The organism is Kribbella sp. CA-247076 (assembly GCF_050942445.1).
Classification (GTDB): Bacteria; Actinomycetota; Actinomycetes; order Propionibacteriales; family Kribbellaceae; genus Kribbella.
Genome location: NZ_CP192051.1, coordinates 3,931,879 through 4,045,441 on the forward strand (window position 1 = coordinate 3,931,879; position 113,563 = coordinate 4,045,441).

At 70.5% G+C, this 113,563-nt stretch carries 104 protein-coding genes and 1 riboswitch (2 of these 105 running past the window's edge); of the genes, 48 read left to right on the top strand and 56 right to left on the bottom strand.

The window, feature by feature from the left end:
* The 6 genes in view from ACQPYZ_RS18675 to ACQPYZ_RS18700 are tightly spaced (each overlapping or abutting the next) and all read left to right on the top strand, a layout consistent with a single transcriptional unit that may run on beyond the window.
* Positions 1-1,318: the 3' portion of an ABC transporter substrate-binding protein gene (locus ACQPYZ_RS18675; RefSeq protein ID WP_433157325.1), read on the top strand. 362 nt of this gene lie to the left of the window's left edge; only the last 1,318 of its 1,680 coding nucleotides appear in the window; the start codon falls outside the window, past its left edge; its stop codon occupies positions 1,316-1,318.
* Positions 1,315-2,268 (top strand): ABC transporter permease, encoded by a 954-nt coding sequence (locus ACQPYZ_RS18680; protein ID WP_433157328.1) that lies wholly within the window; start codon positions 1,315-1,317, stop codon positions 2,266-2,268. The genes ACQPYZ_RS18675 and ACQPYZ_RS18680 overlap by 4 nt, the downstream gene beginning before the upstream one ends.
* Positions 2,268-3,152 carry an ABC transporter permease gene (locus ACQPYZ_RS18685; RefSeq protein ID WP_433157330.1) on the top strand — a complete coding sequence of 295 codons (885 nt, stop codon included), beginning with the start codon at positions 2,268-2,270 and terminating at the stop codon, positions 3,150-3,152. Before ACQPYZ_RS18680 ends, ACQPYZ_RS18685 begins: the two co-directional genes overlap by 1 nt.
* Positions 3,149-4,144, top strand: coding sequence for an ABC transporter ATP-binding protein (locus ACQPYZ_RS18690; protein ID WP_433157332.1), 996 nt, complete (start codon positions 3,149-3,151; stop codon positions 4,142-4,144). The genes ACQPYZ_RS18685 and ACQPYZ_RS18690 overlap by 4 nt, the downstream gene beginning before the upstream one ends.
* On the top strand, positions 4,144-5,121 hold the full coding sequence (locus ACQPYZ_RS18695) for an ABC transporter ATP-binding protein (RefSeq protein ID WP_433157334.1): 978 nt from the start codon (positions 4,144-4,146) through the stop codon (positions 5,119-5,121). The genes ACQPYZ_RS18690 and ACQPYZ_RS18695 overlap by 1 nt, the downstream gene beginning before the upstream one ends.
* Positions 5,118-6,875 (top strand): gamma-glutamyltransferase family protein, encoded by a 1,758-nt coding sequence (locus tag ACQPYZ_RS18700; protein ID WP_433157336.1) that lies wholly within the window; start codon positions 5,118-5,120, stop codon positions 6,873-6,875. The genes ACQPYZ_RS18695 and ACQPYZ_RS18700 overlap by 4 nt, the downstream gene beginning before the upstream one ends.
* Here the strand turns inward: ACQPYZ_RS18700 and ACQPYZ_RS18705 are convergent.
* Positions 6,857-7,537 (bottom strand): GntR family transcriptional regulator, encoded by a 681-nt coding sequence (locus ACQPYZ_RS18705; protein WP_433157339.1) that lies wholly within the window; start codon positions 7,535-7,537, stop codon positions 6,857-6,859. The genes ACQPYZ_RS18700 and ACQPYZ_RS18705 overlap by 19 nt on opposite strands.
* Positions 7,538-7,635: 98 nt before the next feature.
* On the opposite strand from ACQPYZ_RS18705, the gene ACQPYZ_RS18710 reads away from it, so the two are divergent.
* Entirely contained in the window at positions 7,636-8,526 is an 891-nt protein-coding gene (locus ACQPYZ_RS18710) for a GNAT family N-acetyltransferase (protein ID WP_433157342.1), read from the top strand.
* On the opposite strand, the gene ACQPYZ_RS18715 is transcribed toward ACQPYZ_RS18710, so the two are convergent.
* Both ACQPYZ_RS18715 and ACQPYZ_RS18720 read right to left on the bottom strand, forming a co-directional pair.
* The gene (locus ACQPYZ_RS18715; protein WP_433157345.1) at positions 8,491-9,018 is read right to left on the bottom strand and encodes a TrmH family RNA methyltransferase; all 528 of its coding nucleotides are present in this window, start codon (positions 9,016-9,018) and stop codon (positions 8,491-8,493) included. The two genes, ACQPYZ_RS18710 and ACQPYZ_RS18715, sit on opposite strands and share 36 nt — an antisense overlap.
* A 105-nt stretch (positions 9,019-9,123) precedes the next feature.
* Complete coding sequence (locus ACQPYZ_RS18720) at positions 9,124-10,890, bottom strand: M1 family metallopeptidase (protein WP_433157348.1); 1,767 nt, start codon at positions 10,888-10,890, stop codon at positions 9,124-9,126.
* A 129-nt stretch (positions 10,891-11,019) separates the two neighbouring features.
* Between ACQPYZ_RS18720 and ACQPYZ_RS18725 the strand changes: the two genes are divergently transcribed.
* Entirely contained in the window at positions 11,020-12,006 is a 987-nt protein-coding gene (locus ACQPYZ_RS18725; RefSeq protein ID WP_433157350.1) for a M28 family metallopeptidase, read from the top strand.
* On the opposite strand, the gene ACQPYZ_RS18730 is transcribed toward ACQPYZ_RS18725, so the two are convergent.
* Positions 12,003-13,364, bottom strand: a complete 1,362-nt coding sequence (locus ACQPYZ_RS18730; RefSeq protein ID WP_433157352.1) for a CapA family protein — start codon at positions 13,362-13,364, stop codon at positions 12,003-12,005. The genes ACQPYZ_RS18725 and ACQPYZ_RS18730 overlap by 4 nt on opposite strands.
* Before the next feature lie 84 nt (positions 13,365-13,448).
* On the opposite strand from ACQPYZ_RS18730, the gene ACQPYZ_RS18735 reads away from it, so the two are divergent.
* Positions 13,449-15,005 (top strand): adenylate/guanylate cyclase domain-containing protein, encoded by a 1,557-nt coding sequence (locus tag ACQPYZ_RS18735; protein ID WP_433157354.1) that lies wholly within the window; start codon positions 13,449-13,451, stop codon positions 15,003-15,005.
* A gap of 5 nt (positions 15,006-15,010) precedes the next feature.
* On the opposite strand, the gene ACQPYZ_RS18740 is transcribed toward ACQPYZ_RS18735, so the two are convergent.
* The 3 genes from ACQPYZ_RS18740 to ACQPYZ_RS18750 are packed head-to-tail and all read right to left on the bottom strand — an operon-like array spanning position 15,011 to position 17,328.
* The gene (locus ACQPYZ_RS18740) at positions 15,011-15,721 is read right to left on the bottom strand and encodes a MerR family transcriptional regulator (protein ID WP_433157356.1); all 711 of its coding nucleotides are present in this window, start codon (positions 15,719-15,721) and stop codon (positions 15,011-15,013) included.
* A 53-nt stretch (positions 15,722-15,774) separates the two neighbouring features.
* Complete coding sequence (locus tag ACQPYZ_RS18745; RefSeq protein ID WP_433157359.1) at positions 15,775-16,527, bottom strand: SDR family oxidoreductase; 753 nt, start codon at positions 16,525-16,527, stop codon at positions 15,775-15,777.
* Between the two features lie 9 nt (positions 16,528-16,536).
* Positions 16,537-17,328, bottom strand: coding sequence for a GNAT family N-acetyltransferase (locus ACQPYZ_RS18750; protein WP_433157361.1), 792 nt, complete (start codon positions 17,326-17,328; stop codon positions 16,537-16,539).
* Positions 17,329-17,437: 109 nt separating this feature from the next.
* Here ACQPYZ_RS18750 and ACQPYZ_RS18755 point away from each other — a divergent pair, with 109 nt between their 5' ends.
* Positions 17,438-18,238: an ArsR/SmtB family transcription factor gene (locus tag ACQPYZ_RS18755; protein ID WP_433157363.1), complete on the top strand. Its 801-nt coding sequence runs from the start codon at positions 17,438-17,440 to the stop codon at positions 18,236-18,238.
* A 12-nt stretch (positions 18,239-18,250) separates the two neighbouring features.
* Here ACQPYZ_RS18755 and ACQPYZ_RS18760 read toward each other — a convergent pair whose 3' ends face one another.
* The 3 genes from ACQPYZ_RS18760 to ACQPYZ_RS18770 form a co-directional block, all read right to left on the bottom strand.
* On the bottom strand, positions 18,251-20,383 hold the full coding sequence (locus tag ACQPYZ_RS18760) for a RecQ family ATP-dependent DNA helicase (protein ID WP_433157365.1): 2,133 nt from the start codon (positions 20,381-20,383) through the stop codon (positions 18,251-18,253).
* 81 nt (positions 20,384-20,464) lie between these two features.
* Positions 20,465-20,944, bottom strand: coding sequence for a redox-sensitive transcriptional activator SoxR (gene soxR / locus ACQPYZ_RS18765; RefSeq protein ID WP_433157367.1), 480 nt, complete (start codon positions 20,942-20,944; stop codon positions 20,465-20,467).
* Between the two features lie 47 nt (positions 20,945-20,991).
* Positions 20,992-22,254: an MFS transporter gene (locus ACQPYZ_RS18770; protein WP_433169718.1), complete on the bottom strand. Its 1,263-nt coding sequence runs from the start codon at positions 22,252-22,254 to the stop codon at positions 20,992-20,994.
* A gap of 79 nt (positions 22,255-22,333) precedes the next feature.
* On the opposite strand from ACQPYZ_RS18770, the gene ACQPYZ_RS18775 reads away from it, so the two are divergent.
* Positions 22,334-23,335 (top strand): GlxA family transcriptional regulator, encoded by a 1,002-nt coding sequence (locus tag ACQPYZ_RS18775; RefSeq protein WP_433157369.1) that lies wholly within the window; start codon positions 22,334-22,336, stop codon positions 23,333-23,335.
* Between the two features lies 1 nt (position 23,336).
* On the opposite strand, the gene ACQPYZ_RS18780 is transcribed toward ACQPYZ_RS18775, so the two are convergent.
* Positions 23,337-24,464: a M24 family metallopeptidase gene (locus ACQPYZ_RS18780; protein WP_433157372.1), complete on the bottom strand. Its 1,128-nt coding sequence runs from the start codon at positions 24,462-24,464 to the stop codon at positions 23,337-23,339.
* Between the two features lie 145 nt (positions 24,465-24,609).
* On the opposite strand from ACQPYZ_RS18780, the gene ACQPYZ_RS18785 reads away from it, so the two are divergent.
* A complete protein-coding gene (locus ACQPYZ_RS18785; RefSeq protein WP_433157375.1) occupies positions 24,610-25,395 on the top strand; it encodes an alpha/beta fold hydrolase in 786 nt (261 codons plus the stop codon).
* 105 nt (positions 25,396-25,500) lie between these two features.
* A complete protein-coding gene (locus tag ACQPYZ_RS18790) occupies positions 25,501-26,247 on the top strand; it encodes a hypothetical protein (protein ID WP_433157378.1) in 747 nt (248 codons plus the stop codon).
* Between the two features lie 18 nt (positions 26,248-26,265).
* Here the strand turns inward: ACQPYZ_RS18790 and ACQPYZ_RS18795 are convergent, their stop codons facing one another.
* The 3 genes from ACQPYZ_RS18795 to ACQPYZ_RS18805 form a co-directional block, all read right to left on the bottom strand.
* Positions 26,266-27,009 (bottom strand): SDR family NAD(P)-dependent oxidoreductase, encoded by a 744-nt coding sequence (locus tag ACQPYZ_RS18795; protein WP_433157381.1) that lies wholly within the window; start codon positions 27,007-27,009, stop codon positions 26,266-26,268.
* Between the two features lie 62 nt (positions 27,010-27,071).
* On the bottom strand, positions 27,072-28,139 hold the full coding sequence (gene rsgA / locus ACQPYZ_RS18800; RefSeq protein ID WP_433157384.1) for a ribosome small subunit-dependent GTPase A: 1,068 nt from the start codon (positions 28,137-28,139) through the stop codon (positions 27,072-27,074).
* Between the two features lie 153 nt (positions 28,140-28,292).
* Positions 28,293-29,492: a YihY/virulence factor BrkB family protein gene (locus tag ACQPYZ_RS18805; RefSeq protein WP_433157386.1), complete on the bottom strand. Its 1,200-nt coding sequence runs from the start codon at positions 29,490-29,492 to the stop codon at positions 28,293-28,295.
* An 18-nt stretch (positions 29,493-29,510) separates the two neighbouring features.
* On the opposite strand from ACQPYZ_RS18805, the gene ACQPYZ_RS18810 reads away from it, so the two are divergent.
* Together ACQPYZ_RS18810 and ACQPYZ_RS18815 are read left to right on the top strand one after the other, a co-directional pair.
* Positions 29,511-31,181, top strand: coding sequence for an acyl-CoA dehydrogenase family protein (locus ACQPYZ_RS18810; RefSeq protein ID WP_433157388.1), 1,671 nt, complete (start codon positions 29,511-29,513; stop codon positions 31,179-31,181).
* Positions 31,182-31,238: 57 nt separating this feature from the next.
* Positions 31,239-31,320, top strand: a riboswitch (ZMP/ZTP riboswitch).
* 27 nt (positions 31,321-31,347) lie between these two features.
* Positions 31,348-32,796 (top strand): glycine hydroxymethyltransferase, encoded by a 1,449-nt coding sequence (locus tag ACQPYZ_RS18815; protein WP_433157391.1) that lies wholly within the window; start codon positions 31,348-31,350, stop codon positions 32,794-32,796.
* 34 nt (positions 32,797-32,830) lie between these two features.
* On the opposite strand, the gene ACQPYZ_RS18820 is transcribed toward ACQPYZ_RS18815, so the two are convergent.
* Positions 32,831-35,461: an ATP-binding protein gene (locus ACQPYZ_RS18820; protein ID WP_433157394.1), complete on the bottom strand. Its 2,631-nt coding sequence runs from the start codon at positions 35,459-35,461 to the stop codon at positions 32,831-32,833.
* Positions 35,462-35,930: 469 nt separating this feature from the next.
* Between ACQPYZ_RS18820 and ACQPYZ_RS18825 the strand changes: the two genes are divergently transcribed.
* From ACQPYZ_RS18825 to ACQPYZ_RS18845, 5 genes are all read left to right on the top strand, one after another.
* Positions 35,931-37,616, top strand: coding sequence for a nitrite/sulfite reductase (locus ACQPYZ_RS18825; protein ID WP_433157396.1), 1,686 nt, complete (start codon positions 35,931-35,933; stop codon positions 37,614-37,616).
* A gap of 142 nt (positions 37,617-37,758) precedes the next feature.
* Positions 37,759-38,445, top strand: coding sequence for a phosphoadenylyl-sulfate reductase (locus ACQPYZ_RS18830; protein WP_433157399.1), 687 nt, complete (start codon positions 37,759-37,761; stop codon positions 38,443-38,445).
* Positions 38,442-39,410: a sulfate adenylyltransferase subunit CysD gene (gene cysD / locus ACQPYZ_RS18835; protein ID WP_433157401.1), complete on the top strand. Its 969-nt coding sequence runs from the start codon at positions 38,442-38,444 to the stop codon at positions 39,408-39,410. Before ACQPYZ_RS18830 ends, cysD begins: the two co-directional genes overlap by 4 nt.
* Positions 39,410-40,696 (top strand): sulfate adenylyltransferase subunit 1, encoded by a 1,287-nt coding sequence (locus tag ACQPYZ_RS18840; RefSeq protein ID WP_433157404.1) that lies wholly within the window; start codon positions 39,410-39,412, stop codon positions 40,694-40,696. The genes cysD and ACQPYZ_RS18840 overlap by 1 nt, the downstream gene beginning before the upstream one ends.
* Entirely contained in the window at positions 40,693-41,487 is a 795-nt protein-coding gene (locus ACQPYZ_RS18845; protein WP_433157406.1) for a sirohydrochlorin chelatase, read from the top strand. The genes ACQPYZ_RS18840 and ACQPYZ_RS18845 overlap by 4 nt, the downstream gene beginning before the upstream one ends.
* On the opposite strand, the gene solA is transcribed toward ACQPYZ_RS18845, so the two are convergent.
* Complete coding sequence (gene solA / locus ACQPYZ_RS18850; protein WP_433157409.1) at positions 41,484-42,617, bottom strand: N-methyl-L-tryptophan oxidase; 1,134 nt, start codon at positions 42,615-42,617, stop codon at positions 41,484-41,486. The genes ACQPYZ_RS18845 and solA overlap by 4 nt on opposite strands.
* A 26-nt stretch (positions 42,618-42,643) precedes the next feature.
* Positions 42,644-43,027 (bottom strand): VOC family protein, encoded by a 384-nt coding sequence (locus ACQPYZ_RS18855; protein ID WP_433157411.1) that lies wholly within the window; start codon positions 43,025-43,027, stop codon positions 42,644-42,646.
* Positions 43,028-43,077: 50 nt separating this feature from the next.
* Here ACQPYZ_RS18855 and ACQPYZ_RS18860 point away from each other — a divergent pair, with 50 nt between their 5' ends.
* A complete protein-coding gene (locus ACQPYZ_RS18860) occupies positions 43,078-43,305 on the top strand; it encodes a CopG family ribbon-helix-helix protein (RefSeq protein WP_433157413.1) in 228 nt (75 codons plus the stop codon).
* Positions 43,305-44,213: a Clp protease N-terminal domain-containing protein gene (locus ACQPYZ_RS18865; RefSeq protein ID WP_433157415.1), complete on the top strand. Its 909-nt coding sequence runs from the start codon at positions 43,305-43,307 to the stop codon at positions 44,211-44,213. Before ACQPYZ_RS18860 ends, ACQPYZ_RS18865 begins: the two co-directional genes overlap by 1 nt.
* 247 nt (positions 44,214-44,460) lie before the next feature.
* On the opposite strand, the gene ACQPYZ_RS18870 is transcribed toward ACQPYZ_RS18865, so the two are convergent.
* From ACQPYZ_RS18870 to zapE, 3 genes are all read right to left on the bottom strand, one after another.
* Positions 44,461-45,327 carry a polyphosphate kinase 2 family protein gene (locus ACQPYZ_RS18870; RefSeq protein ID WP_433157418.1) on the bottom strand — a complete coding sequence of 289 codons (867 nt, stop codon included), beginning with the start codon at positions 45,325-45,327 and terminating at the stop codon, positions 44,461-44,463.
* Between the two features lie 157 nt (positions 45,328-45,484).
* Complete coding sequence (locus ACQPYZ_RS18875; RefSeq protein ID WP_433157420.1) at positions 45,485-46,195, bottom strand: hypothetical protein; 711 nt, start codon at positions 46,193-46,195, stop codon at positions 45,485-45,487.
* A 474-nt stretch (positions 46,196-46,669) separates the two neighbouring features.
* Positions 46,670-47,725, bottom strand: a complete 1,056-nt coding sequence (gene zapE / locus ACQPYZ_RS18880; RefSeq protein ID WP_433157423.1) for a cell division protein ZapE — start codon at positions 47,723-47,725, stop codon at positions 46,670-46,672.
* 185 nt (positions 47,726-47,910) lie between these two features.
* On the opposite strand from zapE, the gene ACQPYZ_RS18885 reads away from it, so the two are divergent.
* The 6 genes from ACQPYZ_RS18885 to ACQPYZ_RS18910 are packed head-to-tail and all read left to right on the top strand — an operon-like array spanning position 47,911 to position 54,110.
* On the top strand, positions 47,911-49,230 hold the full coding sequence (locus ACQPYZ_RS18885; RefSeq protein ID WP_433157426.1) for an ABC transporter substrate-binding protein: 1,320 nt from the start codon (positions 47,911-47,913) through the stop codon (positions 49,228-49,230).
* Between the two features lie 4 nt (positions 49,231-49,234).
* On the top strand, positions 49,235-50,200 hold the full coding sequence (locus ACQPYZ_RS18890; RefSeq protein WP_433157429.1) for a carbohydrate ABC transporter permease: 966 nt from the start codon (positions 49,235-49,237) through the stop codon (positions 50,198-50,200).
* Positions 50,197-51,024 carry a carbohydrate ABC transporter permease gene (locus tag ACQPYZ_RS18895; RefSeq protein ID WP_433157431.1) on the top strand — a complete coding sequence of 276 codons (828 nt, stop codon included), beginning with the start codon at positions 50,197-50,199 and terminating at the stop codon, positions 51,022-51,024. The genes ACQPYZ_RS18890 and ACQPYZ_RS18895 overlap by 4 nt, the downstream gene beginning before the upstream one ends.
* Before the next feature lie 13 nt (positions 51,025-51,037).
* Positions 51,038-51,817: a VOC family protein gene (locus ACQPYZ_RS18900; RefSeq protein WP_433157434.1), complete on the top strand. Its 780-nt coding sequence runs from the start codon at positions 51,038-51,040 to the stop codon at positions 51,815-51,817.
* Positions 51,814-52,761 carry an aldo/keto reductase gene (locus tag ACQPYZ_RS18905; RefSeq protein ID WP_433157437.1) on the top strand — a complete coding sequence of 316 codons (948 nt, stop codon included), beginning with the start codon at positions 51,814-51,816 and terminating at the stop codon, positions 52,759-52,761. The genes ACQPYZ_RS18900 and ACQPYZ_RS18905 overlap by 4 nt, the downstream gene beginning before the upstream one ends.
* Entirely contained in the window at positions 52,758-54,110 is a 1,353-nt protein-coding gene (locus ACQPYZ_RS18910; protein WP_433157439.1) for a GH1 family beta-glucosidase, read from the top strand. The genes ACQPYZ_RS18905 and ACQPYZ_RS18910 overlap by 4 nt, the downstream gene beginning before the upstream one ends.
* Positions 54,111-54,687: 577 nt before the next feature.
* On the opposite strand, the gene ACQPYZ_RS18915 is transcribed toward ACQPYZ_RS18910, so the two are convergent.
* Positions 54,688-55,920 (bottom strand): ROK family transcriptional regulator, encoded by a 1,233-nt coding sequence (locus ACQPYZ_RS18915; RefSeq protein ID WP_433157441.1) that lies wholly within the window; start codon positions 55,918-55,920, stop codon positions 54,688-54,690.
* A gap of 102 nt (positions 55,921-56,022) precedes the next feature.
* Between ACQPYZ_RS18915 and ACQPYZ_RS18920 the strand changes: the two genes are divergently transcribed.
* Positions 56,023-56,997: a zinc-binding dehydrogenase gene (locus ACQPYZ_RS18920; protein ID WP_433157444.1), complete on the top strand. Its 975-nt coding sequence runs from the start codon at positions 56,023-56,025 to the stop codon at positions 56,995-56,997.
* Between the two features lie 9 nt (positions 56,998-57,006).
* On the opposite strand, the gene ACQPYZ_RS18925 is transcribed toward ACQPYZ_RS18920, so the two are convergent.
* Entirely contained in the window at positions 57,007-58,122 is a 1,116-nt protein-coding gene (locus tag ACQPYZ_RS18925; RefSeq protein ID WP_433157447.1) for a Gfo/Idh/MocA family protein, read from the bottom strand.
* 325 nt (positions 58,123-58,447) lie between these two features.
* Positions 58,448-61,063 (bottom strand): beta-galactosidase, encoded by a 2,616-nt coding sequence (locus ACQPYZ_RS18930; RefSeq protein WP_433157449.1) that lies wholly within the window; start codon positions 61,061-61,063, stop codon positions 58,448-58,450.
* 146 nt (positions 61,064-61,209) lie between these two features.
* Between ACQPYZ_RS18930 and ACQPYZ_RS18935 the strand changes: the two genes are divergently transcribed.
* From ACQPYZ_RS18935 to ACQPYZ_RS18955, 5 genes are all read left to right on the top strand, one after another.
* Positions 61,210-62,205 (top strand): LacI family DNA-binding transcriptional regulator, encoded by a 996-nt coding sequence (locus tag ACQPYZ_RS18935; RefSeq protein ID WP_433157452.1) that lies wholly within the window; start codon positions 61,210-61,212, stop codon positions 62,203-62,205.
* Between the two features lie 81 nt (positions 62,206-62,286).
* Positions 62,287-63,960 (top strand): ABC transporter substrate-binding protein, encoded by a 1,674-nt coding sequence (locus ACQPYZ_RS18940; RefSeq protein WP_433157455.1) that lies wholly within the window; start codon positions 62,287-62,289, stop codon positions 63,958-63,960.
* A 3-nt stretch (positions 63,961-63,963) separates the two neighbouring features.
* Positions 63,964-64,959, top strand: a complete 996-nt coding sequence (locus tag ACQPYZ_RS18945; RefSeq protein ID WP_433157458.1) for an ABC transporter permease — start codon at positions 63,964-63,966, stop codon at positions 64,957-64,959.
* Complete coding sequence (locus tag ACQPYZ_RS18950; protein ID WP_433157460.1) at positions 64,956-65,858, top strand: ABC transporter permease; 903 nt, start codon at positions 64,956-64,958, stop codon at positions 65,856-65,858. Before ACQPYZ_RS18945 ends, ACQPYZ_RS18950 begins: the two co-directional genes overlap by 4 nt.
* A 1-nt stretch (position 65,859) precedes the next feature.
* Positions 65,860-67,746 carry an ABC transporter ATP-binding protein gene (locus ACQPYZ_RS18955; RefSeq protein ID WP_433157463.1) on the top strand — a complete coding sequence of 629 codons (1,887 nt, stop codon included), beginning with the start codon at positions 65,860-65,862 and terminating at the stop codon, positions 67,744-67,746.
* On the opposite strand, the gene ACQPYZ_RS18960 is transcribed toward ACQPYZ_RS18955, so the two are convergent.
* Positions 67,690-68,484 carry an AraC family transcriptional regulator gene (locus ACQPYZ_RS18960; RefSeq protein WP_433157467.1) on the bottom strand — a complete coding sequence of 265 codons (795 nt, stop codon included), beginning with the start codon at positions 68,482-68,484 and terminating at the stop codon, positions 67,690-67,692. The two genes, ACQPYZ_RS18955 and ACQPYZ_RS18960, sit on opposite strands and share 57 nt — an antisense overlap.
* Before the next feature lie 127 nt (positions 68,485-68,611).
* Here ACQPYZ_RS18960 and ACQPYZ_RS18965 point away from each other — a divergent pair, with 127 nt between their 5' ends.
* Positions 68,612-69,373, top strand: coding sequence for a phytanoyl-CoA dioxygenase family protein (locus ACQPYZ_RS18965; RefSeq protein WP_433157470.1), 762 nt, complete (start codon positions 68,612-68,614; stop codon positions 69,371-69,373).
* Here the strand turns inward: ACQPYZ_RS18965 and ACQPYZ_RS18970 are convergent.
* The 4 genes from ACQPYZ_RS18970 to ACQPYZ_RS18985 are packed head-to-tail and all read right to left on the bottom strand — an operon-like array spanning position 69,370 to position 71,006.
* Positions 69,370-69,702 (bottom strand): YnfA family protein, encoded by a 333-nt coding sequence (locus tag ACQPYZ_RS18970; RefSeq protein WP_433157472.1) that lies wholly within the window; start codon positions 69,700-69,702, stop codon positions 69,370-69,372. The genes ACQPYZ_RS18965 and ACQPYZ_RS18970 overlap by 4 nt on opposite strands.
* On the bottom strand, positions 69,699-70,127 hold the full coding sequence (locus ACQPYZ_RS18975; protein ID WP_433157475.1) for a MerR family transcriptional regulator: 429 nt from the start codon (positions 70,125-70,127) through the stop codon (positions 69,699-69,701). Before ACQPYZ_RS18975 ends, ACQPYZ_RS18970 begins: the two co-directional genes overlap by 4 nt.
* Positions 70,120-70,431 (bottom strand): hypothetical protein, encoded by a 312-nt coding sequence (locus tag ACQPYZ_RS18980; RefSeq protein WP_433157477.1) that lies wholly within the window; start codon positions 70,429-70,431, stop codon positions 70,120-70,122. The genes ACQPYZ_RS18975 and ACQPYZ_RS18980 overlap by 8 nt, the downstream gene beginning before the upstream one ends.
* A 38-nt stretch (positions 70,432-70,469) precedes the next feature.
* Positions 70,470-71,006 (bottom strand): FHA domain-containing protein, encoded by a 537-nt coding sequence (locus tag ACQPYZ_RS18985; protein ID WP_433157480.1) that lies wholly within the window; start codon positions 71,004-71,006, stop codon positions 70,470-70,472.
* Positions 71,007-71,142: 136 nt separating this feature from the next.
* On the opposite strand from ACQPYZ_RS18985, the gene ACQPYZ_RS18990 reads away from it, so the two are divergent.
* Entirely contained in the window at positions 71,143-72,219 is a 1,077-nt protein-coding gene (locus ACQPYZ_RS18990) for an ATP-dependent DNA ligase (RefSeq protein ID WP_433157483.1), read from the top strand.
* 103 nt (positions 72,220-72,322) lie between these two features.
* The gene (locus ACQPYZ_RS18995) at positions 72,323-72,826 is read left to right on the top strand and encodes a hypothetical protein (protein ID WP_433157486.1); all 504 of its coding nucleotides are present in this window, start codon (positions 72,323-72,325) and stop codon (positions 72,824-72,826) included.
* Between the two features lie 2 nt (positions 72,827-72,828).
* Here ACQPYZ_RS18995 and ACQPYZ_RS19000 read toward each other — a convergent pair whose 3' ends face one another.
* Both ACQPYZ_RS19000 and ACQPYZ_RS19005 read right to left on the bottom strand, forming a co-directional pair.
* Positions 72,829-73,005 (bottom strand): hypothetical protein, encoded by a 177-nt coding sequence (locus ACQPYZ_RS19000; protein WP_433157489.1) that lies wholly within the window; start codon positions 73,003-73,005, stop codon positions 72,829-72,831.
* A 36-nt stretch (positions 73,006-73,041) separates the two neighbouring features.
* Positions 73,042-74,904, bottom strand: a complete 1,863-nt coding sequence (locus ACQPYZ_RS19005) for an ABC transporter ATP-binding protein (protein ID WP_433157492.1) — start codon at positions 74,902-74,904, stop codon at positions 73,042-73,044.
* A 190-nt stretch (positions 74,905-75,094) separates the two neighbouring features.
* Between ACQPYZ_RS19005 and ACQPYZ_RS19010 the strand changes: the two genes are divergently transcribed.
* From ACQPYZ_RS19010 to ACQPYZ_RS19020, 3 genes are read left to right on the top strand one after another with little or no spacing between them, the layout of a single operon-like run.
* Positions 75,095-75,541 (top strand): SRPBCC family protein, encoded by a 447-nt coding sequence (locus tag ACQPYZ_RS19010; RefSeq protein WP_433157494.1) that lies wholly within the window; start codon positions 75,095-75,097, stop codon positions 75,539-75,541.
* A complete protein-coding gene (locus ACQPYZ_RS19015) occupies positions 75,538-75,891 on the top strand; it encodes an ArsR/SmtB family transcription factor (protein ID WP_433157497.1) in 354 nt (117 codons plus the stop codon). Before ACQPYZ_RS19010 ends, ACQPYZ_RS19015 begins: the two co-directional genes overlap by 4 nt.
* 2 nt (positions 75,892-75,893) lie before the next feature.
* The gene (locus tag ACQPYZ_RS19020; RefSeq protein WP_433157500.1) at positions 75,894-76,343 is read left to right on the top strand and encodes an SRPBCC family protein; all 450 of its coding nucleotides are present in this window, start codon (positions 75,894-75,896) and stop codon (positions 76,341-76,343) included.
* On the opposite strand, the gene ACQPYZ_RS19025 is transcribed toward ACQPYZ_RS19020, so the two are convergent.
* Positions 76,340-77,110, bottom strand: coding sequence for an enoyl-CoA hydratase/isomerase family protein (locus ACQPYZ_RS19025; protein ID WP_433157502.1), 771 nt, complete (start codon positions 77,108-77,110; stop codon positions 76,340-76,342). The two genes, ACQPYZ_RS19020 and ACQPYZ_RS19025, sit on opposite strands and share 4 nt — an antisense overlap.
* A gap of 24 nt (positions 77,111-77,134) precedes the next feature.
* Entirely contained in the window at positions 77,135-78,733 is a 1,599-nt protein-coding gene (gene abc-f, locus ACQPYZ_RS19030) for a ribosomal protection-like ABC-F family protein (protein WP_433157505.1), read from the bottom strand.
* A 106-nt stretch (positions 78,734-78,839) separates the two neighbouring features.
* Between abc-f and ypfJ the strand changes: the two genes are divergently transcribed.
* Positions 78,840-79,742: a KPN_02809 family neutral zinc metallopeptidase gene (gene ypfJ, locus ACQPYZ_RS19035; RefSeq protein WP_433157508.1), complete on the top strand. Its 903-nt coding sequence runs from the start codon at positions 78,840-78,842 to the stop codon at positions 79,740-79,742.
* A gap of 96 nt (positions 79,743-79,838) precedes the next feature.
* Here the strand turns inward: ypfJ and ACQPYZ_RS19040 are convergent, their stop codons facing one another.
* From ACQPYZ_RS19040 to ACQPYZ_RS19100, 13 genes are all read right to left on the bottom strand, one after another.
* Positions 79,839-82,865 (bottom strand): hypothetical protein, encoded by a 3,027-nt coding sequence (locus ACQPYZ_RS19040; protein WP_433157511.1) that lies wholly within the window; start codon positions 82,863-82,865, stop codon positions 79,839-79,841.
* Positions 82,866-82,889: 24 nt separating this feature from the next.
* Positions 82,890-83,822, bottom strand: coding sequence for a hypothetical protein (locus ACQPYZ_RS19045; RefSeq protein ID WP_433157514.1), 933 nt, complete (start codon positions 83,820-83,822; stop codon positions 82,890-82,892).
* A gap of 108 nt (positions 83,823-83,930) precedes the next feature.
* A complete protein-coding gene (locus ACQPYZ_RS19050) occupies positions 83,931-84,584 on the bottom strand; it encodes a hypothetical protein (protein WP_433157517.1) in 654 nt (217 codons plus the stop codon).
* Between the two features lie 18 nt (positions 84,585-84,602).
* A complete protein-coding gene (locus tag ACQPYZ_RS19055; protein ID WP_433157520.1) occupies positions 84,603-85,406 on the bottom strand; it encodes a pilus assembly protein TadG-related protein in 804 nt (267 codons plus the stop codon).
* Positions 85,396-85,908: a TadE/TadG family type IV pilus assembly protein gene (locus ACQPYZ_RS19060; protein WP_433157522.1), complete on the bottom strand. Its 513-nt coding sequence runs from the start codon at positions 85,906-85,908 to the stop codon at positions 85,396-85,398. The genes ACQPYZ_RS19055 and ACQPYZ_RS19060 overlap by 11 nt, the downstream gene beginning before the upstream one ends.
* Positions 85,905-86,258 carry a TadE/TadG family type IV pilus assembly protein gene (locus ACQPYZ_RS19065; protein WP_433157525.1) on the bottom strand — a complete coding sequence of 118 codons (354 nt, stop codon included), beginning with the start codon at positions 86,256-86,258 and terminating at the stop codon, positions 85,905-85,907. The genes ACQPYZ_RS19060 and ACQPYZ_RS19065 overlap by 4 nt, the downstream gene beginning before the upstream one ends.
* Before the next feature lie 66 nt (positions 86,259-86,324).
* A complete protein-coding gene (locus ACQPYZ_RS19070) occupies positions 86,325-86,543 on the bottom strand; it encodes a hypothetical protein (RefSeq protein ID WP_132210455.1) in 219 nt (72 codons plus the stop codon).
* A 93-nt stretch (positions 86,544-86,636) separates the two neighbouring features.
* Positions 86,637-87,557, bottom strand: a complete 921-nt coding sequence (locus ACQPYZ_RS19075) for a type II secretion system F family protein (RefSeq protein ID WP_433157529.1) — start codon at positions 87,555-87,557, stop codon at positions 86,637-86,639.
* Positions 87,554-88,456 (bottom strand): type II secretion system F family protein, encoded by a 903-nt coding sequence (locus ACQPYZ_RS19080; RefSeq protein WP_433157531.1) that lies wholly within the window; start codon positions 88,454-88,456, stop codon positions 87,554-87,556. The genes ACQPYZ_RS19075 and ACQPYZ_RS19080 overlap by 4 nt, the downstream gene beginning before the upstream one ends.
* A 12-nt stretch (positions 88,457-88,468) precedes the next feature.
* Positions 88,469-89,779 carry a CpaF family protein gene (locus ACQPYZ_RS19085; RefSeq protein WP_433157533.1) on the bottom strand — a complete coding sequence of 437 codons (1,311 nt, stop codon included), beginning with the start codon at positions 89,777-89,779 and terminating at the stop codon, positions 88,469-88,471.
* A complete protein-coding gene (locus tag ACQPYZ_RS19090) occupies positions 89,776-90,579 on the bottom strand; it encodes a hypothetical protein (protein ID WP_433157536.1) in 804 nt (267 codons plus the stop codon). The genes ACQPYZ_RS19085 and ACQPYZ_RS19090 overlap by 4 nt, the downstream gene beginning before the upstream one ends.
* Positions 90,579-91,313: a hypothetical protein gene (locus ACQPYZ_RS19095; RefSeq protein WP_433157539.1), complete on the bottom strand. Its 735-nt coding sequence runs from the start codon at positions 91,311-91,313 to the stop codon at positions 90,579-90,581. Before ACQPYZ_RS19095 ends, ACQPYZ_RS19090 begins: the two co-directional genes overlap by 1 nt.
* A gap of 51 nt (positions 91,314-91,364) precedes the next feature.
* On the bottom strand, positions 91,365-91,826 hold the full coding sequence (locus ACQPYZ_RS19100; protein ID WP_433157541.1) for a hypothetical protein: 462 nt from the start codon (positions 91,824-91,826) through the stop codon (positions 91,365-91,367).
* A gap of 142 nt (positions 91,827-91,968) precedes the next feature.
* Here ACQPYZ_RS19100 and ACQPYZ_RS19105 point away from each other — a divergent pair, with 142 nt between their 5' ends.
* Genes ACQPYZ_RS19105 through ACQPYZ_RS19115 form a run of 3 tightly spaced genes read left to right on the top strand, consistent with a single transcriptional unit; the run spans position 91,969 to position 100,164 of the window.
* On the top strand, positions 91,969-99,045 hold the full coding sequence (locus tag ACQPYZ_RS19105; protein ID WP_433157544.1) for a hypothetical protein: 7,077 nt from the start codon (positions 91,969-91,971) through the stop codon (positions 99,043-99,045).
* A 25-nt stretch (positions 99,046-99,070) separates the two neighbouring features.
* Positions 99,071-99,601 (top strand): hypothetical protein, encoded by a 531-nt coding sequence (locus ACQPYZ_RS19110; protein WP_433157547.1) that lies wholly within the window; start codon positions 99,071-99,073, stop codon positions 99,599-99,601.
* Positions 99,602-99,603: 2 nt separating this feature from the next.
* Positions 99,604-100,164, top strand: a complete 561-nt coding sequence (locus tag ACQPYZ_RS19115; protein WP_433157549.1) for a hypothetical protein — start codon at positions 99,604-99,606, stop codon at positions 100,162-100,164.
* Here ACQPYZ_RS19115 and ACQPYZ_RS19120 read toward each other — a convergent pair.
* The 9 genes from ACQPYZ_RS19120 to ACQPYZ_RS19160 are packed head-to-tail and all read right to left on the bottom strand — an operon-like array spanning position 100,146 to position 107,317.
* The gene (locus tag ACQPYZ_RS19120) at positions 100,146-100,775 is read right to left on the bottom strand and encodes an acVLRF1 family peptidyl-tRNA hydrolase (protein ID WP_433157552.1); all 630 of its coding nucleotides are present in this window, start codon (positions 100,773-100,775) and stop codon (positions 100,146-100,148) included. The two genes, ACQPYZ_RS19115 and ACQPYZ_RS19120, sit on opposite strands and share 19 nt — an antisense overlap.
* The gene (locus ACQPYZ_RS19125) at positions 100,772-101,155 is read right to left on the bottom strand and encodes a metal-sulfur cluster assembly factor (RefSeq protein WP_433157555.1); all 384 of its coding nucleotides are present in this window, start codon (positions 101,153-101,155) and stop codon (positions 100,772-100,774) included. The genes ACQPYZ_RS19120 and ACQPYZ_RS19125 overlap by 4 nt, the downstream gene beginning before the upstream one ends.
* Entirely contained in the window at positions 101,148-101,606 is a 459-nt protein-coding gene (sufU, locus tag ACQPYZ_RS19130) for a Fe-S cluster assembly sulfur transfer protein SufU (protein WP_433157558.1), read from the bottom strand. The genes ACQPYZ_RS19125 and sufU overlap by 8 nt, the downstream gene beginning before the upstream one ends.
* On the bottom strand, positions 101,606-102,862 hold the full coding sequence (locus ACQPYZ_RS19135) for a cysteine desulfurase (RefSeq protein ID WP_433157560.1): 1,257 nt from the start codon (positions 102,860-102,862) through the stop codon (positions 101,606-101,608). Before ACQPYZ_RS19135 ends, sufU begins: the two co-directional genes overlap by 1 nt.
* Positions 102,859-103,620, bottom strand: a complete 762-nt coding sequence (gene sufC / locus ACQPYZ_RS19140) for a Fe-S cluster assembly ATPase SufC (RefSeq protein WP_433157562.1) — start codon at positions 103,618-103,620, stop codon at positions 102,859-102,861. Before sufC ends, ACQPYZ_RS19135 begins: the two co-directional genes overlap by 4 nt.
* 25 nt (positions 103,621-103,645) lie before the next feature.
* Entirely contained in the window at positions 103,646-103,984 is a 339-nt protein-coding gene (locus ACQPYZ_RS19145; RefSeq protein WP_433157564.1) for a non-heme iron oxygenase ferredoxin subunit, read from the bottom strand.
* A complete protein-coding gene (sufD, locus tag ACQPYZ_RS19150) occupies positions 103,981-105,183 on the bottom strand; it encodes a Fe-S cluster assembly protein SufD (protein ID WP_433157567.1) in 1,203 nt (400 codons plus the stop codon). Before sufD ends, ACQPYZ_RS19145 begins: the two co-directional genes overlap by 4 nt.
* Positions 105,183-106,595, bottom strand: a complete 1,413-nt coding sequence (gene sufB / locus ACQPYZ_RS19155) for a Fe-S cluster assembly protein SufB (RefSeq protein ID WP_433157569.1) — start codon at positions 106,593-106,595, stop codon at positions 105,183-105,185. Before sufB ends, sufD begins: the two co-directional genes overlap by 1 nt.
* Positions 106,592-107,317 carry a helix-turn-helix transcriptional regulator gene (locus tag ACQPYZ_RS19160; RefSeq protein ID WP_433157572.1) on the bottom strand — a complete coding sequence of 242 codons (726 nt, stop codon included), beginning with the start codon at positions 107,315-107,317 and terminating at the stop codon, positions 106,592-106,594. Before ACQPYZ_RS19160 ends, sufB begins: the two co-directional genes overlap by 4 nt.
* Before the next feature lie 126 nt (positions 107,318-107,443).
* Here ACQPYZ_RS19160 and ACQPYZ_RS19165 point away from each other — a divergent pair, with 126 nt between their 5' ends.
* From ACQPYZ_RS19165 to ACQPYZ_RS19175, 3 genes are read left to right on the top strand one after another with little or no spacing between them, the layout of a single operon-like run.
* Positions 107,444-108,160, top strand: a complete 717-nt coding sequence (locus ACQPYZ_RS19165; protein WP_433157575.1) for an ABC transporter ATP-binding protein — start codon at positions 107,444-107,446, stop codon at positions 108,158-108,160.
* The gene (locus tag ACQPYZ_RS19170; RefSeq protein ID WP_433157578.1) at positions 108,157-108,933 is read left to right on the top strand and encodes an ABC transporter permease; all 777 of its coding nucleotides are present in this window, start codon (positions 108,157-108,159) and stop codon (positions 108,931-108,933) included. Before ACQPYZ_RS19165 ends, ACQPYZ_RS19170 begins: the two co-directional genes overlap by 4 nt.
* A gap of 28 nt (positions 108,934-108,961) precedes the next feature.
* Positions 108,962-109,888, top strand: coding sequence for a COX15/CtaA family protein (locus tag ACQPYZ_RS19175; RefSeq protein WP_433157580.1), 927 nt, complete (start codon positions 108,962-108,964; stop codon positions 109,886-109,888).
* A gap of 78 nt (positions 109,889-109,966) precedes the next feature.
* Here ACQPYZ_RS19175 and ACQPYZ_RS19180 read toward each other — a convergent pair whose 3' ends face one another.
* Positions 109,967-111,076 carry a ScyD/ScyE family protein gene (locus ACQPYZ_RS19180; RefSeq protein ID WP_433157583.1) on the bottom strand — a complete coding sequence of 370 codons (1,110 nt, stop codon included), beginning with the start codon at positions 111,074-111,076 and terminating at the stop codon, positions 109,967-109,969.
* Between the two features lie 119 nt (positions 111,077-111,195).
* A complete protein-coding gene (locus tag ACQPYZ_RS19185; protein ID WP_433157586.1) occupies positions 111,196-112,167 on the bottom strand; it encodes a heme o synthase in 972 nt (323 codons plus the stop codon).
* Positions 112,168-112,452: 285 nt separating this feature from the next.
* On the opposite strand from ACQPYZ_RS19185, the gene tkt reads away from it, so the two are divergent.
* A protein-coding gene (tkt, locus tag ACQPYZ_RS19190; RefSeq protein WP_433169720.1) for a transketolase crosses the window boundary here: on the top strand, positions 112,453-113,563 show its 5' portion. 1,025 nt of this gene lie beyond the right edge of the window; 1,111 of the gene's 2,136 nt are visible here — the first part of the coding sequence; its start codon is at positions 112,453-112,455; its stop codon lies beyond the right edge, outside the window.

Genomic DNA, 113,563 nt, shown 5'->3' on the forward strand with positions numbered 1-113,563 from the left:
GCCGACGATCTCCGCCGACGGTCTCAGCCTGACCATCCCGCTCAAGCAGGGCGTGAAGTTCGCCGACGGCGGCACGATGGACTCGAACGCGGTCAAGGTCTCGATCGAGCGCGGCCTCACTCTGCCCGGCTCCGGCCGCAAGAGCGAGCTCGGCCCGATCAGCGCGGTCGAGACGCCCGACCCGAACACCGTGGTGATCAAGCTGTCGAAGCCGTTCGCGCCGCTGACCGCCGCGCTCGCCGACCGGGCCGGCATGGTGCTCAGCCCGGCCGCGGTGAGCAAGCTCGGCGCGAACTTCTCCACCGCGCCGGTGTGCGTCGGCCCGTTCAAGTTCGCCAGCCGGGTCGCGCAGAACTCGATCAAGGTGGTCAAGGATCCGCAGTACTACGACGCCGCGAAGGTGCACCTGGACGCGATCGAGTACCGGATCATCACCGACTCCAGCATCCGCTCGGCCAACCTGAAGTCCGGTGACGCCCAGGTCGCCGACTCGCTGTCGACCCAGGACGCGCCGAGCCTGCAGCAGGACAGCACGATGACCGTGCTGCAGTCGCAGTCGCTCGGGTACCAGGGCCTGACCGTCAACATCGCGAACGCGAACGGCATCGGCAACCCGCTGAAGCAGTTGGAGACCCCGATCGCCAAGGACCCGCGGATCCGGCAGGCGCTCGCGCTGTCGGTCGACCGCGAGGCGCTGGTGAAGTCGATCTTCAACGGCCTGAACACGGTCGCGTGCTCACCGGTCTCGCCGAAGAGCGAGTTCACCTCCGACGCCGTCCAGGTGTGCCCGCCGCACGACCCGACCAAGGCGAAGCAGTTGCTGGCCGACGCCGGCGCGAGTACGCCGTACAAGGTCACGATGATTACCTCGAACAACCCCGACAGCCTCCGGCTCGCGCAGGCCCTGCAGGCGATGGTCAAGGACGGCGGTTTCGATCTGGTGATCAAGCCGGTCGAGTACGCGTCGCTGCTCGACCAGCAGGACCGTGGGGACTTCGAGCTGCTGCAGCTCGGCTGGTCCGGCCGGGTCGACCCGGACGCGAACATCTACAACTTCGTCGGCTCCGAGGGCAGCCAGAACGTGGCCGGCTACAGCAGCCCCGAGGTGGACAAGCTGCTGACCGACGCCCGGCAGTCGACCGACAAGGCCGAGCGGATCAAGCTGTACGGTGATGTGGTCACCAAGCTGCAGCAGGACTTCCCGCTGATCTACCTGTACCGGCAGCGCAACCTGACCGGTGTGTCCAAGAAGGTCCTCGGCATCCAGGTCTACCCCGACGGGGTCCTGCGGGCCGCGTTCGCCGGGTTCGCGAAGTGAGGCGGTATCTCCTCGGCCGGTTGTGGCAGTCGATCGTCACGTTGATCCTGGCAACGATCGTCGTCTTCGTCGGCGTGCGCGCGTTGCCGGGAGACCCGGCGCTCGCGCTGGCCGGCGAGGACCGGGACCCGGAGTCGTTGCAGGCGATCCGCGAGCAGTACGGGCTGGACGACTCGCTGCTGGTGCAGTTCTGGCAGTTCGTCAGCCACGCGGCCCGGGGTGATCTCGGCCAGTCGATCCGGACCGGCGAGTCGGTCACCACGATGATCGCGAACGCGCTGCCGGTCACCATCGAACTGTCGGTCCTGGCGATCCTGGTCGCCAGCGTGATCGGCGTCGGTGCCGGCGTCGTCGCCGCCGTACGACGGGGTCGCCCGGCGGAGTGGGCCGCGAACGCGCTCGCCCTCCTCGGCCTGTCGGTGCCGAACTTCTGGCTCGGCCTGATGGCGATCCTCTACCTGTCGGTCGCGCTCGGCCTGTTCCCGGCGTCCGGGTTCGTGCCGTTCTTCACCGACCCGGTCGGCAACCTGCACCACCTGATCCTGCCCGCGCTCATCCTCGGGACCGGCCTGGCAGCGGTCATCATGCGGCAGACCCGCTCGTCGATGCTGGACGCTCTCAGCGCCGACTACATCCGTACGGCGGAGGCGAAAGGCCTCTCGCCGCGCGCGGTCATCGGCCGGCACGCGCTCCGCAACAGCCTGATCGTGGTGATCACGATCGTCGGCCTGCAACTCGGCGCGCTGATCTCGGGCGCCGTGGTCACCGAACGCATCTTCGCGCTGCCCGGGTTCGGCAAGCTGACCGTCGACGCGGTCTTCCAGCGCGACTACCCGGTGATCCAGGCGGTCGTGCTGGTGACGGCGGCGGCGTACATCCTGATCAACCTGCTCGTGGACCTGCTGTACTCCGTCATCGATCCACGCATCCGGGTGCGGGGTGACGCCTGATGGCCGTCACCGACGTCACCGTCAGCGCGGGGACGCCGCTGCGTAGCAATCGGCGCCGGGTGGTCCGGCGGATGCTGCGCAACCCGCTCGCGATCGCCGGCCTGGCCGTCCTCGGGCTCGCGATCATCCTCGCGGTGTTCGCTCCCTGGCTCGCGCCGCACGAGCCGACCGACACGCAGCTCGACCAGGCGTTCGCGCCGCCCGGGACAGCCGGCTACCTGCTCGGCACCGACGATCTCGGCCGGGACGTGCTCGCCCGGATCATGTACGGGCTGCGGGCCTCGCTGCACGTCGGCCTGCTCGCGGTCGCGACGTCGCTCGTGATCGGCGTACCGCTCGGGCTGATGGCCGGGTACTTCCGGGCGCTGGACGCGCTGATCTCGCGGTTCACCGATCTGGTGCTGGCCTTCCCGTTCCTGATCCTGGCCGTCGGGCTGGCCGCGATCCGGGGTGCGAGCCTCGGAAATGCGGCGATCGCGATCGGGATCGCCCAGATCCCCGGCGTGATCCGGATCGTCCGGTCGGAGACGCTGCGGCTGAAGTCGCTGGACTTCGTCGCCGCCGCGATCGTCGAGGGCGCCGGCGACGCCTGGGTGCTCGGCCGGCACATCCTGCCGAACGCGGCCTCGGTGATCATCGTCCAGGCCACGGTCGCGATCCCGGCGGCGATCCTCGGCGAGGCCGTGCTGTCGTTCCTGGGCCTCGGCATTCAGCCGCCGGCGCCGAGCCTGGGCACGATGCTGTCCGACGCGCAGCAGTTCGCTGCCCGCGCGCCGTGGGCCGCGGTGATGCCCGGCGTCGCGATCATGCTGCTCACGCTGGCGTTCAACATCGTCGGCGACAGTCTGCGCGACGCTCTCGACCCGAAAGCGAGCCGCCGATGACTGCATCGTCGAACGGCCAGCAGGTGCTCGATGTCAACGACCTCTCTGTCACGTTCCGGACCGAAGACGGCCCTGTGTCGGCGGTGGACCGGGTGAGTTTCGCGGTGGGTGAGAGTGAGGTGCTCGCCGTGGTCGGCGAGTCCGGCTGCGGTAAGAGCGTGACGGCGATGAGCCTCGCCGGTCTCCTCCCCCGGACCGCCACGGTCGACGGCTCGGTGAAACTCGACGGTGTCGAACTGATCGGGGCCGACAAGCGCACGCTGCGATCGATCCGCGGCCGGGAGGTCGCGTACATCTTCCAGGAGCCGATGACCTCGCTGAACCCGGTCTTCACCGTCGGCCACCAGATCGGCGAGGTGCTGCGGACCCACATCGGCCTCAGCCGGCAGGCGGCCCGCGACCGATCGGTCGAGCTGCTCAAACTGGTCGGCATCCCGTCCGCCGAGCGCCGGATCGGCGACTACCCGCACCAGCTGTCCGGCGGCATGCGGCAGCGAGTGATGATCGCGATGGCGGTCGCGTGCGATCCCAAGGTGCTGATCGCCGACGAGCCGACGACCGCGCTGGACGTCACGATCCAGGCCGGCATCCTCGACGTACTGCGGGAGTTGCGGGAGCGGCTCGGGACCAGCATCGTGCTGATTACGCACGACCTCGGCGTGGTCGCGGACCTCGCGGACCGGGTCGCCGTGATGTACGCCGGACGCGTGGTCGAGACCGCCGAGGTCCACGAGCTGTTCGACCACCCGCAGCACCCGTACACCGCCGGCCTCCTGGGCGCGTCGCCCGCCGCCGGCCGGCACGCGGAGTCCCACCGCCTCAACGAGATCCCCGGCCTTGTCCCGGTCCTGTCCGAGCAGCCCGACGCGTGTACGTTCGCCGACCGTTGCCCGCGAGCACTCGACACCTGTACGTCGTCCGAGCCGCAACTGACACCTGGTCCGCACCGGGTCGCGTGCTGGAACCCGGTCAGAGAACCAGTGGAGGTGTGATGGACGCCTTGGAGGTGGAAGACCTCGTCATGCACTTCGGGCCGGTCCGGGCAGTCGACGGGGTGACGCTGCGGATCCGCCAGGGGTCTGTGGTCGCGCTGGTCGGTGAGAGTGGTTCCGGCAAGTCCACTGTCGGTCGCTGCATCGTGCGGCTGCTGGAGCCGACCGGAGGGACCATCCGGCTCGCGGGCATCGACATCACTCACCTGAACCGACGGCAGCTGCGTCCACATCGACGCGACGTGTCCATCGTCTTCCAGGACCCGGCCGGCTCGCTCGACCCTCGGTTGTCGGTCGGAGACATCGTCGGCGAGCCCCTACGCCTCATGCGTCGCAAGGACATCCCTGCGAAGGTCTCGGAGTCGCTACGCCGGGTCGGCCTTCGTCCCGAGGTCGCACAGCGCGCACCGCACGAGTTGTCCGGCGGTCAGCGCCAGCGCGTCAGCATTGCCCGCGCACTGATCTCGGAGCCCCGACTGCTCGTGGCGGACGAGCCGACGAGTGCACTGGATGTCTCCGTCCAGGCAGCCGTGCTCAACCTGCTCGCCGACCTCCAGCGGGACCTGGGCTTCGCCTGCCTGTTCATCACGCACGACCTGTCCGCGGTCGAGTACCTGGCCGACGAGGTCGCGGTGATGTACCTGGGCCAACTGGTCGAACAAGGGCCACGTGCCCGCATCTTCGGTGCGCCCGCGCACCCCTACACCCAGGCCCTGCTGTCAGCCGCCCCTGTCCCCCGTCCGGCGGAGCAGCGCGCTCGCAAGCCGGTGCTGCTCGGCGACGACCTGCCGTCGGCCATCGACCCGCCCGGCGGCTGCCGCTTCCACACCAGGTGCCCGGTGGCGATCGACACCTGCCGGACAGTCATCCCGGAGCACCGCGTAATAGGCGAAGGTGGACACGAGGTCGCGTGTCACCTGGTCGCCGACGACGGCACCGGCCCCGATGTCCGCACAGTCGAAGGAGCAACTCGATGACCTTTACCACCCGGCCAACCCTGCGCGGCACGTTCGGGATGGTTTCGTCCACGCACTGGCTGGCGTCGCAGTCGGCCATGCGGATCCTGGAGCTCGGTGGCAACGCGTTCGACGCCGGTGCGGCCGCAGGGTTCGTGCTGCACGTGGTCGAGCCGCACCTCAACGGCCCGGGCGGGGAGGTGCCGGCGATCATCGCCACCGCCGACGACCCGACCCCGCGGGTGCTGTGCGGGCAGGGCGTCGCTCCGGCCGGTGCGACCATCGAGCACTTCCAATCGCTCGGGCTCGACCTCGTCCCCGGGTCTGGTCCGCTGGCCGCGACCGTGCCAGCTGCTGTCGACGCCTGGCTGCTCCTGCTGCGTGACCACGGCAGCATGCCGCTGCGCGTCGTACTCGAGCCTGCGATCGAGTACGCGCGGAACGGGCATCCGCTCGTGCCGCGGGTCGGGGAGACGGTCGGCACGGTGCAGGAGTTGTTCGAGCAGCACTGGCCGACGTCGGCGGCACTCTGGTTGAAGGACGGGCGTGCGCCGAGCGGGAGGTTCCGCAACGAGGCGTACGCCGCCACGCTCGAGCGGCTGGTGACCGAGGCCGAGGCCGTCGGCGCGGACCGGCAGGCGCACGTGGACGGGGCCCGCAGGGCGTGGCGGGAAGGCTTCGTCGCCGAGGAGATCGACAAGTTCTCCCGGCTGCCGCACCGTGACTCCAGCGGCGAGGACCACTCCGGGCTGATTACAGGCGAGGACTTGGCGAGCTTCGCGGCGACCTGGGAGGAGCCGACAACGCTCGACTGGAACGGGTACACCGTCGCCAAGACCGGCCCGTGGGGCCAGGGGCCGGCGCTGCTGCAGTCGCTCGCCGTACTCGCCGAGCTCGGTGACGTCGACCTGGACAGCGCCGACGGTGTGCACACCACGGTCGAGGTGATGAAGCTGTCGTACGCCGACCGCGAGGCCTGGTACGGCGACGGCGCCGACGTACCCCTGAAGACGCTGCTCTCCCCCGCGTACGCCGCCGAGCGTGCCAAGCTGATCGGGCCGGAGGCGTCGAGGGAGCTGCGGCCGGGTCGCCCGGACGGCCGCGAGCCGCGCCTGCCATCGGTTGCCAGCGGCAATGACCTGGGTGACGCCACGACCGGCGAGCCGACCGTTTCGGCCGAGGGCGTGACCCGTGGTGACACCTGCCACGTCGACGTGATCGACCGCTGGGGCAACGTCATCTCCGCGACGCCGAGCGGCGGCTGGCTGCAGTCGTCGCCGACGATCCCGGAGCTCGGATTCTGCCTCGGGAGCCGGCTGCAGATGTTCTGGCTCGAGGAGGGGCTCGCGTCCTCCCTCGCCCCCGGTCTGCGTCCGCGGACGACGCTCACGCCGACGCTCGTACTCCGGGACGGGCAGCCGGTACTCGCGTGCGGATCGCCCGGTGGGGACCAGCAGGACCAGTGGCAGTTGCTGTTCCTGCTGCGTCATCTCGGCGGTGGGATGGATCTGCAGGAGGCGATCGACGCGCCCGCGTGGCACACGACCGGCTTCCCGTCGTCGTTCTACCCGCGCGCGACCGAGCCGGGTGGACTGGTGATGGAGAGCCGGCTCGGTCCGGCGATCCGCGACGAGCTGGTCCGCCGGGGACATGTCGTGACCGAGGGCGACGCGTGGAGCCTCGGCCGCCTGTGCGCCGTACGCAAGGAAGCGGACGGCGTCCTCGCCGCGGCGGCGAACCCGCGAGGGATGCAGGGCTACGCCGTCGGGCGCTGAGTCCCGCCGTTGAGCGCCGCCTTCGCGGCGGCCTCGACGTGCAGGCGGGCGGCCCTGGTCGCGGCCGCGCTGTCGCCGGCGGCGATGGCGTCGACCAGGCGGATGTGTTCCTCCCACGAGTGCGGTGCGCGCTGCGCGGCGCCGACGCGGAAGACCCAGTGCACGTGGTGGTACATCGCGGCGGACATCGAGAGCAGCCAGCGGTTGCCACTGACCGCGATCACCGCTCGGTGGAAGGCGCTGTTGAGCTCGGCGACCCGGTCGAAGTCCTTGTCCTCGGTCGCCGCGCTCGCGTCGTCCAGCAGCCGACGCAGCCGGTCGACGTCCTTCGGCGTCGCCCGCTCGGCCGCCAGCCCGGCGGCCAGCGTCTCGAGCTGGCCGCGGACGGCGAACAGGTCGCGGACCGCGGTCTCGTCGAGGGTCGCGACGACCGCACCCCGCCGCGGCAGGATGTGCACGAACCCCTCGGCCTCGACCACCCGCAACGCCTCGCGGACCGGGTTGCGGGAGACGCCGAAGTCGTCGGCCAGCCGGGTCTCGGTCAGCCGCTCGCCCTGGGCGTAGTCACCGTCCACGATCCGGCGGCGGAGCTCCGCGAGGACCTGCTCGCGCAGCGCGACATGGTCGCCACCGATCGTCCGCACCTCACCCGTGTGGTCCACCCGACCGTCTCCTCTCCCCCGTGCCCACTGTTCGCAGCACGCTAGCCGATCGGTGCGAACGGCGGCATGTGCTCCCGGGGCGGCGCTATCTTGGCGGCTTGAGCATCACACTGACTCCCCTGACGGATCCCGACTTCCGGCCGTTCAGCCGCCGGATCGCCTGGCTCGCCGCGGACGGCGACGGCAATCCGGTCGGCTCCGCGTTCCTCCGGCTCAACAGCCGCTCGTCGCACGAGCACCTGGCCGAGCTGGAGCTCACCGTGCATCCGGCCGAGCGGCGGCGCGGGATCGGCTCGCAGCTGCTCGCGGCGGTCGTCGCGGCGGCGCGCGGCCACGAGGTCCGTACGGTCCTGGCCGACGCCCGGGTGGGCTCAGCCGGCGACCTGTTCCTCGAGCACCACGGCTTCACCGTCGGACTCACGTTGATCTACGCGCGCCTCGAGCTCGCGCTCGCCGATCCGGTGGTCGAGGGGTCGCCCGGCTACCGGTTGGTGTCGTGGACGGGCGTCGTACCGCACGAGTGGGCGCAGAGCTTCACGGCTGCCCGGGCCGGGATGGACGACGCACCGACCGGCGACATCGCGTACGGCGAGGACGCGTGGGACGTGGAGCGGACCCGGTACGCCGCCCGGGTGATCGAGGAACGCGGTGAGCACCTGACCACGGTCGCGGCCGTCGACCCGGCCGGGACGATCGTCGGTTTCACCGAGCTCGTCGTACCAGGTGACGGGAAGGGCGACGCGCAGCACTACGGCACCGCCGTAGTCCCGGCCCATCGCGGCCATGGCCTGTCGCTGTGGATGAAGGCCGAACAGATCCGCCGAGCCCGCGCCCGCTTCCCGGATCTCGAGGGCCTCCTGACCGACACCGTGAGCACGAACACCCCGATGCGCCGCATCAACGACCACCTCGGCTACCGCCCCACCCACACCGACAACCGCCGTACGCTCGCGCTACACGAGCCCGGCCAGCCGGTAGAGGACCAGTGAGCCGGCGACGGCCACGTTGAGGCTGGCACCGGTACCGATCATCGGGATCTCGACCACCTGATCCAGCTGGTCGAGCGCCTCGGGCGGGATCCCGGTCCGCTCGTGACCGAGGACGGCGACCGTACGATTCCTGGCCGGCGGCAGGTCGGCGAGGCGGATCGACTCGTCGGCGAGCTCGACGCCGACGATCGTGGTGCCGCCGCGGGTCTTCTGATCGATCAGCCAGCGGACCGGATCGTGGCCGGTCCAGTGCACGCAGGTGCGGCGCCGCAGCGTGTTGCCGCGGGCAAGCGCGTCCGGCACCCACGGCAGCTTCGGTACGGCGAGGCACGCCCCGACCGCATCACACGTGCGCAGCAGCGTGCCAAGGTTGACATCATGCTTCGGCCACAGCGGAGCGATCAGCAGGTGGTCCCAGCAGGAGTGGGACCGGCGGCGTCTTTGGTGCCTCAGGTCCTTCGGGCTCCGCACCCGGACCTGTGGGCCGCTCATCGAACGGCCGGAACTATCCTCCCGGCAGGCATCTGAGTCATCTGCGAGGGCGCTTCGCGGCGCGCCCGGGCCTTCGTTGGGGTTTGCGGCAGCCAGGATACGTGACTACTGGCCGAGAATTTTCTGGACGGCGGCTGTGGTGATGGGGTGGTAGCCGGGGCGGGCCTTGGCGAAGACCTCGGCGGCGAAGGCCCGGTCGGTGCCGGCCAGGGCGCGGTAGACCGGCAGGACGAGCTTCATCCGGCCGACGCGGGTGAGGAACGACGCCATCTCGGCGTACGACGACTCGTAGCTGCTCGCGGCGACGATCTGGTACCAGCGCCGGGCGATCTCGCCGTTCGCCGTACCGGTCAGGCCGAAGGCGCGGTCGAGCTGGTGCAGCTGCTCGGCGCTCAGCATGTCCGGCGCCGCGTCCAGGAAGCGCAGCCACTCCTGCGTCGTCCAGCCGGCCGCACCGGCCGGCAGCTCACCGGTCGCCAGCCAGTTGTCCCGGGACCGGTCGACGGCCTCGAACCGCTCCGACCTCGCCCGGCGCGCGAACGCTGGGATGCCCGGCTCGTCCAGCCACGCGGCCAGCTCGGCCTCGGTCACGACCCCCGGGTTCGGGTCCAGCAGCCGCTCGCGCAGGTGCGCGACGAAGTCCGCCGAGTTGATGCTGCGGAACGCGAAGCGGTCGAAGTACCCGCGCAGGAACGGGTCGAACACCTCGCGCGAGAACCGCTCCTCCAGCCAGGACAGGAACCACGACCCCTTCAGCGGACCGCAGGACGTCGTGCCGTGGTACTCGGTCCCATGGTTCAGCCCGGGCAGCTCCATCGCCAGCTCGGCCGGCGTCAGGGGATCCAGCTTCACCACGGTCGCGTGCTGCTTGATCGCCGTCTCCATCACCGCGAACTCGGTGCCGTAGACGGCCTCGACGATCCGGTTCTCGACGTACGACGTGAAGCCCTCGTTCAGCCAGATGTCGTCCCAGCTGTCCTGGGTGACCAGGTTGCCCGACCAGCTGTGCGCGAGCTCGTGCGCGACCACGCTGACCAGCGACTTGTCCCCGATCACCACGGTCGGGGTCGCGAACGTCATTCGCGGATTCTCCATCCCGCCGTACGGGAAGGACGGCGGCAGCACGAGCAGGTCGTAGCGGCCCCAGCGGTACGGGCCGAAGAGCGCCTCGGTGACCCGCATCATCTCCTCGGTGTCGGCGAACTCGGTCGCCGCCCGCTTGGCCAGCTCCGGCTCGGCCCACACGCCGGTCCGGTCGCCGATCGGCTCGAACACCAGGTCCCCGGCCGCGATCGCGAGCAGGTACGACGGGATCGGCTCGGGCATCACCACGTCGTACGAGCCGGTGCGGCGGGACGTCGTACCGTTGTCGGCACTCATCAGCACCATCAGCTCCGGCGGAGCGGTGACGTGCGCGGCGTAGCTGAACCGCACGCCCGGCGTGTCCTGCACCGGCACCCAGCTGCGCGCGTGGATCGCCTGCGACTGGCTGAACATGAACGGCATCACGCCACCCGCGGTCATCGACGGCTCCAGCCACTGCAGACCGGTCGCGGTCGGCGCGGTCCGGTAGCTGACCCGCACGCGCTCGTGCCGCGCGGTCCGGACGTGCAGGGCCGAGCCGAGCTCCGGATCCGGTACGGCGAGGTTGTACTCGAGCGGCTCCCAGCCGTCCGCGGTCGCACCCTCGACCGCGAGCACCGTCAGGTCCCGGGTGTCGAGCACGAGCCGGTCACCGGCACCGGTCCAGGCGAGCGTGTGGGTGGCGCTGCCGGACAGCACCTTCTCGCTGAAGTCCAGCTCGAGGTCGAGGTCGAGGTGGGTGGTCCGAACCAGGGCAGGTTCGGCGTACGAGTGGCGATCGTGCGTCACGGATTTACTCCCCGAGTGAGGTGTCCGGGGAACATTACCCACGGCCGGCCCGGTTGGGACGGCCAATCTGGGCCAGCCGCACCACCGTGCCAAAAGGCCCACATTTGATCAGACCGGCACCCTGGACACATGCGGGGAAACCTGTGGGCCGCCACCCGACCGCTGGCCGCCGTCCTCACCCTGCTGGCCGCCGCGGCGTGCACCAGCCCGAGTGCCCCACGCCCAGCGCCGACCTCGCCGTCCACGCCGTCGACATCGGCCGCACCCTCGACGCGGTCGCCGGTCCCCTCCCCTACGTCGGCCCCACCGACGCCCGAGGTGTCGCCCCGGCCGGCCACCTTCGACAGCGCGGCCGCCATGAGCACCGTGCGGTACCTGGCCGGCCTCGGTCCCCGGGAAGCGACCGGTCCGGCGTATCTGCAGGGTCTGACCTGGCTGGAGCAACGCTTCCGCGCCCTCGGCTACCAGACCCGCCGCCAGGCCTTGCGAGTCCCGGCGGGCAACTCGTGGGGGGTCCCGGTCCGCGCCGGCACCACCTGGAACCTGATCGCCACCAAGCCCGGCTTCGACCCCGCGACGCCGCACCGCATCGTGGGTGCCCACCTCGACACCGTCCCCCAGGCCCCGGGCGCCGAGGACAACGCATCCGGCGTCTCCGTCCTCCTCGGCACAGCCAACCTCAGGCACCGCCTCCCTACGGTGTTCGTTGCCTTCGGCGCCGAAGAACCCCGCGGCCCCGGCGACAACCGGCACCACTACGGTTCCCGCGCGTACGTCGCCTCGCTGCCGCCCGCGCAACGCCGCGCACTCCGCGGCATGGTCTCCCTCGACCGGGTAGGCGTCGGCACCGTCGTACCGATCTGCTCCGCTCAGGCCGACGACGTGGCCCTGCGCAACGAACTCCGCGCGGCCGCGGCCCGTGCGCGCGTGCCCAGCCGGGCCTGCGTGAACCGGTCGAGTGACCACTGGTCGTTCGTCCGCTCCGGCCTACCAGGCGTCCGCCTCGGCAGTACGCCGTACGCCGAGTACCACAGCGCCCGCGACCTCCCGCGGGTCGTCTCCCCCGCCCAGCTCGGCCGCATGGGTCGAGTGGTCGCCGCCTGGCTCGCCAGTTAGCGCAGATCGCTCAGGATCTGCTCGGCCCGCGTGCCCGTCACCACGCGCGGACTGAAGTCGCTCCCGATCACGTACGGCGTGAGCCGGGCCGCCTTCAGCGACTTGCCCCAGTAGGTGAGCTCCAGCAGCACGCCCTCTTGCGTCTGCTGAGAGAAGTCCATGTCGAACACCAGATTCCCCAGCGAGTGCGCGACCACCTTGCCTGGCAGGAACTGCACACTCTGCACCCAGTGCGGGTGCCCACCGATCACCAGGTCCGCTCCAGCCTTTGTGAGCGCGTCAGCCACCGTACGCTGCGCAGGCACCGGCGTGTGCGTGTACTGCTGTCCCCAGTGCGGCAGTACGACGACCACGTCGACGGCCGCCTTGAGCGCCGTCACCGCCCGGGTGACGGTGGCCAGGTCACCGGCGTTGAGCGGCCCGGTCCGCGGCGGCATCCGCAGGCTGAACGCGCCGGCGCTGGACGCCGTCGCGCGCGGCGTCTCCCCGATCGCGTTGAAGGCCAGGAACCCGAACCGGACCCCGTCTCGCTCCACGATGGCCGGCCGAGCCGCTTCCGTGAGGTTGCCGCCAGCACCTACCGGCTGGATACCACCCGCGCGCACCAGCCGGACAGTCTCGAGTAGTGCGCGCTGCTGGAAGTCGCCGGTGTGGTTGTTGGCCAGTGAGAGTACGTCGACGCCCGCTGCCCGCAGTCCGGCGACGACACCGGGTGGCGCGGCGAACGAGTCGCCTCCCTGTTGCGGCGTACCCGCTCGGGACAGCGTGCTCTCCAGGTTGAGCACGGTTAGGTCGGCCGAAGCCAGCCGCGGGCCGATCGCGCGCAGCGGTCGGGAGACGTCACCGGTCCTGGCCGCGGCGGTGGCGACGCGGCGGCCGAGCATGACATCGCCACCTGCCGTCAGGTCGATCACTGGGGCTGTCGGCTGCGGTCCTGGTGTGCGTAGCGGGTAGCGGGCGGGGTCCTTGAAGGGGTCGATGCCGGCGATCGTGACTGGGCGGATGGACGGGCCGGCCGCGGAGGCGGGCACCAAGGCGAGCGTGGTGGTCGACCGTTGCGCCTGGCGCAGGGAGCCGACCCGGAAGCCTCGCCAGGACCTGACTGTGCCGCGGACGATCGAGCGGGCAGTGGTGAGGTCGATGTCCTGTGCGGCGCGGGTCGGGTGGATCGCCAGGACCAACGGTTGCGTGGTGGCGGGTGTGGTCGGGATCGTTGCACTTGGCGACGGCCTCGCGGGCGCGGCCGTCGGTGTGGCCGACGTCGTAGTTGGCGTCGTACTGGGTCTGGCAGTGTCCGAGCAGGCGACCAGGGCGGCCGCTGCCAGAGCGGCCAGCGAGACCTGCCACCGCGCGGCCATAGCGCCACGGTAGCCGGGCCTTCAATCTCCACAGCCCGGTACGGCGGTTGCGGAATCGGGGGTGCGACCTAGCAGACTGTGAGCATGATCCCCCAGGGCAGTCCGGAGCTGGTGCTCAAGCGGCGACCGTTCGGCTCCTGGCTGCTCGGACCGGCCGACCAGAGCCCGCGGATGCTGCGGTTCCGGCTGCAGGTGCTGATGACGACCTTCTCGATCGGGACCAACGTCATCGGCGCGGCGATCGTGTTCGCGCTGGCGATCTTCGTGCTGCCCGGTCCGCCGCTCGTCGAGGAGCTGCAGTACGTCGAGCGGATCGCGATCCCGGCGTACGTGGTGCTCGCGGTCGTGGTCGGCGTCGTCTGGAGCACCCGGTTGGCCCGCCGGGTCACGCGCTGGGTCGACGAGGACCGGCCGGCCACCCGGAAGGAGCAGATCGCGACGCTGCAACTGCCGTTCCGGTTGACCCTGATCGAAGTCTTCCTGTGGCTGCTGGCCTGCGTGCTCTTCACCGTCCTCACCGTGGTGCTGCAGCCGGAGAACGCGCTGCGGATCGCGGTCACCATCTTCGACGGCGCGATCATCACCTGTTCGGTCTCGTACCTGCTGACCGAGTTCGCGCTCCGGCCGGTCGCGGCCCGGGCGCTCGCCGACTCGCCTCCGCCGCGACGCCTGCTCGCCGCCGGGCTGAAGGCGCGGACGGTCTTCTTCTGGGCGGTCGGCTCGGGGGTGCCGGTCGCCGGCCTGATGCTGGCCGCGGTCCTCGCGCTGATCGAGCAGGACGTCTCCCCGACCCGGCTGTCGGTGATGATCCTTGCCCTCGGCATCGTCGCCATCGGCAACGGGTGGCTGCTGACGTTGTTGTCGGCGCGGTCGGTGGTCGCGCCGGTCCGGTCGGTGCGGCACGCGCTGACGCTGATCGGCGACGGGCAGCTGGACGTCCGTATCCCGGTGTTCGACGGGACCGAGCTCGGGTCGCTGCAGGCCGGGTTCAACACGATGGCCGAAGGCCTGCGGGAGCGCGAGCGGATCCGCGACCTGTTCGGGCGGTACGTCGGTCCGGAGGTCGTGCAGGAGGCGCTGAGCAGCGACCGGCTCGGCGGGGAGGAGCGGTTCGCGGCCGTCCTGTTCGTCGACCTGGTCGGCTCGACCGAGCTCGCGGCGGACCGGACGCCGACCGAGGTGGTCCAGCTGCTCAACCGGTTCTTCACGATCGTGGTCGAGGAGGTGGTGCGGCAGGACGGGTTCGTGAACAAGTTCGCCGGTGATGCCGCGCTCGCCGTCTTCGGTGCCCCGGCCGAGTTGCCCGACGCCGCGGGCAGTGCGCTGCAGGCCGGTCGTACGCTCGCCCAGCGGCTGGCCGACGAGCTGCCGGAGGCGAGCGCCGGGATCGGGGTGACGGCGGGGATCGTGGTCGCGGGCACGGTCGGCGACGTACGGCGGCACGAGTACACGGTCATCGGTGACCCGGTGAACGAGGCGTCCCGCCTGAGCGAGTTGGCCAAGACGACTCCGGGACGGCTGATCGCGTCCATGACGGCGGTCGAGGAGGCGGCGCCCGCGGAGGCCGCGCAGTGGCGGCCGGGAGAGCAGGTGACCGTCCGCGGCCGCCAGCAACCAACCCATCTGGCCGTCCCACAGTGACTCGACTACCCCAGTAGCCGCTTCTCCTCGATCAGTTGGTGCAGGAGGGCGGCGCCGTACAGCATGGACTTGGTGCGCTGGTCGTGAGCGGCCCGGCGTTCCGCGATCGCTGCCCGCAAAGCCTCCGTGCTGCCGGTACGACGTAAGCCCTCGAGCACCGGCCTGATCTGCTCGAAGTAGTAGCGCCCCTGCCGCAGCATGTGGATGATCCGCGCGTCCCGCACCTGCTCGGGCCCGTAGCGCCGGTACTTGGTCCCCGGCTCGCGCGTCGGCTCCAGCAGCCCGGCTGCCTCCCACACCCGGAGCGCCGACGTACGCACGCCCAACTGGTGCGCCAACTCCCCCACCAACAAGGACGGACCCGCCACCGGCGCGTCGTCGAGGAACTCGGCGGCCGCCGCGCCCAGGGCCTCACTGGCCGCATCGGTCGCCGTGCGCAACTGGTGCAGGCCGGCATGTGTCGCGTCCACCAGCCGATACACGAGCGCCTCGTCACCCGCGTGCACGGCCAGCATGATCTCGGTCGCCACCTCGGCCCCGAACCCCGGTGCCAGCGCCCGATAGGTCAGCAGCGCCGACAGGTGTTCCTCGCCGTACTGCCGGTACCCGGTCTCGGACCGCGGCGCCGGCGGCAGGATCCCCGCCGCCTCGTAGTTGCGCACGAGTTGCGTCGAGATCCCGGCCCGCCGCGCCAGATCCACCGGCCGCAATCCCACCGCCGTACCTCCCTCTCGAAACCCTGACTCGGTCAGCCGCCGGACGATCGCGGTCAGCGGCCGCCGGCGACGTCGACGGTGGAGCCGGTCATGTAGGAGGAGCGGTCGGAGGCGAGGAAGGCGATCACCTCGGCGACCTCCTCGGCCTTGCCCGGCCGGCCGAGTGGCGGGGTCGTGCCGATCCGTTCGAGGCGGCCTTCCTCGTGGATGTCGGTCTCGATCAGGCCCGGCCGGACGCCCAGCACGCGGACACCTTCCTTCGACACCTCGTTCGCCAGGCCGACGGTCAGCGCGTCGACCGCGGCCTTGCTCGCCGCGTAGTCGACGTACTCACCGGCCGACCCCAGCACCGCGGCCCGGGACGACACGTTGACGAGCACACCGCCGGAGCCGCCGTACGCCGTGGACATCCGCCGGACCGCCGCGCCCGCGACCAGGATCGCGCTGATCGTGTTGATGCGGAACACCCGCTCGAGCCGCGCGGCGTCGTACTCCGCGACCCGGCCGGACGGCGAGACCACGCCGGCGTTGTTGACGACGGCACCGATCGGACCCAGCTCCGCGGTCACGGTGTCGAACAGCCGCTCGATCTGATCCGTTTCCGCGACGTCCGCCTGGACCGCCACGGCTCGCCGCCCGAGCTCCTCGCAGGCCTTGACCACCCGCGCCGCCTCGTCCGCGCGGGTCCGGTAGTTCACGCCGACATCCCAGCCGTCGGCCGCCAGCGCGACCGCCGACGCGGCCCCGATCCCGCGACTTCCACCGGTGATCAGAACGACCCCACGCCGTACGTCAGTGTCCGTCATGCCCCCAGCCTACGAAGCCGGCCGGATCGAGAGCTGCAACTGCGTCTCGGTGTCGGTGAACCCGAGCGCCCGGTAGAGCCGGATCGCCAGGTACTCCGGATCCGCGACCATCACCAACGTCCGCGCCCCACCCTCGGTCAGCCCGTACGTCGACGCGCGATGGACGAGTGTGCTCGCGATCCCCCGGTTCCGGTCGTCCGGATGCGTCTGCACACTCTGGAACCGCGCCAGCCCCCGGCCGTCGAAGACCAGCCCGAGCGAGCTCTGCAGCCGGTCGCCGTCGAACGCCCCGAACCAGGTCCCGTGCCCGGCCGCGACCAGCTTCCGCTTGCTCGCCACCCGTCGCCGGGTGAACTCGGCGTACAGGTCGTCGACCTCCATCGGCGCGGTCGCCAGCCCGAGCTGCACCAGCTGCTCCCAGTCGTCCTCGGAGGTCAGACGGCGGTACGTCGACTCGTCGTTCGGCCGGGCCGGCGGTACGACGGCGCTCGCCGTCATCACCACGTCCCGGCCGATGTCGAACCCGGCCGCGACCACCTCGTCCTCGGCGCCAACCACGCCGTCCGCCGTATCGATGCCTAAGGCAACGTGCTCGGCGGCCGGGAACTCGGCCCGGAACGCGTCCAGCCGGCGCTGCACGTCACCGGGCGCGAACGGCGTCCGGAACAGCAGGAAGTTGCCCCACCAGAAGTGCGGGTTGTCCGGGGACCGCACGACGACGTACTCGCCGGTGTCCGCGAGGTCACTCCCGCCGAGCTCCAGCAGCAGGAGATCGGTACGGAAGCCCAGGCTGTTGATCATCACCCGCTCATCGTCCAGGCAGCGTCAACCGGATTGCTTGACATGCAGCCGCCCGGCTGCCTAATGTCATTCATGCAGCCAGACGGCTGCATGAACGGAGCGGAGGGCGATGGACGACGAGGTGTTCCGCGCGCTGGCCGACCCGAGCCGCCGGCAGTTGCTCGACCGGCTGAACGCGCAGAACGGTCAGACCCTGCGGGAGCTCTGCGCCGGCCTCGCCATGGCCCGGCAGTCGGTGAGCAAACACCTCGCCGTGCTCGAGGGCGCGAATCTCGTCGCCACCGTGTGGCGTGGGCGCGAGAAGCTGCACTACCTCAACGCCGAGCCGATCAACGCCATCGCCGACCGCTGGATCAACCAGTACGACCGCCGGCGGGTGCAACTGTTCGCCGATCTCAAGACGGCTCTGGAGGCCGAGACCATGAGCGACAACGACTTCGTCTACACGACCTACATCAAGACCACGCCGGAGCGGCTCTGGCGGGCGCTGACCGACCCCGAGTTCACCAAGCAGTACTGGGGCGTGCATTTCGAGACCGAGTGGACGGCGGGCGCCGAGCTCGTCTGGTACCAGGGGGACGTCCGGATCGAGGGCCCCGGCCAGACCGTCGTCGAGTACGACCCGTACCGTCGGCTGGCCTACACCTGGCACCACATGACGCCGGAGTTCGCGAAGGCGGTGGACCTGGACGACGACGTCTACGAACGCGCCCGCCAGGAGCCGCTGTCCACCGCGACCTTCGAGCTCGAGCCGGCCGGGGATCAGGTCAAGCTCACCCTCGTCCACTCCGGCTTCGAGCCCGGCAGCGCGATCCGCGAGCTGGTCCGCGAGGGCTGGGTCGAGCTCATCTCCGACCTGAAGTCCTTCGTCGAGTCCACTCCCGAGCTGCGTCTCGAGACCGCCAGCTGACCCGGCCTTCTCTTACGGGCGTTTGTGGATCAGCAGGGGAAGGACGGCGGCGGCGCCGGCTTCGCGGAGTTTCGCGGCGGCCACGGTGATCGGCCACTGGGACGACGACGCGTCGGCCAGCAGCAGGACCGTGCGGGCACCGATCGCCTGCGCGGTCGCGTCGTCGATTTGGATGCCGTCGCGCCACACCTTCGCCTCCTCGGCGGACGAGAGGTCGTCGGTGAAACCGGCCGAGTTCACCGAGAGTTCAGCGCGGTCCAGCCGCCCGACCGTCGCGACATGGTCGGCCAGCTCCGCCGTCAATCGACCGTACCCACCCGCGGCGAGGGGTACGACGACGTCCGGCCGGCTCGACCAGGAGCCGCGCCAGCGCGAGAGCGCCGCCACCGCGCCCGCCTTCAAGGCCTCGAGCGCCTCCGGATCCGGAGGCCCGTCGGTGAAGGTGCCGCGCAGCACCTCCCGCCACTCCGGGGCGTCGGCGTAGACGACCGTCCGCCCGGGCTCGGCGGACAGCTCCACCGGGATCCGGCCCTTCGCGCCGAAGGCCCCGCCGGGCCACATCTTCCGCGGCTCCAGGACGTGCACCTCGCCGCGCAGCAGCCGGATGATCGACTGCACCGTCTCCGGCTCCGGCGCCGCCCGCAGCGGATCGGGCAGCTCGCCGAGGCACACCGAGCAGCGGCCGCACGGCTCGGCCGACGGATCGTCCAGCGACTCCTGAAGCAGTTGCATGAGGCAACGGTCGCCGCGGGTGTAGGCCCGCATGATGTTGGCCTCGCGGCGGCGGACCGCGACGATCCCGTCGTAGTGCGCCGCGTCGAACGTCCACTCCGCTCCGGTCCGCACCCAGCCCTTCTCGACCCGCTCGACCACTCCGTCGACCGCCAGCTGCTTGAGCATCAACTCGACCCGCGTGCGCCGCAGGCCGGTCTCGGCCTCCAGCGCGGGGACGCTCGCGGGCTGATCCGGCCCGTAGCCGTCCAGCCCGCGCAGCAGGCGGTTCACGTTCTCCGGCACCGGAATCGTCGCGGTGGCGAAGTAGTCCCAGACGCCGGCGTCAGCGTCCGACGGCAGCAACGCCACCATCGCGTGGTCGATCCCGCGGCCGGCACGCCCGACCTGCTGGTAGTAGGACACCGGCGAGGGCGGCGAACCGACGTGCACGACGAACCCGAGGTCCGGCTTATCGTAGCCCATCCCGAGCGCCGACGTCGCGACCAGCGCCTTCAACTCGTTCGCCCGCAAGGCATCCTCGAGACTCTCCCGCTCCCCCGCGTCCAGCCCACCCGTGTACGCCGCGACCGGCACGTCCTGGCCGTGGACCTCCTGGATCGCTGCCGCGAGTCGCTGCGCGTCGGACACCGTCAACGTGTAGACGATCCCGGAGCCCGGCAGCTTCGGCAGGTGGTCGACCACCCAGGCGAACCGGTCGAGCGGCGACAGCGCGTCGACGACTGCCAACTGGAGACTCGAGCGGGCCAACGGACCCCGCAGCACCAGCGTCGACTCCCCCAGCTGATGCGCGACGTCGTCGGTCACCCGCGCGTTGGCGGTCGCGGTCGTCGCCAGCACCGGGGTCTTCGGGTTCAGCTGCTGCAGCACGTCGGACACGCGCCGGTAGTCCGGCCGAAAGTCGTGGCCCCAGTCCGACACCGCGTGCGCCTCGTCGATCACCAGCAACCCGACCTGCCCGGCCAGCCCGTCGAGCACACGCCGGCCGAAACCGGGATTCGCCAGTCGCTCGGGCGACACCAACAGGACGTCGATCGCGCCGGAGCGCAGGTCGTGCTCGATGCCCGACCACTCGTCGATGTTGTTCGAGTTCAGCGTCGCCGCGCGCAGCCCGGCCCGGCTCGCGGCGGCGACCTGGTCGCGCATCAGTGACAGCAGCGGCGAGACGACCAGCGTCGGCCCGGCACCCTCCGCCCGCCGGATCGCCGTGGCCGCCCAGTACACGGCCGACTTCCCCCAGCCCGTCGCCTGCACGACCAGGACGCGCGCACTCGCCTCGGACAACGCGGCGACCGCGGTCTCCTGGTCCGCCCGGAGGCGCGCACTCTCGCCCGCGATCGCGCGGATCACCCCGCCGGCGATCTCGGCGCGCGCGTCGGTCAACGTGCTGGTGGTCGAACTGGTGTCAGCCATGCCAACGACCCTAGACGCCCGCGCCCACACTTTTCTCGCGCCGCCGTCACCCTGTGGACAACTCAGGCGGTGTCCACAGGATCAGGCGCATTTCCCCGGGTGGCAGGGTTGACCACCAGCGTCGACCAGTCGCTGCGGACCAGGACCCTTCGCCGCCAGAGCGTCGTACGGATTGGCCAGGGCGCAGCGGTCGAGGGAGAGACAGCCGCAGCCGACGCAGTCCTTGAAGTCGTCGCGGAGCTGCTCCAGGTGCAGGATCCGCTTGTCCAGCTCGGCCTGCCAGCACTCCGAGATCCGCTCCCAGTCCTGGCGGGTGGGCGTGCGGTTCTCCGGCAGCAGCGCGAGGATCGCGGCCACCTCGGCCAGCGGGATGCCGACCCGCTGGGCGATCCGGATCAGCGCGACCCGGCGGAGGGTGTCCCGCTTGTACCGTCGCTGGTTCCCCGACGTACGGCGGCTGACGATCAGGTTCTGCCGTTCGTAGAAGTGCAGTGCCGAGACGGCCACCCCGCTGCGTTGCGCCAACTGCCCGACCGTCATCTCGCCCGGCTCGATGTCCACCCGCTCGTCCCTCCGACCTCGACCTGCGTCGAGGCTAGCCGACGGATTCAGGGGGTCACGAGTCGGCGTCCGATGCTCGCGGACATCAGCGCGGCGGCCGCGCACAGGCCGCCGGCCAGGTACCAGGCGAGGTTGTAGCTGCCCTGCACGTCGCGGATCGCGCCGGCGCCGGTGGCGGCCAGCGCAGCGCCGATCTGGTGCGAGGCGAACACCCAGCCGAACACGATCGGCCCGTCCACACCGAACCACTCGCGGCACAGCGCAACGGTCGGCGGCACCGTAGCGACCCAGTCGAGGCCGTAGAAGATGACGAACACCCAGACGCTCGGCTGAGCCGTCGGACCGAGCAGCGACGGCAGGACCAACAGGGACAGCCCGCGCAGCGAGTAGTACCCGATCAGTAGGTACCGCGGGTCCCAGCGGTCCGTCAGCCAGCCCGACACGATCGTCCCGCCGACGTCGAACACGCCCACCAGCGCCAGCAACGAGGCCGCGGTCGTCACCGGCATGCCATGGTCGTGGGCCGCGGTGACGAAGTGCGTGCCGACCAACCCGTTGGTCGACGCGCCACAGATCGCGAAACCTCCCGCCAGCATCCAGAACGCCGGCCTGCGCATCGCCGACCGCAGTGCGCCCAACGCCCGCAGCGCACTGCTGCCGGTCGCCTCGACCCGCTGGCCGGCAGTGCTGCCCTCCGGAGCGCCGTACGCTGTCAGGCCCACGTCGCTCGGGTAGTCCCGCAGGAAGAGCAACACCAGTGGTACGACGGCCAGCGCCGTACCGGCCGCGATCAGAGCCGGCACGCGCCATCCGTACGCGGTAGCCAGACTCGCGATCAGTGGCAGGAAGATGAGCTGACCGGTTGCACCGGCCGCGGTCAGGATGCCCGTGACCAGTCCGCGACGCTGGACGAACCAGCGGCCGGTGATGGTCGCGACGAACGTCATCGACATCGACCCGGTGCCGATCCCGACCAGCAGACCCCAAAGCAGCAGCAACTGCCAGGACGCGGTCATGAACACGGTCAGACCGCTGCCGAGCGCGATCAGCACCAGCGCACCGCTGACCACGCGGCGCAGGCCGAGCCGATCCATCAGCGCCGCGGCGAACGGCGAGATCAGGCCGTAGAGCAGCAGGTTGATCGACACCGACGCCGAGATGGTCGCGTGCGACCAGCCGAACTCGTCGTGCAACGGGTCGAGCAGGACCCCCGGCACGGACCGGAACCCGGCCGCCCCGATCAGCGTCACGAACCCCACCGCGGCGACGACCCAGGCCAGGTGGACCCGGGCAGCCTTCTTCTCCACCATCTGCGTCACCGGGACAGCCTGCCGTTCCGGCGACCGCCGAACCAGTGGCCAGAACGCCATCATGTGTCAAGATGTGGCCATGGCTCCTCCGGACCTGCGTCACCGTCGGCTCACGCCGGTCAGGCCCCACGTGGTCGCCGTCCTCGCCCTCGAGCCGGTCGTCGGCTTCGACCTGACCATCCCGCCGACCGTCTTGGGCGCGGCGCGGAAGGCCGACGGCACACCGCTGTACGACGTGCGCGTCTGCGGACTCGAACTCGCTCCGGTGCGGGCCGCCGCCGGCTTCAGCCTCATCCCGGACTACGGGCCGGAGGTGCTGGCCGAGGCGGACACCGTGATCATCCCAGGCACCTACATCCCGCAGCCACGGCACGAAGGCACCCTGCCGGACGACCTGGCGAAGGCGCTCGCGACCATCCGGCCGGGCACCCGGATCGCGTCGATCTGCACCGGCGCGTTCGTCCTCGGCGCGGCCGGCCTGCTCGACGGACGGCCCGCCACCACGCACTGGATCCGCGCGGAGATGTTCCGCGCGCTCTACCCGCAGGTGAAGCTCGACGAGGATCTGCTGTTCATCGACGACGGCGACATCGTCACGTCGGCCGGGCTGGCCGCCGGCGTCGATCTCTGCCTGCACCTGATCCGCCGGGACTTCGGCAGCGAGGTCGCCAACCGGGCCGCCCGGCACTGCGTCGTACCGCCCTGGCGGGACGGTGGGCAGTCCCAGTTCATCGAACGCGTCGTCCCGGACGAAGGCAGCGAGGGTACGGCGCCGACGCGTACGTGGGCCCTGGAACGGCTCGGCGACGAACTCGGTCTGGCCGCGATGGCCGCGCACGCGCAGATGAGCGTGCGCACGTTCAGCCGGCGCTTCAAGGCCGAGACCGGGCAGTCGCCGGGCACGTGGTTGCTGCAGCAACGCGTCCGGCACGCGTGCCACCTACTGGAGACCACCGACCTGTCCGTCGATCGGGTCGCCGAGTCGGCCGGCCTGGGTACTGCGGCCTCGTTGCGCCACCACCTCCGGACCGAGCTCGGTGTCTCGCCACTCGCCTACCGCAAGACCTTTCGGGCCGGCTGAGTCACAGCACGACCAGGTCGTGCGGCTGTTTGTTCATCGGCTCCACACCCTCCGCCGTGACGACGACGATGTCCTCGATCCGGGCGCCCCACCGGCCAGGCTGGTAGATGCCGGGCTCCACACTGAACGCCATCCCCGGCTCGAGCAGCAGCCCGTTGCCCGCGACGATGTACGGCTCCTCGTGCACGTCCAGCCCGATCCCGTGCCCGGTCCGGTGGATGAAGAACTCACCGAACCCGGCCGCCGCGATCACGTCCCGCGCCGCCGCGTCGATCGACTCCGCCGGCACGCCCGGCCGGACCGCGTCCACAGCCGCCTGCTGCGCGTCCCGCAGTACGGCGTAGGTCGCGGCGACGTCCGCGTCGCGCGGCGCGCCGACGGCGTACGTCCGGGTCGAGTCGGAGTTGTAGCCCTCGGCAACGGGTCCGCCGATGTCGACGACCACGACGTCGCCGGACTCGATCACCCGGTCGGACAGGCTGTGGTGCGGGCTCGCGCCATTCGGCCCGCTGCCGACGATGACGAAGTCGGCCGCGACGTGTCCTTCCTCGACGATCGCGGCGGCGATGTCCGCACCGACCTCGGCTTCCGTCCGGCCGGGGCGCAACCACTCGCCGACCCGCGCGTGCACCCGGTCGATCGCGGCGCCCGCCCTCCGCAGCGCCTCGATCTCGGCCGCGTCCTTGCGCATCCGCAACTCGCGGACGATCGGACCGGCGAGCACCTGCTCCGCCTTCGGCAGGGCATCGCGCAGCGCAAGCACGTGCAGCGCGGGCGTGAAGTCGCTGACCGCCACCCGATCCGAGGCCCGCAACCGGTCCGCGGCCAGACCGTACGGATCGTCGCCGTCGACCCAGGTCACGACCTCGACCCCGAGCTCGGCCAGCGGCACCCCGGCGAAGCCAGGCGCCTCGAGCTTCGGCACGACGAGGGCCGGCGAACCGTCGGCCGGAACGACGAGTGTGGTCAGTCGCTCGAACGAACCGCCGGCCTGACCGATCAGGTACCGCAAGTCCGAACCGGGCGCGATCAGCAGACCGGTCCCGGCGGCGGCCTCCCCGGCGCGCTCCAGCCGGGCATGCAGAACGGCGGCTTCGGGGACGGGACCTTGCGGCGTTCGACTCGACATGGGCCGACTTTAGCCCGGACGGGGTAGGTCGCGCCGGGAGTTATCCCCAGCCCCTCAAGCGGTCGATCGAGTTTGTCGGCGGGCGTTGGTACAACTGGTCGCGGCTCGATCGAGACCCGGTCGGCAACGGCGAAAGGCGACCTCCATGACACTCCACCACGTGTCCTTCGGCGACGGCGTACCTGTGCTCTCGCTGCACGGCTGGACTCCCGACCATCGGCTGATGTCGGGCTGCCTGGAGCCGATCTTCGCCGACCTGCCCGGATACCGGCGGCTGTACCCGGACCTCCCCGGGATGGGCCGGTCGCCGGCGGGTGCGATCGACAGCTCGGACGGGATCATGGCCGAGGTCCGCGCGTTCGTCGACGACCACATCGGCACCGAGCCGTTCCTGCTCATCGGCGAGTCGTACGGCGGTTATCTCGCGCGCGGCCTGGTCGCGGAGCGGCCGGAGCAGATCCTCGGCCTCGGCCTGATCTGCCCGATCGGCACCGCGTTGATGCACGCCGACCGGACCGTGCCCGAGCACGTCGTACTGCGATCCGAGCCCGGCGTGGTCGAGTCCCTGGCCGAGGGCGAGGACTTCACCGACCTGGCCGTCGTCCAGACCGCGGCCGCGCTGGCGGCGTACCGCGCCGACGTCGCGCCAGGGCTGGCCGCGGCCGACGTCGAGGCACTCGAGCGGATCCAGAAGAACTGGGCACTGTCCATCGCCCCGGAGAGCGGTCCGGTCTACCGGCGGCCGACGCTGATCGTCTGCGGGCGGCAGGACTCGGTCACCGGCTACGAGGACCAGTACGCGCTGCTCCCCCACTACCCGCGGGCGACGTACGCCGTCCTGGATGTTGCCGGGCACAACCTTCAGCTCGAGCAACCCGCGCTGTTCGGCGCCCTGATCCGCGAGTGGCTGCTGCGCGCCTCGGAGTCGTAGGGCCATCACTCCGCGGTGGTATCAGCGAGCACGGCGGGGTGGCGGTGGTCCAGGAGCCGGTGCTGACCGGTTTTCGCGGCGCGGGTGCGGAGGTACTGTCTGGGGATGTGGTGGTTGCTGGCTGCCCTCGGGGGCGGTGGGGTGGTGCTTGCGGGCCGGTATCTGTGGGACCGGCGCGCCGCACAGCAAGGCGATGCCGAGGAGCTGGAACAGGTCCGCACGCTCGCCGACGACGACGTGACGCTGCTCGGCGAGGAGCTCCGGCGGCTGGATGCGCAGGTGGCCGGGACGACACTCGACGCCGACGGTCAGGCCGACTACCAGGTGGCTCTCGACGCGTACGAAGCGGCGCAGCGGGCGGTCAAGGGCATCCGGAAGCCGGACGACATCAGCGCGGTGACGGACACGCTCGCGACCGGGCGGTACGCGATCGTCTGCGTGCAGGCGCGGGTCCGCGGCGAGCAGGTGCCGGAACGCCGGGTGCCGTGCTTCTTCAACCCGCAGCACGGTCCGTCGACGACCGACATCGTCTGGACCCAGCCGAGGATCGGCACGCGGACGGTGCCGGCGTGCGCGCAGGACGCAGCGCGCATCCGAGCGGGTGACGAGCCGGAGGTGCGGTACGTGACGATCCACAGCCGGCGGGTGCCCTACTGGGAGGCGGGCGCCGCGGTCGCGCCGTACGGCCAGGGGTACTTCGGTGCCGGAGCCGGCGCGAGCTACATCGCGCTGGCCGGCTTCGACGCCTCGAGCGGGAGCTGGGGTGACACCGGCAGCTACGGCGGCGGGCACGACGCCGGCGGCTCCGGCGGAGGCGGCTGGGACGCCGGCGGCGGAGGCGGCGACAGCTGAGGCGGGCCGGAGTCTCGGCTACATGCGGAGGTGCGAGCCGCCGTTGAAGTCGAGGACGGTGCCGGTGGCGAACTCGGCTTCGGGTGACGCCAAGTAGAGGATGGCGGCGGCCACCTCCGACGGATCGGCGACCCGTTCGAGCGGGCTCTCCATCCGGCGGCGGTCGTACCCTTCACCCGCGAGGTTGACCGCGGCCATGTCGGTGGTCGTCCACCCGGGCGCGATCGCGGTCACGGCGATCCCCTCCGGCCCGAGGGCACGAGCAAGCGATTGGGTGAACGACACGATGCCCGCCTTCGACGCGCCGTACGCGGGCTGGTTCGGCTCCCCGCGGAACGCACCCCGGGACGACACGTTCACGATCCGCCCACCGCGCCCCATCTGCCGGACCGCGCACCACGCGACGTTCGCCGGGCCGACCAGGTTCACCGCGAGCGTGTCCGCCCACGCCTGCTGCCACTCGGCGTACGTCGTGTCCCGGATCCGGTGCGGGTGGTAGACGCCGGCGTTGTTCACGAGTACGTCGATCCCGCCGAGAGCCCCCGCAGCCTCGTCGACCATCGCCCGGATCGCCTCCGGATCCGCGAGGTCCGCCTGGACCATCACGTGCCCCGAGCCCGGAAGCGCCGACAGCACCTTGCCCGCGGCCTCGGCCGACGAGCCGTAGTGCACGGCCACCCGATCGCCGGCGGCGGCGAACGCTTCGGCGGTGGCTGCACCGATTCCTCTGGAGGCACCCGTGACCAGGACTGCACGACACATGCCCCCGATCCTGTCATCACCACCACGCCGCGCAGCCACCAGCTCTCACGGCGGACGGTCCGTCAGCCTCGCGGCTTGAAGTCCCGGCGGTAGGACTTGCTCGCGCGCACCCACTCCTTCTTCGCCTCGGCCCGCAGCCGGGCGTCCGACCGCCGGGCCATGTACGCCGCCTCCCGCTGCAGCTTCGTCCAGCTCTCGTAGCGCCGGTACGGCAGCGTCCCGTCCTCCAGCGCGGCCTGCACCGCGCACCCCGGCTCGGTGACGTGCGCGCAGTCCTTGAACTTGCACTGCTCGGCCAGCTCGGTGATGTCCGGGAACGCTGCCGCCAGCCCTTCACCCGACTCCTGCAAGCCGATCCCCCGCAGCCCAGGCGTGTCGATCACGACTCCACCCGTCGGCAGCACGATCAACTCACGCCGCACCGACGTGTGCCGGCCTTTGCCGTCCTCCCGGATCGTCTGCACGTCCAACATTTCGACACCGGCCAGTGCGTTCACCAGCGACGACTTGCCCGCACCACTCGAGCCAAGCAGCGCAACAGTCGAGTCACCGGCCAGCAACGCCTGCACGGCCTCGAGTCCCTCGCCGGTCGTCGCACTGCACACGAGTACGTCGGCGCCCGGCGCGGCACGCGCCACGTCCTCGGCGACGGCGTCCGCATCACCGACGAGATCAGCCTTGGTCAGTACGACGACCGGCCGCGCACCGCTCTCCCACGCCAGCGCGAGGAAGCGCTCGATCCGGCCGATGTTCGGCTCCGGATGCAGCCCGACCACGATCGCGATCACGTCGACGTTGGCGGCCAGCACCTGGCCTCTCGACGAACCGCCGACCTCCGCGCGCACGATCGCCGTACGGCGCGGAGCGACGGACTCGAGCGTGATCCGGTCGTCCGGCCAGGACCGCAGTACGGCCCAGTCCCCGGTACACGGGCCGGCCTGCGGGTCGGTGGCCATCGCGGCCAGGAGCGCACCGGACCACGTGGCGCGGACCGGGCCGCCCTCCGTGAGCACCGTGGCCAGACCCTTGTCGACGCGGGCGACGCGCCCCGGTACGAGCTCGTCCGGGACGGTCTCGAGGAATTCGGCCGTGGCGGCGTCGAGTCCCAGGGCCTGGAGTGTTGCTGACATGCGGCGAACCTTTCAGAGGGTCCGGCCGCGAGATCAGCTCAGCGGACGGACAGTGCGGGAGGCTGTGTCGGCCCGGCGGGCCTGACGCAGGTGCATGGTGGCCGCCTCCCTTCGAAGTCCTGAGTGGTCCTGGTCGAGGACCGGCTGATGCCGTCAGCGTAGGTCGTCGGATTCGGTTTGCGCACCGGATTTTCCGACCGGCTCCGGCTTGCGTTCCGCCTTCGGCGCGGCCGCCGGGGCGTCACCTTCCGGCTGCGCATCGTCCGGCGATGACACCGGCTCCGAGCCGTCGGTCGGTACGACGGGAGCCGGCTCCTCCAGCGGGGTCAGCGAGTGCTCGTGGTGGTGCGGATCCGCCTCGGCCTTCATCACCGGCTCGACCTCATCCTCGTCGTCGTCGTCCTTCTTCTTCGGCTCGACGCCGGACCTGGTCTCCAGGTCCTGGGTCCGCGACTTGTGCGGCCACAGCCGGTCGACCACCGCGTTCAGTGCCGCGCCGATGAGCACCGCGATCGCGGTCAGGTACAGCCACAGCAGGACCGCGATTGGCGCGGCCAGCGGACCGTAGATCGACGTACCGCCAACTGTGCTCTGCAGAACCCAGCGCAACAGGAAGCTGCCCAGGATCCAGATCGACAACGCCAGGAACGACCCCGGGAGGTCGGAGACCCACGGCGTACGGACCGGCACGGACAGGTGGTAGAGGGTGTTCAGGAAGCCGGCCGACAGGATCGTGACCACAGGCCAGTAGAGCTGGTTGAGGAAGTCCAGCCGGTGCGGCAGCAGCGCGTCCACCGCGTCCGGGCCGGCGAGCACCAGCGGCAGCACGATCACGCCGATCACGAGGGCGGCGCAGTACAGCGAGAAGGACAGCGCGCGGGTCCGGACGATGCCGCGCTTGCCGCCCATCCCGTACATGATCGTGATCGTGTCGACGAACACGTTCAAGGCGCGGCTGCCGGACCAGAGCGCGAGCACGAAACCGATCGAGATGACATCCGGCCGACCGCCGCTGAGGACCTGGTCCAGCGTCGGCACGATCACGCTCTGGACCGAGTCGACGGTGAGCGCCCGGGCCGCCAACTCGGCGATCTGCTGCTTGATCTCGTCGATCGTCTCGACCTCGAAGTACCGGCTGGCGATGTAACCGAGGCTTCCGGCCAGACCGAAGATCAGCGGCGGCAGCGACAGGATGGCGAAGAACGCCCCCTCGGCGGCCAGGCCGGTGACCCGGTAGCGCAGGCAGACGCCGACGGTCTGGGTGAGCAGCTTCCAGGTCGTCGCGGGGATCTTGCGGACCCATGCCAACGAGAGGAAGCTCCCACCCGTGGGTCCTGCCCCAGAACGTGCCATACCGCTTACCGTACTGACATGGCGGATCCTTTCGCGGTAACGAACCAGGCTCCTCCGATGCGCGGGGTGAACTTCTTCACCCGGGACGTGGCACTCGGTGACGCTCTGCGTCCGTACGTCGACCTCGCGGACGACGCCGGGCTGCGCCGGATCGGTGAGCTGGCCGGCTCGGAGGAGGCGCTCGCGCAGGCCCTCCCGGCGAACCAGAACCCGCCCGTCCTGCGCACCCACGACCGCTACGGCCACCGGATCGACGAGGTCGACTTCCACCCGTCGTGGCATTGGCTGATGGAGCAGGCGGTCGACTTCGGCCTGCAGGCCGCGCCGTGGACGAGCGACTCTCCGGCGCCGCACCTGACCCGGGCCGCAGGCTTCTACCTGTGGTCCCAGGTGGAGCCGGGGCACGGCTGCCCGATCTCGATGACGTACGCCGCGGTCCCCGCCCTCCGCGCCGACGAACGGCTCGCGAAGGAGTGGATCCCGGCGCTGGCGTCCACGCGGTACGACGTACGCCGGCTGCCCGCGGCCGAGAAGGCCGGTGTGCTCGCCGGGATGGGGATGACCGAGAAGCAGGGCGGATCGGACGTCCGGGCCAACCTGACCACCGCGACGCCGACCGGGAGCGACGGCGAGTACCAGCTGAACGGGCACAAGTGGTTCTGCTCGGCGCCCCAGGTCGACGTGTTCCTCGTGCTGGCGCAGGCGCCGGAGGGGCTGAGCTGCTTCGTCGTACCGCGGGTGCTTGCCGACGGCAACCGGAACGCGTTCGCCCTGCAGCGGTTGAAGGACAAGCTCGGCAACCGGTCGAACGCGTCCAGCGAGGTCGAGTTCCACGGCACCGTCGGCTACCGGCTGGGTGACGAGGGCGCCGGGGTCCGCACCATCATCGAGATGGTCGCCGCCACCCGCCTCGACTGCGTCCTCGGCTCGGCTGCCCTCCAGCGCCGGGCCCTGGTCGAGGCGGTCTGGCACGCCCGGCACCGCTCCGCCTTCGGCAGCCTGCTCGCCGACAAACCCGCCATGCAGAACGTCCTCGCCGACCTCGCCATCGAGAGCGAGTCGGCAACAGCCCTCGCCATGCGTCTCGCCGCCGCCGTCGACGCCTCCCTCGGCCAAGGCGCCGGCGCCGAGGTGGGCGCCGGCGGGAGAAGCGCGGAGCAGGAAGCGGCCTTCCGGCGGATCGCCCTACCGTTGGCGAAATTCTGGGTGTGCAAGCGGACGCCGTTCATGGTGGCCGAGGCGCTGGAGTGTCTGGGTGGGAACGGGTTCGTGGAGGAGTCCGGGATGCCGTTGCTGTTCCGGGAGTCCCCGTTGAACTCGATCTGGGAAGGCTCCGGGAACGTCAACGCCCTGGACGTGTTGCGGGCGCTCCGGCGACCCGAGTCCCTGGAGGCCTGGCTCACCGAACTGGCCACGGTGCAGGGCGCCGACCAGCGGCTCGACACCGCGGTGAACGACGTACTGCAAGCGCTTGCTGACATCGACGGAGCCGAGGCCGGCGCCCGCCGGCTGGCCGCGCGGATGGCGTTGTGCCTGCAGGCTTCCTTGCTGCTCAGGCACTCGACCCCGGCCGTCGCGGACGCCTTCGTGGCCTCCCGGCTGGCGGGCGACTGGGGTGGTGTGTTCGGCACGCTCCCCCGCACCACCCCCTTCACCCCCATCCTCAACCGTTCATTCGTCGCCTTTTGACGCTCGGCCGGCTGCCGGTCCGGCCGTGCGTCAAAAGGCGACGAATGAACGGTAAGGTGAGCGCGTCGCGACTGGCGCGCTGAGGTGGAGAACCACCGGGGAGCGAAGACCGTCGGCACCGTGCGCCTGGGTGCCTTCGACCCACTGCAACCGCAGGAGAGACACCATGACTCAACCCTTCGACGCCGCCGCCGCGTCCGCCGCGTACCGCAACGCGCTCGAGGTGATCGCCGCGGTCGAGCCGACCATCGCCGGCGCGATCAGGTCCGAGCTGGCCGACCAGCGCTCCTCGCTGAAGCTGATCGCGAGCGAGAACTACGCCTCCCCCGCCACCTTGCTGACGATGGGCAACTGGCTGTCCGACAAGTACGCCGAGGGCACCATCGGCCACCGCTTCTACGCCGGCTGCCAGAACATCGACACCGTCGAGCAGGCCGCGGCCGACCACGCGAAGGCGCTGTTCGACGCCCCGCACGCCTACGTCCAGCCGCACTCCGGCATCGACGCGAACCTGGTCGCCTTCTGGGCGATCCTGGCCCAGCGGATCGAGTCGCCGGCGCTGGCCGAGGCCGGCGCCAAGCACGTCAACGACCTGACCGAGGAGGACTGGACCAAGCTCCGCAAGGCGCTCGGCGACCAGAGGATGCTCGGCATGTCGCTGGACGCCGGTGGTCACCTGACGCACGGTTTCCGGCCGAACATCTCCGGCAAGATGTTCAACCAGCACTCCTACGGCACCGACCCGGAGACCGGGCTGCTGGACTACGACGAGGTCGCGCGGAAGGCCCGCGAGTTCAAGCCGCTGATCCTGATCGCGGGCTACTCGGCGTACCCGCGGAAGATCAACTTCGCCACGATGCGCGAGATCGCCGACGAGGTCGGCGCGACCCTGATGGTCGACATGGCGCACTTCGCCGGCCTGGTCGCGGGCAAGGTCTTCACCGGTGACTTCGACCCGGTGCCGCACGCGCACGTCACGACGACCACCACGCACAAGTCGCTCCGCGGGCCGCGCGGCGGCCTGGTGCTGTGCCAGCCGGAGTACGCCGACTCCGTCGACCGCGGCTGCCCGATGGTGCTCGGCGGCCCGCTCAGCCAGACGATGGCGGCGAAGGCGGTCGCGCTGGCCGAGGCCCGGCAGCCGTCGTTCCAGGAGTACGCGCAAGCGGTCGCCAACAATGCGGTCACGCTCGCCGACGGCCTGATGAAGCGCGGCGTCAAGCTGGTCACCGACGGCACCGAGAACCACCTCGTCCTGCTCGACGTCTCGTCGTACGGGATCACCGGCCGGCAGGCCGAGTCGGCGCTGCTGGACGCGGGCATCGTGACCAACCGGAACGCCGTACCGCGGGACCCGAACGGCGCCTGGTACACCTCCGGCGTCCGGATCGGTACGCCGGCGCTGACCACCCGCGGCTTCGGGGCCGACGAGTTCGACCGGGTCGCCGAGCTGATCGTCGACGTGCTGTCCTCGACCACGCCGACCACGACCTCGGCCGGCGCGCCGTCGAAGGCGAAGTACGTCCTGGCCGACGGCGTCGCCGACAAGACCAAGGCAGCCTCCGCCGAGCTGCTCGACAAGCACCCGCTCTACCCGGGCCTCGAGCTGAGCTGACGCCCGACCGCCGCGCCGGCCGAGTCACCACGGCTCAGCCGGCCGGCGGTCGCCGCTGCCGGGCGGCGGGGAACCGGACGAGCAGGTCCTCGACGCGTTCGAGGCGGCCCTGTTGCCGGTGGGTCTCCCAGTCCTCGACCGCAAGCACGCCGTCGATCAGGTCGAGCGCCTCGGCGAGCTCCTCGTCCCGGAACGGATTGGACATGCCGAGGCGGTCCCCCATCGCCTCCTCCGCGCCGAACAGGTGCGCGGCACCGACGGGGTCGCCGTCGCGGAGCAGGATGTTCATCACCGTGTTGGCGAACGCCATCGTCAGGCTCGGGTTGCCGAGCGCAACCACCGTGCCGACCAGGCCGCCCGCCAGCGAGGTCGCCTCATCCAGGCGATCCGTCGTCGCCAGCAGGTAGGCCAGGTTCTGCCCCTGTACGGCGGCCTCGTGGACGTCACCGAGGCCGTCGAGGATCGCCCGCGACTCCCGCATCAACGCCTCGGCGCGATCGAGCCGGCCCAGTCGCTCCTCCATTCCGCCGAGGTTCCCGAGCACCCGGGCGAGGCTGCCCTTGTCGTCGAGTCCACGGTGCAGATCGAGGGCCTCCGCCAACGTGTCGCGGGCCGCCTCGACGTCTCCGGCGGCGCCTTGTGCGGTCCCCAGGAGGCTGAGCGCGAGCGCCTCCTCGGATCGATCCCCGACCGTCCGTGCCATCGCGAGTCCACGGCCGGCTACCTCGTGGGCGCTGTCGATCTCGCCTTGCAGCAGGAGGAGGTTTCCGAGCGCTCGCAGGCACGCGGCGAGGTGTCGCGACGGTGTTCCGGCGGCCCGCTCGACGACGCGTTCGGACCACCGGCGGCCTTCGGCGACGTACCCGGTTACCACCCAGATCCAGCTGAGGGCCGCGCACAGCCGGACCCCGATGGCGGCATCCCCGGCGTGATCATCATCGGCCGGCACCGCCCAGGCCAGGGCCGCGCGGAAGTTGTCGATCTCCGTCCTGGCCACCTCGTGACTGGTCCAGGTGGTCGACTCGCGCACCGCTTGCAGGTGCTCCGCAACCTCGAGGAAGTAGTGGGCGTGCGCCCGGCGAGTGGCCTCCACCTCGCCGGCGGTCCGCAACTCGTCGTCGGCGTACTGGGCGATCGTCCGCAGCAGCGACACTCTCGGCTCGCCGTCCGGGCCGTCGGCGACCTTCACCAGGCTGGCGTCGTCGAGCTCCGAGATCACCTCGAGCGGGTCGACCTGCTCCGAGGAGCCGACGGCGACGGCCGCGACCGCGTCGAGGTCGGCGCCGCCGGAGAAGACCGCAAGCCGACGGAAGACGCCACGCTGCGCCGGACTCAGCAGACGGTAGGACCAGGCGATGGTCTCGCGGAGGGTCCGCTGCCGCTCTGGTGTCACCGTGCTCCGCGACTCGACGTCGAGACCCGGCCCGATCCGGCCGAGCAGCGCCCTGGCGGTCAGCACCTTGATTCGGGTCGCACACAGCTCGATGGCGAGCGGCAGTCCGTCGAGCCGTCGGCAGATGGCGACCACGTCGTCGACGTTGTCGTCGGTCAGGGCGAAGTCCGGACGCACGGCCCGGGCCCGCTCGACGAAGAGCTGCACGGCCGGGGACTGACCGGCCGCCGCGACGCTCGAGTCGGCCGGCAGCGCGAGCGGACCGAGCGGGTACTGGCGTTCGGCGACGAGCCCGATCGGCCGCCGCGACGTCGCGATGACACCGACCCCGGGCGCCGCTTCGAGAATCGGGCCGACGACCCGCTCCGCGCCGTCGACCTGCTCCAGGTTGTCGAGGACCAGCAGCAGCGAACGGCGTGCCAGCTGGGCGAGCACCCGCTCGGGCTTGCGCTCTCTCGGCGCGAGGTCGAGCACCTCCGCGATCGACGTCCACATCACCGACTCGGTGGTCACGGCCGCGAGCGGAACGAAGTACACCCCGTTCCCGAACCCGGCGGAGAGGCGCCCGGCCGCCGCAACGGCCAGCCGGGTCTTGCCCGCACCACCAGGTCCGGTCAGCGTCACCAGGCGGACGTCCGGTGCACGGAAGATCTCACTCAACCGCGCCTGGTCCTCGTCCCGGCCGATCAGCGGGGTCGCGGACGCCGGCAGGCTGGTCGCCGTACCGACGGTCCGCAGCGGCGGGAAGTCCTCGCGGAGCCCGGCGACCGCCAGCTGGTAGAGCTGCTCCGCCTCGGGGATGTCCTTCAGGTGGTGTACGCCGAGGTCCCGCAACGTGACACCGTCCGGGAACGCGCCGCGGACGAGGCCGGCGGTCACCGCCGAGATCACCACCTGACCGCCGTGCGCGGCCGCGGCGATCCGGGCGGCCAGGTGGACGTCCATGCCCCAGTAGTCACCGTCCAGGACGCCGGGCGTGCCCGTGTGAACGCCCATCCGCACGCGCAGCGGTTCGCCCTCGGGCCAGTCGTGGTCGTCGAGGCGCCGCTGCCCCGTGACCGCGGCCTGGATCGCCTCGGCGGCCGAGCGGAAGACGACGAAGAAGCTGTCGCCCTCGGTCGACATCTCCGTACCGCCCGTGGCCGCCCACACGCTCCGCAGGATGCGGCGGTGATCGTCCAGCACCTCGACGTACCGGCTCCCCAACCTGGTGAGCAGCGCGGTCGACCCCTCGATGTCGGAGAACAGCATCGAGACCGTTCCCGTCGGCACCCCGCCCATGCTCCACCCCCGTCCCCCGAGCAGTATCGCTCAGCGGCTCGCCGGGGCCCACGAACCAGGACTCCGGTGACCGTGCCGACGTCAATGTGAGCCATCTCTCGGTCGTGCGCCCAGGGCTCTTCAGAACGGGCCGGGCCGCTCGACTTGGTCGCATGGTGAGATCAGGTCTCACGATGCAGGATAGGGAGTTGATTTGTCACGGTTCGGCGCTGAGGCTTATCACCATGCTCGCTGCCCGCTCCACTCATCTCGTAGGTCGGATTCACGTCGACCTCGGGCGGATGCGCAGCGCCATCTGTTGTCCTTCGATGTTCTGACAGCCACCCTGCCGGGCCAATGACGGCCCCCTGATCACCCCCGATCACCGCTGGGTGCGCACCGCGGAACGCATCGAACCGACGACGCTTCGATCCCGCAGCCCGCGGACGCACCTGTCACGAGGACAAGGACACCCCTCCGGATGACTGGCGTCACGTCTGCTCCCCGCAAACCCGCCCGCCCGCGCAAGGGCAAGGGCGAAGGTCAGTGGGCGCTCGGGTACCGCGAGCCGCTGAACAAGAACGAGGAGAACAAGAAGAACGACGACGGCCTCAACGTCCGGGCCCGGATCGAGAACGTCTACGCGCACCGCGGCTTCGACTCGATCGACCCCGCCGACCTGCGCGGCCGCTTCCGCTGGTGGGGGCTGTACACCCAGCGCAAGCCCGGGATCGACGGCGGCAAGACCGCGACCCTGGAGCCGGAGGAGCTGGACGACCGCTACTTCATGCTCCGGGTCCGGATCGAGGGCGGCCAGCTCAGCACCGAGCAGCTTCGGGTGATCGCCGAGGTCTCCAGCACGTACGCGCGCGACACCGCCGACATCACCGACCGGCAGAACATCCAGCTGCACTGGATCCGGGTCGAGGACGTGCCGGCCATCTGGCAGAAGCTCGAGGCCGTCGGGCTCTACACCACCGAGGCCTGCGGCGACGTGCCGCGGGTCGTCATCGCCAGCCCGGTCGCCGGCATCGCGGCGGACGAGATCATCGATCCGACACCGGCGATCGACGACATCGTCGAGAAGTACATCGGCTCGACCGAGTTCTCCAACCTGCCGCGGAAGTTCAAGACCGCGCTCACCGGTCACCCGTCGCACGACGTCGTACCCGAGGTCAACGACATCGCGTTCGTCGGCGTCGTACACCCCGAGCACGGGCCCGGATTCGACCTGTGGGTCGGCGGTGGGCTGTCCACCAACCCGATGCTCGCGCAGCGGCTCGGCACCTGGATCCCGCTCGAGGAGGTGCACGAGGCGTGGTGGGGCGTCACCAGCATCTTCCGCGACTACGGCTACCGCCGCCTGCGGAACCGGGCCCGGCTGAAGTTCCTGGTCGCGGACTGGGGCGTGGAGAAGTTCCGGGAGGTGCTCGAGGAGAAGTACCTCAAGCGCAAGCTGATCGACGGACCGGCGCCCGAGGTGCCCGCCGTCCAGGGCGACCACGTGGGCGTCTACCAGCAGAAGGACGGCCGGTACTACGTGGGCGTGGCGCCCGTGGTCGGCCGGGTGTCCGGCAGTTCGCTGGCGAAGGTGGCCGACGTCGTCGCCGCGCACGGATCGGACCGGATCCGCACCACCGCCCAGCAGAAGCTGATCGTGCTGGACGTCGAGGAGTCGCAGGTCGAATCGCTCGTCCAGCAGCTCGACGAGCTCGGCTACCAGGCCCGGCCGTCGGCCTGGCGGCGGAACACCATGGCCTGCACCGGCATCGAGTTCTGCAAGCTGGCGATCGTCGAGACCAAGGCCCGCGCGGCCGAGCTGATCAGTGAGCTGGAGCAGCGGATCCCTGAGCTCGACGTGCCGATCACGGTGAACGTCAACGGCTGCCCGAACTCCTGCGCCCGGATCCAGGTGGCCGACATCGGCCTCAAGGGTCAGCTGGTCCGCGACGAGAACGGCGACCAGGTGCCCGGGTACCAGGTCCACCTCGGCGGCGGCCTCGGGCTGGACGCCGGCTTCGGCCGCAAGCTGCGCGGCCACAAGGTTACCTCGGCCGGCCTGGCCGACTACGTCGAACGCGTCACCCAGAACTACCTGAAGGAGCGCAACGAGGGCGAGCGCTTCGCCCAGTGGGTCGTCCGAGCTGACGAGGAGGCTTTGCAGTGAGCGAGCGAGCGGCACCTCTCTACTGCCCGTACTGCGGGGACGAGGACCTTCGTCCCTCCGAGGAAGGCCATGGCGCGTGGGAGTGCCGGCCGTGCGCACGGGTGTTCCAGCTGAAGATGATCGGACTGCGGGTGACGGTGGAATGAGTACTGACCTGAAGACGCTCGCCGAGGAGGCGAACGAACGGTTGGCCGACGCGTCGCCGGTCGAGGTGCTCGCGTGGGCGCGGGAGACGTTCGGTGACGACCTCGTGGTGACCGCCTCGATGGCCGACGGCGCGCTCCCCCACCTCGCGGCGCAGGCGGCTCCCGGCGTCGACGTACTGTTCCTCGACACCGGCTACCACTTCGCCGAGACCATCGGCACCCGGGACGCGGTCGCGGCGACTCTGCCGATCCACCTGATCAACGCGACCCCGAGGCAGACGGTCGAGGAGCAGGACGCCGAGTACGGCGAGAAGCTCTACGCCCGCGAGCCCGACAAGTGCTGCGCGCTCCGCAAGGTCGAGCCGCTCAACCGGTACCTGTCCGGCTACAAGGCCTGGGTCACCGGCATCCGCCGCGAGGAGGCGCCGACCCGGGCGAACACCCCGGTCGTCGAGTACGACGCCAAGCGCGACATGGTGAAGCTCAACCCGATCGCCCCCTGGACCCAGGAGGACCTGGACGGGTACATCGCCGACAACGGCGTACTGGTCAATCTCCTGCAGTACGACGGCTATCCGTCGATCGGCTGCGAGCCGTGCACCCAGCGCGTCGCCCCCGGTGAGGACCCGCGGAGCGGCCGCTGGGCCGGCCAGGGCAAGGTCGAATGCGGGCTGCACACATGACCGCCGCGCTGGAAACCTTCCCCGCCCCGCCGCCCCAGTCGATCGACGCCCCGGAGGCCATCCTGAGCACCGCGACCGTCACCGAACTGGACGCGCTCGAGAGCGAGTCCATCCACGTGTTCCGGGAGGTGGCGGCCGAGTTCGAGCGGCCGGTGATCCTGTTCTCCGGCGGCAAGGACTCGATCGTCATGCTGCACCTGGCCCGGAAGGCGTTCGCGCCCGCCGGTGTCCCGTTCTCGCTGCTGCACGTCGACACCGGGCACAACTTCCCGGAGGTGCTCGCCTACCGCGACCAGACGGTCGCGACGCTCGGGCTGCGGCTCGAGGTCGCCAGCGTGGAGGAGTACATCGCCGACGGCCGGGTGCGCGAGCGCTCGGACGGGACGCGGAACCCGCTGCAGACGATCCCGCTGCTGGACGCGATCAACGGCCATCGGTTCGACGCCGTCTTCGGCGGCGGCCGGCGGGACGAGGAGCGGGCCCGGGCGAAGGAGCGGATCTTCAGCCTCCGCGACGAGTTCGGCCAGTGGGACCCGCGCAACCAGCGGCCCGAGCTGTGGTCGCTGTACAACGGCAAGCACCGGCCGGGTGAGCACGTCCGGGTCTTCCCGCTGTCCAACTGGACCGAACTGGACGTCTGGCACTACATCGAGCGCGAGCAGATTCCGCTGCCGAGCATCTACTACGCGCACGAGCGGGACGTGTTCGAGCGCGACGGCATGTTGCTGGCTGTCGGCCCGTACTCGCAGCCCCGCGACGGCGAGACCGTCGGCACGCGGATCGTGCGCTACCGGACCGTCGGCGACATGTCCTGCACCGGCGCCGTCGCGTCGACCGCGTCCTCGGCCGCCGAGGTGGTCGTCGAGGTCGCGGCCAGCGAGCTGACCGAGCGCGGCGCCACTCGTGCCGACGACCGGGTCAGCGAGGCCGCCATGGAAGACCGCAAGCGAGAGGGGTACTTCTGATGAGCACACTCCTCAGGCTGGCCACGGCCGGATCGGTCGACGACGGCAAGTCCACGCTGGTCGGCCGGCTGCTGCACGACTGCAAGGCGATCCTCGCCGACCAGATCGCCCACGTGCAGACCGTCTCCGAGGCCCGCGGCGGTGATTTCGACTTCGCGCTCCTGACTGACGGTCTGCGGGCCGAGCGCGAGCAGGGCATCACGATCGACGTCGCCTACCGGTACTTCGCGACCGAGAAGCGCTCGTTCATCCTCGCCGACTGCCCCGGACACGTGCAGTACACCCGCAACACCGTGACCGGCGCGTCCACCGCGGATGTGGTGATCATCCTGGTCGACGCACGCCACGGCGTCCTCGAGCAGACCCGCCGGCACCTGGCCGTCGCCGGGCTGCTCCGGGTCCCGCACGTCGTCCTCGCGGTCAACAAGATCGATCTCGTCGGGTACGACGAAGCCGTCTTCACCGGGATCGCAAAGGACGTCAACGACCTCGCCGACCAGCTCGGGATCGCCGACGTGCACGCCATCCCGGTGTCCGCGCTGATCGGGGACAACGTGGTCGAGCGCTCCGCGGAGACGGCATGGTACGACGGCCCGACCCTGCTGGAGTACCTGGAGAACGCGACCGGGCGGACCGACACCTCGCAGCAGCCCCTGCGTTTCCCGGTCCAGTACGTGATCCGGCCGCAGACCGACGACGAGTACCGCGACTACCGCGGCTACACCGGGACCGTTGCCTCCGGCACCGTCTCGGTCGGCGACTCGGTGGTGGTGCTGCCGGCCGGCCGGCGTACGTCGGTCGCCGGGATCGACAAGGCGGTCGTCACCGCCACGTCCACCGCGGTCGCCGAGCGGCCGTCCGCGGTGGCCGGCGAGGCCGTCACCGTCCGGCTGGCCGACGACATCGACGTCGCCCGCGGCTCGGTGATCGTCGCGGCCGAGGCCTCGCCCGGCACCCGCCGGGAGCTGGCCGCCACCGTGTGCTGGCTGTCAGACCGCCCGCTGACCGTGGGCGCCCGGGTGCTGATCAAGCACACCACCACCACCGCCCAGGCCATTGTCACCAAGATCAACGGTGCGCTGGATCTGGACACGCTCGGAGTCATCGACGCCGCCGGGCTCGACCTGAACGACATCGGCAAGGTGCAGTTGAAGGTCGCCGCACCGCTGGCCGCCGATCCGTACTCCAGCAACGCCATCACCGGATCGTTCCTGCTGATCGACGCCCACGACGGGTGGACGCTCGCGGCCGGCATGATCGACGACGAAGAAGGGGAACTGCTGTGACTGCTCCAGCGCTCGTGATCCTCGCCCACGGCAGCCGCGACCCGCGGTCGGCCGCCACCGTCCACGGTCTCGTCAAGTGCCTGCGTGACCTGCGTGGCGACCTGCGGATCGAAGCCTCCTTCCTCGACCACTGCCCGCCGACGCCGTACCAGGTGATCGGCAAGCTCGCCGCCGAGGGTGTGGAGGAGGTCGTCGTCCTGCCGTTGCTGCTGTCGTCGGCGTACCACGCGCGGATCGACGTACCGGCCGTCGTCGACGAGGCCCGGACCCGGTTCCCGGACCTGCGGATCATCGCCTCGGACGTTCTCGGGTACGACGAGACGCTGCTCGACGTCCTCGACCGGCGGATGCGCGCCGAGCTGAAGGACGGCCGCGTGCGGGAGCTGGACGCGCTCGTGCTGGCGTGCGCCGGTTCGAGCGACTCGCAGGCGAACGCGAGCGTCACCCGGCTCGCGCGGCTGTGGGGTCAGCGGCACAAGCTCCCGGTGACCGCGGCCTTCACGTGCGCCGCGTCGCCGTCACCGGCCGAGGCCGTCCTGCAGTGGCGGCTGGAGGGACGGCGTCACGTCGCCGTCGGCTCGCTGTTCCTCGCGCCGGGCGTACTGCCGGACCGCGCGGAGTCGACCGCCCGTCGCGCCGGCGCGGTCGCCGTCTCGCGCCCGCTCGGAGTGAGCGCCGAGGTGGCCCGCCTCGTGCTCCTGCGGTACGGCGTCGCCGGCCTCGACCTGCTCACCCTGGCCCCGGCCCCGCGCCCGACCGTCCTCCGGCCGGAGCTCGTCCGCACGGCCTAGTAGCGCAACGGGTCGACGAAGGAGACGTCCGTGTAGGGCGTCTCCTTCGTCGTGATCTGGGCCAGGAGTTCACCGACTCCCGCGCTGTGCTTGAACCCGTGGCCGCTGTCGCCACCGGCGATCACCAGTCGCTCGTCCCGGCGGCCGACCAGGAACTGTCCGTCCGGCGAGTCGGTCACCATGCACGGAATCACCTTCACCGGCTCCGGATCAAGGCCCAGGAAGTGCCCGGCGATCGCCGCCGACAAGGCCGCGATGTCCTTCCGCGGATGGATGTACCGGTCGAGCTCGTCCGGATCGACGTCGCGGTCGTCCTCGGCACCGTCCATGCCGACCTTCACCCCGAAGCCCTCGTCGGCACCGTGCCCCCACAGGCCGCGGCCGTCCTCGAACGCCCAGATGAACGACGGGAAGTTCTCCAGCCGGAACGCGTCGGACGCCGGATCCTTCGGCTGGAACCAGAACAGCGGCGTACGGCGCGGCGACAACGGCAGACCCGGGACGAGCTTGCCCAACCACGCACCCGCGCAGACGACGACCTGTTCCGCGCGAACCTCGATCGTCGGGGTCCGAACCGTCACCCCACCCGGCTGCAGGTCGATCGCGGTCACCATGGTGTGCGCGAAGACAGTGGCCCCCAGTCGCTGCGCCTCGGCGACCTGCGCCCGTACCGTCGGCTCGGCGTAGCAGATGCCCGCGCCCGGATCCCACACCGCGACCTCGTCGTCGGCCAGGCGGTACTGCGGGAATCGTCGGCCGAGCTCGTCGTGGCTAAGGTCTGTGGTCGCGGCACCGGCTTCCGCCGCGGCCTTGCGGGCACCGGTGACCGGACGGCTGTCCCGCCGACCGACGTTCAGTGAACCCGTCTGCCGGACGAACACCTCGCCGGTCCGCTCCCCCAGCTCGGTCCACAGCCTGAGCGACTCCAGGGCGATCCGTGTCAGCCCAGGGTGCTCCATGCACGCCACCCGGAACAGCCGAGTGCTCCCGTGCGACGAGCCGAACGGGTGCCCGATCGCCTGCCGCTCGATGCCGACCACCGGCACCCCGCGCTGCGCCAACCGCCACAGGGCGGCCGACCCGAACGCACCCAGGCCGACCACGACGACCTCCGTCTGCAGAGTCTCCATCTCTCCACCCTGACGGACGGCGCGGTTCAGCTCACCTTCTGGACCAGTTGGATCGGGTTGCCGTCGGGGTCGGCGATCCAGGCGATCCGGAGATCGCCGAGCCAGTCGTGCGGCTCGGAGAGCCCCTCCGAGCCGACCGCCGTCAGCCGCGCGTACTCCCCGTCGGTGTCCTCGCACCACAGCACCAGCTCGGCCGCGCGACCGCTCAGATCCGGCGACAGGCCGTGGTCCTTGCGGGCCGACGCGACGTCGGCGATGCCCAGATTGAACCCGTCCAGCACGAGCTCGACATGGATCGGTGGACCCTCCGGCGGGTGCTGGAACCGCTGCTCGAAGCCCAGCCCGAGGTAGAAGTCCCGCAGGCGGGCGAGGTCGTCGGAGTAGAACGTGATCTGCGGCGCGCTGAACATGCGGACCATTCTGCACCCATCCCTGGAGATATCGTGATATCTTGCTAGCCATGGCGAAGGACGGGACCAAGAACATCCTGCTCCGACTGGATCCGGAGCTGGCGGAGCGACTGCAGACGGTGGCCTCGGTCGAGGGGCGATCGGTGTCTGACGTCGCGCGGGAGGCGATCGCGGCGCTCGTGGACCAACGCCGGCAGGACCGCCGTTTCACCCGCCTGCTCGACGAGAACCTGACGCGCCACGAGGAGTCGCTGCGACGCCTCCGCGGAGACGACTGATGCGCTTCCTCGACCAGTACGACGTACTCGCGGTGGCGGCCCGGGTCCTACGGTGCGACTCGGCGGACGCCGTACGCCGGACGGACCTGGACGCGGTCGACCGCGTGCTGGCCGACGTACGCCGGGCCGGCGGGCTGGCCGACGCGGCAGCGGTCCTGCTGTCGGGGCTGATCCGGGCGCGTGCCTTCGAAGGGGCGAACCGGGTGGTGACGGTCGCGGTCGTGCTGCAGTTCGTCGCGGTCAACCAGGCGGATCTGCGGCTCGAGCCGGTCGAGGACTGGGACGACCTACTGGACCGGCTCCGGGCCGACCAAGTCACGACGGCGGAGGTCGCCGAGTTCGTCGGGGCCCGGTTGATGCCGGAGCGGGTCACCGCCGAGGACCTCGAGGATCATCTGCGGGCCGAGCTGGGCCTGGAGGAGGCGATCGCCGCGCTCGGCGGCGGAGAGTTGTGGAGGGGTGGCGGCATGTTCGACAGGTTCACTGACCGGGCGCGGCAGGTGGTCGTGCGGGCGCAGGAGCAGGCCCGCGGTCTGCAGCACAACTTCATCGGGACCGAGCACCTGCTGCTCGGCCTGCTCGAGGAAGGCCACGGCCGGGCCGCCAAGGTGCTCGCCGAGCTGGGCGTCACCGAGATCCGGGCGCGCGAGCTCGTGGTGGAGATCATCGGCCGCGGCGCCCAGCCGCCCACGAGCACGACGGTCCCGTTCACGCCGCGCGCGAAGAGTGTGCTCGACCACGCCTACCGCGAGGCGCGCGAGCTCGGCGACCACTCGCTCGACACCGAGCACCTGCTGCTCGGCCTGCTGCGGGACGGCGAAGGTGTGGCCGCGCAGGTGCTGACCAAGCTCGGCGCGGACAGCGACGAGGTCCGGGCGCGGGTGGTCGGCCGGCGCGGACGCAGGTAGCGGGCGGAGTCGGCCGTCGCCGGCTACCTGGCCGACGAGACCGGGTCCACCTGGCCCACCTTCGGCCGGCGCCACCACCTGCTCCACGAACTGAACGCCGTACTCGACGAGAACGAACGCCTCCACGAGCAGGTGGCGAAGCTCCGCGCGCTGCTGCGCAGCCACGACATCGACCCGGACTCCTGACAGCTCGGGCTGGTGAGGACGCGGGCCGCTGGTGCTCGGGCTGGGTGGTCGAGCGGGTCGGTCAGGTGGCGGCCAGGCGGTTCTTCTCGGTCTGGACGTCGAAGTCGGCCTTCGGCCACTGCGGATCGAGGGACCTGAGCGTCTCGAGGAGGATCGTGGTGACGGCCCAGTTGCGGTACCACTTGCGGTCGCTCGGGATCACCAACCACGGCGCCTCGGGGGTGTTGCAGCGCTCCAGCGCCGCCTCGTACGCCTCGGTGTAGGCCGGCCAGAGCTCGCGCTCGTCGACGTCGCCCGGGTTGTACTTCCAGTGCTTCGTCGGGTCGTCCAGGCGCGCCTGCAGCCGGAGCTTCTGCTCTTCGGGCGAGATGTGCAGGAAGCACTTCAGCACCGTCACCCCACTCGCGACGAGCTCCTCCTCGAAGTCGTTGATCTGCCCGTAGCGGCGGTTCCACACCGGCGCCGCAACCAGGCTGCGGACCCGCGCGATCAGCACGTCCTCGTAGTGCGAGCGGTCGAAGATCCCGATCATCCCGGGCCCGGGCAGCGCCTGCCGGATCCGCCACAGGAACCCGCGCCGCTTCTCCGCCGGCGTCGGTGCCTTGAACGACGTGATCCTCAGGCCCTGCGGATCCATCAACCCGGCGCCGTGCCGGATCACCCCGCCCTTGCCGGACGTGTCCATCCCCTGCAGCACCAGCAGCACACTGCGCTGCCCGCCCGTACGGCCTTCGGCGAACAGCCGCTCCTGCCAGTCGGACACCTCGCCCTCGAGGGCCTCCAGCGCTAGCTTCCCGTCTTCCTTCGTCCCGCTGAATCCGGGCATCGCGCGCGGGTCGTACTTGCTCAGATCCACCGGCCCCGACGGCACCCGCAACTGCTCCAGCAGCCCACCCTGCCCCGCCCGGCCCTTCTTCTCCTTCGCCATCAGCCCATCCTGCCCCATCAACCCCGCACTTACCGGTTACGCCGCCGCCAGCCGGGCGTCCTGCGCAGCGAGCATCGGGTCCTGCCGGTCCTCCATCAGCGTCGCTCGAGGCCTGCCTGCGCCCGACGCCGTCACCCCAACTGTGGAACGGTGGCGATCACGTGGTCGGCTGCCGGCGTTCGACGCGTGAATGTTCGGCTCGTCGACGTTCGGCTCGTCGACGGTGCCACAGGACGAGCTCGATGATGCCGATCGCGACGCCGCTGACGGGCAGCGCCGCGGCAGCCCACAGGAACCCCGCGAGGATCGCCAGGCATTCCGTGTCGCCTCCCGCCCCGCAGTACGTCGTGTCGTAGAGCACGACTCCGGCGACGAACGCCGCAGCCATCAGCACGGCAGTCGCGCAGAGGTACACGGACGCACGCACCATCCACCGCCCGGCACCTCGTTTGGCACCGGCCGCGGCGCCCGGAGCGGTGCCTGGAGCGGTGCGTACTGTCGTCCGCGCCGACGGCTGGAGGCCGGTGGCGATCAGCACGGCCGCAACCAGGCCGAGAACGACCTCCAGCACCAGCAGCTCACTCTCGGACTCCACCCACACGAAGCGGAAGCCCTGCACCAGCAAGCTCAGCAGAACGACGAGTGCGACCAGCCCCATCAGTCCGCCACCCAACCACAGGCGAGCCATGGGATCGCGGCTGGCGACCACCACCGCCGCGACGGCCGGGATCACGGCAAGAGGCCCCAACGCGAAGAACCACGGGCTCGGCGAGTCGTCCAACTGAATGAACCCTCCGCTGGCCAGCAGCACCAGCGCGACACCGAGCAGCACGACGGACGCCACCGCCGTACGCCGCTCCCGGACCATCACTCCAGCGAACCACGCCGAAGGTCCACCACAACCCCAGCCCACCACCACCGCGGACCACGCCAGCGCACCACCACCGCAGGCCACGCTCGCCCACCACCGCCACGGGCCACGTCACCCAGCCACCGCGCGGATCACGTCAACCGGCCACCGCCGCGGGCCACGTCAGCCGGCAACCGCCGGGGATCACGTCAGTGGACCACCGCCGCGGATCACGTCAGCCCGCCGCCGCGGCAGGCCACGCCAGGCCGCCACCGCCGCAGGCCACGTCAGCTCGCCGCGCCGCGGACCACGCCAGCCGGCCGCCGCCGCGGACCACCTCAACCGGCCACCGCCGCGGATCACATCAGCCCGCCGCCGCGGCAGGCCACGCCAGGCCGCCACCGCCGCAGGCCACGTCAGCTCGCCGCGCCGCGGACCACGCCAGCCGGCCGCCGCCGCGGACCACGCCAGCCAGCCGCCGCCGGGGGCACGTCAGCTCGCCGCGGTTGTGCGTTGCATGCCGGTGTTGGCGAGGGCGATCAGGCGGGAGAGGGCTCGGAGGTACTTCTTGCGGTAGCCGCCCTTCAGCATGTCGGCCGAGAAGAGCTCGTCCAGCGGTACGCCGCTCGCCAGGAGTGGAAGGTTCCGGTCGTACATGCGGTCGGCGAGCACGACGAGGCGCAGGGCGACGTTCTCGTCGGTGAGCGGGCGAATGTCAGTCATCGCCACGGTGTCCACGCCGTCGAGCAGCGCGCCGTACTTGCTGGGATGGAGCTCGGCGAGGTGGCGGTGCAGGTCGACGAAGTGGTCGCACGACGCGTTGGTCCGCTCGACCGCGGCGGACTCGACCTGCTCGTCCGACCACGGCTCGGGTGCGACCGGCAGGCCGCGGTGCCGGTAGTCGGGCCCGTCGATCCGGCGTACGTCGAAGTGGGCGGCCAGGGCCTGGATCTCGCGGAGGAAGTCGATCGCCTGGAAGCGGCCCTCGCCCAGCTTGTCGGGCAACGTGTTCGACGTCGCCGCGAACTCGACGCCGGCGGCGACCAACTGGGCGAGCAGGCGAGAGATCAGCATGGTGTCGCCCGGATCGTCGAGCTCGAACTCGTCGATGCAGATCAGCCGGTACGACGACAGTTCCTCGACGGCGGCGCGGAGCCCCAGAGCCCCGACCAGGTTGGTCAGCTCGACGAACGTGCAGTACATCTTCGGTCCAGCCGCCTCGTGCCACAGCGATGCCAGCAGGTGCGTCTTCCCGACCCCAAACCCACCGTCAAGATAAATCCCCGGCTTCCCGCCAGCCCCCGACCTCCCGCCAGCCGCCGGGCCGCGGCCGCGGAGGCGGGACCAGAGGCTCGCTGCCTGCCGCGGATTGGCGAGCACGGCGGCCCGCTCCGACAGCACCGCGAGCGCCTCGGCCTGGCTGGGCTCCTCCGGGTCCGGCCGGTACGTCGTGAACCGGACCTCGGCGAACCGCGGCGGCGGCACGCATTCGGACAACAACCGAGCAGAACTCACCTCCGGCCACCGCTCACTCAACCGAACCACCATGCGCCCACCCTATGAGCCCACCCCACCCTGGCCACACAACCCCAGCGACAGAACCCCGACCACACGAACGGATCCGGGAAACCTCGGGAAACCTCGTTGGCAGCTCGCCGTGACCTTGACCACTTTCTTACTTTCAGTTAGGAAGTTGGAGTGAGGTTCGTGAGGTGACTGACTGAGGAGTCGGTATGGGCGAACGGCGAGATGCCGCCCGGGTCGGGCGGCGGACGGTTCTCAGAGGCGCACTGGGCGGGGCGGCCGCGCTCGGGCTCGGGCCGGCGTTGACCGCGTGCGGCGGTAGCGACAGCGGCGGGACCACGAGTGGCGGGAAGGCCGTGGTCCGGATGTGGTCCTGGTACAACGACCAGGAGGCGCAGTTCCCGAAGCTGATCGAGAAGTTCCAGGCGGCACACAGCAACATCACGATCGAGAACAGGATCTTCGGCACCCCGGATCAGTATCTGCCCGCCCTGCAGGCGGCGGTCGCCGGCGGCGACGTACCGGAGATCTTCGCGCCGCACACGCGCGCGCTGACCTATGGCACCGGCGGCATCTCCGCCGACCTCAAACAGGAGCTCGGCGACGACTTCCTGAAGGACTTCTTCGACTCCGCCAACCAGGAGTACACCCTGGACGGCAAGCAGTACGCGGTCGGCTGGATGGCGCAGACCTTCGGTCTGTTCTACAACCCCGACCTGCTGAAGCAGGCGGGCGTCGGTGAGGACGAGATCGAGACCTGGGACGACCTGATCGCGGCCGCGGCGAAGATCCGGGCCATCGGCAAGCATCCGGTGGCACTGAGCTGCAACCCGACGACCAGCTCGCTGGACTTCTTCCTGCCGCTGATCACGCAGGTCGCCGACGACCCGACGTTCTACCTCAAGCTCGACCAGCTGAAGGACGGCACGACGTACGAGGACCCGAAGGTGGTCCAGGCGATCGAGCTGCAGCAGAAGATCGTCAACGGCGGCGTGTTCCAGCCCGGGACGACCGGCACCAGCGGTGAGCAGGCGCCGCAGCTGTTCTACACCGAGAAGTCCGCGATGCTGTTCAACGGGTCGTGGACGCCGCAGGGCCTGACCCAGGACGCACCGCCGGCTTTCGTGAAGAAGTACAAGGTGATGAAGACGCCGGCCATCGCCCCCGGCAAGCGGCACTGGACCGCGAACCAGGCCGGCGCCGGCTGGGCGGTCTCGGCGAACAGCAAGAACAAGGACGCCGCGCTGGAGTTCCTCCGCTTCCTGTACTCCGCCGACGAGTACTCCCCCACGATGAACGAGTCGAACTCGATGCCGGCGACCAAGAGCGCGGCCACCCGGATCGAGTTGCCGATCATGAAGCAGATGACGTCCTGGCTGCTCGACGGCGACGGCTGCCCGCACATCCCGTTCGGCCCCGGCTCGGTCGCGGCCGGCGACCCGCTGGCCAAGATCTTCGACGGCAAGGGCGAGCCGGCGGCGGTCGCGAAGGAGATGCAGCAGGCGGTCCTGAACGCCAAGGGCGGCTGATCGGATGGCGACAGCCCTCTCCCCGTCGGAACCGGCCACCCGCCCGCTCCCCCGCCGTACGCCGTACCGGTTCGGCTCGCCGTTGCGGAAGTCGCAGCGGGCGGCCGGCTATCTGTTCGTGCTGCCGACCTTCGCGCTGTTCCTGGCGTTCGTGCTCTGGCCGATCCTCTACACGGCGTACCTGAGCCTGACCTCGTGGGGAGGCTTCGGTACGCCGAGATTCGTAAGCTTCGACAACTACAGCCGGATGCTGTCCGACCCGGTCGCGCGCCGGGCGCTCGTGATCACGCTCGTGCTGACCGGTGTGACGACGGCGCTGCTCACCTTCCTCGGACTCGTCACCGCGGTCCTCGTCAACGCGGTCTGGCCGAAGGTCGGCGTACTCGTCCGGACGATTCTGTTCATCCCCGGCATCGTCTCGTTCGTGGTGTCCGCGGTGCTGTGGAAGCTGATCTACGACCCGAACATCGGCACGCTCAACCGGCTGCTGGGGGCGATCGGCCTGGACAGCCTGCAGCACCCGTGGCTGGCCGACCAGAGGACCGTGCTGCCGGCCATCGTCGTGGTGACCGTCTGGGGCGGCATCGGATTCACCATGCTGATCTTCTACGCCGGCCTGCAAGGCATCGACCCGAGCCTGTACGAGGCGGCGGCCGTGGACGGCGCGAACACCGTCCAGCAGTTCCGCCACATCACCGTGCCGAGCCTGCGCGTGGTCACCGGGCTGGTGGTCAGCCTCGGGCTGCTGAACGGGTTCAAGGCGTTCGACGTGATCTTCGTGATGACCGGCGGCGGCCCGAATCACGCCAGCGAGGTCCTCGGAACGTACCTCTACTCGCTGGCGTTCGGCTCGACGTCCGGGTCGATCCCGCAACTCGGCTACGCGAGCGCGTTCAGTGTGGTGACGATGGTGCTCTGCACGCTGGCGGTCGTCGCTCAGCTGTGGCTCACCCGGAGGGCCGACCGATGACGCGCAGACCGTGGCTCGGGAAGTCGTTCGCGACCTTCGTACTCGCGCCGTTCTGCGTGCTGATGGCGTTCCCGTTCGTCTGGATGCTGCTCACGTCGTTACGCGAGCAGAACACCATCTTCAACGGCCCGTTCTTCCCGCGCAACATCACCGGTACGGCGTACCAGGAGGCATGGACCTCGATCGAGTTCCCGCTGCACTTCTGGAACAGCGTCTGGATCACGTCCGTCACGGTCGTCGGCGTACTCGTCTTCGCCACGTTGAGCGGCTATGCGTTCGCCAAACTCGACTTTCCCTTCCGCAACACCCTGTTCGTCCTATTGTTGACAACCCTGATGATGCCGTCGACGGCGCTGATCATCCCGCTCTACCTCGAGCTCAAGTCACTCGGGTTGCTCGACACCCAGACCGGCCTCCTCGTGCTCTACGTCTCCGGATCGGCGCCGTTCGCGATGTTCCTGATGCGGGCGTTCTTCCAGACGCTGCCGGACGAGCTGATCGAGGCGGCCCGGGTCGATGGCGGCAGCGAGTTCACCATCTTCCGGCGGGTGATCCTGCCGTTGACCCGGCCGGGAATCGCGACGGTGGTGATCTTCCAGTTCCTGTCCACCTGGAACGAGTTCCTGATCGCCAACACGGTCCTGCGGAACACCGACTCGCTTCCACTCCAGCCGGTCCTGTTCACCCTGATGGGCCAGTACTCCACCAACTGGCCGGCCCTCACCGCCGGCCTCACGCTGTCCGTCGTACCGGTGGTGATCGTGTACGTCCGCATGCAGCGGCAGTTCGTCGCCGGGATGATGCTCGGCGCCGTCAAGAACTAGCGGAAGAGGTCAGATGCCGATCAAGAATGTCGTCGTCAACTGCACGGACGTGCAGCGCTCCGTCGAGTACTACGCCAAGTTCCTGGAGCTCCCGGTGATCGGTGAGCCGACACCGGAGCGGGCGGTCCTGGACGCCGTCACCGCAACAGTCGAACTACGGGCCGTCGGCAACGGCCGCGAGCGGAGCACCTGGGTCGGTGACGACCTGCAGAAGGGCTTCCGGCACATCGGCTTCAAGGTCGACCGGCTCGACGAGCGCGCCGCCGTACTCAAGGCCGCTGGGGTGGAGTTCAAGCTCGACCCGCTCGACGCCGAGGGTGCGGTCCGGATCTGCTTCTTCTTCGACCCCGACGGCACGCTGCTCGAGATGATCCAGGGCGACCTGCAGTACGCCGCCGTACTCGACGAGGACGGGGTCGCGCGCGAGCGGGCGCTCGGCGTACCGCAGCGGCCGCGGTTCGACCACGTCGCGGTGACCGTCGACGATCGCGAGCGGACCAGCAGGTACTACGCCGAGCACCACGGCTTCTCGTTCATCGGCACGATCGAGCAGCCGCACGATCGGCGCGGGTTCAGCATCGGCTACCTGAAGGGCGGCGACACCGTGCTGGAGGTGTTCACCTACGAGGTCGAGAAGTCGTCCCGCGCGCCGCAACTCGACGTCGCCGGCTTCGCGTACGCCGAGCTCGAGGGCACGCCGCCGACCGACTTCGGCACGCTCGTCTCACCTGACGGCACAACGGCGTACGTCGACCCGGACGGCTTCGCGTTCGCCGTAGGCTCCGACGCATGAACCAGGACTGGCTACGCCCTCTCGGATCCACCGGCCTCACCGTCTCCGCCGTCTGCGCGGGCGGCAGCGGCATCGCCGGCATGCCCGCGGTCTTCGGGTACGACGTCACCCGGCAGGAGGCGGTCGACCTCGTCCTCCGCGTCTTCGACAGCCCACTGACGTGGATCGACACCTCCAACGGGTACGGCGACGGCGAGAGCGAGCTGCGCATCGGCCAGGCCATCAAGGAGTACGGCGGCCTGCCCGACGGCTTCCTGGTCGCGACGAAGGTAGACGCCCGCGGCAAGGACTACTCCGGCGCCCGGGTTCGGGCCAGCGTCGCGGAGAGCAAGGAGCGGCTCGGCCTGCACGACCTACCGCTGGTGTACCTGCATGACCCCGAGTTCCACGACTTCGATTCCATGCGCGACGCCGTCGACACGCTGATGCAACTCCGGGCCGACGGTGAGATCGGGCACGTCGGGCTCGCCGGCGGCAACACCCGTGAGCTCGCCCACTACCTCGACCTGGGCGGCTTCGAGGTGCTGCTTGTGCACAACCGCTGGAGCCTGGTCGACCACTCGGCCGGTGACCTGATCCGGCGCGCGGTCGGCGACGGTCTCGGCGTGGTCAACGCGGCGATCTACGGCGGTGGCATCCTCGCGAACCCGCAGGGCGCGACGAAGTACGCGTACCGTGAGGCGCCGGCCGCCGTACTGGACGCGGTCGCGGAGATGGACAAGGCGTGCCGCGAGTACGGCACGGACCTGGCCACCGCCGCGCTCCGGCACTCGACGGACAATCCGGAGATCGCCGGGACGGTCGTCGGCATCAGCAAACCGGCCCGGGTCGACGCCCTGCTGGCAGCCCTCGAGGCGGACCTCCCTAGCGATCTCCTTAACCGGTTAGGTAACCTCCTTCCGCAGCGTAAGTACTGGGTCGAGGGCACGGAGGAGAGATCGTGACGAACGGCTTCCCACCCGGATTCGTCTGGGGCGCGGCGACGGCGTCGTACCAGGTGGAGGGCGCGGTCTCCACGGACGGGCGCGGCCCGAGCATCTGGGACACCTTTGCGCACACCCCCGGCCGGATCTCGGACGGCGCCACCGGCGACGTCGCCGACGACCACTACCACCGGTTCTCCGAGGACATCCGGCTGCTCGCGGACCTCGGCCTGACGGCGTACCGGTTCTCGATCGCATGGCCGCGGATCATTCCGGCCGGCTCCGGGGTCACCAATCCGGCGGGTCTCGCGTTCTACCGCCGGCTGGCCGAGACGTGCCTGGAGAACGGCGTCACGCCGTACGCGACCCTCTACCACTGGGACCTCCCGCAGCCGCTCGAGGACGCGGGCGGCTGGTTGGTGCGCGACACCGCCGAGCACTACCGCGACTACGCGGCCGTCACGCATGCGGCCCTCTCGGACGTGATCAAGCACTGGATGACGCTGAACGAGCCCTGGTGCTCGGCCTTCCTCGGGTACGGGAACGGCGAACACGCACCCGGGCGGACGGTCGGCGCGGACGCGTTGAAGGCCGTCCACCACCTCCTGCTCGGGCACGGGCTGGCGCTGGACGCGATCCGCTGCGAGGAGGGTACGTACGGCATCGCGCTCAACCCGGCGCCGATCCACGCCGCATCGGACTCGGCCGCCGACCGGGACGCCGCCCGCCGGATCGACGGTCTGCGGAACCGCCTGTTCCTCGAGCCGCTGTTGGCCGGCAAGTACCCCGCCGATGTCCTCGAGGACACCGGGATGACCGACTGGTTCGCGCAGTACGAGGCCGACCTGCCTCTCATCGGCGCGCCACTCGACTTCATCGGCGTGAACTACTACTGCCCGACCACCGTGGCCGCACCGGACGGTCCGATCTCCTCGCCCGGCGGCCCGACCACGCAGCCCGGCAGCGAGAACGTCGTTGCCGTCGACACCGGTCTGCCGCGCACCCAGATGGGCTGGCCGATCCAGGCGCGCGGGCTGCGCGACATCCTGGTGACGATCAACAAGCTCGCGCCGGACCTGCCGCTGTACGTGACCGAGAACGGCGCGGCGTACCCGGACCACCTCACCGCGGCCGGGACCGTCGAGGACGACGAGCGGCAGGCGTACTTCGAGCAGCACCTCGCCGTCTGTCGGGAACTCGTCTCGGAGGGGCTGCCACTCAAGGGCTACTTCGCCTGGTCGCTGATGGACAACTTCGAATGGGCGTACGGCTTCAGCCGCCGCTTCGGCATCGTGTACGTCGACTACGAGACGCAGGCGCGAATCGTGAAGAAAAGCGGCCGCTGGCTCCAGCACTTCCTGACGACCTGAGACTGCGTGCGGGGTCAGGCCCGTGGTCCGGCGCGAACGTGCCGGGGTGGTGCAGTTCGACAGGACGTATACGTCCACTGCCGACGGGTCCCCGCCTGAACCGGCCCTCGAGCGGGCTCGTAGACGGCACACCTCCTGTCGAACTGCACCAACCACCCTCCCCACACCGCCGCCCAGCACCAGCACTCACCACACAGCACCGGCATTTGCATCCCCCCGGCCAGCACCGGCCTTTGCATCTCACCCCCCCCGCCAGCACCGGCCTTTGCATCTCACCCCCCGCCAGCACCGGCCTTTGCATCCCGCCCCCGCCAGCACCGACATCTGCATCCCGCCTCAGCCAGCACGAGCACCAGCACGCGCCCTCCATCACCAGCCGCAGCGCCCGCCACTCCGCGCGGGCGTTTCAGGGGAGAACCCCTGAAATTGCCCCTTCTCCGGCCGAAATACGGTGGGAGAAGGGGCAGCTTGAGGGGATAACCAGTGGCGGCGGGCCTTCAGCTGGTCAGGGCGCCGAGCGACTTCTGGCGCGGGGGCGCGGGGGCGCGGGGGCGCGGGGGCGCGGGGGCGCGGGGGTTTAGCTGGTGAGGGTGCGGGTTGACTTTTGGTGGGGGGTTAGTTGGCTGTGTAGGACGAGGGAGGCGGCGCCTAGTGCGGCGGCGCTCGGGCCTAGTTTTGACTGCTCGACGCGGGTTGGGTGCATCGCGCGGACGAACGAGAGCCGGTTGATCTCGGTCGCCGCGGCCCGGACGTACAGGTCGCCGGCCTCGCTGAAGCCGGGGCCGGCCAGGATGATCTGGTCCAAGTCGAGCAGGTTGGTGATCGACAGCAGCGCCTTGCCCAGGTACGTCGCCGACTGCTCGATCAGCCGGACGCACCGGGGATCGCCGGCGGCCGCCAGCCGGGCGATCTTCGCGAAGTCCGAGCGGACCGCCGTACGACGGCCGCGCAGCGCCAGCTCGTTGACCAGCGAGCGGTCTTCCTCGGCCCGCTTCACGACCGCCGCCGGGGCGGCCAGCGCCTCGAGGCAGCCGTGGCCGCCGCACCAACATGGCGGGCCGTTGACGTCGAGGATCATGTGGCCGATCTCGCCGACGTTCGAGGACGAGCCGCGGTAGACGTCGCCGTTCGTCACCAAGCCGAGGCCAAAGCCGGCGGCCATGTAGACGGTGGCGAAGTCGTTCGCGGATGGGATGCGGCCGGCCCAGAACTCGCCGATCGCGGCACAGGTCGAGTCGTTCTCGACCACGATCGGGTGGTCGATCGCGGCGCTCAGCGTGTCCCGGACGGCGAAGGGCTCCCAGGCGTACTTCGACGAGTCGGTCCGCAGCAGTCGCAGGCCTCCCCCGCCCTGGCGGCCGGCCAGCGCGACGCCGACGCCGACCAGGGTGGCCGGCTCAATGTTTGCCTTGACGATCAGATCCTCGAGCTCGGCGGTGATCCGCTGGACCGCGGTCGACGGCGCCTCCCGGCCGATCCCGCGCGACGTCACCTGCTCGATCACGCGGCCGCTCATGTCGGTGACGACGTAGGTCGTACTCGGCGTGTCGATCGAGATGCCGACGGCGTGCCGGGCTCGTGGGTTGAACTGCAGCAGAGTGGCGCGTTTGCCGCCGGTCGGGTCGCCGAGGCCGGTCTCGACGATCAGGCCGTCGGCGAGCAACTGCTTCACCACCCTAGAGATCGACGCGCCGGTCAGTCCGGACCGGTCGGCCAGGTCGACCCGGGTGACCGTGCCGCTGGAGCGGATCAGGTCGAGGATCGCGCTGTGCGTCTCCTGTGCCGTCGCGCCCTTCAGGATCTTCCCCACGTCACCGTCCCTCCCTCGACGCCTGCTCGCACTTTAGTACACAAGGTAAGAAAGTGGGATGTCTTGACCTCAAGCGACATTGAGGTTCTAGCGTTTCCGGCTGTGAAGACGATCAGATTGCATGCGTTCGGTCCACCGGAGAACCTCCGCTTCGAGGAGGCGCCGGATCCGGCGCCCGGCGAGGGGCAGGTGTTGATCCGGGTCGAGGCGGCCGGCGTCCACTTGGTCGACACGGTACTGCGGTCCGGGGCCGCCGGTGGCGGACCGATCCCCGTGCCCTCGCTTCCGACCACGCCCGGCCGGGAGGTCGCCGGCCGGGTCAAGGCGGTGGGGTCCGGGGTCGACGGATCCTTGGTCGGCAAGCGCGTCGTGGTGCATCTCGGCATGGTGCCTGGCGGGTACGCCGAGCTCGCGGTGGCGAAGGCGGAGTCGTTGCATGAGGTGCCGGGTCACGTCGATAGTGCGCAGGCAGTTGCCGCGATCGGGACTGGTCGGACGACGGCGGGGATCCTGTCCCAGGCGAAGCTTACAGCTGCGGATGTCGTACTGATCACTGCGGCTGCCGGTGGAATCGGCAATTACCTCGTGCAAGCGGGACGGAACGTGGGCGCGACGGTGATTGGTTTGGCCGGAGGCGCGGACAAGGTGCGATTGGTTCGGGACCTCGGGGCTCACTACGCGGTCGACTACACGGATGCGGGCTGGGCGACGGCTTTGAAGGCCGAGTTGGGTGATCGGGCGATCACGGTGCTGCTGGATGGGGTCGGTGGTGAGAGCGGGCAGCAGGCGTTCGAGCTGCTCGGGATCGCCGCGCGGGTGCTGATGTTCGGCTGGTCGGGCGGTGGTCCGATCGAGCTCACGACTGAGGACCTGATGGCGCGTGGACTGTCCGCGACTTGGGCGATCGGCCCGAAGCTGATGCCGCGGTTGCGCGAGTTCGAGCGGGTCGCCTTGGAGGAGACCTTCTCCGGGCGGTGGGAGGCACTCGTCACAAGCTTCCCGCTCGGGGAGGCCGCGGCCGCGCACCGAGCCCTGGAAACCCGCGCCACCACCGGCAAGGTCGTCCTCATCCCATAAGCAGCAGGCTCAGGAACTGCGCGGATCATGAACCGGCCGGGGTCCGGCGGTTGAGCGGGGCGTGGGGTGGGTGGGGGTGTTGTAGTTGAGGGTGGGGAAGGTGCTGGTGATTTCTATGACGCGGCCTTCGGTGGCGGATTGCTTGGCGGCGAGCATGACCTCGAGGGCGTGGAAGGCGTGTTCGGGGTGCGTGATGGTCGGCGTACTGTTCTCGACGGACTCGACGAGGTGGCGGAGGCCGTCGGTCCACGGCCAGTGCGGGTCGCGTTCGCCGAACACCTCCCAGGATCCGCGCTCGTTGGTCCACTGCTCGAATCCGTTCGGCGCCCAGTCGTCGCCGAGCAGCTGCAGTACGCCGGTGGCGCCGTACAGCTCGATCGCCGGCGACCGGTACTGCTGCATCGTGAACCCGGTGGCGATCGACGCGAAGCGTGCCTGGCCGAAGTCGAGCACCAGGTGCGCGTTGTCCTCGGCCCGGACGGTGACGAGTTCGCCGTTGACCTCGCGCTTCGGTACGGCGGTGCCGACCATGGCCGTCACCCGGCGGACGGAGCCGAAGAAGCCGCACAGGCTGGTCAGGTTGTACACGCCGAGGTCGAACAGCGCTCCCCCGCCGGCCTCGTAGAACCACCGCCCCCACCACGGGCCCGACCAGCCGTACCGCGCCCGGGCGAGGTGGAGGTCGCCGATCTCCCCGTCCCGGACGCGCCGATGCATCTCGCGGTACGTCGGTGAGAGGACGACATGTGGAGCGCAGACCAGCTGACCCGGCGCCGATGCGGCGGTTTCGAGGAGGGCCCGACCCTCGTCGAGCGAGGTGGACATCGGCTTCTCGACGAGTACGTGCTTGCCTGCGGCAAGAGCCGCGCGGGCGAGTGGGCCGTGCTGGTTCATGCTGGTGAGCACGAGCACGATGTCGAGGTCGTCGCGATCGATCAGGTACTCGGGCCGGTCGAAGGCGGTGTCGATCCCGAATCGGTCGGCGGCGGCGGACTGTTTGGCCGGGTCCGGGTCGTAGCCGGCGGTCAGGCGTACGCGTCCTTCGCGTTCGAGTTTGCTGATCAGGGCGGCGTACGGGCCGTTGAACACACTTCCCAGGCCGAGCACACCGATCGAGAGGGTCATCGTCCGAGTTCCTTCCTAGAGACAGACCAACCCGGAGGGCGGTCCAGAGGGGTGGGTGATCCACAGCGGGTGATCCAGAGCCGTGATCCACAGCCGGTGGTCCACAGCCGGTGGTCCACAGCCGGTGGTCCACAGCGGGTGGTCATAGCTGGCGGTCCAAGCCGGCGGTCCATAGTGGTCCACATCCGACGGTCCACGGCGGGTGGTCCGCGGTGGGGTGTCCGCGGCGGGTGGTCCGCGGTGGGTGGTCCACATTTGGCGGACCACGGCGGGTGGTCCAGAGCTGGCGGGTCGACAGGCGAGGTCGGCTGGGAAGGGGACGTTGTCAGGTGAGGTGGATGGTCAGGTGGGTGGTGGTGGCGCCGGACGGCCAGGTGATGAGGGTGCCTTGGTCGGTGGAGGTGACGGTGGCGTCGGCGTCGGTCGTGACGGGCCGGGTGGTTTCGATGAGGGCGCTGCCCGGGGCGGTGGTACGTCGCAATCGCACGGTGGAGCCGTCGACGGGGCCGTCGAGCTCGGCCGTGGACCAGCGCAGGACTGCGTCCTCGAGCTGGAGGTTGATCGGCAGCATCACTCCCTCGCGTGCTCCGAGACCGAGGTCAAGCGTCACGCTGTCTGTGGTGAGTGTGAAGGTTTGCGGGACCGGTGCGACGTTGATCAGGTGCAGCAGACGCTGACCCGAGGCGTCGGCGGTGCTGGTGGTCACCAATCCCGGAGTGTTGCCCTCGACAACGATGCGGCGCCGGACCCCGAGTCGCTCCACCAGCGCACGCCAGAAGTCGAGGTGACACGGGTAGTCGCACGCGAGCACCACAGCCCGCCCGCCGCCCGGCACCGCGACGTCCAGAGCAACCGCCGACCCGTCGGCAACGTCCACCGCAAGCGGCTCCCCCACGCCGGCCGGCTCACCCGCAGCTGGCAGGCCCGCGCTCTCACCTGTGGCTGGGCGGTGGTCTGAGCGCTCGCCCGCAGCTGGCTCACCCAGGCCGGCTGGCTCACCCGCAGCGGGCTGGCCCGCGCTTCCACCCGCGGCTGGCTGGCCCGCGGTTGGGTTGGTGCTGTGGGCGTTCGTCTTGGTGGTGAGGTGTTCGAGGATGCCTACTCGGACTTCTGGTTGGTTGCCTGCCCACGAGGTTGCGCGGACCGACGGGAACAGGTGGGGCGTGCCTTCGACCACGCCCGTGGAGCGGAGGCCGAGTGCGTCGGCGAGCACTGTGCAGGGAGAGCCGTCGTCGTCACTGACGGGTAGCCGGCCGTGGAGGAGGAGACGGCCGCCGCCGCGGACGAAGGTGGCGAGCCTTTCCTGGACAGCGAGGCCGAGCACCGGCGGAGTCGCCAACGCGACCGCCGGACCAGCTGGATCAAGCGACCCCGACGACAGGTCGACGGCGCCGAAGGAGTACCCGCCGAGCAGGAGCGCCCGCACCAGGATGTCCCGCGGCCCCATCCCCCGGTACCGCTCCAGCTCCCCCACCTGACGGCGTCGTACGGCGGAATCCGGGTGGTGGTACTCGGTGAGATAGTGGTCCGGCACGAAGCCGAGCACGATGTCGTCGTACTCCTCGTCCATCCCGGCCAGCAGCTGCTCGGCCCCGCGCACAGCCCGGACCGCGCTCGCGGTCCCCGGGTACGTCGGGCTGAGCCGGCCCTCGGGATCGACCGGTGCCGCGAACCCGTGCCGCTCACCGGTGAACGCGATCCGGTCGTTGCCGTCGCCCACCGGCTCGTCCAGCGGCGGGTTGTGGCCGCCGGCGAACAGGTAGTAGTTGATCAACCGGTTGCCTTGAGCAACACACAGCCGGGTCTTCAGCTCGGTCGTCTCCGGGCTGGTCAGCCTGCTCAGGTCCTCGCCGTAGTCGCCCGTCCCCGCCTCGAACTCCAGCGACGTGATCGGCTGGTCGGCGTCGTGCACCGCGGCCATGAACGCGTTCATCAGGTACAGGTCCGGCACGTTCTCGACGGTCAGGTCGCCGATGTAGTGGTCGGACCCCGAGGTCACCTGCGGCACTCCGGCGTACGCCGTCGAGAGCTGGCTGATGCCGATCGGGAACGTGCGCCCACGGCCGGCGTCGGTGCCGTGCAGGTTGATCAGGAACGGTACGCCGTCGACGCCGTGCTGGACGGCGACGTCGCGAAGCCGCAGCAGGTACCGCGCGTACCGGTCGCGGTGATGCGCACCAAGGTCGTAGTGCACGGCGAGCTGTTGCTGCTCGGTCCCGCCATCCGTACCACCGCTGCGCCAACGCGCGGCCCACGCCACGTTGTCGCCCGGGTCGGCGCCGTACCGCGAGATGCTGCCGTCGCGGCCCCACGTTCGCACGGCCCAGGCGGCGAGATCGGCCAGCGTGCGATCGGTCAGCTCGGGTGTGTTCGTGACCCATGAGAGCATGCCGACCTCGTTGTCCAACTGCACGGCCGCGACCGGTCCGCCCTTGCTCACCAGGCGTTCCGCGAGCACGGGCATGATCGCGGCGTACCACTGCTCGGCCTCGGCGAGGTAGCCGGGCTCGAGGTAGTCGAGGGTCGCCGATCCGGCCGGCTTCCCGTCCCATCCCAGCGGTACGGCGCCCGGATGCTCGCGGTAGATCCGGAACGGCACGCCCTCGTTCTTCAGCTCGGCCATCACGAACGGGCCGGGCCGGGCGATGACCAGCAGGTCCCGCTCGGCAGCGAGGTCGAGGAAGCCGACCAGGTCGCGGTACTCGCTGGTGTCGCCGGTCAGATCCACCTTCCCCGCGGCCGTCTCGTGCACCAGCCACGGCATGTAGCTGGCGACCACGTCGCATCCGGCCGCGGCCAGTTTGTCGAGCCGGTCGGCCCAGTCCTCGCGGTGCAGCCGGAAATAGTGCACCTCGCCGGCCATCAGGATCCTCGGTACGCCGTCCACCAGCAGCCGGCGCCGTTCCAGTCGTATCGATCGGGGCTTCGCGGGTGTCGCCATGCTCACGTCACAGTCACGTCCTCACCGGTCTCGTCGGTTCCGGGACGCCGCGCCGCGAGGTGTTGCCCACCGGGCGCGGTCGTGGTTATGGTCGTGAAACCGGTCTCATGAAACCGGTTTCAGTCAACATATCGGGAGTTCAGCCGATGGGCAACAGCCGTGTGAACGTCCGCCGGGTCGCCGAGATGGCCGGGGTCTCCCCGGCGACCGTCTCGCGCGTCACCCGCGGCACGGTCCCGGTCTCCCCCGAGCTCCGCGACCGCGTCCTGCGGGTGATCGAGGAGCACGGCTACAAGCCGAGCCACTTCGGCCGGGCGCTGGCCGAACAGCGGCACGGCGCGCTGGGGCTGGTGTTCCCGGGATTGTCCGGGCCCTACTTCTCCGAGCTGATCCAGGGCTTCGAGGCCGAAGCCCTAGAGACCGGCGACAGCGTGCTCGTGCTGGCGTCGCACTCACGCGCCGACACCGACGCCACCGTCATCGACCTGGCCGACCGCGTGGACGGGATGGCGATCCACGGCGGGACGGTGTCGACCGAGGCGATCGCCAAGGTGGCCGACCAGATCCGCGTGGTGGTGATGGCCGGCGAGTCCGGGCCGGCGCAGGCGTCGGTCAGCGTTGCCAACGACTCGATGAAGGCGCTCACACGGCACCTCCTGATCGACCACGGCTACCGTCGGCTGGCGTTCGTCGGCACACCGGACGGCTCCCCCGACGTGACCGCGCGCTGGCAGGCGTTCCTCGCCGCGCACAAGTCCGCTCGTCGCAAGCCACCGGCCGAACCGGTCCGCGTCGGGCTGCAGCAGTCCGATGGCGCCATCGCCGCGGAGCACCTGCTCGACGGCGGCGACCGGCCTGACGCCGTGGTCTGCGCGAACGACGAGACCGCACTCGGCCTGCTGCTGAGCGCACTCGGCCGCGGGCTGCGGGTACCGCAGGACATCGCGATCACCGGGTTCGACGACATGCCGATGGCCGCCCTCGTGCGCCCGGCGTTGACAACGGTCCGGCAGCCCATCCGCGAACTGGCCGCGACGACCGCCCGCCTGCTCGCCGACCCGCTCGGTCAGCCGGCCGGCGACATCGTCCTGCCGACCGAACTCGTCCTGCGTGGCTCCTGCGGTTGCGGAGGTGCCACCTGACCCTGCCGAGCTGATGGGGATCGCAAGGGGGGACCGCCACCGTCCGGCCGCGCGCCGGGCACACCCTGAGGAGGACTCCCGATGACCCGACGACCACGACCCAGAACACTGACAGCCGTCCTGGCGAGTGTCGCGCTGCTGCTGACAGGATGCACCGGCACCGAAGGTGCCCAGAAGTCGTCGGGCAGCGCCGGCGGGATGATCGACTTCCTCAACTACGGCGACTTCGGCGGCGGCACCACGCCGAAGCCCAACTACAACCCCTACCTCGACGCCACCAAACTGAGCGCGGCCGACTACATCTACGAGCCCCTGATGTTCGTCGAGACCTACAGCTGCAAGGCGTTGCCGTGGCTCGCGACGTCGTACCAGTGGTCCGATCCGCAGACGCTCGTCTACCAGATCCGGCCCGGCGTCAAGTGGAACGACGGCAAGCCGTTCACCGCGGCCGACGTCGAGTTCACCTTCGGCATGCTGAAGAAGTTCGACGTACTCGACACCCAGGGCGTGTGGGCGTCGCTGGCGTCGGTCAAGGCGACCGGGGACGACAAGGTCACCTTCTCCTTCAAGCAGCCCGGCGCCTCGGTGTTCACCCAGGTCAGCGGCGTGAAGATCGTGCCGCAGCACGTCTGGTCGAAGGTGGCCGACCCGACCACGTTCGTGAACGCGACCGCACCGGTCGGCACCGGGCCGATGAAGCTGAAGTCGTTCAACCCGCGCCAGCTCGTGGTCGAGCGGAACCCGGACTACTGGCAGGCCGACAAGATCAAGGTCAACGAGATCCGGTTCAACAAGGCCGACGCCGGCGGGCAGGTCGAGCAGCTCAAGCTCAGCCGCGGCGAGTACGACACCAACGGCATGTTCGTGCAGGACATCAAGAAGGCGTACGTCGACCGCGACCCGGAGCACCACCACTACTGGTACGCGCCGGGCGGCGTGATCAGCGTCTACATGAACCTGACCAAGGCGCCGTTCGACGACGTCGCCTTCCGCAAGGCGCTGACGACCGCGTTCGACGACCAGGAGGTGATCGACAAGGCCCAGCTCGGGTACGTCACCCAGGCCAGCCAGAGCGGGCTCGTCGTACCGGGTCAGAAGGACTGGCTGCCGGAGGGCATCGCCGACGAGGGCCGGATCGGGTACGACGCCGCCGCGGCCGACAAGGCGCTGTCCGACGCCGGGTACCCCAAGGACGGCCAGGGCCGCCGGCTCGGCAAGGACGGCAAGCCGATCTCGTTCGCGTTCAAGGTCCCCGGCTCGTACGTCGACTGGGTGGCCGCGGCGGACATCTTGATCAAGAACCTGAAGGCCCTCGGCTTCGACGTCGAGAAGGAGACCCCGACGCCGGACGCGCACAACCAGGACCGGGCCACCGGCAACTACGAGATGATCTTCGGCGTCCACGGCGGCGGCTGCAACATGTACGCGAACTTCGCCGACCCGCTGCACAGCGGCCGGACCGCGCCGATCGGCAAGAAGGCGCCCAGCAACGAGATCCGCTGGCAGGACCCGAAGACCGACGAGTTGCTCGGCACCCTGCGCACCTCGCCGGACGAGAAGGCCCAGAAGGAGGCCGTCGCCGGGCTCACCGACATCATGATGAACCAGGTGCCGATGATCCCGATCTGGTACGGCGCCAAGTGGTTCCAGTACGACACCTCCAAGGCGAAGGGCTGGCCGAACGAGAAGGACCCGTACGCCGACGGCGCGAACGGGCTCGTCGTCCTGACCCACCTCGTCCCGGCCGGGAGCTGACCGGTGCTGTACTTCGTCCGGCGGGCCGGCTTCTTCCTGGCCACGTTGTGGGCGGCGGTGACGCTGAACTTCCTGATCCCCCGGATGCAACCGGGTGATCCGGCGCAGGCGTTGCTGGCGAGGCTCCAGGGCAACACCCAGGCCGTCAACCCGGTCCAACTCGAGGCCGTCCGCAAGATGCTCGGCACGCAGGACGGGAACCTCCTGACGCAGTACTGGGACTACCTCGGCGCGATCAGCACCGGCCAGTTCGGCGTGTCCTATTCGTACTACCCGTACACGGTGACCGACATGATCGGCAGCGCGCTGCCGTGGACGCTGATCCTGGTCGGCGTCACCCAGCTCGCGTCGTTCGTGATCGGCACACTGCTCGGCGCGTGGGCGGCGTACCGGCGGAACACGCGGGTGGACTCGGTGATCACGCTCGGGTCGACGTTCGTCGGCACGCTGCCGTTCTTCTGGATCGCGCTGCTGCTGATCTTCGTGTTCGCGATCACGCTGAACTGGTTTCCCGAGGGCGGCGGGTACGGCGGCGGCAGCAGCCCGGGGTGGTCGTGGCTGTTCTTCTCCGACGCGTTCCAGCACAGCGTGCTGCCGGCGCTGGCGCTGCTGATCACCGGGCCGATCGGCTGGATCATCGGCATGCGCAACAACATGGTCCAGACCCTCGGCGAGGACTACGCCCGGCTGGCCCGGGCCCGCGGGCTGCCGCGGCGGCGGATCGCGCTGACGTACGGCGCGCGGATCGCGATCCTGCCGAACGTCACCGGCTTCGCGATCGCCCTCGGCGGGCTGCTCGGCGGGACCGTGCTGGTCGAGACGATCTTCAACTACCCCGGTCTCGGCCGGCTGCTGCTGGAGGCGGTCTCGAACAAGGACTACCCGCTGATGCAGGCGCTGTTCCTGTTCACCACGATCGGCGTCCTGATCGCGAACTTCCTCGCCGATGTCACCTACGGCTTCCTCGATCCGCGCGTCCGAAGGGCGGAGGCAGTATGACCAGCGTCGACACCGAGGCCGTCCGGGTCAGTGCGCTGGCCGCCGGGCGGTCGAGCAGGCTGCCCGGGTGGTTCGTGATCCTGTGGCGCAACCGCAAGTGCCGGATCGGCCTGATCATGCTGGCGGCGTTCGTCGTCGTGGCCGCGCTGGCTCCGGTGATCGCGCCGTACGGACCGCGGGTGGACGAGTTCGCGGCGTCCACCGGACCGTCCGGCGCGCACTGGCTCGGGACCACCGCCCGTGGTGAGGACGTGTTCTCCCAACTCGTGTACGGCGCGCGGACGTCGCTCGTGGTCGGGCTCGTGGCCGGCCTGCTGACGACCGTGATCGCGGTAGCCGTGGGCCTCACCGCGGGGTATCTGCAGGGCGTGGTCGACGACGTACTGTCGTTCTTCATCAACCTGGGACTGGTGATCCCGGTGCTGCCGTTGATGATCGTGCTCGCCGGGTACGCACCGGTGAAGGGCCTCGGGCTGATCATCATCGTGATCACCGTGACCGGCTGGGCGTACGGCGCCCGGATCAAGCGCGCGCAGATCATCACGCTGCGGACCCGGGACTACATCACCGCGGCGAAGTTCGCCGGTGACAGCACGGCCCGGATCATCGCCTTCGAGATCGTGCCGAACATGATCTCGCTGATCGTCGTCGGCTTCATGGGCTCCGCCCTCGGCGCGATCGGCGCGGAGGCCGGGCTGGCGTTCCTCGGCCTCGGCGATCCGCAGACCACCAGTTGGGGCACGATGCTCAACCAGGCCAGCCTCGGCGGCGCGCTGACCACCGGCCAGTGGGCCTGGCTGGTCGCGCCCGGCCTCGTGCTTGCGCTGCTGATCACCTCGTTCACGCTGATCAACTTCGGTATCGATGCCCTGAGCAACCCGCATCTGAGGGAGGACTGAGATGGCGCTGCTGGAGGTCCGCGACCTCAGTGTCACGTACAGCCCGCGCGACTCCGCCGCGGTCCGGGCCGTCGAGGGTGTCAGCTTCGACGTGCACGACGGCGAGTTCGTCGGCCTGCTCGGCGAGTCCGGCTGCGGCAAGTCGACGCTCGGCACCGCCGTACTGCGGCTGCTGGACAAGCCCGCCGCGATCACCAGCGGTTCGATCCGGTTCGACGGGCAGGACGTGACCACGACGCCCGAGGACGAGCTGCGGTCGCTGCGCTGGGTCGACCTGTCCACGGTGTTCCAGTCGAGCATGAACTCGCTGAACCCGGTGATCACGGTCCGGCGGCAGTTCGCCGACACGTTCGAGGCCCATCCCGATGCCCTGGGCAACGACGTCGATGCCGACGCCCGCGCCGGTGAGCTGCTCGAGCTCGTCTCGCTCGACCGGTCCGTGCTGCGCCGGTTCCCGCACGAGCTCTCGGGCGGGATGAAGCAGCGGGTCGCGCTCGCCCTGGCGCTCGCGCTCGAACCTCGGCTCGTCCTGCTCGACGAGCCGACGACCGGCCTGGACGTCGTGGTGCAACGTGACATCCTCGACCGGCTGCGCGAACTGCAGGCCCGGCTCGGCTTCGCCGTACTGTTCATCAGCCACGACCTCGGCACGGTGATGGAGCTCGCCGACCGGGTGATGGTGATGTACGCCGGGGAGATCGTCGAGGACCAGCCGGCGTCGGAGATGGTGGCGCGCCACCTGCACCCGTACAGCGCCGGCCTCCTCGGCTCGTACGCCGACCCGCGCGACGAGGTGGTCGCGGTCGAGTTCATCCCGGGCCGGCCGCCGGACCTCTCGCAGCCGCCACCCGGCTGCCGCTTCGAGCCGCGCTGCCCGGTGGCGGTGGACACCTGCCGGACCGTCCATCCGGAGCTCCTGCCCGCGAACCGGGGTGAGGTCCGGTGCCTGCTGGTCGAGCAGGCGACCGATCCTCACGCCGTGGTCGAGAAGGCCGAGCAGCGCCAACGCGACCAGGCCTTCGCGGCCGGCGCGGGCGCACGGGTCGATGCGGAACGGGTCCTCGTGATGGACGGCGTCAGCAAGGTCTACAAGACCCGCCGCGGACTCACCACGACGCTGACGAAGGCCGTGGACGATGTGTCGTTCGCGCTCCGGCCGGGTCAGGTGAGCGCTTTGGTCGGCCAGAGTGGATCCGGGAAGACCACCATCGCTCGCCTGCTGACGGGCGTGGAGCGGCCGACGTCCGGGTCGATCCGGTTCAAGGACACCGTGGTCGACCGGCTCGGACGCCGGGCGTTGCGGAAGTACCGGCGGCACGTGCAACTGGTGTTTCAGGACCCGTTCTCGGCGCTGAACCCAACCAGGACGGTGGCGTACGCGCTCAGCCGGCCGCTGCGTAACCACCTCGGGATGAGCGGACCGCAGGCGCGGGAGCGGGCGGCCGAGCTGCTCGAGACGGTGGGGATGAGCCCGGCCGAGCAGTACCTGGACAAGCTGCCGCACCAGCTGTCCGGCGGGCAGCGGCAGCGCGTCGTGATCGCGCGGGCGCTGGCACCCGAGCCCGAGTTGCTCGTGGCGGACGAGCCGATCTCGATGCTGGACGTGTCCATCCGCGCCGAGATCGTCGCGCTGCTCGACAAGCTGGTCCGGGACCGCGACATCGCCATGCTGTACATCACCCACGACCTGCTCAGCGCCCGGCTGCTCGCCGACGACGTGATGGTGCTGAACCAGGGTGTGATGGTCGAGCAGGGTCCGACCCTCGAGGTGATCGGGCAGGCCAAGGATCCCTACACCCGCAAGCTGCTGGCGGCCATCCCCCGCCCGGGCTCACGAACGGCGGTAGTCCCGCGGGGAGACGCCGAAGTGAGCGCGGAACCGGCGTGAGAGGTGGAACTCGTCGGCGAACCCGAGGGTGCGCGCGATCTCCCGGTGGGTCAGGTCGGTCAGCCGCAGCAGTGTGGCCGCTGCCTCCAGCCGGCGCCCGGTCCGGAACGCGGCCGGCGTCTGACCGACCTGCGCGGCGAACCGGCGCCGGAACGTGTCGTAGCTCAGCCCCGCTCCGGCAGCCACCGCACCCAGATCGGTGCTCGCGGTGAGGTCGTCGGCCAGCCGTCCCATCGCGTCCATGATCTCCGGGTTCACCTCCGGACTGTCCGCGGTGTCCTCGGTGTCGATCAGCCAGTCGGCCAACGCCAGCAACTGGTGCTCGGCGACCCGCCGCGTCCGCGGCGGGGAACGCAGCACGGTCCGCAGGGCCTCGATGGACGGCAGCGGCACCGGGTACCTCGGACCGGCTGCGGTCAGGTGGGCGAGCGCGTCGAACAGTGGCCCGGTGAAGACCACGAACAGCTCGGTCCACCGCTCCCCCGGATCGGTCCCGTACGTGTGCGGGAACCGCGGCGGCACGATCGTGTGCGCACCGGGCATGATCCGCTCGGCCCGCCCGTCCGCGTCCCGGTAGTTGCCCTCGCCATCGATCAGCACCGACAGCACGTACGCGTCCATTACCCGGAGCGCGGGCGACATGATCGGCTCGTCGTCGATCACCTCACCCGCGAGCACCAACTGACCGAGCCGGGTCACCGGTCCGTCCGCGATCGCCACGACCGTCCGCTCACCCATGACCGGACCCTACCCAGAAACGCGCCAAAACGTTCATGTCCGGGTCGCGCGGAGACATTCATTGCCGGGCGCCGCCGTCCTAGCGTTTCGGGGGTACGAGTACGCCGACCGACCGGAGGACCGCACGATGACACTGACCAGTCTGGTCACCCGCGAGCACCTGGCCCAGTTCCGCGACGAGGGGTACTTCGTCCTGGACCGCGTGCTCACCGACGAACAACTCGAGCTGCTCCGCGGCGGAGCGCAGTACTCGATCGACAAGCTCGACGCCGCCATGGACGCGGCCGGCACCGACTCGCTCGGGATCAACCACCGCGGCAAGCGGTACTTCAGCAGCATGATCTACCAGGACCGGCCGGAGCTGCGGCAGTTCCTGTTCAGCGACACGATGGCCGAGATCTGCCGGGCGACCCTGGGCGACCAGGCGTACCTTTTCTGGGAGCAGTACGTGATCAAGGCCGGCGACCCGAACACGGCGTTCGCCTGGCACCAGGACTCCGGGTACGTGCACGAGGACCACGAGCCGTACCTGACCTGCTGGATCGCTCTCGACGACGTCACCGAGGAGAACGGCTCGGTCTACCTGCTGCCGTACTCGCGGTCCGGGATCAGGTCGTACATCAAGCACCTACGGGACCCCGAGCTGAACGACATGGTCTGCTACTTCGGCAGCGACCCCGGCATCCCGATGACCGCGGCCGCGGGCTCCATCGTGGTCTTCTCCAGCGTGGTCATCCACCGCAGCGGCCCGAACCTGACCGACCGGAACCGCCGGGTGTACATCGCGCAGTACTCGAAGGAGGTCATCCCGTCGAAGGACGGCACCACCGCCCACGGCTCCTTCGACCCGTTCCTCGACGGCGGCCGGATCGTCGCGGATCGCAGTTAGCCACGCGGGGCGTACATGATGACGGCGACGCCGATCAGGCAGATGGCGGCGCCGAGGAGGTCCCAGCGGTCCGGGCGGAACTTGTCGACCAGCATGCCCCAGGCGAGCGAGCCGGCGACGAACACTCCGCCGTACGCCGCGAGGATGCGGCCGAAGTTCGGGTCGGGCTGGAAGGTGGCGACGAAGCCGTACGCGCCGAGCGCGATCACGCCGGCGGCGATCCACCAGATGCCGCGATGCTCGCGCCAGCCCTGCCAGACCAGCCAGGCGCCGCCGATCTCCGCGAGGGCCGCCAGGACGAACAGCAGCACCGACCGCAGCACGGTCACGGACGCACGACCAGGTCGGTGAACGGCAGCGGGCAGTCCGGGTCCCCGGCACAGGTCTCGAGGTCGTCGCAGCCGGCGGCGATGCCGGCGCGCAGGCTCTCCGCGATCACGGTCAGGTCGGCGATCTTGGCTTCCACATCGGCCAGCTTCTCGCGCGCACGGGTCTGCAGGCCGGCTCCCTCGCCAAGACGATGGCGATGCCTCGCGGCGTCCAGCAGTTCGGCCACCTCCGTGAGCGTGAACCCGAGCCGCTGGGCCGCCTTGATCACCCGGAGCGTGGTCACCGCCTCGTCCGGGTAGAGACGGTGACCGCCGAGGCTCCTCGTCGGCTCCTCGATCAGTCCGCGGCGTTCGTAGTACCGGAGGGTCTGGAGGTTCACGCCCGCGGCGGCCGCGACCTGACCGGACCGGAGCCGGTCAGCCATAGCGCTCGCTCAGGGCATCGAGTACGGCGACGTGCGCCGGCGGCACCGTGATCCGGAGATCGAGCTGGTCGCCGTACGGGGTGAGCTCGAAGTGGAAGAACGAGCAGCACTCGGTCTCGCGGGCCGTAAGGTCGGCCGCGGTCTCGTGCGCCGCGACCGCGAGAGTCAGGTCCAGCGTGGTCAGGTCGACACGGGTCGCCCGCCGCAGGTGCTCGGCGAACAGCGCGTCGAACTCCGCGACCCGGAACGGCCGCTCGGCAGTCGGCAGGGTGCAGGCCCCCGGGGCCCAGTCCGTTGTGCTCATGCCTCGACGGTAAACCTGTACCTAGGTACAGGATGCAACTAGTGGTCCGCCCAGGTGAGCAGATAGGCGACCGCACCGAAGCGCACGTGGTCGCCCGCCCGGACCCGCACCGGCGTGGTGATCCGCAGACCGTTCAGGTAGGTGCCGTTCATCGACCCGAGGTCACGCAGCATCCAGCCGTCGCCAGTGTGCCGGAGTTCGGCGTGAAACCGGGAGACGGAGACGTCGGCCATCCGCAAGGTCGCGCCCGGGCCGCGGCCGATCCGGACTGTGGACGAGCCGGGTGGCGGCAGCGCCAGGCCGGGCAGCTGCACCGGCGGCGCGACGACCGCGATCCGCGGTAGCCGGGCCAGCAGTCCGCGGACCCAGGCGACCACCCGTGGTTCGTTCCGCGGCAGGTCGCGGATCGCCGCGGCGAGCTCCCCGCGGCTCTGTGCCCGCAGGACGAAGTTCATCCGCCGGATGAAGGTGTCATGCGACAACCGGCCCGATCCGGCGCCGTCCCGCAGGATCGCCAGCGCGCGGTCACGCTCGGCGTCCGACGGACGAGCCCCCTCCACCGGCACCGAAGTCATGTCCGCATTCTCGGTGTCGCCCAGCGCCACTGTCCACATCCGTCGCGTGCCGTCGCCCGCACACTTTGTGCGCCTGGTGAGTGTTTCTGGAGCGGCACGTGCTTGGTGGGTGCTCAAAGTGGGGTTGAATGACGGCATGCGACTGCCGATCATGCCGCCGGTGAAGCCGATGCTGGCCAAGCCCGTCAAGGAGATCCCTCGCGGCGAGCTCAGCTACGAGCCGAAGTGGGACGGGTTCCGCTCGATCATCTTCCGCGACGGGGACGAGGTGGAGATCGGCAGCCGGAACGAGAAGCCGATGACGCGGTACTTCCCCGAGCTGGTCGAGGCGGTGAAGGCGAACCTGCCGGAGCGCTGCGCGATCGACGGCGAGATCATCGTCATCGGCGAGTCCGGCGACCGGCTCGACTTCGAGGTGCTGCAGCAGCGGATCCACCCGGCCGCGAGCCGGGTGAACATGCTGTCGGAGAAGACACCGGCCCGGTTCGTCGCCTTCGACCTGCTGGCGCTCGGCGACGACGACTACACCGAGCGCCCGTTCAGCGAGCGTCGTACGGCGCTGCTCGAGGCGCTCGCCGACGTCGAGGCCCCGATCCACGTCACCCCGGCGACGACCGACCACACGACCGCCGGGCAGTGGTTCGAGCAGTTCGAGGGCGCCGGCCTGGACGGGCTGATCGCGAAGCCGCTCGACGGCACGTACCAGCCGGACAAGCGGGTCATGTTCAAGGTGAAGCCGGAGCGTACGGCGGACTGCGTGGTCGCCGGGTACCGCCTGCACAAGAGCGGCCCGGACCGGATCGGCTCGCTGCTGCTCGGCCTCTACAACGAGGACGGCACGCTCGCCAGCGTCGGCGTGATCGGCGCGTTCCCGCTCGAGCGGCGCAAGGAGCTGTTCGAGGAGATGCAGCCGCTCGTCACCACCTTCGACGACCACCCGTGGGCCTGGGCGAAGCAGGAGGAGGGCGTGCGGACGCCGCGGAACGCCGAGGGCAGCCGCTGGCAGGCCGGCAAGGACCTCTCGTTCACCCCGTTGCGCCCGGAGCTCGTGGTCGAGGTGCGGTACGACCACATGGAAGGCATCCGCTTCCGCCACACCGCCCAGTTCGTCCGCTGGCGCCCCGACCGCACCCCCGAGTCCTGCACCTACGAACAACTCGAAGAGCCCGTCAAGTTCGACCTAGCCGACGTCCTCACCAGCGCCACCAGCTGACATCGCGGTCAACCGGCATCTGGATCGATTCAGTTGACGGTCAAACGGGGGTTGGTGGGGGCATCATGGGGGTATACCGACTGGTACGAACCGGAGGTTGGGAATGTACGACGTCGTACTGCTCGTGGAGCAGGAGCTGACCGAGCCGGATGCTAGGCGGGTCGTCGAGCTGCATCAGGACATGCCCGAGCCGGTGAAGTACCACGTGCTCGTGCCCTGCCACAACGCCGAGGCGGGGGTCGAGGCCTCGATCAGCGCTCTCGGCACGGCGGACCTCTACGGACCGGGCCTGGCCACCCAGCGCCAGGACCTCGCCGAGGCGCAGAAGGCGATCGACACCGAGGCGAAGGGCTGCACCGGGCGGAGCGTGCAGCGACTGCGCGACCTGGCGCAGAACGCCGACGGCGGGATCTCCCACGACCGGCCGATCGACGCGCTGATCGCGACCGTCGACAAGGTGAACGCGCAGGAGGTCATCATCCTCACCCGGCCGCACGTGGTCGCCGAGTTCTTCCACCTGGACTGGACCAATTCGGCCCGGCGGCACCTACGCGTGCCGGTGCTTCACCTGCTCGAGCACGACCCGCAGAAGGCGTCCGCCTCCTGACGTCAGTCCGCTAGCAGCGCCGCATAGGTGACCCCGCCGGCGAGGCAGGCGATCAGCAGGGAGAGCGTGGTCCGCAGGGTGTGGTCACCCACCTTGCCGTAGTGGCGGCCGTCCTCGGAGTGGTACGCGAGCTTGAAGCCCGCGTACCCGGCGGCGAGGACCAGGGCCAGCTTGATCATGGTCGCCTCCCCTGCTGCATCAGCATCAAGGTACCCCTAGACGCCCGCCGCAGTACCCGACTCGGTGAACTGCGTGCGGTAGAGGTCGGCGTACTCGCCACCGCGGGCGAGCAGCTGCTCGTGCGTGCCGCGCTCGACGATGTTGCCGTGGTCAACGACCAGGATGAGGTCGGCGTCCCGGACCGTGGACAGCCGGTGCGCGATCACCAGCGACGTCCGCCCTTCCAGCGCGGTGTCGAGCGCCTGCTGGACGGCGACCTCGGACTCCGAGTCGAGATGCGCGGTCGCTTCGTCGAGAACGACGATCCGCGGTGCCTTCAGCAACAACCGGGCGATCGCGAGGCGCTGGCGCTCACCGCCGGACAGCCGGTGGCCGCGGTCGCCGACGACCGTGTCCAGCCCGTCGGGCAGCGACGACACCAGCTCCCAGATCTGCGCCGACGTCAGCGCCTCGATCATCTCCTCGTCGGTGGCCTCCGGCTTCGCGTAGGCGAGGTTCGCCCGGATCGTGTCGTGGAACATGTGCGCGTCCTGCGTGACGTAGCCGATGGCGTCGTGCAACGACCGCAGCGTCACGTCGCGTACGTCGTGCCCGCCGACGCGGACCGCTCCCCCGGTCACGTCGTACAACCGGGCGACCAGGTTGGTGATCGTGGTCTTGCCGGCGCCGGACGGCCCGACCAGCGCGACCATCTGGCCGGGCCGGACGACGAAGCTGACGTCCTCGAGCACCTGGGCGGACACGCGTTTGTCGAGGACCGCCACGGACTCCAGGCTCGCCAGCGACACCTGCTCGGCGGTCGGGTACGAGAACGCCACGTGGTCGAACTCGACGCTCGCGGCCTCGTCCGGCAACGGCTTCGCGTCCGGGGCGTCCTTGATCATCGGCTCCAGGTCGAGCACCTCGAAGACGCGCTCGAACGACACCAGCGCGGTCATCACGTCGACCCGGATGTTCGACAGCGCGGTCAACGGCCCGTAGAGCCGGCCGAGCAGGGCGACCAGAGCGAGCAGGGTCCCGATGGTGAGCGTCTCGCGGACGGCCAGGTTGCCGCCGACGCCGTACACGAGGGCGGTCGCGAGCGCGGCGACCAGGGTCAGCGCGGTGAAGAACACCCGCCCGAGCATCGCGATCCGGATGCCGAGGTCGCGCACCCGGCCGGCCCGCTCACCGAAGCCCTCGTTCTCGAGCTCGGGCTTGCCGAACAGCGTCACCAGCAGCGCGCCGCCAACGCTGAAACGCTCAGTCATCGCGGTCGACATGTCCGCGTTCAGCTGCATCTGCTCCCGCGTCATCGCGGCGAGCCGGCGGCCGAGGATCCGCGCCGGGATCAGGAACACCGGCAGCAGCAGGATCGCCACCACGGTCAGCTGCCAGCTCAGCACCAGCATCGCGCCGACCACGAGGATCAGGCTGATGATGTTCGAGACGACGCCGGACAGGGTCGACGTGAACGCCTGCTGGGCGCCGATCACGTCGTTGTTCAGCCGGGACACCAGCGCACCGGTCTGCGTCCGGGTGAAGAACGCGACCGGCATCTGCTGGACGTGCGCGAACACCTTGGTCCGCAGGTCGAAGATCAGGCCCTCACCGATCCGGGCCGAGAACCAGCGCTGCATCAGGCCGAGCGCGGCCTCGACGACCGCGAGCAGGGCGACCACCAGGGCGAGCGCGGTCACCAGGCCGGCGTTCCCCTTGCTGATGCCGTCGTCGACGATCTTCTTGAACAACAGCGGCGACGCGATCACCAGGAACGCCGAGATCACCACGAGCACCAGGAACAGCGTGATGTGCCAGCTGTAGGGCTTGGCGAACCGGGCGATCCGCCGCAGCGTGCCCTTCGCCAGCTTCTGCCCGGCGACCGACGCGTCCTGCCGGCGCCAGCTGTACACGCCCATGCCCCCACCCATCCCGCCACCCATGGGCCGCATTCCTGACATCCGGGTCCTCCCTGCGCTGCTCGTCACCGGTGACAACACGGTGCCCCGGTGCGAACTTCCCTTCGAGCAACCAATGGTTGCATATCGACGCCGGGCGCCGTACAGTCATCTGCAACCAAAGGTTGCGGGATGACGAAGGAGACATGGCATGGGGCAGCGGAGCATCGACCGGGAGATCCACATCGACGCCGCGCCGGAGGTGGTGTACGCGGTGATCAGTACGCCGGAGCACGTGCGCGAGTGGTGGCCGGACGAGGCGGAGTACGAGCCCGCTCCGGGTGCCACCGGGACCCTCGGGTTCACCAACCGGCCGGACGGCAAGGTCGTCCCGCTCACGGTCGTCGAGGCGGATCCGCCGCGCCGGTTCTCCTTCCGGTGGGCGTACCCGCTGGACGAGATGGCGACCGAGGCCAACTCGCTGCTGGTGACGTTCGACCTCGTCCCTGCGGGCGCGGGCACGCTGCTGCGGTTCGCCGAGAACGGGTTCGACGAGTCCTCCGCGCCGGCCGAGGTGTACGACGACCACGTCACCGGCTGGGCCTACTTCCTCCCCCGGCTCACGCCGTACGTCGACCGCCTGGTGTCGACGCCGTGAACGTGAGCATCGACGACGACCTCTGGTCGGCCGTCGGCGACCCGACCCGGCGGCGGATGCTCGACCTGCTGCTGGCCGACGGCACGGGTACGGCGACCACGTTGAGCGACCGTCTGCCGGTGACCCGCCAGGCGGTCGCCAAGCACCTCGGCGTCCTGGACAGGGTCGGCCTGGTGCACGGCACGCCGTCCGGCCGCGAACGCCTCTACTCGGTCGACGAAGCCCAACTCGCCCGCGCGGTCGCACAGCTGTCGACCGTCCGCGACGCCTGGGACGGCCGGCTGCAGCGCATCAAGCGGATGGCCGAGGCCATCCAGACCCAGACGCAGAGACAGGAAAGAGGTAACTGACCATGGTGGACATCCTGCACAGGATCGGAGCCACGGCCTCCCGCGACGAGGTGTACGCCGCGTTGAGCACGATCGACGGCCTGGCCGGCTGGTGGACCCAGGACACCACCGGCGAGACCGCCGTCGACGGCGTGATCCGGTTCCGGTTCGCCGGCGCCGGCGGTGAGGGCTTCGACATGAAGGTCCTGGAGACCACGCCGGGCGAGCTGGTCCGGTGGGAGGTCGTCGACGGACCGCCGGAGTGGATCGGCACCCGGATCGGGTTCGAGCTCCACCAGGTGGGCGACTGGGCGATCGTGCTCTTCCGACACGAGGGCTGGAAGGAGCCGGTCGAGTTCATGCACCACTGCAGCACCAAGTGGGCCAGCTTCCTGCTCAGCCTCAAGAAGTACGTCGAGACCGGCAAGGGCGCCCCGTCCCCGAACGACGTGGAGATCAGCAACTGGCCCTAGCCGAGGGCGGCCAGGAGCTCCTTGAGCCGGCGTTCCTGGGCCTTCCGCTCGGCCTCGAGCTGGTCGTCGTACGAGCGGTCCGCGGCACCGAGGAGCAACGCCTTGGTCTCGCGGACCGCGCCGGCGAGTGGTTGCAGCAACGCGTCGGACAGGTCCTTGACCGTGGCCGTCAGCTCGTCGGCCGGTACGACGATGTTCGCCAGGCCGAGCTCCTTCGCCTCGGCCGCCTCGACCCAGCGGGAGGTCGCGCAGATCTCGAGGGCGCGGGCATAGCCGACCAGCTGGACCAGCGGCTGCGTCCCGCCCAGGTCAGGCACCAGGCCGAGGGCGGGCTCGCGCATGCTGAACCGGGCGTCCGGCGTGACCACCCGCAGGTCGCACGCGAGCGCCAACTGGAAGCCGGCGCCGACGGCGTGCCCCTGCACCGCGGCGATGCTCACGAACTCCGGCCGCCGCAACCACGAGAAGCCCGCCTGGAACCCGGCGATCGTCGCGTGCACCTCGGCCGCGGGCTTGGACCCCAGGGCGAGCAGCGGCTCCTCGCCGTCGGCCTGCTCGCCCATCAGGAGCCGCCGGTCGAGCCCGGCCGAGAACGACGGGCCCTCCCCCGACACGACGACCACGCGTACGTCGGCCGGCAGCGTCGTACCGAACTCGGCCAGGGCACGCCACATCGCCGGAGTCTGCGCGTTGCGTACGTCCGGCCGGTCCAGCACGACCCGGGCGACCGGCCCGTCCACCGTCAGCCTCAGTCCCAGTTCCGTCATGGACAGAACCTTACTTCGGAGTAACTACGCGAGCGAGACCAGGTCGGCGTACTCGTTCGTCCACAGGTCCTCGACGCCGTCCGGCAGCAGCAGGACCCGCTCCGGCTCGAGCGCCTCGACCGCGCCCTCGTCGTGGGTGACGAGCACGATCGCGCCGGCGTACGAGCGGATCGCGCTCAGCACCTCGGCCCGGGAGGCCGGGTCCAGGTTGTTGGTCGGCTCGTCGAGCAGCAGGACGTTGGCCGCCGACACCACCAGGGTCGCCAGCGCCAGCCGGGTCTTCTCGCCGCCGGACAGCACCCGGGCCGGCTTGTCCGCGTCGTCCCCGGTGAACAGGAACGAACCGAGCACGCTGCGCGCCTGCGTCTCGTTCAGGTCTGGGGCGGCGGTCTTCATGTTCTCCAGGACCGTCCGGTTGATGTCCAGGGTCTCGTGCTCCTGGGCGTAGTACCCGAGCTTGAGGCCGTGGCCGTCGATCACCTCGCCGGTGTCCGCCTTCTCGATCCCGCCGAGGATCCGCAGCAGCGTGGTCTTCCCGGCGCCGTTCAGCCCGAGTACGACGACCCGGGAGCCCCGGTCAATCGCCAGGTCCACGTCGGTGAAGATCTCCAGTGAGCCGTACGACTTCGACAGCTCGCGGGCCATCAACGGGGTCTTGCCGCACGGCGCCGGCGTCGGGAACGCGATCTTCGCGACCCGGTCGGCCTTGCGCTCGCCCTCGAGCTCGGACATCAGCCGCTCGGCCCGCCGGAGCATCTGCTGGGCCGCGGTCGCCTTGGTCGCCTTGGCGCGCATCTTGTTCGCCTGGTCGACCAGCTGACCGGCCTTCTTCTCCGCGTTCGCCCGCTCCCGCTTGCGGCGGCGCTCGTCGGTCTCCCGCTGGGTCAGGTACGCCTTCCAGCCGACGTTGTAGACGTCGATCTCGGCCCGGTTCGCGTCCAGGTGGAAGACCCTAGTGACGGTCTCCTCGAGCAGGTTGACGTCGTGGCTGATCATGATCACGCCACCGGCGTACGACTTGAGGAAGTCGCGCAGCCAGACGATCGAGTCGGCGTCCAGGTGGTTGGTCGGCTCGTCCAGCAGCAGGGTCTGGGCCTGCGAGAACAGGATCCGGGCCAGCTCGACCCGGCGGCGCTGACCACCCGACAGCGTGCTCAGCGGCTGCCCGAGCACCCGGTCCGGGAGGCCGAGGTTGGCCGCGATCCGGGCCGCCTCGGACTCGGCGGCGTACCCGCCGGCGGCGTGCAGGTCCGCCTCGGCCCGCTCGTACCGGCGCATGCCCTTCGCGCGGGTCTTCTCGTCCGCGCTGGCCATCGACTTCTCCGCGCTGCGCATCCGCCGGACGACCTCGTCCAGGCCGCGCGCGGACAGGATCCGGTCCCGGGCGAGGACCTCGAGATCGCCGGTGCGCGGGTCCTGCGGGAGGTAGCCGATCTCGCCCGACGAGCTGACCGAGCCGCTCGCGGGCAGGCCCTCACCGGCCAGGATCTTGGTCAGCGTGGTCTTGCCGGCGCCGTTCCGCCCGACCAGCCCGACCTTGTCGCCCGGCCCGACCCGGAACGAGGCGGGCGCCAGCAACTGCCGGGCGCCCACGCGGACCTCGAGGTTGGAGACAGTGATCATCGCGGTGGCAGGCGTCCTAAAGCTCGAGGGGTCGGTCGGTGGCGGGTCGGTGGCGCAGCGTCACGACACGGCAGAATCCCCGGCACCCAGGTCTAGTCTAGGTGCTGTGAAATTCAACCCGGACGCGGATCTGGACACCAGCGGGGTCGAGGACACCCGCGGTAGTGGCGGAGGCGGCGGCGGTCTGCTGCCCGGCGGCACGATTCCCATCGGCGGCGGAATCGGCGGCATCATCCTGCTCGTGATCATCCTCCTCCTGAACGGCGGCCTCCCGGGCGGAAGCGGGAGTGACGAACCGGCGGCGCAGAACACAGCGCCGGGGAACCTCGCGTCCTGCGAGACGGGCAAGGACATCCAGACGAACAAGGACTGCCGGTTCGTCTTCTACCAGAACTCCATCGAGCGCTTCTGGGCCGCCGAGCTCCCGCGCCGCGGGAAGAAGTACACCCGCGCCCCGATGCGCGTCTTCGACGGCTCGGTCAACACCGCGTGCGGACCGGCGACCAGCGCGGTCGGACCGTTCTACTGCCCCGGGGACAAGCGGGTCTACCTTGACCTCGGCTTCTTCGAGACCCTGCAGACCGACCTCGGCGCCCGCGGTGGTGACTTCGCCGAGGCGTACGTCGTCGCCCACGAGTACGGCCACCACGTGCAGAACCTGTACGGCATCCTCGGCCGGATCAAGACCCGCAGCGGTCCCACCTCGGACGCGGTCCGCTCCGAGCTCCAGGCCGACTGCCTGGCGGGGATCTGGACCAACCACGCCACCACCGTCCCGGACAAGGACGGCGACACCTTCATCAGTGGCCTCACCGAGGACGACATCGCGCGCGGGCTCGACGCGGCCGCGTCCGTCGGTGACGACCGGATCCAGGAGAAGACCCAGGGCCAGGTCAACCCGGAGAGCTTCAGCCACGGCACCGCCGAGCAACGGATGAAGTGGTTCAAGACCGGCATGGACTCCGGCGACATGACCGCCTGCGACACCTGGTCCGCCAGCACCCTCTGACCACCGGCTCGCTCTGACGGCCTGACACGCCTCTCTCTGACCGCCGGACACGACGAACCGCCCTGTACGACGCGTACAGGGCGGTTCGTCTGGGTGTCAGGCGACCTGGGCGGGGCGGTGGTAGCCGGGGAGGAGTTCGTCGACCAGGGCGTCGGTCTCGGCTTCGGGGCCGCGGGGGCCGCCGTGCTTGGCGAGGGCGCCGTACATCTGCGCGGCCACGTTGGTGACGTCGGCGGTGGTGCCGAAGTGCGAGGCCAGGCGGAGGGTGGCTCGCCAGAGCTCCTCCGAGGCCGGCGAGAAGCTGAGGCCGGTCTGCAGGGCCGTGCGGGCCAGGATGCCGTCGTTGTAGTTGAGCGACGCCTCCGCCAGCTTCAGCGCGGCGTCCACGACGGCCTCGACCATCCGGCGCTCGATGCCGGACGCGGCGAGCCAGGAGTACCGGCCGGCGGGTGTGTGCGACCAGGCCGGGCCGTGGACCAGGCTCAGTGCGGTCGACAGCGGACCGCGCGGGTCGTCCATCATCGTCGCCTGCTTGGCCAGCGTCCGGAACACGTCCCAGTCGACCCGCACGACGCTGCGGTTCAGCATCCAGCGACCCGACTCGTCGGCGTACATCGCGTCGACACCGACCCAGCGGCGGGTGTGATCGAGCGCCGCATCCCGCAGCTCCTCGCTGATCCCGCGCGGCCAGATCGCGCCGGCCAGGACGTTCGGGTGGACCCCGTAGTCCTGGCTGGCCAGGAACGCGACGATCTCGGTCGACAGTTGCCGGCGGCCCTCGTCCAGCTCGCCGCGCGCATCCACCTCGACCGGACCGAGCAGGTCCACCTCGACCGGCGCGGGCCGGCTCAGATCGGTCGCGGAGAACTCGTACGCCGGCATGTCCTGCTCGGCCCGGCGCTTGTCCAGGGAGTCGGACTCGGCCGCCTCGAACAGCGCGACCAGGTCGGCGAACTGGGCCGGATTGATGCTGTGGGCATCGACCTCGAGCCCGAGCAGCCGGCACACCGCCTGGTTCTTCTCGTCCACCACGAACCGCCACGGCGAGCTGATCACGTCGCCGACCACGACGACCGCGATACTGCGCTTGCCGTCCGCGGCCAGCCGGTTCAGCCGGTCCTGCTCCTCCGGCGACGGCGGCGCGGACACGAAGATGATCTCCGCACCCCACAACGCCGCGTCCGGGTGCGTCATCCGGGCATCCGCGACCGAGCCGGCGTCGCGCCGCGCACAGGCCTGCACCTGCGCCTCGGTCCGCCGGGTGACCTCGGCGATCGCGTCGTCGAGCCGGACCCAGTAGCTCAGCCGGCTCGGCGCCAGCGACGACAGGTCGTCGCCGAACCCGACCATGCTGACGTGCGCGCCCTCGGACCACAGGTTCGTGGCGAGCTCGACCGCGAGCGAACCGACCACGTCGCGGGACGGGTTGTTCACGCCGCCGAAGCTGACGATGCCGTTCGCGGTGTCCAGGTCCACCAGCACGGTCGCGCCGTCCGCGTTCCGCCCGATCGTGACCAGCGTCGGGTACGGCGCCGGCGCGGCCACGTCACCGCTCGGGCCGTAGGCGCGGCGCAACGTCCACCGGGTGCCGTCGGCAATGGTCTGCCACGGCGCCGGCGGCGGCGTCTGCGCCTCGTACGGGTCGAGGACGAGGGTGAGCGCGCGGTCGGTGACCAGCGCGGCGACGACCTTCGGCATCGACCGGCTCGCCCTGGTCATGTCCGCGCCGAGCTGCCGCAGCGCGTTGTCGACGAACTGCGCGGTCGGGATGTCCGACGCCAGCCGCAGGCCGACCTCGGTCTGCCGATGCCCGGCCGCCTTCGGACCGGGGCCCTGGGCCCAGCCGCGGCGGCGCTTCAGCGCCAGCGCGAGACCGGCCGCGAGCAGGGTCGCCCCGAAGCCGTACATCCCGGCCTCGGTCGCGTCGAAGCCGTCGTCGACCGCGACCGGAACCGGCTCGGGCACCTTCGTGCCGCCCGCGGCCGGGTCACCCGGCTCGGACTGCGACGTCCCCGGGCCGTGCGGCTCGACCGTGATCCCGGGCTCGCCCGGCTTCACGGTCTTCGCGCCCGGGTCGCGGGTCGCGCTGCCGATGCCGATCGACGAGCCCTTCTCCGAGCCCTGCTCCTCGAACCAGCGGCTGCCGGTCCCGGGGGCGTTCTCCGAACCGGTCGTCGTACTCGTGCCCGTCGTGGTCTTGGTGCCGGTGGTCGCCTTGGTGCCGGTCGAGCTCTTGGTGCCGGGCGACGTCGTCCGGGTGCCGTGGCTGACCGTCGTACCGGTGTCGATCTTGACCCGGACGGTGTGCACGCCCGCGCCCTTGGCGTCGGCCGGCAGGCGGACCTGCCAGCCCGGGAGGATCAGGTCCGGGTTCGTCAGCCGGCGGCCGTCGGGCTGCAGCTTGTTCTTGTTGAGGTCGTAGATCTCCTTGTAGCGGCGGCCCTCGCCCAGGTAGCGCTCGGCGATGTCCCACAGGCAGTCGTAGTTCCGGCCTTGCGGCGGGCGGACCTCGGTGTACTTGATCACCTGGCCCTTGTCGTCGCTGTTCGTCCGTACGCCGGTGTGCGTGGTCTTGCCCTGGTTGCCGCTGAGCACCGTACTGCGGGCCTCGGTCTGGCGGAACGAGTCACGGGACCCCTGGTCGCCGTCCTGCGTCGCGGTCGCGACCGTCGGAGCACCGGTGTGGGTCGTGGTCACCGCGGTCGCGACCGGAAGCGTCACGCCGGACGCGGCACCGATCAGCACGACGGTCGAGATCAGCCGGCGGGCGAGGCCCTGCGAGCCGCCGCCGAGCGGGATCCGTGGCGACAGGCCGTGGCCGCGGATCTCCGCGACCACCTCGGCGATCAGGCAGACGACGAAGTGCAGCCAGGCGAGCCAGATGACGACCGCGATGATGCCGAGCACGGTCTCGATGCTCAGCTCGCTGAACAGGACGTCGCGACTCGGCATCCGCTCCGGCCACGGCGTACCGAAGAAGCGCAGCAGCACGTACGGGACACCGCCGACGATCGCCAGGATCGCGAGCAGCGCGACGAACCCCTTCAGCCGGTCCGCGCCCGGGCTGCTCGACCGCCGCTGCGGCAACCGCGCCTGCCGCACCGGCTCATTCGTCTTCACCATCGTGGTCCCTCCAGGTCCCCACCGTCACCCACCGATAGCCTGCACTTCCTGCACAGGCAACCGCTGCACCGCATTCACGTTCGCCTCGCCGATCCGGTGCCAGCCGCCGCGGTCCCGGCCGATCCAGTACGACACTTCCCAGGTGATGGTCAGCTTCACCGCGTACATGCCGTCCGGCTGGCTCGCGCTGGACTTCTTGTACGTGTGCTTGCACGTGCTGATCTGCTCCGACGGATCCTTGGTCTCGTCGTACCCGTCCGGGTCGTCGGCCGGAGTCATCCCCATCTTGCAGGTGAACGGCGCCGTCCCGTCGCCCGGATCGACCGTCATCTTGACGACCATGCCGCGCATCGTCAGGTTGTGCGTCGGATCGAAGTACCCGCTCAGCTCCCCTGTCGTCTTCAACTGCTCCGAGCTCTCCTTCGTCAGCGAGAAGAAGGCCGGCACGTTGACCCGGGGCGTGAACGTCGGCTTGACCACGAGCGCCGGAGCCGGGTACGTGCTCCGGAACGTGTACCAGAAGTAGTCCATGTAGTCCGGCTGCGGGCACTGCGCTTCCTCGGCCGCGTTCACCGGCACGTAGGCGCGCTCCAGGTGGGCGTCCGGACCACCGTTGTAGGTGTCGAGCTTGTAGTCCGTGATCGTGATCCGGAGCACCCACTTCTTGCCCTCCGGCGCCTGCGGGAGCCGGATGCCGTCCGGGATGTCGAAGTCGCGGCACGGGATGAACGGCCTGCCGTTCAAGCGGTCTCGCCAGGTGGGCGGCGGCGAACCCGTCCCCAGGTAGGGCTGGCCGGAGCTGCAGTACGCGCCGAAGCCGACCGAGTTGACGTACATGCTGCAGACCGTGTTGCCGGTGTGAATCGTGTCGGCGGTCGCGGTCGTCGCCGGAGCGGCCATGACCAGCGCGAGTACGGCACTCAGGACCACCAGTCCACGGCCCACTCGGTTGTGCATCCTCACTCCCCAGACTCGGCTACCGGCAGATTATCTTCGACCAGGTGCATCATGCCCGTTGCTCTGTGCCCCGTCACCTCTTCGGAACCGGAATTCACCTGTTCTGATCTAGGCCGGATACTTCACCCGCGCGCAGTTCACGCCCTTCGCCGGCGCCAGGCGGTATGGCAACCAGCCGATGCCCGTCTTGATCATCTCGATGACCTCCGGCGAGCCCTTGGGAGTCACCACGGTCCAGGCACGTCCCTTCGGGTCCCAGTACTGCGTGGTCTGCGAACGGCACGTCTGCACGCGGACCGTTCCGTCCGGCTGACTGCGGGCGCCGACGACGACCACGCTGCCCGGCGGGCGCATGACCCAACCGTTGCGCTGGGCATCGGCGATCCCCTGCGAGACGTCGGCGTAGAAGAACGACGGGAACCGCTTCTTCAGGATCGTGTCGTCCTTGCTGACGAGCGCCCGGAAGTAGAGCGGGTAGCTGTCCACGAGGCCTTTGACGGCAGGGTTGGAGGCGAGGTTCCCGGCCTTGATGATGACCTGCGCCTTCGGCTGGGCGGTGGGCTGGGCAGTGGTGGCCGGCCGCGACGTCGTGGTGCTCGATGGGCTCGTGGCGGTGGTCGGCGCGCTGGACGTCGTACCCGAGTCGCCGCCGACGGGCACCGGGCGGCCGCCGTCGCCGGAGTCCTGGCCACAGGCCGTCAGCGCGAGGACGCCGGTCAGGAGCGCGGCGGGGAGGGCCGGGGGGAAGACGCGGCTTCGCACGGTCAATTCCTTCGGGGGCTAGCGGGTTGGCGGGGCGGAGTTTTGTGGGGGCTGGAGGCCGGCCGGTGCTCCTCCGCCGGGGGGCTCGGTGGTTGGGCTTGGTGGGGCCGAGGGGTCGGTCGTCGGGTTGCTCGGGTCGGTCGATTCGGTGGGGCTCGGGGTGATGCTCGGGGTGCAGGTCGGCGGGAAGGGCAGTGGCTCGAGGGTCCAGGTGGGGGTCGGCGAGCCGATCGTCCACTCGGGGCAGGGGAGGTCGAGCGTCGGCGGTACGGCGGTGGTGATCGGGGCGCCGGGGTCGTCGAGGGTGCTGCCGACGGCGATCGGGGGGATGGTGGGGCTGTCGTCGGCCTTCCTGACGCCTTGTTCGGCGTGGGCGGTGCCGATGCCGGAGGCCTTGAGGCTGGTTTTGCCGATGAGACCGAGGAAGGTGGTCTTGTTGTCCAGGGCGACCCGGATGTCGACCTGTTCCTCGGTGAGCTTGGTGGGCGCGCAGGAGGTGACGGCGGGGTCGTTGGAGGAGACCTGGGCGCAGAAGGCGGCGATGGCGGTGGCGGCCTTGGCGGTGTCGATCCTGGCCTCGGCGGTGTTCAGCTGGATGGTGGCGGCGCCGACGCGGGCGGCCTCCTGGGCGTAGCCGACGGCGCGGGAGCGGGCGCCGAGCTGGCGGCCGCCGTCGATGACCAGGCCGGCCAGGGTGAAGATCATCACCGCGAGGATCGCGACCGCGGGGCTGAGCGACCCGCGGCCGAGCCCCGGCCGGTGCTTGCCGGGGGCATCGATGCGGAGGAACTCGGCCACCCGGGAGCGGCGGTCACGAGCCATCGCGCACGCCCCGGTACGGGTCGACCGACGAGGTGAACCGCTTGGTGATCGTGGTGTCGCCGCCGATCCCGAGCAGGCCGAGGTCGCGGTAGTTGATCGTGCAGGTGACCTCGACCGACAGCGGCGTACCCGCGGCGAAGGCGGTGGTGATGCTGCCGCTCGCGGTGTCCTTGCAGGACTTGAACGCCTGGCCCATCGTCCGGGTGACGGCGTCGTCGACGTACCCCTCGGCCTCGCCGAGGGAGCGCGCCTGGCTGGCCGAGCGGGCGCCGTCGCGGGCCGCGCTCTCCAGCAGCGAGGACGTCTGGAAGTAGCGGCCGCAGGCGAGCAGGAACATGAACAGGATCAGCAGGATCGGCGCCAGGACGGCGAGCTCCAGCGCCATCGTGCCCTGCTCGGTCGGCTTCCGGTGCCGGCCCGCCGAGCGGATGTACCGCACCACCGGCCGGGCGTGCCGCGGGGTGTAGCGGGTCCCCGGCGTCCGCTCCATGTCCTCACTCACTTGTCGTCGGCCTCGAACTGCTCGATCGGCCCGGTCGCGGTCCGTTTCACCCGCAGCGTCAGCCCGGGCACCAGCGAGACGGTGTCACCGGTCACCGTGAACGAGACCATGCCCTCGGGGTTGTTGTACGCCGGCGGCTCCACCTTCGCGTTCCGCAGGGTGGTGCCGCCGAGCTGCTCGGCGTACGCCTGGATGTCCTGGCGGACCTGCTCGCCGACGCCGCGGTTGTACACCGGCGGCTGGACCAGGCGGAGGCGCGAAACCCCTTCCTGCGCGGCGTTCAGCGCGACCGACCGCCCGTACAGCCACAGCGCGGTCTGGATCGACATGAAGATCAGCCCCAGGATCATCGGCGCCAGGATCGCCAGCTCGAGCGAGGTGGCACCTCGCTCCGTCCGCCGCCGGTGCACCAGGGATCAGCCGTTCTCGATCTCGCCGGTGCGCTTGTCGATCACGCGGCGGACCACCAGGCCGATCGCCAGCGCGGCGGCGACCAGGATCGCCGAGATGATGGCCCACTCCAGCGCGGAGGCGCCGAGCTGGGTCCGTCCCTGCCGAGCCCGGGCCCGTTGGGTGTGGGCCCGCGCCACCGCATAGCCGGCCATCGCGCGCCAGAACTGCAGTTCCGAGTTCATCCGTATGCCTTCCCAGTCATGAGGCCACGTGCGGGCCTCAGTATGCCCTGCTGTACGACGGACGAGTCCGCCTGCTGGATCCCTTTACCCACTTCAGTTCCCCAGGATCGCGATCCCGGCGGGGAAGCCGAGGAACAACATGAAGGCGGCGCACATGACGAGCTGGGCGACCAGCATCGACTGCGACCGCTCCCCCGCCTTGCCCTCCACGTCCGCCAGCTCCTTGCGCCGCAGCGACGCCGCCCGGGCCAGCAGCGAGGCGCGGATCTTCGCGCCCTCGTCACCGGCCAGTGCCAGCGCCGAGGCCAGGTCGCGCAGCTCCTCGACGCCGATGTCCTCGCCGAGCCGGGCCATCGCGTCCCACGGCGTGATGCCGATCAGGCGCGCGTTCGCGAGTGCCTGCCGGATCCTCGCCATCGCCCAGTGGTCGCCGATGGTGGACGCGGTCATCAGCGCCTCCGGCAGCCCGCGGCCACCGGCCAGGTTCATCGCGACCAGGTCGAGGAAGCTGCCGACCACGTGCCGGAAGTCGCGCCGCCGCGCCTCGGCCTCCTGCCGCAACGCCAGGTCGGGCAGGAAGAACGCGAACGCCATCGCGGCCAGCGTCACGATCGCCGGGGTGGCACCGGGTGCGCTCAGCCCGAGCATCGAGAACAGGAACAGCACGATCGGGATGAAGATCATCGCCCCGAGCGCGAAGAACACCTTGGTCGCGAGCATGGTGGCGAACGGCTGGTTCATCACCGCGAGGTCGCGCCGGAGCCGGCCGAACGCCCACCCGCGGGCGTTCGCCTCGAACTCGAGCCGCCGGCCGAGCGACTCCTTGGCCCGGTCCAGGCCGCCGAGCACCCGCTCGCCGGCCGCGCTCTGGGTCGCGGCGTTGGCGTACCCGGTCCGGCCGGCGTCGATCCGGGCGATCGTGGACAGCACGTTCGCGGACGGCCGGACGAACATCCGCACGAGCAGGTACGCACCGAGGCCGACCAGCCCGCCGGTGACGAAGGCCCACGTCATCCGCCCACCACCTCCATCCGCTCGTCGCCGGCCCGCTTGGCCCGCTTGTCGTTGCCGCCGATCAGGAACCGCTCGGGCACCTCGATCTTGGCCAGCTTGCGCAGCCAGACCAGGCCGAGCGCGTACAGCGCGATCACGATGAACAGCACGAACTGCCCGATGAAGCTGGTGTACGGCGCGACGTACGTCGGGTTGAACAGCACCAGCGCGGCCGCGACCAGCAGCGTGATCGCGACCACCACCTGGACCGAGCGCCGGGTCGACCGCCGTTCGGCCGCGACCTTCCGCCGTACGTCGAGCTCCTCGCGGGCCGAGTCCGCGAGCGCACTGAGCACCTCGCGCAGACCGGGTCCGCGCAGCCGGGCGTTCAGTACCAGCGCGGCGACGATCAGGTCGGCGGACGGGTCGTCCAGGTCGTCGGCGAACCGCATGAGTGCCGAGGGCAACGGTTCGCGGATGCGCAGCCGGTCGACCAGCAGGTTCAGGCCCGGCTTGATCGCCGGGGCCGCGTTCACCGCGGTCGCCGGGATCGCCTGTTCCAGGCCGACCGCACCGGCGATGGTGTCGCGCAGCGCCTCGGTCCAGGTGGCCAGCGCTTCCAGCCGCTCGATCGCCCGGCGTTCCTCACCGGTGCCGCCGAAGAAGCGGTCGGCGAGCGCGGCCAGCAGGCCGAGAGCGACCGCGAGCACCAGCCAGCGGGTGACCACCAGCACGAGCAGCCCGACGCCTATCCCCGTCCCGATCCGGATGAGGTTCTTCCGGCCGTCGACGGCGCCGCGGCGGAACAGCGACGGGCTCTCCTCCCGCGGCTCGGTGCCGCGGATGGCGATCACCAGCAGCAGGATCGCGCCGCCGACGACCGCTCCGCAGAGCAGTGCGAGCAGGGTCCGGTCGTTCATCGCGGCCTCACCTCACGCCCAGGTTCCGTGCACGAGCGGCTGGTACCCGAAGTGCTCGAGCTCGTCCATGCAGGCGATCGGCGCGTGCGCCGCCGCGCGGCCGTCCACCCCTGGGGCGAACACCTCGCCGGACAGCACCCGGCCGTCCCAGCCGGTCACCTCGCGGATGCTCTCGACGTACCGGCTGAGCCCGCCGCCGCGCTGGTAGTCGTTGTGCTTGCGGACGAACACGACGAAGTCGAGCGCCCCGGCGATCAGCATCTGGGTGGCCTCCATCGGCAGCCGCTCCATCGCCTGGATCGCGTAGGTGCTGATCCGGTTGAACACCTCCATCGAGCTGTTCGAGTGGATCGTCGACAGCGAGCCGTCGTTGCCCTGGCTCATCGCGTTCAGCATGGTGACGATCTCGTCGCCGAGCACCTCGCCGACGATCACCCGGGACGGGTTCATCCGCAGCGAGCGGCGGACCAGGTCGGCCATGCTGACCTCGCCGACACCCTCGGAGTTCGGCAGCCGCTCCTCGAACGCGACCACGTTCGGGTGCAGGTCCTTGAACTCGCCGAGGCCGAGCTCGAGCGAGCGCTCGACCGTGATCAGCCGCTCGTGCCGGGGGATCTCGTTCGCCAGCGCGCGCAGCAGGGTGGTCTTCCCGGAGTTCGTCGCGCCCGCGATCATGATGTTCTTCCGGGCCGCGACCGCCGCCCGCAGGAACGAGCCGACGTCGTCGGACATGGTGCCGTTGGCCACCAGGTCGCGGAGGAACACCCGGCCCAGGCGGGCCCGGCGGATGGACACCGCGGGCCGGGCGGTGACACCCATGACCGCGGACAACCGGGAGCCGTCGGGCAGGCGCAGGTCGAGCTGCGGGTTGGCCGAGTCGAACGGGCGGCTGGTCAGGCCGGCGTGCGCGGCCAGCACCTGGATCAGCTCGACGAGTTCCTCGTCGGACTCCGCGACCGGGCCCGGGTTCTCCTCGCGGCCGTCGCCGTACTGCACGAAGACCTGGTCGCAGCCGTTGATGTCGATGTTCTCGACCTCGGGGTCGTCGATCAGCGGCTGCAGCCGGCCGACGCCGAACAGCGCGGAGTGGATCGCGCCGGCGATCTGGGCGTCGTCCTCCGGCGTCGGCGGCGTCCGGCCCTCGGCCAGCTCGTAGCGGGCGTGGTCCTCGAGCACCTGCACGATCAGCGAGCGCGCGTACTCCCGCTCGTCCTCGGCGCTCATCGGCGGTACGCCGTTCACCTGGTCGCGCCGGCGCTGTTCGTTCAGCCGCTCGGCCACCTGCACCCGCAGCCGCCGGACCAGCTCCTGATCGGCGGTCACTGCGCCCACTCTCCTGGCGGGAACGCCGCGTTGGCCATGTCGAAGTCCTGCAGGGGCGGGCCGGCGACCAGCGCGGCCATCTCCGCGGTGATGTCGGTCGCGGACCGGATCAGCTGGGTCTTGTCGAGCCGGCCGTGGCCGCGGCCGTCGAAGAACGCCGCGCCGGCCGGGTCGTAGGCCAGGTGCCACCGGTGCCGCACCGGCACGGACATCGCGTCCAGCACGGACCACACCTGCTTGACCCCGTCACGCCGCTTCGGGTCCGCCACCACGACCACGCCGAGCTGTGCGTCGACGTGGTGCACCAGGGACGACAGCCGCTCCCGCAGGTGGGCGACCGACGATCCGGTCGCCGTACAGACCAGGACGACCAGGCGGGCCGACTGGATCACCGGCAGCTGCGGCGACGAGGCGCCGATCCGGCCGCAGTCCGCCAGTACGTCGCCGTGCTGCATCTGGTTGAACGAGATGCCGAGCGGATGCCACAGACCGCCCATGCCACCGACCTGCTCGGGTGAACGGACGCCGAGCATGACGTCCAGGCCACCGTCGAGCTGCTGGCTGTGGGCGAGGATCACCTCGTCACTCAGACCCTTGCGGCTCGCGGCCGCGAGGCTGACCAGACCGCGGTCCGAGTTCAGCGGTGTGCCGCCCGGTGCGGTCATCCGGATCGCCACGTCGCTGCCGGCCGGGTCGCACTCGGCCAGCAGGACCTGCCGCGGCCAGAGCGCGCCGAAGACGAGGCCGGCAGTCGTCACCCCGGGCGAGCCCTTCGCGCTCGCCAGTGCCACGAGTGCCATCAACCGTCTCCGTCGGTCCGGGAGACCTCGGGCTTGGTCGCCGGGCTCAGCTCCACCAGCACCAGAGTCTTCGCCGCCGCGGCCGCCGCGACGTCGGTCGCCTTGCCGCTCGGGACCAGGACGGTCACGTTCAGCGTGGTGTTCGCGTTCGTCTTCTCGTCCGCGATGGCGCCCGAGCTGTCGGTCACCTCGGCAGCGTCGACCAGGGTGGTCGCCGCGGTCGTGTCCTGGTTCGCGGTGGGCACGCGGATCACCGCGACGACGTCGCCGACGCTGATGCCGCCGGACGGCGCCCGGCCGCCCTCGAGGCTGACGCCCACCAGCGCGCCACCGTTCGGGATCGGCTTCTCCGCGGTCAGGTTCGCCGGCGTGATGAACTGGTCCTTGTAGAGCCGGGTGGTCGTGTAGTGGCCGATGTACTTCTCGGCCTCCGACCACGGGATCAGGCCATCGGTCGCCCCGGCGAGATCACCACGGGACAGGTCCTTGCGCTCGAGTTTGTGCCCGGGCTCGAGCTTGTCGACGCCGATCGCGACGAAGTCGGACCGGTTGCCGCTGTTCACCGCGATCAGCGCGGACCCGGCCGCGCCGAGCAGGATGAGGATGACCGCGAGGGCGGCCAACGCCGGGCGGCGTTCCCGGCCGCTGGGCAGCCGGTTCGGACCACTGCCGGCGGCGCGGCCGGCTCCGCGGGTGCCTTGGGGGGACGGACGCGTGGAGGACGAGAGACTCACGCGCCTACCGTAATGGCAGCAAGGTGCCAACCGGCACAGATGTCCGGCCTGTTACCGGCTCGCGATCCGCGCGCGCTCCTCGGACGTCAGCAGTTCGGTGAACGCCCCCGGGCCACCGGACAACTGGTCTAGATAGCTGAACAGTCCCTGCAGTGCCAGACCGAGCTCCCGCTGCCACCCGTCGGCCTCGGCCAGCTCGCTCGCGAGCTCCCGGCCCTCGGCGAGTGTGACGGCCGCGTTCACCGGCTGCACCAGCCGCTCCCCGTCCCCGTCCGGTACGGCGTACCGTCCGCGGACCTGCTGTACGACCTGAGCGAGCGCGGACCGCTCCGCCGCCGGAAGCAGCCGGTCGAACCCCGGGGAACCGTGGAGCTCGTCGAGGTAGTCACACAGAGCGAGGAACAACTCGACAGCGTCGTACTCCGGGCCGGTCGTGGCCACGTGCCGCAAGCGGGCGACCACGCTCCGCGCCTCGGAGACACTCCACGCCGACGTACCCAACCGGTCGGTCATGTGACGATCGTAGGGGCGGGGCAGGCGTAAATCGTTAACAGAACCGATGGATTGGGTGGCTGGCTGGTAACCCAAAGTTTGCTACCGTCCGGACAGGAGTCCCGGTGACAACTGGTGATCGCCGGGGCACGACCGTGAGGGGGTGGGTCGACTGACGACCCCTGGTGTCACCGCCCCGGATCCGGTCGCGCGCGCCCGCGCCGCGATCGGGACCGCGCTGGGGATCGTGTCCCCGGCGGCCGTACCCCTGCGTGACGGCAGGATCTGGCTGACCAGCCGGCGGGACGCGCTGCCGGCACGGATCGTGCGCGCGCTGGAGGAGCAGCTCGGCCGCCGGGCCGCGGACAAGGTGAGCGACGAGCGGATGCTCGCCGAAGCCGTTGCCGTGCTCGGTGCGGAGATCGCCCGCGTCCGCGGCGAGTCGCCCGAGACCGGCGCGACCGACGCGCTCGACCGCCTCCTGCACTCCCCGGGACTGGACCAATCGCGCCGCGTCGAGGCCGAGGCGATGCTCCGCCTCTCACTGCGGCTGGCCGCGCAGGAGTCCGCGGAGGCTGCCGCCCGGTTGCGGTCGTTGGCGGGCCAGACCAGGGTGCCGGTGGCGACCGAGATCGTCTCTGCCTCCCAGCGGATCAGCCAGGACGCCGACCGGCTCAGCTCGACGAACCAGACCCGCCCGGCCACCAGCCGGACCGGGCGCCACCGCGCGCAGGTCGGCGCGCGGGTCCGCCGGCAGACACTGACGCGGGAGATCTCCGGCCGGACCGCACCGGCCACTCAGCCAGGGGTCGATCCGAGAGAGAGCGAGTTGGCCGCGCTCGCGGCGCTGAGCCGGCTCGAGGAGGAGCACCTGGGGTCGTCGGTCACCAGCCGCCCGACGGTCGACAGTCAGACCGGCCTGGCAGCCATCACGCTGTCCTCCGGCGACAGGCCGCAGTACTTCCGGGTCGAGGTCGCTCCGGTGGTCCGTGGCCTGGCGGCCCAGGGGCGGCTGACCACGGGTACGGCGAACGACCCGCACGTCCTGCGGATCAGGCCCGGACTGCCCGAGCACCAGTTGGGCGAGGTCTGGATCCACCAGCTGAGCCTGATGTCGCAGGAGCAACAGGCCGCACAGGCCGGTCGATCGGGTGGGATCCTGCGCAGGCTGCGGTCGGCGATCAGTCACGAGCGGCTGAACCGGCGGACGAACGCCGACCTGGCCGTCTACCGGAAGCTGTCGGAGGACTGGCTGCAGGCCCGTGAGGGCCGATCGAACGGACCGCTGTCCGTCACGGACCTGGAACGCGACCTCGAGCGCATGTCGGCCGCGATCGGGCGCCGGAGCGGTGCCGCGCCGGACCTGCCGTGGGCCGCCGACTCGACGTACTCACCCGCCGCCGCGGCCGACGGCCGGGCCGCCGAGCAGGCGATCGTCGCGGCGACGCCCGAGCCGAGCCCGCAGGGCGACCTCAGGCAGCAGGTCGTCGAGCAGATCGCGTCCCTGGAGTCCGCGGTCGCGGACCTCGAGGCGAAGGCGACCGGCAAGACCGAGAGCGGCGCGGCCGCCGCGGACCAGGCCACCACCAAGGTCGACCTGGCCGACGCCGAGGACAACCTGAAGGACCGTGGTGCGCCGGAGCGGGCCCGCCGGCTGCGCGTCGAGGCGACCGCCGCGTTCGCCAAGGCCAGGCGCCACGTCGAGCAGGCGGACGCCTACGACCGGGCGGCCAAGGACGCCGCCAAGGCGCTGGCCGGCTACCGGGTGCTCCTCACCCGGCTCGACGACCCGGACCACCAGCCGCAGCAGATCGCCGAGCTCGCCCGCGAGGCGGCGGCGAGGACCGGCGTCTACGAGGGGAGTCTGCGGAACGCGCTGCCGGTCGACCACCTGGAGACCGGGGTGCCGACCGACCAGCGGCTCGCGCTGCCGGTCGAGGAGATCAACACCCTGCTGGCCGAGAACGGCAGCGACCGGCGGATCGCCGAGCGTGGCCCGGTTCCGGTGCCGGGGGCGCAGTACCGGCGGCTGTTCTCCGACGGGATGGTGTTCACCGTCGGCGGCGACGGGGACGACGAGGTCGGCCAGGTCGCCCAGGTCCGGGTCCGGCTGAAGGCCCGGGACCTGACCGAGGTGACCGGCCTGGACTACACCGTCGCTGAACAGATGTCCGGCACCCTCGGCGAGGGCGAGCAGAGCAACTCGATCACCGCGACCCACTCGTCGAGTACGAGCGTCGGCGCCGACCTGCGGACCTTCATGGCGCTCGCGCCGGAGGGCAGCGTGGTCCGGGCGGCGTCGCAGGTGGTCGCGCCGCGGGTCGACGTGACCACCGGCCAGACGCTGGCCGAGACCGCGGGTGCGACCGCGCACAGTCAGCTCGGCTGGGTGGACGTGTTCAAGGGCGAGTCGCTGCCGTACAGCTGGACCGGCGAGTTCGAGATCGACGTCCGGAACTCCCCCACCGATCCGTGGTCACCGGTCCGGTCGGTGGACGCCGGCGAGCAGCTGACCTGGGTGCCCAGCCCGTACACGGTGCAGGCGCCGGCCGAGACGGTCACCCTGGAGCAGCTCGGCCACGCCGGCGATCGGACCGAGGAATTCCCCCGGCACACGGTCACCCGGATCAGCGGGCTGCACGCGATCAACGACCGGCTCGTCGCGGAGACGTGGCAGAAGTTCGGCAAGCTCGACCGGGTCGGGTTCGACCACATCAGCGAGCTCCTGACCGAGGATCCGTACCGCCTGCTGGGCGAGGCGGCCAAGCCGGGCGGCCTCAGCCGGACCATCCCGGTCGGTGGCGAGTCGGAGTACGAGCTCACCCTGGAGGTCGAGCCCGTCTGGAGCCAGGCCCGGCTGGTCGGCGCGTGCACCCCGGAGATGGGCCAGGAGAAGGTCCAGGTCGACTTCGCCGGGTTCAGCGCGAGCCGGGTCGCCGGGACGTCGCTGTCCGGCTCGGCGAGTCTTTCCTATCCCGGCAAGCCACTCGACCCCGTGCAGCCGGTGCCGGGCTACCTGCCCAGTCCGACCGCTTTGGACGACCTCGGTGGCTCCACCGCGGATCTCTCCCCGACGGTGTCCGCCGGCCGGACCGTCTCCCGGCAGGGCGGCCAGAGCGTGAGTACGACGGCGATCACGCCGGTGGTCGACCGCGACATGGCCCCGACCCAGGGCGTCCTGGTCGACCTCAAGGTGACCGCGACGCTGCGCCGGATCCGGGATCCGAAGGCAGCGCCGGTCGTCGTCACGGACACGTGCGAGGCGAAGCTCCGGCTGACCGCGAACCGGTTGCTCCGGGCGGGTGCCCCGGCCGGCAAGGACGCCGTACTGCGGGACGACGACCAGGAGATCCGGCTCGACCAGGACGGCCGGGCCCTGCTGCTCGGCGACCCGGAGCCGCCGACCGGACCGCAGACCCTGCCGCCGTGGCACGGACCCGGCGAGCACCAGTTGCGCGGTCCCGGCAAGTCACTGCCCGAGGAGCTCGAAGGCGTCGACGAGGCCCGGCGACAGGCGCTGACCAAGCTGAGCACGATGGGTCTGGTCCCGCCACTCGACAAGAAGACGTTGCAACCGCTCCCGGACGACCCGGAGACCCGGCCGATCGATCGGGTCCGACGCGACGAGCAGCGCCGGACCCGGATCTGGCAGCGGGCGAACTACGACCGCGTGATCCAGGACATCACCGACTACCGGGTCGCGGCCGGGATGAACACGGCCTGCCAGTCCGGCCTGGTGATCCCGCTGGTCGAACGGCGGACCGGCCACACGCCCCGGACCAGGCTCTTCCGGCTGTCGACCACGCAGGACTTCGACGACGTCAAGCCGGCCGGCACGACGCCGTGGAGGTTCATCGCCCGGCTCGGCATCAGCTCCCGCGCCAGTCAGCAGACCTCCGGCCGCTCGAAGGCGGTCCCGCTGTCCGGCGGTCTCGGCCTGAGCAACGGGCCCGCCCCGGGCCAGTCCGGATTGGCCGGCAGGCTCGGGCTGAAGCTGAGCCGGAACGCCATCGGTCGCAGCTTCGCGGCGAGTATCGGCCGGCGGATCAACCGGGTCACGCTGAACGAGAGCACCGGCGAGGTCGACAACCTCCGCCAAGGCATCCGGATCACGTTCAGCGAGATGACCGGCGAGGACGATCCCGAGCTGCTGGCCGACGTCCACGGCAGCGTCGTCCTGCCGTACGACAGCTCGCTGGCGCGGGCCGAGCAGCCGGTGTACGCCGCCGACCCGAAGCCACCGCACCGGGACGCCGTCAGCCGGTCGATCCCGGTCGCGGTGGACGCCGGCAACCCGGCCGACGAGCTGTTCAAGCACGTGGACGCGATCCGCGCGGACACCACCGCCTACCTGCAGCTGCACACCGCGCTGTCGCCGGAGAGCCTGGTGTCGAACACCGAGTGGCTCGACGGCCGGTACGAGCTGCCCCTGGTGATCACCCCACCCCCGGCGAACCCGGCACAGGCCCTCGAGGACCGGACCCTGCTGCCCCAGCAGCTGAAGGTCGTCCTGCGCAGCGAGGTCGTCAGCCAGACGCTGGTCGCCGTCAACGACCAGAACACGGCCAACATCAACTTCACCATGAACGACGCCGGCCACTCGTCCGGGACGTCGGCCTCGGGCGGCGTCGGTGCCGAGGTGGGCGGCGGCTCGGTCGACCCGGACACGTCCGCCCTCGGCGGCAAGGTGGCGGCCGGCCGGACCGGCGGTACGTCGCAGTCGACGAGCACGTCCCAGACAACCGGCGAGGAGCGACTGCGGGTCAACGACGGCGTCCACTACGAGCTGATCGAACGGCATCGGCTGGTGGCCGACGTCATCCGCGGTGACGAGGTCGTCCAGACCGTGCCGCTGCCGGATGCCAAGGTGCAGAAGGCGATCCCCGAGTACACCGCCCTCGAGCTGTACGGGCGCGACCGATTCGACCTGCCGCTCCCGGTCGCCGCCGACGTGGCCGAGCGGTACCTGACCGGCAAGCTCGAGCTCGACGCGCGGACGGCGGCCGGCTTCGTCCGCCGTTACCACCAGGAGAAGGCCGGCGTGACCACCGGCCTCGCCGCCGAGCACACCGAAGAGCGGCTGAACGCGAAGGTCCTCGACAAGGCCGGGCTCCCCGCCTCCACCGCGACGACCGCGGCCGAGCGCCTCGCCGACACCCTGGTCCGCACCCAGCAACTCGCCGAGACCCGGCGAGTCGTCGGCCTGCCGGAGCAGTACGACGCCAGCCTCGCGTCGAGCCAGCTGTACGCGGTCAAGGTCGAGGGACAACCGGACCAGGACGTCGACCTGATCCCGCAGCTCCGCGAGCAGATCGAAGAGGTCTCTCCCGGCCTGCTCGGGTCCGATCCGTTGCTCGGGCAGATCCTCGAGGTCGACCTCGCCAAGGACAGCTACCAGGGTCAGCTCGAGAACATGCTCGGCCCACGGGGGTACACCACCCCGATCGAGGTCCCGGTCGAGGGCCAGGCGCAGTCCGACCTGCTGCTGGTCACGGTCAAGGCGCGGTTCGAGGGCGACATCACGGTGGACGGCGGGCCGCTGACCAAGGCGGCAGCGATCGGGCTCGTCCAGAAGTACAACTACGTCGGGCGCGACCTGTCGACCGGCCACACCACGACGTACTCCGGGAGCGCGGAGGTCAAGCAGGAGGGCAGCACGGGCGGTGCGCTGTCCGGCGGTGTCGGCGCCGACCGGGTCCGGTCGGTCTCGGCCGGCACCCGCAGGAGGAAGACCCGGATCGACCGGACCGGCGACTTCGACCTGGCCCCGGTGTACCGGAACCTCGTGTTCACCACCGAGGTCCGCCGGATCCACAACGCCGGGACCGCGGCGATGTCGAGCGTGAAGTGGCGGCTGACCCGCACCTCGCCGGCAGCGCAGACCGCGGCCGCCGCGCCCCGGGAGCTACGCGCCGAGCTGACCGCACTCGTGCCGCGCGGCCTCATCACCGATCCCCCGGTGGCCCCGCGGCAGGCCGAGGAGTTCCGGCCCGACCATCGTGCGGTCGAGATGCCGCAGAGCGCTCCCGTCGAGGCGATGCTTCCGTACCGCAAGGGCGCCGAAGTCACCGACGAGCTGTACAACTCGGTCACCGGTCACCTGGCCGGCGTGCTCGGGCCGGGCGCGCTCGCGCAGTACGAGCCGTCGATCGGGATTCAGCTCCAGCCGACCGCCCTGCAGGCCAAGTTCAGCGAGCTGACCAGCCCGCGCGGTCTCCAGCTGGAGCCGATGGCCGCCGGTGGGAACGGCCGGACGACGGTCGGTGTCCGGATCAACGCCCGCCGGCTCGGCTGGCAACTCGTCACGCCCGAGCCGGTCCCCGGCCAGACCGGGCTGGTCGAGCGTGACCAGCTCCAGGTCGCGACGTCCACGACCGGCAATCATCTGCTGCCGGCCACCGCGACCGTCGGTGCCAGTGGCGGCTTCGTCTCCGGAAGCCGGTCGGTCGGCGAGCAGGTCAAGACCCAGTCCAGCGACGCCTGGGGCACCCGGCTCGAGACGAGCGCGTTCCGCAACAGCGACGTCGTCACCGTCCGCATCCCCGTGGTGTACGACGTCACCGTCGACGAGCTGACCGACACGGGCCGGGGCACCCCCGCGACCAAGGACACGACGGTCCACCGGGACGCCGCGAACGCCGAGTTCTACGTCAAGATGCTGTACCACGAGTACCTGGAAGGACTGCGGCAACTCGAGGCCGGCGACGTATCGCTGGAGAGCGGCCGGCTGCAGGCGGTGCCGGAGAAGCTGGGCAAGCCCAGCCTGCGGATGACCGAGACCGGGCCGGACGGATCGCACCAGCCCTACCGGCCGCTGCTGCTCGCGATCGACAAGGCGAAGGCGGAGGGGAAGCCGGTCGTGCTGTCGGTCAAGGACCAGGACGGCCACGAGCGGCTCTACCGGGCCGACCAGGACGGCCTCGCCGGCGTGAACGACGGCGGGTTCGCGACCGCGTTCGCCACTCTCGACCGGAACCTCGTGCTGATGGCCGAGGGCCGGGTGGATCTGCGGGAGCTCTACAACACCTCGGAGCCGGGCGCGAACTTCAGTACGACGGTCGCGTCCGCGCTCGAGGAGAACGGCGTACCGACGTCGATGCTGAAAGGGCTCACCCACTCCACCGCGCAGCGGCAGCCGACGCCGGCTCCCAGCCACGCGGCCAAGCCCACCCGTGGTGGAGCGGCGGCCAGCCGGACGATCACCCCGACCGCGGGCGGCCCGTCGCTGACCGGCCCGTGACCGACAACGCGACGAAAGGGACGGTATGGCGTTCGCGGTGGCCCGCACCCGGGACGAGGCACACCTCTACCTGGAGCTGCACCCCTGCCCCAACTGCGGATCGATCGACACCACCTGGGAGCACGGCCTGGCCGACGTGGAAGGTGAGCTCGCGATCAGCTACGCCGGGGTCTGTCCCGGCTGCGACGTCGAACGGCAGTACCTGTTCGGTCTGCCGGCGCGTGAGACCAGGGCGGCCGGCTGGCCGACGTTCGGTGGTCCGGAGCCGTCGGAACTGCTCGACCCGGGTCAGTGGATGGACGTGGCCGACCGGGCCGCGGCCGACGTCCCCGCCGATCCCCGTGAGGCCGGTAAGGTGCTGGCCGTCGCGGTGGCCGCGGTCGACGAGGTGATCAAGTTCGTGCCGGCCGGGCAGGACGCCGTACCGGAGGACGAGTTCTGGACGCCGGCGGGCCGGGCGGTCCTGGACGCGGATCCGGGCCGGTTCCGGCTGGACCGGTTGCTGGTGGTCCGCGACACCTATCGCGAGCTGGGCCGAGAGACAGGAGCGAAGTAGCCATGCTGACCGCAAGGACGCTGGCCGAGGCGCAGGTCTACGTGAGCCTGGCGACGGCTGCCGATCCGGCCGCGCCCGCCGTCCAGCCCGCCCCGGTCGAGCCCGGCCGGAACCTGACCGAGGGTGCGGACGCGTGGACGCTGGCGTCGCCGGCCGGTGACATCACCATCCCGTACGCGTCGGAGGACGCCGCCCGGACGGTCGGGGCGCACTTCGGCCTCGGGGTGTCGCGGCTCGTCGACGCCGCCCAGTGGGCCGTGGTGGCGGCGACGTACGCACGCCGGGCGCTGGAGGCGGACCTGGCCTACACCGGCAGCCCGGACCAGGACCGCGACACGGTCGAGCAGAACTGGGAGTTCGCCGCCGAGGCGGTCGGCGAGGCGCTGAAGTTCCTGCCGGACGGCGCGGACGCAGTTCCGGACGAGGGTGTCTGGACAGAGTTCGGCCGCGAGTCCCGCGCGCAGACGCCGGAGCTGGTGACGCGGGCGAAGCTCACCGACGACCTGGAGTACTACCAGGGCACGCTCGCGGACTTCCGCGCGCTCTACGGCGACAGGTCCTGAGGGTCGGTCAGCTCGATCCTGATCGCGCGGGCGTCGACGCCGGCCTGCTCGAGCACCTTCTGCTTGGGGTCCGGGACGCCGAGGAACGGCGGCCGGACCAGCGCGACCAGGTCCTTCAGCCGCGGGTCCTCGAGCACCGTGTCGACGGCCCGGCGGTCTCCCCCGCAGACGAGGGCTTCCAGCCGCGCCGGAGCCAGGATCCGTACGGCGACCTCGGTCGCGGCCGCGAACGCCTCCCGGGCCTGGTTGTCACGCCGCCGCGCGTACCGCTGCTGCGACCACCCGCCGGCCTTCGTCGTCCCCTGCACGTGGCGTGAACCGACCTTCGAGTCGACCAGCTCGGCACCGACGAAGACGCCGGCGCCGTACCCGCCCCGGCGTACCAGCAGGACACCGAGCCGGTGCTCGCCGGTCACATGTGCGACCAGCCCCTCGCGGCTGAGATCCGCGAGGGGCTGGAAGGGCACGTCCACGACGGCGATCGCCCCGTCCGCCGCCGACACCGTCACCTGATCCGGTGCCGGGTCGAACGAGACGTCGCCGTGCCGTTCACCGAAGCCGGCCAGCCACCTGTCCAGCCGCTCCGGTGCGACCGAAACGACCCTCGTCACACGTTGAAGCCGAGGGCGCGGAGCTGGTCGCGGCCGTCGTCGGTGATCTTCTCCGGACCCCACGGCGGCATCCACACCCAGTTGATCCGGAAGTCGTTGACGAGGCCGTCGAGCGCCATCCGGGTCTGGTCCTCGATCACGTCGGTTAGCGGGCAGGCCGCCGACGTCAGCGTCATGTCGATGATCGCCGTGCTGGTGTCGTCCACGGTGACCGCGTAGATCAGGCCCAGGTCGACCACGTTGATCCCGAGCTCGGGGTCGACCACGTCCTTGAGCGCCTCGGTCACGTCCTCGACCTTCGCCGGCTCGGTGCCCGGCTGCGCGGCCGCGTCCAGGTCGACCTCGGGCAGCTCGATCTTCTCGTCGGTCCGGTCAGCCATTGTTCACTCCTTCTTTCGCGGCGAGCGCCTGGGCGGTGGCGTCCCGCCAGGCCGACCAGCCCAGCAGCGCACACTTCACCCGGGCCGGGAACTGCGCGACGCCCGCGAACGCGACGCCGTCCTCCAGAACCTCTTCGTCCGGTTGGACATTCCCCCGGCCTTGCATAAGTTCGAGGAACTTCTCGTACGTCGCCATCCCCTCGGAGACCGGCTTGCCGATCACCAGGTCGGTCATCACCGACGTCGCGGCCTGGCTGATCGAGCACCCGACGCTCTCGTGCGTCACGCCGGTGACGGTGTCGCCGTCGAGCTCGACCCGCAGCGTCACCTCGTCCCCGCAGGACGGGTTCACGTGGTGGACCTGGACGTCGTACGGCTCCGCCAGGCCCGCGTGGTGCGGGCTGCGGTAGTGGTCCAGGATGATCTCCTGGTACAGCGCATCGAGCTGCATCAAGCCACCTTGAAGAAAGAACGGACGAACCCGAGGCCGTCGACCAGCGCCTCGACCTCCTCCGGGGTCGTGTAGAGGTAGAAGGACGCCCGCGTCGACGACTGTACGCCGAACCGCTCGTGCACCGGCCGCGCGCAGTGGTGCCCGGCCCGGACCGCGATCCCGCGGGTGTCCAGCACGGTGGCCACGTCGTGCGGGTGCACGCCGTCCAGCTCGAAGCTGATCGCGCCGCCGTGGTCGGTCGCGTCGGTCGGCCCGAGGATGGTCAGGCCCGGCACGGTCTTGAGGCCCTCGAGCGCGTACTCGACGATCGCGTGCTCGTGCGCGGCGATCTTGTCCATGCCGATCCCGGTCAGGTAGTCGACGGCCGCCCCGAGCCCGACCGCCTGCGCGATCGGCGGCGTACCGGCCTCGAAGCGGGCCGGCGGAGCGGCGTACGTCGAACCGGTCATCCGCACGACCTCGATCATCTCGCCACCACCGAGGAACGGCGGCAGCGCGGCGAGCAGGTCGTAGCGGCCCCAGAGCACGCCGATTCCGGTCGGTCCGACCACCTTGTGGCCGGTGAAGACCAGCAGGTCGGCGCCGAGCGTGGAGACGTCGACCGGGAACTGCGGGACCGCCTGGGAGGCGTCCACGACGACGGTCGCGCCGACCGCGTGCGCCTTGGCGGCGAGCTCGGTGATCGGGTTGATCGTGCCGAGGGCATTGGAGACCCAGGTCAGCGAGACCACCTTGGTGCGCTCGGTGATCAGCTCGTCCAGGTTGCTCTGGTCGAGCCGGCCCTCCTCGGTGACGCCGAACCACTTCAGCGTCGCGCCGGTCCGCTCACAGGCCAGCTGCCAGGGCACGATGTTGCTGTGGTGCTCCATCTCGGAGATCACCACCTCGTCCCCCGGCTTCAGTGCCGCGCCCAGCGTGTGCGCGGCCAGGTTGAGCGCCTCGGAGGCGTTCTTGGTGAAGACGATCTCGTCCCGGCTCGGCGCGCCGATGAACGCGGCCACCTTGTCGCGGCCACCCTCGTACGCCGCCGTCGCCTCGGCACCGAGCTGGTGCATGGCCCGGGCGACGTTCGCGTTGTGCTTCAGGTAGTGGTCCTCGAGCGCCTGGACCACCTGGCGCGGCTTCTGCGACGAGTTGGCCGAGTCCAGGTAGACCAGCGGGAAACCGTTCGCGAGCTCGCGGGACAGGATCGGGAAGTCCGCCCGGACCGACTGCAGGTCCAAGGGACTGCTGAACGTCCGGGCGTCGGTCACTTCGCGGCCGCCTTCAGGAAACGCTCGTAGCCGTTCGCCTCGAGCTCCTCGGCCAGCTCCGGGCCGCCCTCCTCGGCCACCCGGCCGTCGACGAACACGTGCACGAAGTCCGGCTTGATGTAGCGCAGGATCCGGGTGTAGTGCGTGATCAGTAGGACACCCTTGTCGCCCTGCCCGGCGAACCGGTTGACGCCGGTGGAGACGACCTTCAGCGCGTCGATGTCGAGCCCGGAGTCGGTCTCGTCGAGGATCGCGATCTTCGGGTTCAGCAGCTCCAGCTGGACGATCTCGTGGCGCTTCTTCTCACCGCCGGAGAAGCCCTCGTTCACGTTGCGCTGGGCGAACTCGGGGTCCATCTCCAGGTCGGACAGGGCGGTGTTCACGTCCTTGACCCAGGTGCGCAGCTTCGGCGCCTCGCCGTCGATCGCGGTCTTCGCGGTCCGGAGGAAGTTCGCCACCGACACGCCCGGCACCTCGACCGGGTACTGCATCGCCAGGAACAGGCCGGCCCGGGCGCGCTCGTCGACCGACATGTCGAGCACGTCCTCGCCGTCCAGCGTCACCGTGCCGGCGGTGATGTTGTACTTCGGGTGGCCGGCGATCGAGTACGCCAGCGTCGACTTGCCGGAACCGTTCGGGCCCATGATCGCGTGCGTCTGACCGCCCTTGATGGTCAGGTCGACGCCGCGCAGGATCTGCTTCGGGCCGTTCTCGGTGTCGACCGACACGTGCAGGTCGCGGATCTCGAGTGTCGCCATGAGGTCTCTTCTATCTCCGTCGGGATTACAGGGCTTGCTGGTTCAGGGGGTTCTTCACGTCGACGAGTACGTCGTCGCCGTCGAGGCGGACCGGGTAGACCGGCACCGGGTCGTACGCCGGCAGGCTGGTCGGCTCGCCGGTGCGCAGGTCGAAGCGGGATCCGTGCAGCCAGCACTCGATCTCGCAGTCGCCGACGTCACCCTCGGACAGCTGGATCTGCGCGTGCGAGCACTCGTCCCGCACCGCGAAGTACTGTCCTTCGCTCTTCACGACCGCAACCTCGACGCCGCCGACCTCGACCGGGACGACGCCTTCGTCCGGTACGTCGGTGACGGCGCAGGCGCGCTCGAAGCTGTCGCTCACTTGCCGACGACCGCCTTGGCAGCATCGCTGAGCTCTGCCGTCCGGGCCAGCTTCTGCTCGATCACCTCGTGCAGGTGCTCGGCCACCTCGGGAACGCCGATCTTGCCGATGATGTCGTTGAAGAAGCCGGACACCACCAGCCGCCGGGCCGCGTCCTCGGGGATGCCGCGGGCCTGCAGGTAGAACAGTTGCTCGTCGTCGAACCGGCCGGTCGCGGACGCGTGCCCGGCGCCCTCGATCTCGCCGGTCTCGATCTCCAGGTTCGGCACCGAGTCGGCGCGGGCGCCGTCGGTGAGCACGAGGTTCCGGTTCAGCTCGAAGGTGTCGGTGCCCTCGGCCGCGGCCCGGATCAGCACGTCGCCGATCCACACCGAGCGGGCGTCGTCACCGGCCAGCGCACCCTTGTAGAGCACGTTGCTCTTGCAGTGGGTGGCCTCGTGGTCGACGAACAGCCGGTGCTCGTGGTGCTGGCCGGACTCGGCGAAGTACACCCCGACCAGGTCGGCGTCGCCGCCCGGGCCGGCGTACCGGACGTTGGTGTTGACCCGGACGACCTTGCCGCCGAGGGTGACCGCGACGTGGTGCAGCTTGGCGTCCCGCCCGACGAGCGCGTCGTGCTGGGCCAGGTGGATCGACTCGTGGTCGGCCTGCTGGATCGAGACCACCCGCAGGTCGGCGCCGTCGCCGACCGAGATCTCGACGTTGCCGCTGAGCTCGCCGGCGCCGGTGTGGTCGATGATCACGATCGCCTTGCTGTGCCGGGCGGCGTCCACGATCAGGTGGCTGAAGCCACGGGCGCCCAGGCTCGCGACGTTCACGTGTACCGGCTCGGTCAGCTCGGCCTCAGCCGGGATCCGCACCGCCAGCGCCTCGGGGGCCTGGTTCCAGGCGACGACCGCCGGGCGGTCCTGCGGCGTGCCGACCTTCACCGCGTCCGCGGCGACGGTCTCGATCACCACGCCGTCCGGGCCGGACGCGTCGATCTTCGGCGTCTCGGTGCCGGCCTCGTCGGCGAACAGGGCCTTCAGCTGCTTGACCGGAGTGAAGCGCCACTCCTCCTCGCGCCCGTTCGGCACACCGAAGTCGGCCACGTCGTACGACGTGGGCCGCTCGCTCCGGGCCTGGAGCGGGACCGGCGAACCCGGCCCGTGGGAGTGCGCCCGGTTGCCGGTGGCAACCAGGGTTTCGCTGGCGGTCATCAGCCGACGGCCCCTTCCATCTGCAGCTCGATCAGTCGGTTCAGTTCCAGCGCGTACTCCATCGGGAGCTCGCGGGCGATCGGCTCGATGAAGCCGCGGACGATCATCGCCATCGCCTCGTCCTCGGCCATGCCCCGGCTCATCAGGTAGAAGAGCTGGTCGTCGCTGACCTTGGACACGGTCGCCTCGTGCCCCATCGCCACGTCGTCCTCGCGGACGTCGACGTACGGGTAGGTGTCCGAACGGCTGATGGTGTCGACCAGCAGCGCGTCGCAGCGCACCGTGGACTTGCTGTGGTGCGACCCCGGCGCCACCTCGACCAGGCCCCGGTACGACGTCCGGCCGCCACCGCGGGCCACCGACTTCGACACGATCGAGCTGGAGGTGTACGGCGCGTTGTGCACCATCTTCGAGCCGGCGTCCTGGTGCTGGCCCTCGCCGGCGAACGCGACCGACAGGGTCTCGCCCTTGGCGTGCTCGCCCATCAGGTAGACGGCCGGGTACTTCATCGTCACCTTGGAGCCGATGTTGCCGTCGATCCACTCCATCGTCGCGCCCTCCTCGCAGGTGGCGCGCTTGGTGACCAGGTTGTAGACGTTGTTCGACCAGTTCTGGATCGTCGTGTAGCGGCAGCGGGCGCCCTTCTTCACGATGATCTCGACCACCGCGGAGTGCAGCGAGTCCGACTTGTAGATCGGCGCCGTGCAGCCCTCGACGTAGTGCACGTAGGCGTCCTCGTCGACGATGATCAGGGTCCGCTCGAACTGGCCCATGTTCTCGGTGTTGATCCGGAAGTAGGCCTGCAGCGGGATGTCCACCTTGACGCCCTTCGGGACGTAGATGAACGAGCCGCCGGACCAGACCGCGGTGTTCAGCGCGGCGAACTTGTTGTCGCCGACCGGGATGACCGAGCCGAAGTACTCCTGGAAGAGCTCCGGGTGCTCCTTCAGGCCGGTGTCGGTGTCCAGGAAGATGACGCCCTGGGCCTCCAGGTCCTCGCGGATCTGGTGGTAGACGACCTCGGACTCGTACTGCGCCGCGACGCCGGCCACCAGGCGCTGCTTCTCCGCCTCCGGGATGCCGAGCTTGTCGTAGGTGTTCTTGATGTCCGGCGGCAGGTCGTCCCAGCTGGTGGCCTGCTTCTCGGTCGACCGGACGAAGTACTTGATGTTGTCGAAGTCGATCCCGGACAGGTCCGCACCCCACGACGGCATCGGCTTGCGGTCGAAGAGCTTCAGGCCCTTCAGCCGCAGGTCGAGCATCCACTCCGGCTCGTTCTTGAGGGTGGAGATGCCCCGTACGACGTCGGCACTGAGGCCGCGCTGGGCGACCGCGCCGGCGGCGTCGGAGTCGGCCCAGCCGTACTGGTAGTTGCCGAGGCCTTCCAGTTCGGGGTGAGCGGTTTGCGTCATCGTGCAGTCCTCGCAGATTCGCCGTGGGATACAGGGGCAACCGGCTGGGGGCCGGGGATGTGCGTCGTACAGACACCGTCGCCGTGGGCGATGGTGGCCAGCCGCTGGACGTGCTTGCCGAGGAGTCGCGCGAACACCTCGGTCTCCGCCTCGCACAGCTGGGGGAACTGCTCGGCCACGTGCGCGACCGGGCAGTGGTGCTGGCACAGCTGCTCGCCGTGGGCGGCCTTCGCCGTGGACGCCGCGTAGCCGTCCGCGGTGAGGGCCTGGGCGAGCACCTCCGCCTTCTTGTCCTCCGGGGCCGCGTCGACCAGCTCCCGGTACCGCTGCTCCACCTCGGCGACCCGGCGCCGGGCGAACTCCGCGACCGCCTCGTCACCGCCGGCCTCGGCGATGAACCGCAGCGCGGTGGCCGCCAGGTCGTCGTACGCCTGGTGGAACGCGTGCCGGCCGGTGTCGGTCAGCACGAAGACCTTCGCGGGACGGCCGCGGCCGCGGGGACCGTAGACGCGCTCCTCGCGGGACTCGACCAGGCCCTCGTCGAGCAGGTGGTCGAGGTGCCGGCGGACCGCCGCCGGGGTCAGCTCCAGCCGCTCCGCGAGCGCCGCGGCGCTGGACGGGCCGTTGGTCAGGATCGAGCGGGCGACCCGGTCCCGGGTGGACTCGTCCCGCGCGACACTGGTGCCCGCGGGCACAGGTGTGTTCGTCGCAGGATTTTTCACAACATCAGTGTCGCGTAATTCCCGGGGCCCTTCAAATAAGGGTTGCCTAACCGGTTCGCGCCGTTACGCGGAACTCCGCGGCCGACGTGAGCGAGGTCACTCCGGGGCGTTCCCTAGACTGCGGTTGTGCCAGTCGCGGTGGAGATCGACAACCTCGTCGTGCGGTACGGCGAGAAGGCCGCGGTCAACGGTCTCAGTCTCACCGTAACCGGCGGCACGGTGACGTCCGTGCTCGGCCCCAACGGCGCCGGCAAGACCACCACCGTGGAGACCTGCGAGGGCTTCCGCCGACCGGACGCCGGCCGGGTCCGGGTGCTCGGGCTGGACCCGGTCGCCGACCACGACGCGCTGATGCCGCGGATCGGCGTGATGCTCCAGGAGGGCGGCGCCTGGTCCGGCGTCCGCGCGGTCGAGATGCTCCGGTACGTCGCCACGCTGCACACCCACCCGCTCGACATCCCGGCGCTGGTCGACCGCCTCGACCTCGGGACCTGTGGACGGACGCCGTACCGGCGGCTCTCGGGTGGCCAGAAGCAGCGGCTGTCGTTCGCGCTGGCGATCGTCGGCCGGCCGGAGATCGCGTTCCTGGACGAGCCGACGACCGGGCTCGACCCACACGGCCGGCGGGAGATCTGGCAGCTGATCCGCGACCTGCGCGACGACGGCGTCACCGTGGTCCTCACCACGCACGCGATGGACGAGGCCGAGCAACTGTCCGACCAGGTGCACGTGGTGTCCGCCGGCAAGGTGATCGCCTCCGGCTCACCCGACGACCTCACCGAGCACCACACCAAGTCCCTCGAGGACGTGTTCCTCGAGCTCACCAAGCCGGAACGCCGATGACGACGTACGCACCTCAGCCGGGCAGCGCACCCTGGCCGCGCAAGGTGATCGCGCACACGCGGATGGAGTTCCGGCTGCTGATCCGCAACGGCGAGCAGCTGCTGCTCGCGCTGGTCATCCCGCTCGGTCTGCTCCTGCTGCTGGGCGGCACCGGGCTCGGCGATCGGCTGCCGCTGGGCGACGGCCGGCCGATCGACGACGCCGTACCGCGGGTGCTCGCGCTGGCCGTGCTGTCGTCGTCGTTCACCTCGCTGGCGATCGCGACCGGCTTCGAGCGGCGGTACGGCGTGATCAAGCGACTGGGCGCCTCGCCACTGTCCCGGACCGGGCTGCTCGCCGGGAAGATCGGCGCGGTGCTGGCCGTTCAGCTGATCCAGCTCGCCGTGCTGGTGGGCACGGGCTTCGCTCTCGGCTGGGAGCCGGCCGGCGGGGTGGACGCCGTCCTCGGGGTCGTGCTGATGGTGCTGTGCGGAACGGCCGCGTTCGCGTCACTCGGTCTGTTGATGGCCGGCGTACTGCGGGCGGAGGCGACCCTGGCCGCGGCCAACCTGCTGTATCTGCTCCTCCTGGTCGGTGGTGCGATCCTCACGCCGGTCGACGAGTATCCGGCCGGCCTGCAGGGCGTCGTACGTCTGCTGCCGAGTGCCGCGCTGGCCAACGGGCTGGCGAACTCGACCGTCGAAGGGGTCGTTCCCTGGGCCGCGGCGCTGTCGCTCGCGCTGTGGGCGGGAGTTCTCGGATACCTGGTCTCCCGGACCTTCCGGTGGGACTGAGCGAGCGCTTCTTTAGAGTGTGCCGGTGATGAGCACGGAGACCCCGCCCCAAGAAGCCGCACCAGTCACCGGATTCTGGCGACTGGTGCCGGAGCCGAGCCTGGACGTCGTACGGCGCTGGGGCTGGGCGTCGGTGGTGGCGAACATCGGCATCGTGGTGACCGGCGGACTGGTCCGGCTGACCGGCTCCGGGCTGGGGTGCCCGACCTGGCCGCAGTGCACCGACGAGTCGTACGTGCCGCACGGCGAGCTCGGCATCCACGGCGCGATCGAGTTCGGCAACCGGCTGCTCGGCTTCGTGGTCGCGGCCGTCGCCATCGGGACCTGGCTGGCGGTGATGCGGTACCGCCCCGTGCGCCGGGACCTGCGCCGGCTGGCGACCGCGGCCGCCCTCGGCGTCCCGCTGCAGGCGGTGATCGGCGGCGTCAGCGTGCTCACCGGGCTGAACCCGTGGATCGTGTCCGCGCACTTCCTGGTCTCGCCGGTGATCATCACGCTGGCCGTGTCGTTGATGCGGCGGTCGCGGACGAGCCCCTATCCGCACACTCCCCCGGTCGTGCGCGCGCTCGCGACCGCGAGCGTCGTCGGGGTCTGGCTGGCCGTTGCCCTCGGCACCCTGGTCACCGGCGCCGGGCCGCACTCGGGCGACCCGCAGACCGGCCGGAACGGGTTCGACGAGGAGCTGATCAGCCAGCTGCACGCGGATGTCGTGTTCGGCCTGCTGGGCATCACCATCGCCCTGGTGATCGCGACCCGGGTGACCGCGACCTCACGGACGTTGCGGAAGCTGGCCGCCTGGTTGCTCGCGATGGAGCTCCTGCAGGGGGTCGTCGGCTTCACGCAGTACTTCACCGGACTCCCCTGGGTCCTGGTGCTCGTCCACGTGTTCTTCGCCGCGGTGCTGATCGCCCTGGTGACGGCCGTGTACGGCGAACGCGGCACGCCTGCGACCTAGCCGTGCTGGGACCCGGGGCGCCGGGCCCGGTGAGTAGACCTGACGCCCCGGGTTGCTCTCAACGCTTCGCCACGACTCTCAGCGCTTCGCTACGACCTGGTAAACGGCGCCCGGGCCGAACACCGGGGACGAGACGTAGACCTTGCCTCGACTGCTGATCGCCGTGCCGCCCGGCAGCGCCAGCTTGCCCGGGGCGAGCTCGAGCTTGTAGCCGGCCTTGTGGTGCCTGCCCTTGAACTGGAGGTAGAGCGAGCCGATCGGCGAACCGCCCAGCTCCCACTTGAGCCAGCTCACCTTCGCCAGCTCGGCGACGGCGAGCGTGCCGGCCGGACCACCGGCCAGGTCGACGATCGACGTGTAGCCGTCCGCGTACCGGGTGCACTTGCCCTTGTACGGGTTGGCCGGGTCGCAGACCGCGCCGTACGAGCCGGGCTTGATCCGCCAGATCTGCGACGTCTTCGGCGTGGCCGGGAAGCCGCGGAGCTCACCGACGTACCAGTAGCCGTCCGAGCCGACGGTGACCGAGGTGGCGACCGCCTCGGCCGGAATCCTCGCCCCGGCCGGCGGCGCCTCCGGGCCGAGACCCGCGGGCACCGTCACCGTCCGCGGCTTCAGCTTCGCGACCGTCTTGATGTAGCCGTTCGGCCAGACCCGGAGCAGGTCGTTGCCGGCCGCGTCCGCGACCAGCACGGTGCCGTCCTTCAGCGCGGCCACCCCGAACGGGTTGGACTCCGTCGCCGGGCCCTCGGTGTTGTACGGATCCGGATCCTTGAGCTGGTACTTGCCGATGTCCGCGATCTTCAGCGGCGCCTTGCCGGGCCGCAGCTTGTACAGAGTCGCGCTGCCCGGAGGCAGCGGAGCGCCCGGCTCACCGCCGGCGCCGGTCAGGGCGTAGGTGACGCCCCACTTGTTCGTGTCGATCGCCGGTGCGAAGCCGCCCGGCACCTGACCGAGCTTGCGGATGACCTTGCCGTTGTGCGCCCAGGCCTCGTAGACCGAGCCGTCACCCACGCTGTAGATGATCTTCCCGCCGAAGGTGGCGACCCCGCGTGCACTGTCCAGGCCGGAGACGACCGGCTTGACGGTGGTGCGGTAGCTCGTGCTGCCTGCTTCGGCCGGTGCCGCCACCAGCGCGGACCCGGCGAGTGCCAGCGCCGCGACCGCGGCCAGACGTGTTCGTACCCCCACTGCGAACCCCCAATATCTGTGTCTCCCCAGGCGTGGATCCCCCTCCACAGACCCTGACATCGCAACATCAGATCACGGTCAGGTCAACCGGGAAACTCCCTGCGCAGGCAGGGCGACGCTCAGTGCAGCAGCGGGTCGACGGCCGCGGCGATGAACAGCAGGGCCAGATAGATGTTGGAGAAGTGGAACAACCGCATCGGCCGCAGGGCCGCGCCCTCGGCGCCGGTGTGGGCCCTGAGCAACAGTCCGCGGGCCTCGCGGAGGAAGACGACGCCGAGCGCGATCGCGGCCAGCGGGTAGACGAAGCCGGTGCCGGCGACCGGCCAGAGCGCGATCGAGGTGGCCACCATGACCACCGAGTACGCCATGATCTGGCGGGCGGTCGCGACCGGGGTGGCGACCACTGGCAGCATCGGCACGTCGACCGAGGCGTAGTCGTCGCGGTAGCGCATGGCCAGCGCCCAGGTGTGCGGCGGCGTCCAGAAGAACACCACGCCGAACAGCACGAACGGCGTCCAGGCGAGCTCGTTGGTGACCGCGGTCCAGCCGATCAGCGTCGGGAAGCAGCCGGCGATCCCGCCCCAGACGATGTTCTGCACGGTCCGGCGCTTGAGCACCATGGTGTAACCGAAGACGTAGAACGCGTTCGCCGCGAGCGCCAGCGCCGACGACAGCCAGTTCACGAACAAGCCGAGCTCGAGGGTGGCCAGGACGCCGAGGACGATCCCGAAGATCGTCGCCGACCGCGGGCTGACCGCGTGCCGGGGCAGCGGGCGCCGGCGGGTCCGGCGCATCTGCTCGTCGATGTCGCGGTCGAGCACGCAGTTGATGGTGTTCGCGCTGCCGGCCGCGAGGATGCCGCCGACCAGGGTGGCGGCGACGACGCCGAGCCCGGGCACTCCCCCGGCGGCCAGGAACATCACCGGGACCGTGGTGATCAGCAGCAGCTCGATGATGCGCGGCTTGGTCAGACCGACGTACGCCTTCACCACGTCGCGCACCGACGGACGCAGTCCTGCTGTGCCGTCCGGCAGCGGCGCCGGGTACGACGTCGTCGCGGCTGGACGCGGGTCGACGGCCGTCACGAACACCTCGAACTCAGTGGATTGACGCCGGCAGCACCGGCGCTGACGGTTCGACAGTCTACGACGCCCCGTAGGAGTGCTTGACCACCCCCCGGGAACAACGACGGGCCTGTTCGAGTTGGTGGTCCGTGAGGAACCTGAAACGTGCTGGCGAGTAGGCTCCTGAGAGGGATCACAGGAGTGTTCGCAGCCATCGAGAGGAGCGCCGCCGGCGTGACGGAGAAGACCAGCCCGAAGCTTGAATGGACCGAGCTCGACCAGCGCGCGGTCGACACCGTGCGGGTGCTCGCGATGGACGCGGTCGAGAAGGTCGGAAACGGACACCCCGGTACGGCGATGAGCCTGGCGCCGGCGGCGTACCTGCTGTTCCAGAAGGTGATGCGGCACAACCCGGCGGACCCGACGTGGGCCGGCCGCGACCGGTTCGTCCTGTCGGCCGGGCACTCCAGCCTCACCCTGTACATCCAGCTGTACCTGGCCGGGTTCGGCCTGGAGCTGGACGACCTGAAGGCGCTGCGGACGTGGGGCAGCCTGACCCCGGGCCATCCGGAGCACGGCCACACCAAGGGCGTCGAGACCACCACCGGCCCACTCGGCCAGGGCGTCGGCAACGCGGTCGGGATGGCGATGGCGGCCCGGCGGGAGCGCGGCCTGTTCGACCCGGAGACGCCGAAGGGCGAGAGCCTGTTCGACCACCAGATCTACGTGATCGCCTCCGACGGCGACCTCGAGGAAGGTGTCTCGTCCGAGGCGTCCTCGCTGGCCGGTCACCAGAAGCTCGGCAACCTGACGGTGATCTACGACGCCAACAAGATCTCGATCGAGGACGACACCGACATCGCGTTCTCCGAGGACGTGGCGGCGCGCTACGAGGCGTACGGCTGGCACGTCCAGACCGTCGACTGGACCGCGGGCGGCACCGGCTACTCCGAGGACGTCCAGGCCCTGTACGACGCCCTCGAGGCGGCCCGCGCGGTGACCGACAGGCCGAGCTTCATCCGGCTGCACACGATCATCGGCTGGCCGGCCCCGAACAAGCAGAACACCGGCAAGATCCACGGCTCCGCCCTCGGTGCCGAGGAGGTGGCCGCGACCAAGACCATCCTCGGCTGGGACCCGGAGCAGAGCTTCCAGGTCGCCGACGACGTGCTCGCGCACACCCGCAGGGCGCTCGAGCGCGGCAAGGCCGTCCAGGACGAGTGGACCACCGGCTTCGAGGCCTGGAAGTCCGCGAACGCGGAGCGGGCCGAGCTGTTCACCCGGCTGGAGAACCGTGAGCTCCCGGCCGGCTGGCAGGACGTGCTGCCGAGCTGGGACGCCGACGCGAAGGGCGTCGCCACCCGGGCCGCGTCCGGTGAGGTGCTGACCAAGCTGACGCCCGGTCTGCCCGAGCTCTGGGGCG

Coding starts and splice junctions, on each gene's coding strand:
- ACQPYZ_RS18685 (WP_433157330.1), top strand. CDS start 2,268: ATGGCCGTCACCGACGTCACCGTCAGCGCGGGGACGCCGCTGCGTAGC.
- ACQPYZ_RS18690 (WP_433157332.1), top strand. CDS start 3,149: ATGACTGCATCGTCGAACGGCCAGCAGGTGCTCGATGTCAACGACCTC.
- ACQPYZ_RS18695 (WP_433157334.1), top strand. CDS start 4,144: ATGGACGCCTTGGAGGTGGAAGACCTCGTCATGCACTTCGGGCCGGTC.
- ACQPYZ_RS18700 (WP_433157336.1), top strand. CDS start 5,118: ATGACCTTTACCACCCGGCCAACCCTGCGCGGCACGTTCGGGATGGTT.
- ACQPYZ_RS18715 (WP_433157345.1), bottom strand. CDS start 9,018: ATGAGCGGCCCACAGGTCCGGGTGCGGAGCCCGAAGGACCTGAGGCAC.
- ACQPYZ_RS18725 (WP_433157350.1), top strand. CDS start 11,020: ATGCGGGGAAACCTGTGGGCCGCCACCCGACCGCTGGCCGCCGTCCTC.
- ACQPYZ_RS18730 (WP_433157352.1), bottom strand. CDS start 13,364: ATGGCCGCGCGGTGGCAGGTCTCGCTGGCCGCTCTGGCAGCGGCCGCC.
- ACQPYZ_RS18735 (WP_433157354.1), top strand. CDS start 13,449: ATGATCCCCCAGGGCAGTCCGGAGCTGGTGCTCAAGCGGCGACCGTTC.
- ACQPYZ_RS18745 (WP_433157359.1), bottom strand. CDS start 16,527: ATGACGGACACTGACGTACGGCGTGGGGTCGTTCTGATCACCGGTGGA.
- ACQPYZ_RS18750 (WP_433157361.1), bottom strand. CDS start 17,328: ATGATCAACAGCCTGGGCTTCCGTACCGATCTCCTGCTGCTGGAGCTC.
- ACQPYZ_RS18755 (WP_433157363.1), top strand. CDS start 17,438: ATGGACGACGAGGTGTTCCGCGCGCTGGCCGACCCGAGCCGCCGGCAG.
- ACQPYZ_RS18760 (WP_433157365.1), bottom strand. CDS start 20,383: ATGGCTGACACCAGTTCGACCACCAGCACGTTGACCGACGCGCGCGCC.
- ACQPYZ_RS18770 (WP_433169718.1), bottom strand. CDS start 22,254: ATGGTGGAGAAGAAGGCTGCCCGGGTCCACCTGGCCTGGGTCGTCGCC.
- ACQPYZ_RS18775 (WP_433157369.1), top strand. CDS start 22,334: ATGGCTCCTCCGGACCTGCGTCACCGTCGGCTCACGCCGGTCAGGCCC.
- ACQPYZ_RS18780 (WP_433157372.1), bottom strand. CDS start 24,464: ATGTCGAGTCGAACGCCGCAAGGTCCCGTCCCCGAAGCCGCCGTTCTG.
- ACQPYZ_RS18785 (WP_433157375.1), top strand. CDS start 24,610: ATGACACTCCACCACGTGTCCTTCGGCGACGGCGTACCTGTGCTCTCG.
- ACQPYZ_RS18790 (WP_433157378.1), top strand. CDS start 25,501: ATGTGGTGGTTGCTGGCTGCCCTCGGGGGCGGTGGGGTGGTGCTTGCG.
- ACQPYZ_RS18795 (WP_433157381.1), bottom strand. CDS start 27,009: ATGTGTCGTGCAGTCCTGGTCACGGGTGCCTCCAGAGGAATCGGTGCA.
- rsgA (WP_433157384.1), bottom strand. CDS start 28,139: ATGTCAGCAACACTCCAGGCCCTGGGACTCGACGCCGCCACGGCCGAA.
- ACQPYZ_RS18805 (WP_433157386.1), bottom strand. CDS start 29,492: ATGGCACGTTCTGGGGCAGGACCCACGGGTGGGAGCTTCCTCTCGTTG.
- ACQPYZ_RS18810 (WP_433157388.1), top strand. CDS start 29,511: ATGGCGGATCCTTTCGCGGTAACGAACCAGGCTCCTCCGATGCGCGGG.
- ACQPYZ_RS18815 (WP_433157391.1), top strand. CDS start 31,348: ATGACTCAACCCTTCGACGCCGCCGCCGCGTCCGCCGCGTACCGCAAC.
- ACQPYZ_RS18825 (WP_433157396.1), top strand. CDS start 35,931: ATGACTGGCGTCACGTCTGCTCCCCGCAAACCCGCCCGCCCGCGCAAG.
- ACQPYZ_RS18830 (WP_433157399.1), top strand. CDS start 37,759: ATGAGTACTGACCTGAAGACGCTCGCCGAGGAGGCGAACGAACGGTTG.
- cysD (WP_433157401.1), top strand. CDS start 38,442: ATGACCGCCGCGCTGGAAACCTTCCCCGCCCCGCCGCCCCAGTCGATC.
- ACQPYZ_RS18840 (WP_433157404.1), top strand. CDS start 39,410: ATGAGCACACTCCTCAGGCTGGCCACGGCCGGATCGGTCGACGACGGC.
- solA (WP_433157409.1), bottom strand. CDS start 42,617: ATGGAGACTCTGCAGACGGAGGTCGTCGTGGTCGGCCTGGGTGCGTTC.
- ACQPYZ_RS18855 (WP_433157411.1), bottom strand. CDS start 43,027: ATGTTCAGCGCGCCGCAGATCACGTTCTACTCCGACGACCTCGCCCGC.
- ACQPYZ_RS18860 (WP_433157413.1), top strand. CDS start 43,078: ATGGCGAAGGACGGGACCAAGAACATCCTGCTCCGACTGGATCCGGAG.
- ACQPYZ_RS18865 (WP_433157415.1), top strand. CDS start 43,305: ATGCGCTTCCTCGACCAGTACGACGTACTCGCGGTGGCGGCCCGGGTC.
- ACQPYZ_RS18870 (WP_433157418.1), bottom strand. CDS start 45,327: ATGGCGAAGGAGAAGAAGGGCCGGGCGGGGCAGGGTGGGCTGCTGGAG.
- ACQPYZ_RS18875 (WP_433157420.1), bottom strand. CDS start 46,195: ATGGTCCGGGAGCGGCGTACGGCGGTGGCGTCCGTCGTGCTGCTCGGT.
- zapE (WP_433157423.1), bottom strand. CDS start 47,725: ATGGTGGTTCGGTTGAGTGAGCGGTGGCCGGAGGTGAGTTCTGCTCGG.
- ACQPYZ_RS18885 (WP_433157426.1), top strand. CDS start 47,911: ATGGGCGAACGGCGAGATGCCGCCCGGGTCGGGCGGCGGACGGTTCTC.
- ACQPYZ_RS18890 (WP_433157429.1), top strand. CDS start 49,235: ATGGCGACAGCCCTCTCCCCGTCGGAACCGGCCACCCGCCCGCTCCCC.
- ACQPYZ_RS18895 (WP_433157431.1), top strand. CDS start 50,197: ATGACGCGCAGACCGTGGCTCGGGAAGTCGTTCGCGACCTTCGTACTC.
- ACQPYZ_RS18900 (WP_433157434.1), top strand. CDS start 51,038: ATGCCGATCAAGAATGTCGTCGTCAACTGCACGGACGTGCAGCGCTCC.
- ACQPYZ_RS18905 (WP_433157437.1), top strand. CDS start 51,814: ATGAACCAGGACTGGCTACGCCCTCTCGGATCCACCGGCCTCACCGTC.
- ACQPYZ_RS18925 (WP_433157447.1), bottom strand. CDS start 58,122: ATGACCCTCTCGATCGGTGTGCTCGGCCTGGGAAGTGTGTTCAACGGC.
- ACQPYZ_RS18930 (WP_433157449.1), bottom strand. CDS start 61,063: ATGGCGACACCCGCGAAGCCCCGATCGATACGACTGGAACGGCGCCGG.
- ACQPYZ_RS18935 (WP_433157452.1), top strand. CDS start 61,210: ATGGGCAACAGCCGTGTGAACGTCCGCCGGGTCGCCGAGATGGCCGGG.
- ACQPYZ_RS18940 (WP_433157455.1), top strand. CDS start 62,287: ATGACCCGACGACCACGACCCAGAACACTGACAGCCGTCCTGGCGAGT.
- ACQPYZ_RS18950 (WP_433157460.1), top strand. CDS start 64,956: ATGACCAGCGTCGACACCGAGGCCGTCCGGGTCAGTGCGCTGGCCGCC.
- ACQPYZ_RS18955 (WP_433157463.1), top strand. CDS start 65,860: ATGGCGCTGCTGGAGGTCCGCGACCTCAGTGTCACGTACAGCCCGCGC.
- ACQPYZ_RS18960 (WP_433157467.1), bottom strand. CDS start 68,484: ATGGGTGAGCGGACGGTCGTGGCGATCGCGGACGGACCGGTGACCCGG.
- ACQPYZ_RS18965 (WP_433157470.1), top strand. CDS start 68,612: ATGACACTGACCAGTCTGGTCACCCGCGAGCACCTGGCCCAGTTCCGC.
- ACQPYZ_RS18975 (WP_433157475.1), bottom strand. CDS start 70,127: ATGGCTGACCGGCTCCGGTCCGGTCAGGTCGCGGCCGCCGCGGGCGTG.
- ACQPYZ_RS18980 (WP_433157477.1), bottom strand. CDS start 70,431: ATGAGCACAACGGACTGGGCCCCGGGGGCCTGCACCCTGCCGACTGCC.
- ACQPYZ_RS18985 (WP_433157480.1), bottom strand. CDS start 71,006: ATGACTTCGGTGCCGGTGGAGGGGGCTCGTCCGTCGGACGCCGAGCGT.
- ACQPYZ_RS18990 (WP_433157483.1), top strand. CDS start 71,143: ATGCGACTGCCGATCATGCCGCCGGTGAAGCCGATGCTGGCCAAGCCC.
- ACQPYZ_RS18995 (WP_433157486.1), top strand. CDS start 72,323: ATGTACGACGTCGTACTGCTCGTGGAGCAGGAGCTGACCGAGCCGGAT.
- ACQPYZ_RS19000 (WP_433157489.1), bottom strand. CDS start 73,005: ATGATCAAGCTGGCCCTGGTCCTCGCCGCCGGGTACGCGGGCTTCAAG.
- ACQPYZ_RS19005 (WP_433157492.1), bottom strand. CDS start 74,904: ATGGGCGTGTACAGCTGGCGCCGGCAGGACGCGTCGGTCGCCGGGCAG.
- ACQPYZ_RS19010 (WP_433157494.1), top strand. CDS start 75,095: ATGGGGCAGCGGAGCATCGACCGGGAGATCCACATCGACGCCGCGCCG.
- ACQPYZ_RS19020 (WP_433157500.1), top strand. CDS start 75,894: ATGGTGGACATCCTGCACAGGATCGGAGCCACGGCCTCCCGCGACGAG.
- ACQPYZ_RS19025 (WP_433157502.1), bottom strand. CDS start 77,110: ATGACGGAACTGGGACTGAGGCTGACGGTGGACGGGCCGGTCGCCCGG.
- abc-f (WP_433157505.1), bottom strand. CDS start 78,733: ATGATCACTGTCTCCAACCTCGAGGTCCGCGTGGGCGCCCGGCAGTTG.
- ACQPYZ_RS19040 (WP_433157511.1), bottom strand. CDS start 82,865: ATGGTGAAGACGAATGAGCCGGTGCGGCAGGCGCGGTTGCCGCAGCGG.
- ACQPYZ_RS19045 (WP_433157514.1), bottom strand. CDS start 83,822: ATGCACAACCGAGTGGGCCGTGGACTGGTGGTCCTGAGTGCCGTACTC.
- ACQPYZ_RS19055 (WP_433157520.1), bottom strand. CDS start 85,406: ATGGCTCGTGACCGCCGCTCCCGGGTGGCCGAGTTCCTCCGCATCGAT.
- ACQPYZ_RS19065 (WP_433157525.1), bottom strand. CDS start 86,258: ATGATCCTGGGGCTGATCTTCATGTCGATCCAGACCGCGCTGTGGCTG.
- ACQPYZ_RS19070 (WP_132210455.1), bottom strand. CDS start 86,543: ATGAACTCGGAACTGCAGTTCTGGCGCGCGATGGCCGGCTATGCGGTG.
- ACQPYZ_RS19075 (WP_433157529.1), bottom strand. CDS start 87,557: ATGACGTGGGCCTTCGTCACCGGCGGGCTGGTCGGCCTCGGTGCGTAC.
- ACQPYZ_RS19080 (WP_433157531.1), bottom strand. CDS start 88,456: ATGAACGACCGGACCCTGCTCGCACTGCTCTGCGGAGCGGTCGTCGGC.
- ACQPYZ_RS19090 (WP_433157536.1), bottom strand. CDS start 90,579: ATGGCACTCGTGGCACTGGCGAGCGCGAAGGGCTCGCCCGGGGTGACG.
- ACQPYZ_RS19100 (WP_433157541.1), bottom strand. CDS start 91,826: ATGACCGACCGGTTGGGTACGTCGGCGTGGAGTGTCTCCGAGGCGCGG.
- ACQPYZ_RS19110 (WP_433157547.1), top strand. CDS start 99,071: ATGGCGTTCGCGGTGGCCCGCACCCGGGACGAGGCACACCTCTACCTG.
- ACQPYZ_RS19115 (WP_433157549.1), top strand. CDS start 99,604: ATGCTGACCGCAAGGACGCTGGCCGAGGCGCAGGTCTACGTGAGCCTG.
- ACQPYZ_RS19125 (WP_433157555.1), bottom strand. CDS start 101,155: ATGGCTGACCGGACCGACGAGAAGATCGAGCTGCCCGAGGTCGACCTG.
- sufU (WP_433157558.1), bottom strand. CDS start 101,606: ATGCAGCTCGATGCGCTGTACCAGGAGATCATCCTGGACCACTACCGC.
- sufC (WP_433157562.1), bottom strand. CDS start 103,620: ATGGCGACACTCGAGATCCGCGACCTGCACGTGTCGGTCGACACCGAG.
- sufD (WP_433157567.1), bottom strand. CDS start 105,183: ATGACCGCCAGCGAAACCCTGGTTGCCACCGGCAACCGGGCGCACTCC.
- sufB (WP_433157569.1), bottom strand. CDS start 106,595: ATGACGCAAACCGCTCACCCCGAACTGGAAGGCCTCGGCAACTACCAG.
- ACQPYZ_RS19170 (WP_433157578.1), top strand. CDS start 108,157: ATGACGACGTACGCACCTCAGCCGGGCAGCGCACCCTGGCCGCGCAAG.
- ACQPYZ_RS19175 (WP_433157580.1), top strand. CDS start 108,962: ATGAGCACGGAGACCCCGCCCCAAGAAGCCGCACCAGTCACCGGATTC.